The organism is Mycobacterium sp. 663a-19 (assembly GCF_035616495.1).
Lineage (GTDB): Bacteria > Actinomycetota > Actinomycetes > Mycobacteriales > Mycobacteriaceae > Mycobacterium.
In genome coordinates, this window is the sequence record NZ_JAPJAV010000016.1 from 1 (window position 1) to 93435 (window position 93435).

Sequence of the window (93435 nt, forward strand, 5' to 3'; positions counted from 1 at the left end):
CAGATCTCAACGCCGGACGGGTCACAACAACACTCCTCAATCAGATGTGTTGCATCCATCCCTTGAAGCCGAGGGCGATTTCTTCGCCGTGGCGTCACGCTCGAAGCCGTAGGCGCACACTCGATGAACCCGCGGCTGAGGCAGGATCTACCCCATGGATCAGCTATGGGCGAACCGGGCGGCCAGCTCCGAGGCGGCGATCTCGCAGCGACACCTGAAACGGCTGTGGGCGCTGCCGGGAACCCAGCTGGGAGTGGTGGCGTGGCCGTCGACGCGGCGCGACCGGTTGTTCGGCACGTGGCACTACTGGTGGCAGGCGCACCTGCTGGACTGCCTGGTCGACGCGCAGCTGCGCGACCCGCAGCCGCAACGGCGGACCAAGGTCAACCGTCAGGTGCGCTCGCACCGGCTGCGCAACAACCTCTCGTGGGTCAACAGCTATTACGACGACATGGCGTGGCTGGCGCTGGCGCTGCAACGGGCGGCCACGGTGGCCGGCGTCGAACGCAGGCGCGCGCTGCCCAAGCTCGCCGACCAGTTCGTCAAGGCGTGGGTGCCCGAGGACGGCGGCGGCATCCCGTGGCGCAAGCAAGACCAGTTCTTCAACGCGCCGGCCAACGGGCCGGCGGGCCTCTTCCTGGCCCGGTATCCGGGCGGGCTGGAACGGGCCGAGCAGATGGGCGACTGGATCGACCGCACGCTGGTCGACCCGGAGACGCACCTGGTGTTCGACGGCATCAAGGGCGGGTCGCTGGTGCGCGCGCAGTACACCTATTGCCAGGGCGTGGTGCTCGGGCTGGAAACCGAGCTGGCGGCGCGCGCGCAGGACAGGGCCCGGCACGCCGCGCGGGTGCACCGCCTGGTCGCGGCCGTCGACGAGCACATGGCGACGTCGGGCGTGCTGCGGGGCGCCGGCGGCGGGGACGGCGGGCTGTTCGCCGGCATCACCGCCCGCTACCTCGCGCTGGTGGCCACCGCGTTGCCCGGCGACTCCGCCGACGACGCAAAGGCCCGCGACACCGCCCGCACACTGGTGCTCACGTCCGCGAAATCGGCCTGGGATTATCGGCAAACGGTGGACGGGCTGCCGGTGTTCGGGCCGTTCTGGGACCGCGACGCGCAGCTGCCCACCGCGGAGGGCGAAGCGGCGCAATTCGTCGAGGGCGCGGTCACCGAGTCCGAGGTCGCCGAGCGCGACCTGTCGGTGCAGCTGTCGGGCTGGATGCTGATGGAGGCCGCCTGCGCCGCCGCCGCGCAAGCGGGAAACGAGGCATGAGCGAACCCGGCGGCTGGATCCCCGACGACGCGACGCTGGCCGCAGCCAACCTCACCCGGTTCCTGGCCTGGCTGGACGCGACCGGACGCGGGCGGTTCGCCGACTACCACCAACTCTGGCGCCAGTCCGTCGCCGACATCGAATGGTTCTGGGACGCCGTCTGGAACTTCTTCGACGTGCGGGCCGACAGCCCGCCCCGCTCGGTGCTGGGCAACCGTTCGATGCCGGGCGCCGAGTGGTTCGCCGGCGCCACGCTGAACTACGCCGCCGAGGTCTTCCGGCACGCCACCGACGACCGCCCGGCCCTGATCGTCGCCGGCGAGGACGGCTCGAGCGAGTGGTCGTGGGCCCGGCTGCGGCGGGAGACCGCGGCGTTCGCGGCCTATCTGCGCAACCTCGGCATCAAGCCCGGGGACACCGTCGTCGGCTACCTGCCCAACGTCGCCGAGGCCGTCGTCGCCGCCCTGGCCGCCGCGAGCGTGGGCGCGATCTGGGCGGTGTGCAACCAGGACCTGGCCGTCGACGGCGTGCTCGCGCGCCTGGGCCAGCTGCGGCCGAAAGTCCTGGTGGCCAGCGACGGTTCGCTGTACGGCGGCAAGCGTGTCGATCGCCGCGACGAGCTGGCCGCGATCCGGCGGGCGATGCCCATGCTGCGGGCCACCGTGGTGGTGCCGCGGCTCGGGCTCAAGACCCAAGGCGGCGACGCGGTGCCGTGGGCCGCGGCCGTCGACGCCGATGCCGCCCTCGAGACCACCCCGGTGCCCTTCGCGCACCCGATGTGGGTGCTGTTCTCGTCGGGAACCACCGGCAGGCCGAAGGGCATCGTGCACGGTCACGGCGGCGTGCTGCTGGAGCACCTGAAGTATCTGGGCCTGCAGCTGGACCTGCACCCCGGCGACCGCTTCCTGTGGTACTCGTCGACGAGCTGGGCGATGTGGAACATCCAGCTGTCCGGTCTGCTGGTCGACGCCACCATCGTGCTGTACGACGGCAGCCCGACCCACCCGGGCACCGACGGCCTGTGGCGGGTCGCCGCCGGGGCCGGTGTGACGGTGCTCGGCACCGGGGCCGGCTACCTGCTGGCCTGCGCCAAGGAAAAGCTGAAGCCCGGCGCGTCGTATCCGCTGGAGGGGCTGCGCGCCGTCGGCTCCACGGGTTCACCGCTGCCGGCGTCCGGCTTCCGCTGGGTGCACGAGGGGCTCGGCCGGGCGGTCCCGGTCATCTCGATGAGCGGTGGCACCGACGTGTGCACGGCCTTCCTCGGCGGTTGCCCGATCCTGCCGGTGGTCGCCGGTGAGCTGTCCTGCATCTGCCTGGGTGCGGCCATCGAATCCTGGTGGGGCCCAAACAATCCCGTCATCGGCGCGGAGGGTGAGCTGGTGCTGACACAGCCGATGCCGTCGATGCCGGTGTGCTTCTGGAACGACGACGACGGCAGCCTCTACCGCGCCGCCTACTTCGACAAGTACCCCGGCGTGTGGTGTCACGGCGACCTGATCACCATCACCGACCGGGGATCGGTTGTGGTACATGGCCGTTCGGATGCCACCCTGAACCGGCTGGGCGTGCGGATGGGCAGCGCCGAGATCTACGCCGCGGTGGACGGGCTGCCCGAGGTGCGCGACTGCCTGGTCGTCGGCGTCGAGCTCGACGACGGCGGCTACTGGATGCCGCTGTTCGTCGACCTGACCGACGGCGCCGAACTCGACGAGGGGCTGACGTCGCGGATCGTCGCCGAAATCCGCCGGCACGCCTCGCCGCGGCACGTGCCCGACGACATCCTCGCGGTTCCGGGCATACCGCGGACGCTGACCGGCAAGCGGCTGGAGATCCCGATCAAGCGGATCCTGCTGGGGACGGCGCCCGGCGAGGCCGTGCAGCGGAGTTCGGTCGACAGGCCGGAACTACTGGACGCTTTCGTTGCGTACCGCAGGGTGCCCTGAATCCGGTTCGGGCTCTTGGTCGTTCGCCGCGCGGCGGCGTCCCCGGTAGCCCCGCCAGGCCGCGAGGAACGCCGGCATCAGCGACACGAACAGGATCGCCAGGATGATCTTCTCCAGGTTCTGGTGCACGAACGGCACATTGCCCAAAAAGTAGCCCGCGAGCGTCGCGCCGCCGCCCCACGCGATACCGCCGACGATGTCGAACCCGAGGAACACCGGGTAGCGCATGTAGGACACCCCGGCGACCACCGGGACGAACGTCCGCACGAACGGCGCGAACCTCGCCAGGATGACCGCCCACGGCCCGTATTTCTCGAAGAACGCGTGGGACTCGGTCACGTAGTGCTTCTTGAAGAACCGGGAGTCTTCCTTCTTGAACAGCGCGGGGCCGATCCGCCGCCCGATGAAGTATCCGGTTTGGTCGCCCAGCACCGCGACCAGCGCGACGGCGGGGGCCAGCACCCAGATGCTGGCCGGCGGGTTGGGGTGCGCGGCCAGCAGGCCGCCGGTGAACAACAGCGATTCGCCGGGCAGCAGCGGAAACAGCAACCCGGTCTCGATGAAGACGATGACCAGGATCCCGGGCAGCACCGCGGACCCGAAGACGCCGTCGGCACCCAGCCAGTACATCGGGTCGAGGATGTTCGGCAGGGCCGTCACCGCGGTGTGCATGATGCATCAACATACCGGCGCTGCGTTTCGGGACGGCAAAGGCGCAGCCCGGACGGGGTATCGAAACCGGTCGCGGTGTTGCCATACTGACGCATGCCCATCGCAACGCCCGAGGTCTACGCCGAGATGCTGGGACGCGCCAAGGAGCACTCCTACGCCTTCCCGGCCATCAACTGCACGTCCTCGGAGACCGTCAACGCCGCCATCAAGGGATTCGCCGACGCTGGCAGCGACGGCATCATCCAGTTCTCCACCGGCGGCGCGGAGTTCGCCTCCGGGCTCGGGGTCAAGGACATGGTCACCGGCGCGGTGGCGCTGGCCGAGTTCACCCGCGTCATCGCGGCCAAGTACCCGATCAACGTCGCGCTGCACACCGACCACTGCCCGAAGGACAAGCTGGACACGTACGTGCGGCCGCTGCTGGAGATCTCGGCGAAACGGGTGGCCGCCGGCGAGGACCCGCTCTTTCAGTCGCACATGTGGGACGGCTCCGCGGTCCCCATCGACGAGAACCTCGAAATCGCGCGGGGCCTGCTCAAGGAGGCCGCGGCCGCCAGGATCGTCCTGGAGATCGAGATCGGCGTGGTCGGCGGCGAGGAGGACGGCGTCGCCAACGAGATCAACGACAAGCTGTACACCACGCCCGAGGACTTCGAGAAGACCATCGACGCGCTGGGCCACGGCGAGCACGGCCGCTACCTGCTGGCCGCGACATTCGGCAACGTGCACGGCGTGTACAAGCCGGGCAACGTCAAGCTGCGCCCCGACATCCTCGCCCAGGGCCAGAAGGTGGCCGCGGCCAAGCTCGGGTTGCGCGACTCCGATGCTTTGCGGGCCAAGCCGTTCGACTTCGTCTTCCACGGCGGATCGGGCTCGGAGAAGTCGGAGATCGAGGAGGCGCTGCGCTACGGCGTGGTCAAGATGAACGTCGACACCGACACCCAATACGCGTTTACCCGCCCGATCGCCGCCCACATGTTCACCAACTACGACGGCGTCCTCAAGGTCGACGGCGAGGTGGGCAACAAGAAGGCCTACGACCCGCGCAGCTACCTCAAGAAGGCCGAGGCCGCGATGACGGAGCGGGTGATCGAGGCCTGCAACGACCTGCACTGCGCCGGAAGGTCGGTCGGCTAAGACTGCCGAGCAGACGCAAAAGCCCCTAATTTCGGTGCGAAATAGGGGCTTTTGCGTCTGCTCGGCAAGTAAAAGTTAGCCGCTGGGCGACTGGCAGATCTTCCACTGATCGTCGCGGTATTGCAGGTCCAGGCTGCGCGTCGAGCGGACCTGCGGGTCGTAGGCCATGAACGTGGTGACGTTCGCCTCGGCGTGCTGGCCGTTGACCACGACCTGGTCGATGCTGGCGATCACCGGGTATTGCTTGGCGGCGGAAACGCGCTGGTAGGTCTCGGCCCAGGAGTGTTCGTCGTAGTCCACATAGCCGTCGCGGGTGGTGCCGCAGGTGATGCTGCGCAGCGCCGTCAGGTCGCCCCGTTGCACCGCGACGTCGAATTGCTGGATGGTGTGGCGCACCTGGTCTTCCTGCGAGACCTTCATGTGCTTGCCGCGGGTCAGCAGCACGGTGCCCAGGATCGCGATCGCCGCCAACGCCAGCACGATGACGACCAGCGCCAGCACCCAACCCCAGTTGAATTGCCTTGAGATCCGGCTTTTTTCCCCGTCGCGGGGCGGAATCGACTGTGGCACCGCCGATTTCGGTGGCATGCCGGCCGGCGGTGGCGGCGGGCCGGGGGGCGCCTGGGGCGTGGCGAAGGCCTCGGTGGCGGGCTCCGGCGTGGTGGCGATGACCGCCGTCTCTTTGGCGTCGAATCCCGGTGCGGTGAAACGACGTTCGCGCTGCTGCCCCTCCGGGTTCGGCTCGGGGTCGCCGGCCGGCTCGGGTTTGTTGATCACCACGGTCTCGGTCTCGGCGTCATCGGGCACCAGCGGGTAGCCCTCGGTTTCGTCTTCGCCGGGCTCCGCGGCCCGCTCGGCACCCGGATCGTTCCGGGATTCGTGTGGATCGGACCCAGGCCGGTTCGGCGTCCCGCCGCGGTCGGGCTCGGGTGCGTTGGGCATGACGGCAGAATAGACGACATGACGCCGATGGGTGATCTCCTGGGACCCGATCCGATTCTGTTACCCGGTGACAGCGACGCCGAGGCCGAGCTGCTTGCCGGCGAGAACCCGGGCATCGTCGCCGCGGCGCATCCGTCGGCGTCGGTGGCCTGGGCGGCGCTCGCCGAGGAGGCGCTGGCCGACGACAAGGCCATCACCGCCTACGCGTATGCGCGCACCGGCTATCACCGCGGCCTGGACCAGCTGCGCCGCAACGGCTGGAAGGGTTTCGGCCCGGTGCCGTATGCGCACGGGCCCAACCGTGGCTTCCTGCGGTGCGTGGCGGCGCTGGCGCGGGCCGCCGACGCGATCGGCGAGACCGACGAGTACGCGCGCTGCCTGGACCTGCTCGACGATTGCGACCCCGCGGCCCGGCCAGAGCTCGGGCTCTAGCAGCCGTCCGGGCAGTCGCCGTCGCCGCCCGGGCCGTCGATCTGGACGGTGGCGTGGTGCAACCCGCGCGCCGACAACACCGCCCGCGCGTCCTGCAGCACCCGGGCGGAGTCGGCGCCGCTGGTCAGGTGTGCGGTGCACATGTCCTTGCCGGGCGACAGCGTCCACACGTGCAGGTCGTGCACCTCGGTCACGCCGTCGACGGCGCGCAGCGCCGAACGCAGCTCCTCGACGTCGATGTGGGTCGGCGACGACTCGGACAGGATGCGCAGCGCGTCGCGGGCCAGGGCGATGGCCCGGGGCAGCACCCACAGCGCGACCAGCACGGCGACCACCACGTCGGCGTACGGCCAGCGCGTGGTGACGGTGACCACGCCGGCGATCAGCACGCCCAGGCTGCCGACGGTGTCGGCGACGACCTCCATGTAGGCGCCCTTGACCGCCAGGCTGTCCGAGGAGTGTGACCGCAACAGCACCGCCACCACGAGGTTGGCGGCCAGCCCGGCCAGCGCCACCACGATCATCGGCACCCCGGGCACCGACGGCGCGTCCCTGAGCCGCCGGATGGCCTCCCAGAGGATGAACAGCGCGACGCCGATCAGCAGGCCGGCGTTGGCGACGGCGGTGAACACCTCGGCGCGATGCCACCCGTAGGTGCGGGCGGGCGACGAACTGCCGCGCCGCGCCAGCACGACGGCGGCCAGCCCCATGAACACGGCCACCACGTCGGTGAGCATGTGCCCGGCATCGGCAAGCAACGCGATCGAGTTGATCAGCAGCGACGTGGCCAGTTCCACGACGAAGAACGCCGCCAGGATCGCCGCGGCCGCGACCATGCGGGGGATCAGCCGCGACGCCTGGCCCCCGGCGGGGGTGTGGTTGTGGCCGGCGCCCATAGGAATGCAATATATGCGTGACTATGCATATATTGCAAGCGTCAGAACCAGCGGCTCCAGAACCGGGTCAGCTGGTTCCCGGCGGACACCAGCCAGTGCGGCACCCCGGAGAAATCGAACAACCAGAGCACCACGCCGAAGAACCACGGGCTGGCCGCCAACAGCAGGAACAGCAGGACGAAAAATCCCCACTGCTTGGCCGGCGCCAGGGCGCGCTGGGTCTCCGGACTCAGATGCGGTTCCAGGGCGTCGTAGCCGTCCAGGCCCGGAACGGGCAGCAGGTTCAGCAGCACCGCGGTGAGCTGGAGGAATCCCAGGAACGCGACCCCCGCCCACAACACGGCGTGGGCCGGGTCGTAGAGCAGCCGGGTCAGCGCCAGCAGCAGCACCGCCAGGGCGAGGTTGGCCGCCGGTCCCGCCAGGCTGACGAGGGTGCGGCGGGTCGGCGTCATGAACCAGGTCCGCACGTACACCGCGGCGCCCGGCAGCCCGATGCCGCCGAGCGCGACCAGGATGATCGGCAGCAGCAGCGACAGCGCGGGATGGCTGTAGCGCCGCGGGTCCAGGGTCAGGTAGCCGCGCACGGCGGCGTCGTGGTCGCCGAACCGCCAGGCGGTGAACGCGTGGCCGAACTCGTGCAGGCACAGCGACACCAGCCAGCCGGCGATCACGAAGATGAAGACCCCGACGTAGGACAGCGGCCGCACGCTGGAGCCGGCCAGCCACGCCAGCACGCCGCCCGCCGCCGTCAGTCCGAGCAGGGCCAAGAAGATCGGGCTGGGCCGCACCGATTCGCGCACCCGTGGGAAGTTCACCGATCGAAACTACCGGACCGGCCTCTCGACGCGCCGCGATTGCGGGCGCAGCGCCCAGGAGGCGACGGCCAGGCCCGCGAACACCAGGGGACCCACCAGCGTGGTGGCGCCGTCGCCGACCCAGATGTGCGACGCGATCGCCCCGGCGTAGACGAACATCAGACCCGCATATGCCCACTCCTTGACCAGGGCCAGGCGCGGCGCCAGCAGCGCGACGCCGGCCGAGACGTAGCAGACACCGAGGATGGTCATGAAGTACGGCGGATAACCGAGATGCGTCATCACGCGGTTGAACGGCTGCAGCCGGAACGCGCCCAGCACCCCGCCCACGAAGCACTCGGCGGTGAGCAGTGCTGTCGTCGTCCAGTAGGCAGCGGCGCGGATTCGTGCGGGTGTCATACAACATCGACACCGCGCCGCCGCGAAACGTGACCAGACGTCTCAGCGGACCAGCAGCCAGCCCTCGACGTGGCGGTAGAACGTCGAGCGGCGCGCGGGGCGGGGGCCCGCGACGCCGTCGCGCACCACGACGACGCCGGTGCTGCCCAGCTGGACCGCGCGGCCGCTGATCCACCTGGGCCACAACCTGTTTCGCGCCGACGCCCGCAGGCCGGGCATGGCCAGCGTCGGCTCGACGCGCACGCCGGCGACGTCGCCGTCGAACAGCGGGGTGTCGTCGACCACCGCCTCGCCGTGAAGCAGCTTCCCGTCGCCGGGCGGCCGCCAGCCGGCCCGGCCCGCGATCACCGACCCGGTCTCGTCGCGGATCAGCGGCACCCGCCGGGCCGTGCCGCGCGGTGCGCGCCTGGCCGCGCGCCGGCCGGCGGGGAGGCGATAGGCCCGGGTCGCCGGGGTGCGCCGGCGCGGCGCGTAGGCCACCTCGACGTCGAGCCGTCCCGCGCGCAGCAGCCCGGTCAGCACCGCGGCCAGGTCGGCGTCGCCGCCGACCACCACCAGCCGCCGGTAGGCGCCGATCGCGGCGTCGACGTCGCCCGCGTGAACCGGCAGGCCGGTCAGCCGTCTCGGCACGCGTCGATCGCCGAACAACAGCACCCCCACGGTTTCCATGCCGAGTGTTCAGCCCGATCGCCGATCCCGAGCGACCTCGGCGCCCAAGCCTTGCGACGGCGCCTTCCGGTGGGTGGATTTCAGGTCTCGGCCCGCGCCGGCCGCCATGGTGGCGGCCTCACCGCGAGCCAGGCCCACCGTCGCGACGATCACCATCACCACCGCGACCGCCAGCACAAACCACTGCGTGCCCTCGGTGCGCACGGTCTCCTCGAGCACCACGACGCCGAGCACACCGCCGACCACGGGCTTCGCGGCGATGATCGTCGGCAGCGAGGCGGTCAGCGCGCCGGCCCGATACGCCGATTGGTGATAGATCATTCCGGCCACTCCGCAGAACACCCACAGATAAAGCTCCGGCGCCTGCCACAACTGCCCGGCGTGGTGCTCGACGATGTCGATGACGCCCTTCATCAGCACCGCGAACGCCGCCAACAACGAACCCGCGACCGCCGCCAGCAAGACGGCCGCGACCGGACGTTCCCTCCAGACCCGGGCCCCGATCAAACACAACACCAGCGGCGGCCCCATCACGAGGGCGACGACAAGCCAGGTGCTGCCGGTTGCCCGCTCCTGGCCTCCCACCGGCTGCCCGAGGGCGATGGTTATCGCCAGCGCCACGGCCAGCAATACCGCCCACATCCATTCCCGGCGTGTCACCGGGTGACGGGCGAACCGCGAGTAGATCGGCAGGGCAAACAGCAACGCCGTCACCTGCAGCGACATGACCAACAACACCGAGCCGTCGTCGAGGGCGAGGGCAAGCAGGCAGTAACTGGAGATGTCGCCCACGCCGCCCAGCCACCAGCGTTTGTCGCGCAGCAACATGCCGAACAGCGCTAGGTGGCCGACGGGTTTGTCGGTGACCTCCTGCGCGGCCCGCTGACGAACGACGTTGCCGATCGCCGATGCCAATGCGGCGCACAGCGCATAGAACACTGCAAGATCCGCTTTCGACATCGGGTGCCCTCCTCGCCGGCATCCGGCTCCGTCTCTTCTGCCGCTTGCCCTGAGAGCCCGCGCCGAAACGCGCGTCCGGTCACTACCTCACCAATTTAGCCGCGGCCGGGGGAGCAGCTCACGGGGTGGCTCAGAGCGGAAACTTGGTATCCGTGAGTTGTTCGGACAGCTCCCAGAGCGCGGTGGCGGTGGTTGCGCGCTTGGCCGGCCAGCTGCGCCAGGTCGGCTGGGTCGGGCCGTACAGGCCGAATCGCGGGCCGACGAACGTGTCGCCCGGTAGATCCTGCGATGCCGCGTACAGGGTTTGCCGGGCACCGAATTCGGCATCGGTGGACACCACACGGTCGGCGGCCAGCACCACCGCGTCGGTCAACCTGCGGCCGGAGCGTCCCTGCAGGTTGGTGTGCGACCAGCCGGGGTGGGCGGCCAGCGCCCGCAGCGACGACCCGACGGCATCCAGGCGCCGCTGCAGCTCGCTGGTGAAAAGCAGGTTGGCCAGCTTCGATTGGCCGTAGGCCAGCCACCTCGAGTACGGCCGGGATTGCCAGTTCAGGTCGTTGATGCTGATGTGGCCGATGTTGTGCAGCAGCGAGGACACGGTCACCACGCGGTCGGTCAGCTTGGGTAGCAGCAGGTTGGTCAACGCGAAGTGCCCGAGGTGGTTGGTGCCGATGTGGCGCTCGAAGCCGTCGGCGGTGAGCGCATGGTCGACGGCCATGATGCCGGCGTTGTTGATCAGGACGTCGGCGTCGGCGATCCCGTCGGCGAAGCGGCGCACCGAGGACAGGTCCTGCAGGTCCAGGTGACGCACTTCGGCTTGGCCGGTTGTCACGCCGGCCATGCGCTGGGCGGCGGCCGCACCCTTCGCGGTGTCGCGCACGGCGAGGATGACGCGGGCGCCGACCCGGGCCAACTCACGGGCGGTCACCTCACCCAGACCGCTGTTGGCGCCGGTGACGACGACGGTGCGTCCGGCTAACGAGGGCAGCTCCGCGGCGGTCCAACCAGGCATGCAGCCACCCTAATAACGGCTACCGGACACGGTTGGCCGACGGCCACTGACCTGCTACCGACCCGCCAACCGCGAGGCCGCAGGTATCGTGCGGAAAAGCCCCCCCGAAAGGAGCATTCAGTTGCGATCCGATGCGCCCGTCGAGCCAGACCCGCATCGGTGACGTTCGGATGTATTTGGGGGTCATCGTCAATCCGGTCGCACGCAAGAACCGCGCCGCCCGGGGTGACCGCGGCGCCGAGCTGCGCCGCATCGTCGGCCCGTGGGGCGAGGTGCACGAAACCAGCTCGGTCGAAGACCTCCGCGGGATCATGGAACGGCTCCTCCCGCGGGTCAGCCACCTGGTCAGCGACGGCGGCGACGGCTCGCTGAACTGGTTGATCAACGAAACCGAGCGAGCCATCGGCGATCCGGAAAGCTGGCCGGCGTTCGTGCCCGGCAACGGTGGCAGCGTGAACGCCGTCGCGCGCAAGGCGCGAGTGCGGGGGCGGCCCAAGGCGATCGTGCGCGCGCTGGCGGCCGCCGCCGAGACGGACCGGCCTCCGCCCGAGGTGCTGCTGGACACGCTGGCGCTCGACGGCGAGACCGCCGACGGCGCGAAGTTCCATCGGCTCTGCTTCGGGCTGGCCGCCGGCGGCGTCGGCAACCGCTTCTACGACAAGTACTACGACAGCCACACCCACGGCCGGGCCGACGTCGTTCGCGTGATGGCTCGCTCGTTCGGCGACTACGTCGCCAACAAGGTCGTGCGTTCCAGCAGGCCCAACTATGCGACCAGTTTGTTCGCCCCGACGCGGGCCCGGGTGGTGATCGACGGCGAGGAGGTCCCGACGCGGACGCACAGGCTTGTGCACGCCGGCGCGATCGACCTGCACATCGGTGCGGGGTTCCGGCTGTTTCCCAAGGCGGAGAAACCCGGCGCGCTGCACTTCCAGGCCGGAAACATGAGGCCCTCCAAGATCATTGCGAACCTTCCCACGGCGCTTCGCAGCGGGAGGTTGCGCGGTGACGAGGTACGCGACGTCAACGGTCAAGAGATGATCATCGAGGCCGACGACGAGCCGCTGTCGCCGATCATCGACGGCGAGCGCTTCGTGGGAATCGTCAGGCTGGTGGCTCGTGCCGGGCCGCGCGTCCGCGTCGCCCAGGTGGGGTGATCGTGACGGCCGTCGGCGTCGGGATCACCGTCGGGCCTGGAGCGAACGAATGATTTCAACGGACAGTCTCGGGTCGCTCAGCAGTTGATCGATGAGCGCGGTGAGGACCTCCTGTCCGGTGACGCGGGCGACCCCGAGGCGGTCGGCGGCTTCGCGCTGCCAGGTGTCGAGAGCTCGGTGCTGGCCGGCTGACAGGTCGACCGTCCGCCGTATGCGCGCACCGCGCGTTCGTCCGATCGCAAAGGAGTCGGTCGGCGCGGCGGCCAGCGACGGTGTGACCGGCGCCATGGCAGCGTGTGATCGGCCGGCGTCGGGGCGGTTAGGGCTCATGTCCAGCCTCCTCGCGCGAGCAGCACGTCAGTATGTCAGTAGATCAGTTTCAGTATATGCGCGTGGCGCACCGGCAGGGGTGGCAATGCGTCGAATTTGCTAATAAAGCGCCGAAGCGGAAATTCCCATTTTGTCGACAGAGGTGTGCAGAAAAACGTAGCGCGTAGGTCAGTATCTCCGTATTTATGGAGATCAGGAGAAGAACTGCCAGCTAGCTGGGTCATGAAATACTGATCACAGTATTTCTTGATCGGGCGTGGCGACTGGATTATCGCGAAAATGTGCTGCCTGTATTTAGCCTGTGAAACCGATCCGAACCTTTGCCTGGTATCAATTGAAAGCGTTAAATTGGCCTTATATCGATTCGTGGGCAGTGACTTTCAGTCGAGAGTGATGGGAAGGGCCTACCGTGGAAACGCTGCTTGATTACCTGCGGCTGGGGGAAGCGCGGATACCGAACCAGACCCTGTACCGGTTCGTCGACGTCGACGGCAGGGAGCTGGAGCACTACACGTACCAGAGTTTCGCCGAACGGACGCGCGAGCTGGCCGCCTACCTGTCCGCCGAGGCCAGGCTGAGGTCCGGAGATCGGGCGCTGCTGGTCTACCCGCCGGGCCTGGAGATGGTGGCGGCGTTCTTCGCGTGCGCACGGATCGGCGTGATCGCCGTCCCGGTCAGCCCTCCCGCGCCCATGACGTTCGAGGCCGGTCTGGCCAAGCTCAACTACGTCGCGCGGGACAGCCAGGCCAAGGTGGTGCTGTCCACCAAGCAGTTCGAGTACGACTTTTGCCAAATGCTCGGCCACCGACGGGGCGCGCTGCCCTGGCCGGATGCCCAGCAGCTCGCGCGACTGCCCTGGTTCGGGACGGACGGCGCGCAGGACTTCGGCGGCGCCCATGTGCCGGACACGCCCGCCCCGGTGCTCTTCCTGCAGTACACGTCCGGCTCCACCAGCGATCCCAAGGGCGTGATCGTGAGCCACGCCAACGTCATCGCCAACGCCTCGGCCTTCACCGGCAGCGAGGTGTGTGTCAGCTGGCTGCCCCAGTACCACGACATGGGCCTGATCTCCCCGTACCTGTTCGTGTTGGTCGTCGGCGGGACCACCCATGCGATGTCACCGCTGGACTTCCTGAATCGGCCGTCGGCCTGGCTCCGGCTGATCGGCCAGGTGCGTGCCACGCACACGCCGGCGCCGAACTTCGCCCTCGAGTACTGCCTGCGCGAGGACAAGCTGCCCGCGTCCGAGCTGGCCGGGACCGACCTGAGCAGCCTGGTGAGCATGGTCATCGGCGCGGAGCCGTTGCGGCCCAACACGTTTGCCCGATTCCGGGAGCGCTTCGCCCCCTACGGCCTGCGGCCCGGCGCGCTGACCGGTGCCTACGGCATGGCGGAAAACACCCTGATCGTGTCCATGCGGGGGCGCCAGACCCTGACCCTCAACAAGCGCGCGCTGGAGAACAACCTCGCGCGGGTCGAAAAGGCCCTGCCCGAGAACGGCAACCAGGCGGCGGTGGTCAGCTGCGGCAAGCCCGTCGCCGGGAACACGGTCCGGATCGTCGATCCGCAATCGAGGCATGCCCTGGGCGACGGCCGGGTCGGCGAGATCTGGGTGGACGGGCCCTCCAAGGGGGGCGGCTACTGGCACCGCCCCGAGCTCACCGCGGAAACCTTCGCGGCCCGCATCGCCGGCGACGACGAGCGCAGCTATCTGCGGACCGGCGATCTCGGATTCCTTTACGAGGGTGAACTTTTCGTCTGCGGCCGCAAGAAGGACCTGATCATCGTCCGCGGCGTCAACTGCTATCCCTCGGACATCGAGGCCGTCACGGAGCGGTCGTCCGCAGAAGTTCGCGACGGCTGTGTCGCGGCCTTCTCGGTCGAACGCGAGGAGCACGAATCGCTGGTCGTGGTCGCCGAGGCGCGCGACGAGCGCGCACTCCCGGACGGCAAGGCCCTCGCGCGAGCGATCCGACGGCACGCCCACATCGATCCGCACGCCATCGTGTTCGTGCCGCCGCGCAGCATCCCCAAGACCACCTCGGGGAAGATCCGGCGCGCGGAAACCCGCCAGCTTTGGCTGGACGACAAGCTGCCCGTGCTGGCGACCTGGATAAACCGGACGGCCCACCACACCCACGACCGGCAGGACGCCAGCACGGGCCCCCTCGAACGGTTCCGCCATCTCATCGAGAGCTACGACCTCACCGGGCAGGAGGACTGCTCCTTCGCCGACCTCGGCATCGACTCGGTGGCCCTGGCCGAGCTGCGCGGCGAGCTGCGGGCCCTGCTCGACGAGCACGGCGCCGGCGAGCTGGCCGAGGAGGTCAACACCCGCCTGCTGCAGCGCCTGACGATCGCCGAGTTCTTCCGGCTCATGCAACAGTTCGGCGAGGGCTCCGACCGACCGCTCGCCGCCCTGCGGCGGGCGCTGGACGAGATTTCCGCCGAGTACGAGGCACACGAGGCCGCACAGATGCGCGCCGACGCGCGGTTGCCCCTTCCGGAGCTGCCGCCGGCACGAGAGGGTGCGCGTGGCGACATCCTGGTCACCGGCGTCACCGGGTTCCTGGGACCGTTCCTGATGAGCAGCCTGCTCGGGCACACGTCCTACACCCTGCACGCGCTGATCCGCGCGACGGATGCCGAACACGGTCTGGACCGGATCGTCGCCGCGCTGCGGCGTGCTCGGCTATGGTCGCCGAGCCTTGAGAGCGAGGTCCGGTCGCGGGTGCGGGTGATCTGCGGCGACCTGGCCGAGCCTCGCCTCGGAGTCAGTGCGGCGGAGTTCCAGCGGCTGGCCGAAAGCGTGGACGCCATCGTCCACAACGGCGCCCTGGTCAACTACGTCAGAACCTATGACGCGCTGCGGCCCGCGAATGTGCTTGGCACGCATGAGCTTTTGCGGCTTGCCATGACCGCGCACCGCAAGACCTTCCACCTGGTCTCCAGCACGTTCATCTACGGGTGGAGCGTCAAGCCGGTGGTCGGGGAGTCCGACGTGAACGCGGAGATGAACGCCCTGGACTTCGGCTACTCGCAGACCAAGTGGGTCGGCGAGCAGCTGGCGCTCGCCGCGCGGCGGCGAGGACTGGACGTGCGCATCTACCGGCCCTCGCTGATCTCGCCCACCCGCGCCGGTTTCGGGACCCAGGACGACATCCTGGTGCGCACCATGGCGTTCATGATCGAGCACGGCATCGCTGCCGACGCGCTCAACCAGCTCAGCCTGCTGCCCGCGGACCTGATCGCGGATCACATTGTCGCGCTGATGGATCTGCCGAAAGATGACATCGCCGGCTGTGTTTTCAACATGACCGCCGACGATTACTACAACCTGCCGGACATCACCCGGATCTTGTCGGAACGGTACGGCTACCGCTTCACCTACCACGACATCCCGTCCTTCGTGCAGGAGATGAACCGCCGGTGCACGCCGGGCGACCCGATCTATCCGCTGGTCGACTTCCTCACCCGCTCGGCGGACAAGATCGCGGCCATGCGAGACAAGCGCTACGACAACGCCCAGTACCGGCACGCGCGCGCACGGGCTGAGGTGCGCCTGAACGAGCCGGCCCTCACCGAGACCGTCGACAACCTCGTCCGGTTCCTGCGAAGCGAGGGCATGATCACGGAGAATCGGTCCGAGACGCCACAGATTGCCTAGCGACACAAGGGGTTTGACAGGAGTTTGACGATGTTCACAGTCGATGACCAGGCGGCGGGCCCGCACGACGCCTCGCTCGATCACGAACGACTCGTCCTTCAGGCGCGGGATGTCGAGTTCGACTGGGCCAAGCTGCCGTTCTACTACGTGCCGGGCGAGCCCTTCGCCACCCACTTCTGCAACGTCCTGCACCTGTTGCTGCCGGCGGGCGAGGAGTTCATCGTCGACGCGTTCAAGAACGCGTTGCCGCTGATCAAGGACGATCAGCTGCGGCTGGACGTGCAGGGGTTCATCAGCCAGGAGGCCATGCACTCCCAGGCGCACGGGGGAGTGCTCGCGCACTTCGCGGCCAACGGCATCGACGTCGCACCGTTCACCAACCAGATGGCCTGGCTGTTCGGCAAGCTCATCGGCGACCGGCCCCGGTGGAGCCGGCGGCGACGGCAGAGTTGGCTGCTCGAACGGGTGTCGATGGTGGCGGCCCTCGAGCACTACACCGCGATTCTGGGTGAATGGATCCTCGACACCCCACAGCTCGACGCCCTGGGCGTCGACCCGGTGATGCTGGACCTGATTCGCTGGCACGGCGCCGAGGAGGTGGAGCACAAGGCGGTCGCCTTCGACACCATGAAGCATCTGCGCGCCGGGTACTGGCGGCAGGTGCGCACCCAGCTGCTGGTGACGCCGGCGTTGCTGTGGTTGTTCGTGCGCGGCGTGCGGTTCATGTACTCGGTCGACCCCCACCTCCCGCCGGGGACCAAGCCGCGCTGGCGCGACTACTTCGATGCGGCGCGCCGCGGTCTGGTGCCCGGGCCGACGCAATTCCTGGGTGTCATCGGCGCCTACTACAAGCCGAGCTTCCATCCGTCCCAACTGGGTGGCGTCGGGCGCGCGGTCGAGTACCTGGCGAAATCGCCCGCCGCCCGCGCCTCGCACTGATTTTCGGAGGACTGGATGAGCACCACCGTGATCGCGTCGGACGGCGTGGCGTTGGCGGTCCACGCCTACGGCGAGATCGACAGGCGGCGCCCGACCGTCCTCGCCATCCACGGCTACCCCGACAACCACCACGTCTGGGACGGGCCCGCCGAGATGCTGGCCGACCGGTACAACGTCGTCGCCTACGACGTGCGTGGGGCCGGCGAATCGTCAACGCCCGCCGACCGATCCGGATATCGGCTCGGCCAGCTGGTCGCCGACGTCGGCGCGGTGATCGACAGCCTCGGGGTGGACGAGGTGCACCTGCTGGGCCACGACTGGGGCTCCATCCAGGGTTGGGCGGCGGTCACCGACGAGTCGGTGATGGGAAGGATCGCCTCGTACACGTCGATTTCGGGGCCGCACCTGAACTATGCGGGCAGGTTCCTGCGGTCGGCTCGCACGCCGCGCGCGCTGGTCGACGTCGCCAGGCAATTCCTGGCGTCCGGATACATCTGGTTCTTCCTGTGCCCGGGTGCACCGGAGCTGGCGATCCGATCCGGGGCGACGGCGAAAGTCTTTGCGGTGGTTGAACGTATCGGCCGCTCGGGCGCCACCAGCCCGCGCCGGGCCGCGTCGCTCCGATCGATCGACGACTACCTCAACGGGCTCAACCTGTACCGGGCCAACATGCCCGGCGCGATCCTGGCGCCCGGGCCGCAGCTACCCCAGACGACGGTGCCCGTGCAGGTGCTGGTGGCGCGTCGGGATCATTTCGTGACGCCCGCCCTGCAGCGGTTCACCGGCTCGATCCCGGCCGGCAGCAGGATCCTGCCGATCGAGGGCGGGCACTGGGTAGTGGCCTCGCATCCCGACGTCATCGCCCGGCTCACCAGCCGGTGGGTCAACCTGGTCACCGAACGACTGGCCCCGGTGGGATGACTGTGTCGCAGGACATTTGGAGCACCCGACCACCCGACCTGTACGGTCGCCGCCGTCGCGATCGCTTCACCACCGCGCTGTGGGGACTGGGTGCCCTGTTCGGCGGCCTGGCGTCGGCTTCGCGCTGGAACCCGTCGCGCGTGACGCCGGTGCGGCGGATCAACACCGCGGTGATCACCAAACGTGAACTGCTCGCCCCCGATGTCGTCGGTTTGACGCTGGCCGACCCCGACGGCGGATTGCTGCCATCCTGGACGCCCGGCGCGCACATCGATGTTCGGCTGCCGTCGGGCCGCCGCCGGCAGTACTCGCTGTGCGGCGCGCCCGGGCGGCGCACCGACTACCGCATCGCTGTACGCCGAATCGCCGACGGCGCAGGCGGTTCCGTCGAGATGTACGACGCCTTCGAGGTGGGCGACACGTGCGAGTTCGAAGGCCCCCGCAACGCTTTCTATCTCGTCACGGACGAGCGCGAGGTGTTGTTCGTGGTCGGCGGCATCGGGATAACGCCGATCCTGCCCATGATTCGGGCGGCTCATGAGCGCGGAATCGACTGGCGGGCAGTGTATGCCGGGCGCAGCCGGGAGTACATGCCGCTGCTGGACGAGGTATTGGCGGTGGACGCCGACCGGGTCACCGTATGGGCCGACGACGAGCGTGGCCGCTTCGCCACCGCGGACGAGCTGCTTGCCGACGCCGGCCCGGCGACCGCCGTCTACGTGTGCGGCCCCATCGGCATGCTCGAGTCGGTGCGCGCGGCGCGTGCCAAACACGCCGACGCGCCGCTGCACTACGAGCGGTTCAGCCCGCCGCCGGTGGTCAACGGTGTGCCGTTCGAGCTGGAACTCGCGCGCTCGAAGCGGGTGCTGCGCGTGCCGGCGAACCGATCGGCGCTGGCCGTCATGCTCGACCGGGACCCGACGACCGCGTACTCGTGCCAGCAGGGGTTCTGCGGGACCTGCAAGGTCAAGGTGCTGGCCGGCGACGTCGATCGCCGCGGACGCACCGCGGAGGGCGACGACGAAATGCTGGTCTGCGTCTCGCGGGCGCACGGTGATCGCGTGGTGATCGACGCCTGATCCCGGCCAACCTTTAGGATCATCCCGTGACCAGACACTTCAGCGGGTCCGGGGGAGACCGGCTCTTGCGGTGCGGTGGCAAACCCGAACCCGCTGCACGGCAACCGCGCGAACGCGGGCCGCGAATTGAAAACCGTTGTGGCACAGGACCACAACGTGCAGCCGTGAGCAGGCGGGATTAGGCGGGAGCAAGCCATGCCGGCAATCGTCCTCATCGGCGCCCAATGGGGCGACGAGGGCAAAGGTAAGGCCACCGACCTGCTCGGCGGGCGCGTGCAGTGGGTGGTGCGCTATCAGGGTGGCAACAACGCCGGGCACACGGTGGTCCTGCCGACCGGCGAGAATTTCGCGCTGCACCTGATCCCGTCCGGGGTGCTGACGCCGGGCGTCACCAACGTGATCGGCAACGGCGTCGTCGTCGATCCCGGCGTGCTGCTCGACGAGTTGGAGAGCCTCGAGGACCGCGGCGTCGACACCACGAAGCTGTTGATCTCCGCCGACGCGCACCTGCTGATGCCCTACCACGTCGCAATCGACAAGGTCACCGAGCGCTACATGGGCAACAAGAAGATCGGCACCACGGGCCGCGGCATCGGGCCGTGCTATCAGGACAAGATCGCCCGCATGGGGATCCGGGTGGCCGACGTGCTCGACCCCGACCAGCTGACCCACAAGGTCGAGGCCGCGCTGGAGCTCAAGAACCAGATCCTGGTCAAGATCTACAACCGCAAGGCGCTGGACCCGCACCAGGTCGTCGAGGCCCTGCTGCAGCAGGCGGAGGGATTCCGTCACCGCATTCGCGACACCCGGCTGCTGCTGAACACCGCGCTGGAGGCCGGCGAGACGGTGTTGCTGGAGGGCTCGCAGGGCACGCTGCTCGACGTCGACCACGGCACGTATCCCTATGTGACGTCGTCGAATCCGACGGCGGGCGGCGCGGCCGTCGGGTCCGGGATCGGCCCGACCCGGATCACCACCGTGCTGGGCATCCTCAAGGCCTACACCACCCGCGTCGGCTCCGGCCCGTTCCCCACCGAGCTGTTCGACGAGAGCGGCGAGTACCTGTCCAAGACCGGCGGCGAATTCGGCGTCACCACCGGGCGGCGCCGGCGCTGCGGCTGGTTCGACGCCGTCATCGCCCGGTATGCCACCCGGGTCAACGGCATCACCGACTACTTCCTGACCAAGCTCGACGTGCTGTCCAGCCTGGAAACGGTCCCGGTGTGCGTCGGCTACCAGGTCGGCGGGGAGCGCATCCACGACATGCCGATGACCCAGAGCGACCTGCACCGGGCCGAACCGATCTACGAGGAGCTGCCCGGCTGGTGGGAGGACATCTCGGATGCGCGGGAGTTCGACGACCTGCCCGCCAAGGCGCGTGACTACGTGTTGCGGCTGGAAGAGCTTGCCGGAGCGCACGTTTCGTGCATCGGTGTCGGCCCCGGACGCGATCAGACCATCGTGCGCCGCGACGTCCTGGCGGCCCGCCCGTGACCGAGCAATCGGAACAAGCCGAACCGAACCCGATCGAGCTCGATCCCGAATACGAACACCACGGCGGCTTCCCGGAATACGGCCCGGCCAGCCCCGGCCCGGGCTTCGGCCGGTTCGTGGCGGCCATGCGCCGGCTGCAGGACCTCGCGGTGTCATCCGATCCCGACGACGGCGTCTGGGACGACGCGGCCGATCGCGCGGCGGCGCTGGTGGAGCTGCTAGGCCCGTTCGAGGCCGACGAGGGCAAGGCGCCGGCCGGCCGGACGCCCGACCTGCCCGGCATGGGCAGCCTGCTGCTGCCGCCGTGGACGTTGACGCGGTACGCCCCCGACGGCGTGGAGATGGCCGGCCATTTCACCAGGTTTCACGTCGGCGGCAACCACGCGGTGCACGGCGGCGTGCTGCCGCTACTGTTCGACCACATGTTCGGGATGGTCTCGCACGCCGCGGGACGGCCGATCAGCCGGACGGCCTTCCTGCACGTCGACTACCGCAAGATCACCCCGATCGACACGCCGCTGGCGGTGCGCGGCCGGGTCACCCGCACCGAGGGGCGCAAGGCGTTCGTGTCCGCCGAGTTGGTCGACGGTGACGACGTCGTGCTGGCCGAGGGCAATGGCCTGATGGTGCGGCTGCTGCCGGGCCAGCCCTGAGCAGCAGTTTTGTGCCGCGGACCTATCCTTGTGCGGTGACTGACGGCACGACCGAAGGACCTGCCGGCGCCGCGCGCGCCGCCGGCGACGGCAGGCCCCGCGTGCTGCTGCTGGGTGCCGGCGAACTCAACCGGGAGCTGGCGATCGCCCTGCGGCGGCTGGGCGCCGAGGTGACCACGACGAGCACCGCCGACGAGCTTCCGGCGGCGATCGGGCGGTCGCGACCGGACTTCGTGGTGTCCGCCGCCGACACGGCCTTCCTCGACGCGCTCGACGCGCTTCCCGACGGCGAGCGCCCCGAGCTGGTGCCCAGCGCCCGCGCCGCGCGGCTCACCGCCGACCGCGAGGGCCTGCGCCGGCTGGCCGCCGACCAGCTGGGCCTGCCCACCGCGCCGTTCTGGTTCGCCGGATCGGTCGGCGAGCTCGAGGCCGTGGCCGCGCACGCCGGGTACCCGCTGCTGGTCAAGCCGGTGACGGGGGCGTCCGCGCCGGGCCGCTCGGTGATCCGGCACCCCGACGACATCGCGCCCGCCTGGCAGCGCGCGGCGGGGGCGCAGCCAAGGCCGCGGGTGCTGGCCGAAACGGTGGTCGACATCGAGTTCGACATCACCCTGTACGCGGTGCGCAGCGACGGCCCGCGCGGGCCGGTGATCGAGTTCTGCTCACCCATCGGCCATCGCCGCGCCGAGGCCGGTGAGCTGGAATCCTGGCAACCGCAGCAGCTGACCGACGCCGCGCTGGACGCGTCCCGATCGATCGCCGCGCGCATCGTCAAGGCGCTCGGCGGGCGCGGGGTCTTCGGCGTCAACCTGATGATCAACGGCGACGAGGTGTACTTCGCCGACGTGTCCGCGGGCCCGCGGCCGAGCGCCTGGGTGACCCTGCGCAGCCAGCGGCTTTCGGTGTTCGACCTGCAGGCGCGCGCCGTCCTCGGCCTGCCGGTGGACACCATCATGGTTTCGCCGGGCGCCGCCCGGGCGATACCGCCGGGGCGCACCGCGTTTCCCGCCGCCGGCGCGCTGGGCGGCGCGCTTGCCGTCCCGGAAACCGACCTGCTGGTGTTCGGCCCCGGCTCGGGGCCGTCGGACACCACGCGGCCGCTGGGTGTGGCGCTGGCCACGGCGCCGGACGTGGCGGTCGCGCGCGACCGCGCCCGACAGGTGGCGACCGCGGTGAATATGCGAGACTCACGCGGATGAGCTACGCGGGAGATATCACGCCGCTGCAGGCCTGGAAGATGCTCAGCGACAACCCCCGGGCGGTGCTGGTCGACGTCCGCACCGACGCCGAGTGGCGGTTCGTCGGTGTGCCCGACCTGTCCAGCCTCGGCCGCGACGTGGTGTACATCGAGTGGAATACGACCGACGGGACGCCCAACGAGAACTTCGCCGCCGAACTGCGGGACCGGGTGCCGCCGTCCGACGAGGAGCGCCCGGTGGTCTTCCTGTGCCGCTCGGGCAACCGCTCCATCGGGGCCGCCGAGGTCGCGACCGAGGTCGGCATCACCCCGGCCTACAACGTGCTGGACGGCTTCGAAGGCCACCTCAACGCGCAGGGCCATCGCGGCGAAACGGGTTGGCGGGCAATAGGATTGCCCTGGAAGCAGCTATGACCGACCCTCGTTCGGTCCGCACCCCCAAGGCGCTGCCCGACGGCGTCGGCCCGGCCACCACCGGCGTGCGCGGCGGAATCCTGCGGTCCGGGTTCGACGAGACCGCCGAGGCCATGTACCTGACGTCCGGCTACGTCTACGAGTCGGCCGCCGTCGCGGAGAAGTCGTTCACCGGCGACCTGGACCACTTCGTGTACTCCCGATACGGCAACCCCACCGTGACGATGTTCGAGGAGCGGTTGCGCCTCATCGAGGGGGCCCCGGCGGCGTTCGCCACCGCGAGCGGCATGGCCGCGGTGTTCACCTCGCTGGGCGCGCTGCTGGCCGCCGGTGACCGGCTGGTCGCGTCCCGCAGCCTGTTCGGGTCGTGTTTCGTGGTGTGCAACGAGATCCTGCCGCGCTGGGGCGTGGAGACGGTGTTCGTCGACGGCGACGACCCGGCGCAGTGGGAGCGGGCGCTCTCGGTGCCGACCCAGGCGGTGTTCTTCGAGACGCCGTCGAACCCGATGCAGTCGCTGGTCGACATCGCCGCGGTGACCGAGCTGGCGCACGCCGCGGGGGCAAAGGTGGTGCTGGACAACGTGTTTGCCACGCCGCTGCTGCAGCAGGGCATCCCGCTCGGGGTCGACGTGGTGGTGTACTCCGGCACCAAGCACATCGACGGCCAGGGCCGGGTGCTCGGTGGCGCCATCCTCGGCGACAAGGAGTACATCGACGGCCCGGTGCAGAAGCTGATGCGGCACACCGGCCCGGCCATGAGCGCCTTCAACGCCTGGGTATTGCTGAAAGGCCTTGAGACGCTGGCGATCCGCGTCGAGCACAGCAACTCGTCGGCGCAGCGGATCGCGGAGTTCCTGGAGTCGCATCCCGCGGTGAGCTGGGTGCGCTACCCCTACCTGGCGTCACATCCCCAGTACGACCTGGCCAAACGCCAGATGTCCGGCGGCGGCACAGTTGTCACGTTCGCGCTCGACTGCGCCGAAAGCGCCGCCAAGCAGCGGGCCTTCGAGGTGCTGGACAAGCTGCGGCTGATCGACATCTCCAACAATCTAGGCGACGCCAAATCGCTTGTCACCCATCCGGCGACGACGACGCACCGGGCGATGGGCCCCGAGGGTCGCGCGGCGATCGGGCTGGGCGACAACGTCGTTCGCATCTCCGTCGGGCTGGAGGGCACCGACGACCTGATCGCGGACATCGATCAGGCGCTGCGCTAGCCCGCGGCCTTCCGCTCGGCCACCTCGGCGTTTTCGGCCGCCGCCAGCGTTCCCTCCTCGGCCTGCTGCTCCACCCAGTTCGCCAGCGGCCGTGCGTAAATCATCTGGCTGGTGATCGCCATCTGGCCGCGCGTGCGACCCAAAAACGAGATGCCCCAGGCGAACATGGCGGCGAGGCGGTTGCGGAAGCCGACCAGGTACAACAGGTGCAGCAGCAGCCAGGCCAGCCAGGCGAAGAAGCCGGCGAACTCCACCCTGCCGATCTTCGCGACGGCGCTGTACCGGGAGATGAGCGCCATGCTGCCCTTGTCGAAGTACTTGAACGGCTTGCGGTTGGCCGGATCGTCGTGGCCCTTGACCGCGTGCTTGATCAGCGCGGCGGCGTAGTGCGCCCCCTGGATCGCGCCCTGGGCCATCCCAGGGACGCCGGGGACGGACATCAGGTCACCGACGACGAAGACGTACGGGTGGCCCTTGACGCTGAGGTCGGGCTCGACGATCACCCTTCCCGTGCGGTCGGTTTCGGTTCCGTCGGACTGGTCGGCGATCATCTTGCCGAGCGGGCTGGCCGCAACACCGGCCGCCCACACCTTGCAGGCGCATTCGATGCGCCGCTCGCCACCGTCTTTGTCCTTGACCGTGATGCCCATGTAGTCGACGGCGGTCACCATCGCGTTGAGCTGGATCTCGACGTCCATCTTCGTCAGCCGCCGTTGCGCCTTGAGGCCCAGCTTCTCACCCATCGGCGGCAGCACCGCGGGTGCCGCGTCGAGCAGGATCACCCGGCAGTCGCTGGGCGTGATGGTCCGGAATGCCCCGGCCAGGGTGCGCTCGGCCAGTTGGACGATCTCGCCGGCCAGCTCGACGCCCGTCGGCCCGGCGCCGACCACGACGAAGGTGAGCCGGCGTTGCCGCTCGGCCGGATCGGTGGCGACCTCGGCGGCCTCGAAGGCGCCCAGGATGCGCCCGCGCAGCTCGAGCGCGTCGTCGATGGACTTCATGCCCGGCGCGAAGGCGGCGTACTCGTCGTGGCCGAAGTAGGACTGCTGGGCTCCGGCGGCCACGATGAGGCTGTCGAACGGGGTCACCGTCTGCATGCCCATCAGGTGCGACGTGACCGTCTTCGCCTTCAGGTCGATCGCGCTCACCTCGCCCCACAGCACCCGGACGTTCTTCTGGTTGCGCAGGACCAGCCTGGTCGTCGGCGCGACGTCGCCCTCGGACAGGATCCCGGTCGCCACCTGGTACAGCAGCGGCTGGAACAGGTGAGTGGTCGTCTTCGAGATCAGGGTGATGTCGACATCGGCCCGCCGGAGCGACTTCGCCGCGTTCAGGCCCCCGAATCCGCTCCCGATGATGACGACGCGATGGCGCGACATGCTCATCACCCTATGTTGTCAGAGGGCCTTCCTATAATCGAATGCATGTTCGAAGACCTGGTCGACGCCGGCGTGGTGGACGCCATCGCGGAGGCGGCGCGTGCGCAGAACGTGATGTGTGCGCGCGAGTTGGCCGCGATCGGCGAGCTGTATGCGCGGCGGGCGCCGGCCGAGGACAGCGAGCGGCTCAGTTGGGCCGTCGACGGCCACGAGAACGTGGTCGCCGAGGTGGCCGCGGCGCTGGGGATCAGCCGGGGCCGGGCGGCGGGCCGGCTGCGTTACGCGATCGCGTTGCGCGAGCGCCTGCCCCGGGTGGCCGAGGTCTTCGCGCGCGGAGACATCGACTACCGGCTCATGACCACCGTGGTGTTCCGCACCGAGCTGATCGACGATCCCGAGCTGGTCGCGAAGTTGGACGCGGCACTGGCCAGGCATGCCCCGCGGTGGACGGCGCTGTCGGAGCCGAAAGTCATGGCGCGCATCGACATGTGGGTCGCGCGGTTCGACCCGGCCGGCGTGCGGGTGCCGCGCGCTCGCACCGAGGACCGCTATGTCGAGTTTGTCCAGGCGCCTCCCGGGCTCGCCGGGTTCTATGCGCAGCTGCACTCCACCGACGGCGCGGCGCTGGACACCGCGCTCGACCAGCTGGCCGCCACCGTGTGCCGCGATGACCCGCGCACCAAAAAGCAGCGGCGCGCCGACGCCCTGGGTGCGTTGGTCGCCGGGTTGGACGGTCTGCGTTGTCTGTGCGGTGCGCCCGATTGCGCGGCGGCACAACGGCATCCGGGAACCGACGTCGTGATCCATGTGCTGGCCGAGCAGGCCGCGCTCGAGGGCGCCTCGCACGCCCCGGCGTACCTACCCGGATTCGGCCCCGTGCCGGCGCCGCTGCTGCGCGATCTGGCGCCGTTCGCCAAGACCACCTCGCTGGTGATACCGCGGGCCGGTGCGGAGCCGGGCTACCGGCCCTCGGCGGCACTGGCGGAATTCATCCGATTCCGGGATCTGACTTGCCGGTTCCCCGGGTGCGACTGCCCCGCGGAGGTCTGCGACATCGACCACACCGTGCCCTTTCCGTTCGGCCCCACCCACCCGTCGAACCTCAAACTGCTGTGCCGTTTCCACCACCTGCTCAAGACGTTCTACAACGGGTGGCGCGATCTTCAGTTGCCGGACGGAACCGTGGTCTGGACGTCCCCGTCGGGCAACACCTACACCACCAAACCGTTTGGCGCCCTGCTCTTTCCGGCGCTGGCCATCCCGACGGGGACGCTGACGTTGCCCACCGACCTGCGGGCGCCGCAGCCCAACCGCGGCGTCATGATGCCGCGGCGGCGACGCACCCGCGCCGCCGACCGCGCCACCCGCATCTGCTGGGAGCGCGGCATCAACGAAGCCCGCCTCGCCGCCGAGGCCGCCCGCCGTGACCTGCGGCCGGCACCGCACAACAACGACCCGCCGCCCTTTTAGAAGGGCCGCCCTTTTAGAAGGGCCAGGCGCTCGCGTTGGTCTTGTACTTCGCGTTGAGCTGGCTGCAGAAGTCGTCGGCCGTGCCGGCGAGCAAGATGTAATACGCCTCGCCGCCCCGGCTTTCGAAGGAGTTGGGCGTCGTCCAGCCGTTGTCGCACATCGACGTCTGGTTGCCGGCCGTCGGCCTGCGCCAGTTGGTTTTGGCGCAGGACGCGAGGGCGTCGACGTTGCCGACGGTGCTCTTGGAGGCGACCAGCATCGCGCCTCCCCACTGGCCGTCGTTGCGCCGGTAGGCGCGCGCCCCGAATCCGGCATTGTTGGTCTGGCACGCCAGCGCCCGGCGCAGCAGCCCGAACGGCGCCGCGAGCTGCGGGTTGGCCACCGCGGCGGCGGCGGTGATGAACTGGGCCGCGTCCGAGCCGTCCACCTCCTGGACATCCGGATTCCCGAGGCCGGTCAACTGCTGCGCGATCCCGGCGTTGCTGCCGCCGCCGATGATCGGCCCGCCGCCGCCGGACGTCATCGCCGGCAGCGCGACGGGATCGGCGGTCGCCGTGGGCGTCCCGACCAGAACGCCCGCGGATAGCGCACAGGCCGCGATCCTCGCGGTGACCCGGACTGTCATAGCTCTCGAGCCTATCCCGCCGGGGGCAACAGCAACGCGTTGATCACGTGGTCCGTCTGGACCCGGATGTAGTCGTCGACGGTGTAGATCGGCCCGAAGTGCCAGTGCTTGAGCGCCCACCCGTGCGCGATCAGCATGATGTCGAACACGGTGAGATCGACGTCGACGTCGCGGAACACGCCGTCGGCGATGCCGGCCTCGATCGCCGCGCGAAGCGGTGCGGCCGTGGCGATTTCGAGCTCCTTGGTCCGTGCGCGGCCGGCGGGCCCCAGTGTCCGGCTCTCGCGATAGGTCAGCACCACGCCGTCGAGGTTCTCGTCGACGATCTGGATGTAGCGGCGGATCCCGGCCGCCAGCCGTTCGACCACATCGTCACCGGCGGCGTCCATCACCGGCGCCAGCTGGTCGCGGAACACGTCCAGGATCCGCACGATCGTCGCGAGCAGCAGGTCTTCCTTGCCGCCGAAGTACCTGTAGAGCAGGCCGACACTGACATTGGCCTCGGCGGCCAGGTCCTGCATCGACATCCGGTGGAACCCGGTCCTGCCCATGACCCTGACCGCGGCGTCGAGCACCTGACGGCGCCGCGAGCTGGCCCGCACCGCGCGGACGGCCTCCTCGACGGGAAGCTCACCGTAGTCGACGGCCATCGGGTGCTCCTGTCAGCGGAAGGCGTCGCTGCCGGTGAAGGCCTGGCCGAGCACCAGCTGGTGCATCTCGGGTGTGCCCTCGTAGGTCAGCACCGACTCCAGGTTGACCATGTGCCGGATGACAGGGTATTCCAGCGATATCCCGTTGCCGCCCAATATGGTTCGGGCGGACCGGCAGATCTTGATCGCCTCGCGGGTGTTGTTGAGCTTGCCGAAGCTGACCTGTTCGGGGCGCAGCCCGACGCCGTCCTTGAGGCGGCCGAGGTGCAGCGACAGCAGCTGGCCCTTGTGCAGTTCGACGGCCATGTCGACGAGTTTGGCCTGGGTCAACTGGAATCCCGCGATCGGGCGACCGAATTGGGTGCGCTGGGTGGCGTAGTCCAGCGCGGATTGCCAGGCCGTCCGCGCCGCCCCCATCGATCCCCAGATGATGCCGTAGCGCGCCTCGGACAGGCAGGACAGCGGCCCCCGCAGCCCGGTGGCGTCGGGCAGCATCGCGTCGGCGGGCAGCCGCACGTCGTCGAGCACCAGCTCGCTGGTGATCGACGCCCGCAGCGACAGCTTGTGGTGGATTGTGTTGGCGGTGAACCCGGGGGTGTCGGTGGAGACGATGAACCCGCGGATCCCGTCGTCGGTGGCGGCCCACACGATCGCGACGTCGGCGACGGAGCCGTTGGTGATCCACATCTTGCGGCCGTTGATCACCCAGTCCGAACCATCTTGGCGCGCACGGGTTTTCATCGCGGCGGGATCGGACCCGACGTCGGGCTCGGTCAACCCGAAGCAGCCGAGCAGGTCGCCCGCGGCCATGCCGGGCAGCCACTGCCGCTTCTGCTCCTCGGATCCGAAGTTCCAGATCGCGAACATGGCCAGCGACCCCTGCACCGAGACCATCGACCGGACACCGGAGTCGGCGGCCTCCAGCTCGGTACACGCCAGGCCGTAGTGCACGGCCGAGGCGCCGCCACATCCGTAGCCGTGTAGGTGCATGCCGAGCAGGCCGAGGGCGCCGAACTGCTTCCCGAGTTCGCGCGCCACCGGCAGGTCGCCGGCCTCGAACCAGTCCGCCACATACGGGGTGACGTGCTCGGCGCAGAACTTCCTGACGGTGTCGCGCACCGCGATCTCGTCGCTCGACAGGGATGCGTCGAGGCCGAGCGGGTCGAATCGGTCGAAGGCGGGGAGTGCGTCGGTGCTCATAGCAGTCAGCCTGCCATCGTCAGCCCGCCGCTGACACTGATGACCTGTCCGGTGATGAACGACGCGGCGTCGGAGGCGAAGAACAGCACCGGCGCCGCGACCTCCTCGGGACGGGCCAGCCGGCGGAACGGGATCGCCTTGACCAGCGCCTCTTTCAGCTTCTCGGGCTGTGCGTGAAACAGCGGCGTGTCCGTCGGGCCCGGGCACACGCAGTTCAGCGTGATCCGATGGCGGGCCATTTCCCGGGCCAGCGACTTGGTCAGCGCGATGACGCCACCCTTGGCGCCGGCGTAGACGGTTTCCCCCGCGCTGCCGACGCGGCCCGCGTCGCTGGCCACGTTGACCACGCGTCCGCCCGCGTGCGTCTCGATCATCGCGGGCAGGAAGGCGCCGCAGACGTACACCGGACCCAGGTAGTTGATCGCGACCACCTTGGCGGCGAATTCCGGTGTGGCATTGAGGAATTGGTCGGTGCGGTCCCAGCCGGCGGCGTTGACGACGACTTTGGGCACGCCGACCTCGTCGAGGGTGCGGTCGCGCAGGGTGTCGACTTGGGCGGGGTCGGCGACGTCCACCGGCAGCGCGGTGATCAGCCCGGGGTGCTCCTCGGCGGTCGCCGCCGCGGCCGACTCGTCGAGGTCGGCGGCGACGACCCGGTCGCCCAGGGCGGCGAACGCCAGGGCGATAGCCCTGCCGATGCCCGATCCGGCGCCGGTCACGACGGCGATCCGGCCGGAATGTGAATCAGCATTCATCGTCGACGAATCTATGTTCACCGCGGCTTTGCGGTCAAGGAGTGCATGTCTTTCCGCACCGCATACGTACTCGCGGTCGGGGTGCCAACGCCCAGTTGAATGCTCTTCGCCATTGGGGTGTGATGACGGTGTGGGGCGTTTTGTGTCATTCGCTCCGACATCAATGCCATGGGTATCACCCTGTTGGAGGCTAATCATGACCCAGCCGGCGACGTCCCTTTATCAGCGGATGGGCGGCTACGACGTGATCGCTGCCGTCATTGATGACCTGTTCGCCATCTTGCATGGCGACCCCGCTTTCGCTCGCTTCTTCGGTGGGCGCAGCGAGGACTCGGTCATTCGCAGTCGGCAGCTCTTGGTCGACCAGATGTGTGCGCTAAGTGGTGGACCGTGCCACTACATTGGCCGCGATATGAAGACATCGCACAGCGGACTTGGGATAACCAACGTCGATTGGGACACGAATATGAAAGCTTCGGATGAGGCGCTAGCCAAGAACGGCGTAGGCGATGCCGAGCGAGCCGACTTCCTCGCGCTCTTCGAGCGTTACCGCGACGACATCGTGGAGGCAGACTGATTAGCAACCGACCTTGGATGTGGCCGGGCCCGTGGCGCCAACTCCACTACTCCGAACCTTCGCGGATGTTCGTATCAGACCGGACGGGCCCGCGCCGCTGACGACAGCTGGATACTCCGAGGGGGAAGGCCTGCGGGTCGTTCTGAGTCGTGCTGGCGTGCACGGGTTTCCTTCGGATTTGTCAATAGCGACGGGTGGCGGTTTTCGTCGGCTCAGTGCCGCGGCACGAGGTGACTCCCGCTTTGGCTACCACCGGGCGGCTCCGCGGAGTTGTTGACCACCGGATGCAGGACGACCGCGCGCGGCCGACCGACGAGTGCGGGCGCTGACTCGGAACACGACCACACCCGCTCGAGCAGAAATGAGTGGAAATCTTCAGCGGCATTGACCGATTCGAAGGTCAAGTCGATCACGATGTAGCCAGGATCGCCTACGGGCTGCCAGATGCGTTCCTCGAGGACACCGCCCCGACGGCGGGCGTCTGCGAACGCGTTGAACGTTCGCAACCAGGTGTCCAGGTCGGTGATCGCGTGTTCGATGTGCAGGTTGGCCATCGGGTTTCCTCCGGGGTTCTCGCTGTGTTGGGCAAACCGTAAGGTCGATGCGGCGACCTCCGGTATCCCGGATTTCTGGGGGTTGGCCGGGATTACGCTCCGGTGGTGGCAACCCGGCGCACCGCAGCACGCACAGCCGTGACCGACTGTTGCGCCGGCCCCGTTGACGACCGCGCATTTCGCGCCGCTGCCCTCGAAGCGATCCGCCCGGCGTTGCCGTTCGATGGTTACGTCTGGGTGCTAACCGATCCATCGTCATCGGTCGGTGTCTCACCACTGGCTTACATTCCCGGCCTCGATATGCAGCAGTTGCCGGACATCATTCGCGCCAAGTACGCCACGTCGGTCAACCGCTGGACCACCATGCCCACGGGGGCTTGCGCGGGCTTGGCCGCGACCACCGGCGGTGAGCTTGAGCGCAGTGCGCTGTGGCGCGTGGCCGCCAGGGAATTGCCCCTTGTCGACATCCTCTCGGCGGTGTTGCGCGATCGCTACGGATGCTGGGGATTTGTCGACCTGTGGCGCACCAACGGCGCGCCCTTCCGCGACGACGACGCCACTTTTCTTGGTTCGCTACTCGACGAGCTCACCGCCGCGCAGCGCTCGCGGGTTGCGCACATGTTTCAGCCGGGGCCGTCGGCCGGCGACGACCGGGGCCCAGCGCTGGTCCTGCTGGACGACAATCTGCGGCCGGTCACCGAAACCGCGGCGGCCGAACAGAGCCTGCGGCGCTTGCTGCCCACCGACCCGCACGACGCCCCGATACCCGCGGCGGCGCTAAACGTCGCCGCGCAATTGCTCGCAGCCGAGCAGCGGATCGATTCCTCGCCGCCGCGCGCCCGCATGCACTCACACCACGGCGCATGGGTGACACTGCAGGCTGCTCGATTGCGACCATCGAACCCGACGATCGCGGCGTCGATCGCGGTCACCATCGACTCGATCGGACTTGCCGATCGCGTCGATGTGTTCAACCGCGCCCATGGGCTTACCAAACGCGAGGCGGACGTCGTTGTTGAGCTATCTCGGGGGAACTCGACCCGGCAGATCGCGCAGCGGCTCGGCCTGTCCGAGTACACGGTGCAGGATCACCTCAAGGCGATCTTCGCCAAGTCGCGTACCTCAAGCCGCGCCGAGTTGATCGCCCGCGCATCGGGCACTGCCGCGACATAGCGGCAGATCTCCATCGCGACCCGGCCCGGTAGTCTCGCGGCATGCAGCGCTGGCCGAGTTCCCTAGCCGCGGACGTCGTCTGTGTGCTGGTGTTCTGCGCCGCGGGGCGCCGCAGCCACGGCGAGGGGCTCGACGTCACCGGGCTGGCGACGACGGCGTGGCCGTTTCTCACCGGGACCGCTGTCGGTTGGCTGGCGTCCCGGGCCTGGCGGCGCCCGACTGCCGTGGCGCCCACCGGGGTGGTCGTGTGGCTGTGCACGGTGGCGGTGGGCATGGCGCTGCGCAAGGCCAGTTCGGCCGGTGTGGCGGCGAGTTTCGTGCTGGTGGCGGCGTCGGTCACCGCGGCCCTGCTGCTCGGTTGGCGAGGCGCCGTCGCGCTGACCGCGCGGCGCGGCGCCCACACACGATGACACGGACGGAAGACGACACCTGGGGTCCGGCCACCGGCGTCGGAACGACGGCGACGTTCGGCGCGGTTGCCCGGGCGGTGGCCACCAACGCGGGGCTGCTCGACGACCCGCTCGCCGAGCACCTGGTGCGCGCCGCGGGGGTGGATTACTTCACCCGGCTGATCGACGACCGGCGCTACGCCGACGACGGCGGCGCTTACTCCGTCGTGAACGGGATGGCGGATGTCCTTGCGGCACATACCCGATTCGTCGACGAATACCTCGCGGACGCCGGGAGGGCGGGCATCCGCCAGGTGGTGATCCTCGGGTCCGGCCTGGACACCCGGCCCTACCGGCTGTGGTGGCCGCCGGGCACGACGGTGTATGAGATCGACCAGCCGGAGGTCATCGACTTCAAGACCGGCGTGCTGCGCGGGCTCGGCGCCGGGCTGACCGCGAACCGTCGCGCGGTCGGCGTCGACCTTCGTCAGGATTGGCTGGACGGGCTGCGTCGCGTGGGCTTCGACGCCGCGCAACGCACGGTGTGGGTCGCGGAGGGGGTGCTGGTCGGCTACCTGTCGCCGCGCGCGCAGAATCGGTTGCTGGAAACGCTCACGGCGCAGAGCGCCATCGGTAGCCGGTTGGCCGCCGATCACATGCCGACCTGGAGCCAGGCGCAGATGGACGCCGGGCGGGCCTTCATCGACATCTGGCGGCAGCAGGGCCTGGACGTCGACCTGGCCGCGCTGACCCACCCGGGCGAATACCGGTATGTCCCGCAGCATCTGGCGGCCCGCGGCTGGGAAACCGTCGAGCGGAAGGTCACGGATATGTTCGGCGCGATCGGAATGTCCAGCCGGTGGCGCGGCGGCCCGCAGGACGAGGCGGTCAGCCCCCGGTACGTCACCGCCACCCTGTCCGGGCGGCGCCGCGAGCCCGGCCGGAATGCATCCGCCCGCAACACGTTGGACAGTTAGGTGATGTCAGGACTCCAGTTCGTATCGGCGGCTTACGACGAGCCGCTGGCGCGGCCGCTGCTGGCCGAGCTGGCCGTGGAGTACGCGGAGCGCTACGGCGGGAGCCCGAGCGCGCACCTGGCCTGGTTGCCGGTGCCGGCCGCGGAGTTGGCCGCTCCCGACGGCGGGTTGCTGATCGGCGTGCTGGACGGGGTGCCGGTCACCGGCGGCGCGTTTCGGCGTTTCGATGCCGAGACGGCCGAACTCAAAAGGATCTGGACCGATCGCGCGCATCGGCGCCGCGGCTACGCGAGGGCGCTGCTGGCGGCGCTGGAGGCGGAGACCGCGACGCGCGGTTACCGGCGGCTGTACCTGATCACCGGCAACCGCCAGCCCGAGGCCGAGGCGCTCTACGACGCGACCGGGTACACCCGGGTGCAGGCCGAGCCGATGCCGTCCTGGGGGCCGTTTCATCCCATCGCGTTCGAGAAGATCCTCGGCGAGGGGCTCGCATGACTCAGCTGCATCTGGGGGTCGCGCTCGACGGCTACGGCTGGCACCCGCAGGCGTGGCGGGCCACCCTGGCGTCCGAGCCCAGTATTCGGTCGGTGCTCGACGGCGGCTATTGGTCTGCGCTGGCGGCCACCGCCGAGCGCGGGCTGCTCGACTTCCTCACCATCGACGACACGTTGATGCCGCAGATCGGACGCGGCGAGCGCATCCGCCCCGAGCGGCTGGCCGGCCGCGGCGACGCCGTGCTGGTCGCGGCCCGCATCGCCCCGGCGACCCGGCACATCGGATTGATCCCGGTGGCCACGGTCACCCACACCGAGCCCTTTCACGTCTCCAAAGCCATTGCGACGCTTGACTATGTGTCGCATGGCCGCGGCGGCTGGCAACCGCGGGTGAGCGTGACCGCGCACGAGGCGGCGCTGTTCGGCCGCCGGGACGTGTCGGAGATCGCCCTGTTCGATGAGGCCGTGGAGTACGTCGACGTGGTCCGCCGGTTGTGGGACAGCTGGGAGGACGACGCGATCATCCGGGACGTGACCACCGGGCGCTACGTCGACACGGACAAGCTGCACTACATCGACTTCACCGGAAGGTACTTCTCGGTCAAGGGGCCGTCGATCACGCCGCGCCCGCCGCAGGGCCAGCCGGTGGTGGCCGCGCTGGCGCACGCCGGACCCGCATACGAATTCGCCGCCGCCGGCCCCGACGTCGTCTTCGTCACGCCCACCGACGACGCGTCGCTGCGCGGCATCCTCGGCGAGCTGCGCGCGGCGGGCGGCACCGAGCTGAAAGTGTTCGCCGACGTGGTGGTGTCGTTCGGCGGCGACGGCTTTCGGTCGGATGCGCTCGTCTTCACCGGCGGCGCAACGGAATTGGTGGACCTGCTGTTGGGCTGGCAGCGGCTCGGCATCGACGGCGCGCGGCTGCGGCCGGCGGTCAACGCCACCGACCTGCCGGCGATCGTCGACGAGCTGGTGCCGCTGTTGCAGCGGGCCGGGCGGTTCCGCGCCGGCTACCGCGACGGCGAAACGCTGCGCGCGCGGCTGGGCCTGCCCGTCGCGCCCAACCAAACGGCGGTCCGGCGATGAGCCCGGTGCCGCTGTCGATACTGGACCTCGCGCCGATCAGTGAGGGCAGCGACGTCGCGACGGCGTTGCGCAACACCGTCGATCTGGCCCAGCAGGCCGAGCGGTGGGGCTATCGCCGGTTCTGGGTCGCCGAGCATCACTTCGTCGCGGTCGGCGCCGCGGTGCCGGCGGTGCTGATCGGGCGAATCGCGGCCGCCACCAACACGATTCGCGTCGGGTCCGGCGCGGTGCAGCTCAGCCACACCACGGCCGCCGCGATAGTCGAGAGCTTCGGGATGCTGGACGCGTTCTTCCCGGGCCGCATCGACCTCGGCGTGGGCCGCTCGGCGCAGCGACGCATATCGAAGCCGAAGGGGCCGCGGCCCCCCAGGCCGGAGCCGTCGCGCGAATGGCGCGAGGTCGACGGCGTGGTGATCCCGCCCCCGTTCGATCTGCGCGGGTTGCTGGGCAGCGACCGGGTCAGGGCGACGATGTCGGTCCTGCAGCAGCCCGAGGCGGTCGCGCCCGACTTCGAAGAGCAGCTCGGCGACATCATCGCCATGCTGGCGGGCAGCTACGAGGTCGACGGCGTGGACCTGCACGCGGTGCCGGGTGAGCGCGCCGCGCTGACGCCGTGGATCTTCGGCAGCAGCAAGGGCCGCAGCGCCAAGGTGGCCGGAGCGCTGGGCCTGCCGTTCGTCGCCAGCTACCACATCACCCCGTCGACCGCGCTGGACGCCATCGACGCCTACCGGGACGCCTTCGTGCCGTCGGAGGCGCTGGAGCGGCCCTACGTAGTGGTGTCGGCCGACGTCGTGGTGGCCGACGACACCGCCACCGCCAGGCACCTGGCGTCCAGCTACGGCCAATGGGTCTACTCCATCCGGGCCGGGGGCGGAGCCATCCCGTATCCCGACCCCAACCACTGCCCGCCGCTGACCGACGGGCAGCTGGCGGTGGTAAACGACCGGATAGCAACGCAATTCGTCGGCGACCCGGACGAGGTGGCCGAGCGGCTTGAGGCGCTGCAGCGCGCCACCGCCGCCGACGAACTCGTCATCACCTCGGTCACCCACCGGCACTCCGACCGGCTGCGCTCGCACGAGCTGATCGCCAAGCGGTGGGGGCTGACGTGAGTCGCAAACCGATCCACCTCGCGGTTCACTTCCCGGGCGTCAACAGCACCACCGTGTGGACCGACCCCGGCGCGGGCAGCCAGATCGAATTCGACTCGTTCGTGCACCTGGCCCGCACCGCCGAACGCGGGTTGTTCGACTTCTTCTTCCTGGCCGAGGGGCTGCGGCTGCGCGAGCACCGCGGCCGCATCTACGACCTGGACGTGGTGGGCCGGCCGGACACCTTCACCGTGCTGGCGGCGCTGGCGGGTGTCACCGACCGGATCGGGCTGACCGGGACCATCAACACCACGTTCAACGAACCGTTCGAGGTGGCAAGGCAATTCGCGACGCTCGACCACCTGTCCGGCGGCCGCGCCGGGTGGAACATCGTCACCTCGTCGGACGCCTTCACCGGTGCCAACTTCCGGCGCGGGGGATTTCTGCCGCACGCCGACCGGTACCGGCGGGCCGAGGAGTTCCTCACCGTGGCCCGCCGGTTCTGGGACAGCTGGGAGGCCGACGCCCTGCTGGCCGACTTGGAGGCGGGTGTGTACGTCGACCCGGACCGGATCCACCGCGTCGAACACCGCGGCCCGCAGTTCGACGTGCGCGGGTTCGCCACGCTGCCCGCCGGACCGCAGGGCCATCCGATACTGCTGCAGGCCGGCGACTCCGACGAGGGGCGCGCGTTCGGTGCGCGGCACGCCGACGCGTTGTTCACCCTGCACTCGTCGCTGGAGAACGGTCAGCGCTACTACGCCGACGTCAAGGGCCGCGCCAAGTCCTACGGTCGAGACCCCAACCGGCTCAAGGTTTTTCCGGCGGCGACGTTCGTCATCGGGGACACCGACGCCGAGGCCGAGGACAAGGCGCGCCACATCCGCTACCAGCAGGTCAGCGGCGCGACGGCGATCGCGATGCTCGAGCAGGTGTGGGGCCGCGAGCTCTCCGACCACGACCCGGACGGCCCGCTGCCCGATTTCGATCCCGTCGTCGACAGCGACATCACCCAGGGCCGGGTCCGGCACGGCGACCCGATCGCGGTGGCCCGCCGCTACCGCGAGCGGGCCGAGGCCGAGAACCTGTCGATCCGCGAGCTGGTCATCGCCGTCACCAGCCGCCAGCAGTTCGTCGGCACGCCGGCCCGGATCGCCGACGAGATCGACCTGTACGTCCAGGCCGACGCGTGCGACGGGTTCATCCTGGTGCCGCACCTGACGCCGCACGGCTTGGACGAGTTCGTCGATCGGGTGGTGCCGCTGTTGCAGGAGCGCGGCGCGTTCCGCACCGAGTACGCCGGCGAAACGCTGCGCGAGCACCTGGGTCTGGCGGCTTCGACTGTGAGGTGAGGGTTCACGCTTATCGCGCCAGCGCGAGGGCGGCGTCGGTCGCCTCGCGGATCGGCCCGCGCCACACGTCGCCGTGACCGGGCAGCAGCACCTCGGTCTCCAGCAGGGCGAGCGCGGTCAGGCTGCGCAGGCAGTTCGGCTGGCTGTGGCTGAACACCGCCGGCAGCAGCTGCGGCCCGATGTGCCGCAGCAGCGGGTGGCCGGTGATCAGCGCGTCGCCGCTGACCAGCACGCCGTCGACGACATACGAGCAGTGCCCGCTGGTGTGCCCCGGGGTGGCGATGGCCATCGGACGGCCGGGCAGCCCGGCGGCCGCCTCGGCGGTCAGCGGCTGCGTGGTGGGGATGCCGTCGCGGACCAGGCCGCCGCTGCGCACCACATGAAGGCCCCAGGTCGCCCACCGCGGCCGCCAAATGCGCAGGGCGACATCGAGAATCGAGACCTGCTCCAGGTACTCGCGCTTGGCGTGACCCACCTCGTCGGCGTGGCAGTACACCGGGGTGCCGTGCTCGCGCGCGAACCAGATCGCCGAGCCCAAATGGTCGATGTGCGCGTGGGTGAGCAGGATGGCGCGAACGTCGCCCGCGTCGTAGCCCAGCCGGCGCAGCGACGCCAGCACCGCCTCGCGGTCGCCGGGATAGCCGGCGTCGATCAGCATGACGCCGTCGTCGCCGGTGACCAGCGTCCAGTTGACGGCCGGGCCCTGGGCGAGGTGCACGATGTCGGTGACTTGAACTAGCTCCGCCATGCCCGCCAGCCTAGGAGTAGAAAGAACGGGTGGCCGAACTGAAACTTGGATACAAAGCCTCCGCCGAACAATTCGCACCGCGCGAGCTCGTGGAACTGGCCGTCGCCGCCGAAGCGCACGGCATGGACAGCGCCACCGTCAGCGATCACTTCCAGCCGTGGCGGCACGAGGGCGGGCATGCGCCGTTCTCGCTGGCCTGGATGACCGCCGTCGGCGAACGCACCGAGCGGCTGCAGCTGGGCACCTCGGTGCTCACCCCGACCTTCCGGTACAACCCCGCCGTCGTCGCGCAGGCCTTCGCCACCATGGCCTGCCTGTACCCGAACCGCGTCTTCCTGGGGGTGGGCACGGGTGAGGCGTTGAACGAGATCGCCACCGGGTACGAGGGCGCCTGGCCGGAGTTCAAGGAGCGCTTCGCCCGGCTGCGCGAATCGGTGCGGCTGATGCGCGAACTGTGGCGCGGCGACCGGGTCGACTTCGACGGCGAGTACTACCGCCTCAAGGGGGCCTCGATCTACGACGTGCCCGAGGGCGGCGTGCCGGTCTACGTCGCGGCCGGCGGACCCGCGGTGGCCAAGTACGCCGGGCGCGCCGGCGACGGCTTCATCTGCACGTCCGGCAAGGGCGAGGAGCTGTACACCGAAAAGCTGATGCCCGCGGTGCTGGAGGGCGCAGCGGCCGCCGAGCGCAACCCCGACGACATCGACAAGATGATCGAGATCAAGATCTCCTACGACACCGACCCGGAACTGGCGCTGGAGAACACCCGCTTCTGGGCGCCGCTGTCGCTGACGGCCGAGCAGAAGCACAGCATCGACGACCCCATCGAGATGGAGAAGGCCGCCGACGCACTGCCGATCGAGCAGATCGCCAAGCGCTGGATCGTCGCGTCGGACCCCGACGAGGCCGTCGAAAAGGTCGGCCAGTACGTCGAGTGGGGCCTGAACCACCTGGTGTTCCACGCGCCCGGCCACGATCAACGCCGGTTCCTGAAGCTGTTCGAAAAGGATCTGGCGCCCAGGTTGCGGCGACTTGGCTGACACCGCTCGGACCGCCTCGGGGATCTACATCGCGGCGCCCGAGGCGGAGACCGGCAAGTCGACGATCGCGCTGGGGCTGCTCAACCGGCTGACCGCGACCGTCGCCAAAGTCGGTGTGTTCCGGCCCATTACACGGGCGGACTCGGACCGGGACTACATCCTGGAATTGCTGCTGACCCGAACCACCGCCGGGCTGTCCTACGAGCGGTGCGTCGGCGTCACCTACCAGCAGCTGCATGCCGACACCGACGCCGCGATCGCCGCCATCGTCGAGGCCTACCAGGCCGTGGCGCAGGCCTGCGACGCGGTGGTGATCGTCGGCAGCGACTACACGGACGTCGCCAGCCCCGCGGAGCTGTCGGCCAACGCCCGGATCGCGGTAAACCTCGGCGCACCAGTGCTATTGACGGTGAGCGGCAAGGGCCGCACCCCGGGCGAGGTCCTCGGTGTCGTCCAGGTGTGCATGGCCGAGCTGATGGCTCAACGCGCCCACACCGCCGCGGTGGTCGCCAACCGGTGCGAGCCCGCGGAGCTCGCCGCCGTGGCCGAGGCGCTGCGCTCGTTCGTCCCGCACAGCTATGTGCTGCCGGACGACCCGCTGCTGTCGGCGCCGACGGTGGCGGAATTGCAGAAGGCCGTGGGGGGGACGCTGGTCAGCGGCGACGCCGAGCTGACCGGGCGCGAGGCGATGGGCGTGCTGGTGGCCGGGATGACGGCCGACCACGTGCTGGAACGGCTGCGCGACGGCATGGCGGTGATCACCCCCGGCGACCGTTCCGACGTCGTGCTGGCCGTGGCCAGCGCCCATGCGGCCGAGGGGTTTCCGTCGCTGTGCTGCCTGATCCTCAACGGCGGCTTCGAGCTGCATCCGTCGATATCGGCGCTGGTGTCGGGCCTGCGGCTGCGGCTACCCATCATCGCGACCGAGCTGGGAACCTACGACACGGCCGGCGCCGTCGCCTCGGCCCGCGGCCGGGTCACCGCGACGTCGCAGCGCAAGATCGACACCGCGGTGGAGCTGGTGAACACCCACATGGACGTCGCGGATCTGCTGGCGCAGCTTGCCATTCCGATCCCGACGATCACCACGCCGCAGATGTTCACCCATCGACTGACGCAATGGGCCCGCGCCGACCGCAAGCGCATCGTTCTTCCCGAAGGGAACGACGACCGGATCCTCGAGGCGGCCGGGCGGGTGCTCCGGCGCCGAATCGCCGACCTCACCATCCTGGGTGACGAAGCCGAAATCCGTTTGCGCTCCGCCGAACTCGGTGTCGACCTCACTGAGGCGAAGGTCATCGACCCGTGCGACGGGGGCCTGTGCGACCGGTTCGCCGAGCAGTACGCCGAGCTGCGCAAGGACAAGGGGGTCACCGTCGAGCAGGCCCACGAGATGATGCACGATGTCTCGTATTTCGGGACCATGCTGGTGCACAACGGCGTGGTCGACGGCATGGTGTCCGGCGCCGCGCACACCACCGCGCACACCGTGCGCCCGGCGCTGGAGATCATCCGGACGGTGCCGGACGTCTCGACGGTGTCCAGCATCTTCCTGATGTGCCTACCGGATCGGGTGCTGGCCTACGGTGACTGCGCGATCGTCCCGGACCCCACACCCGAACAGCTCGCCGACATCGCGATCTCGTCGGCGCGCACCGCCGCGCGGTTCGGCATCGACCCACAGGTGGCGATGCTGTCCTATTCCACCGGTGATTCGGGCGCCGGGGCCGACGTCGAAAAGGTGCGGAAGGCAACGGAATTGGTGCACGCCCGGGATCCGGGGCTGCCCGTCGAGGGGCCCATCCAGTACGACGCCGCGATCGAACCGTCGGTCGCGGCCGCCAAGCTGCGCGATTCGCCGGTGGCCGGTCACGCCACGGTGCTGATCTTTCCCGACCTCAACACCGGCAACAACACGTACAAGGCGGTGCAGCGCAGCGCCGGGGCGATCGCGATCGGGCCGGTGCTGCAGGGCCTGCGCAAGCCGGTGAACGACCTGTCCCGCGGCGCGCTGGTCGAAGACATCGTCAACACCATTGCCATCACGGCCATTCAGGCGCAGGACGGTCATGGCTGAGACGCTGGTACTGGTTATCAACTCGGGTTCTTCGTCGCTCAAATTCCAGCTGGTCGAACCGGCTTCCGGCCGGTCGCGGGCCGGCGGGATCGTGGAGCGGATCGGCGAACCGTCGTCGCCGGTGGCCGACCACGACGCGGCGCTGCGCCGCGCCTTCGACGAGCTGGCCGATGCCGGATACGAATTGAAGCGCGTCGACCTGGCGGCAGTCGGACATCGGGTGGTGCACGGCGGCAAGCGGTTTTATCGTCCGACGCGGTTGGACGACGCCGTGGTCGCCGAACTCGACAAGCTGTCGGAGTTGGCGCCGCTGCACAATCCGCCGGCGGTCAAGGCGATCGAGGTGGCGCGACGGCTGCTGCCCGACGTCCCGCACGTCGCCGTGTTCGACACCGCGTTCTTCCACGACCTGCCGCCCGCGGCCGCGACCTACGCCATCGACCGCGAGCTGGCCGAGCGACACCAGATCCGCCGCTACGGATTCCATGGCACGTCGCACGAGTACGTCAGCCAGCAGGCCGCGTCGTTCCTCGGCAGGCCGTTGGACGTCGTGAACCAGATCGTGCTGCACCTGGGTAACGGCGCGTCGGCTTCGGCCATCGTCGGCGGTCGTCCGGTCGAAACATCAATGGGCTTAACGCCGTTGGAAGGCCTCGTGATGGGCACCCGCAGCGGTGACATCGACCCGGGTGTTTACAGCTACCTGTGGCGCACCGCGAAGATGGACGTGGACGAGATCGAGTCGATGCTGAACAAGCGGTCCGGGGTGTTGGGCCTGTGCGGGGAGCGGGACTTCCGGCGGCTGGGCGAGATGATCGAATCCGGTGACGAGGTAGCGAAGTTGGCGTACGACGTGTTCATCCACCGGCTGCGCAAATACACCGGGGCCTACCTTGCCGTGCTGGGGCACACCGACGTCATCAGCTTCACCGCCGGAATCGGCGAGAACGTTCCGGCGGTCCGCCGCGACGCCGTGGCCGGCCTGGAAGAGCTGGGCATCGTGCTGGACCAGGCCCGCAATCTCGGCGCCGGGAAGGGGCCGCGGCAGATCTCTGCGGACGACTCTCCGATCGCCGTGCTGGTGATCCCGACCAACGAGGAGCTGGCCATCGCCCGCGACTGTGTCGGCGTGGTGGCCTGTGGATAGCCGAAAGCCCGGGGGCCGGCTGTCGTGCGACCCTTCGCGGCGTGCGGGAACCATTCATCGGCAGCGAGGCGCTGCGCCGCGGGGCCCTGGACCGCCATCAATTGCGCACGCGATACCGCGCCGTGCTGCCCGACGTGTACCTGCCGACCGCGGTGCAACCCTCGCTGGAGCAGCGCATCTGCGCGGCCTGGCTGTGGTCGAGGGGCCGGGCGACCATCGCGGGCGCGGCCGCCGCGGCACTGCACGGCACCAAGTGGATTCCCGCTGACGTCCCCGTCGAGCTGATCTGCGTCAACTCCCGGCCGCCGCGCGGTGTCGTGACGCGGCGCTGCCTGCTGTTGGACGGCGAAGCGCAGACGATGGACGGCCGGTCGGTCACCACGCCGGAGCGCACCGCGTTCGACATCGGCCGGGGCGGAGCGATCCACTCGGCGGTCGCACGGTTGGACGCGCTCGCGGCCGCAACGGGTTTCAAGGTCGAGGACGTTCTGTGCGTTGCGCGAGGCCACCCGGGCTCGCGGGGTCTGCGGCGCTTGGAGACCGCGCTCGAACTCGTCGACGCGGGCGCACAGTCTCCGCGGGAGAGCTACCTTCGGCTGCTTCTCATCGAGGCCGGATTCCCGCGGCCGCAGACCCAGATCCCCGTGCTGGGCGCCGACGGCATTCCCGTCGCTCACATCGACGTGGGCTGGGAGGAGTATCTGGTCGGTGTCGAATACGAGGGCGATCAACACCAGACCGACCGGCGACAGTATGTCTACGACATTGGACGCCTGGAAAGGGTCGAGCGGATGGGCTGGCTGATCGTCCGGGTCGTCACCGAGGATCACCGCGCCAACATCGTGCGACGGGTCCGGGCGGCGATGGTCGAGCGGGGTTGGACGGGGTGCTGACGCGTCGAGTGTGAACCCACGGCTTTCGTTGTGAGCCTACGGCTTTCGCTGTGAACACACGGCGGCGCCTGGGCGATTTTCCCGCCCACGATTACCTCTCGAAGCCCAGGATTCACAGTCGATGCGCTGCGAGGTGCGTAGCGCTAGAAGGTGCTTGTCGGCCGCACCTTGTTGGCCATGTCGACCAGCGTGTAGCGGTGCCGCTGGGTGGGCGCGACGCGGGCCAGGGCGCGCAGCGACGCCTCGACGCCCAGGCGCAGGCCGTGCTCGGTGAACGGGAAGCCGAGGATGTGGTTGGTGCTGGCCTCGTTGTCCTGCAGCCAGTCCATCGCCCCGCCCAGCACCAGCGCGCGGATCTGCAGCACGCGGGGCTCGGTGGGCGGCAGCGCCTCCACCCGCCGCGCGGCGTCGCGGATCTGCTCCTCGGTGATCTCGCTGACGGACCGGCCGGACATCAGCGTCACCGCACTGGTCAGCCGCGCGGTGGTGAAATGCCTTGAGGTGGCCGGGACTTCGTCGAGGGTGCGCACCGCGCCGGCCCGATCGCCCTCCGCGGAAAGGGATCTGGCCAGACCGAAGGCCGCCGAGATCACGCCGTCGTTGGTCTTCCACACCGTCTCGTAGAACTTGTGCTCGTCGGTGCTGCCGGCCAGCTCGGCGGTGGCCGCCAGCGCCAGCTTGGGCGCCAGCTCGCCGGGGAAGGTGTCCAGCACCTCGGTGAAATGCTTGATGGCCGAGTCGTAGTCGCCGGTGAGCAGCTCGGCGACGGCACGATACCAGACCAGCCGCCACCGCCAGCCGACCCGCTCGGCGAGGTCGTCGATCTTGCGGGTGGCCTTGGCCACGTCGCCGAGGTCCAGCAGCGCGCGGACCTCCATCAGCGGCAGCTCGATCGACTCGGACACGTCGGCGCCCTCGGCGTCCAGCGAGCCGTGTCGGGCGGCGCGCAGCGAGTCCAGCGTCTGCACCGGCTGGGAGAGCACGGTCGCCTGCAGCACCGGCGCGGCGACGTCCGTCGGGTCGACCAGCGGCACCGGCAGCGCGGTCACGATCTCCCGGGCGGTCAGCCGCTCCGAATGCACCTGACCGTCCAGGTAGACGTCGGTGTGCGCGACCAGCAGGTCCACCCCGAACGTCGAGCGGCTGGGGGAAAAGATCGTCGACAGCCCGGGCCGCGGCGTCCCGGTGTCCTGGGCGACCACCTCGCGCAGCACGCCCATCAGCTGCGCGGACATCTCGTCGGCGCTGGAGAACCGGCGCCGCGGGTCGGGGTCGGTGGCGCGGCGCAGCAGCCGGCCGAACGAGTCGTATTCGGCCAGCACGGGATCGTCCTCGGGCAGCCCGTCGACGTAGCGGCCGTTGCGGGTGCGCAGGTTCAGCGTCAACGCGGCCAGGGTGCGGCCCACCGTGTAGATGTCGGTGGCGACGGTGGGACCGGTCCGCACGATCTCGGGCGCCTGGAAGCCGGGCGTGCCGTAGAGGTAGCCGAACGAATTGATCCGCGACACCGCGCCCAGGTCGATCAGCTTGAGCTGCTCCTCGGTGAGCATGATGTTCTCCGGCTTGAGGTCGTTGTAGACCAGGCCGATGGAGTGCAGATAGCTCAGCGCGGGCAGGATTTCCACCACGTAGGCGACGGCCTCGGCGACCGGCAGCTTGCCCTCCCTGAGGCCCCGCTTGAGCGACTGCCCGCCGATGTACTCCATGACGATGTATCCGACGGGATCGCCGTGCCGGTCGGTGTGCTCGACGAAGTTGAAGATCTGCACGATCTGCGGGTGAACCACCTCGGCGAGGAACTGCCGCTCGGCCATCGCGATCGCCTGCGCCTCGGCGTCACCGGAATGAACCAGGCCCTTGAGCACCACCGGGCGGTCGTTGACGTTGTGGTCGACCGCCAAATACACCCAGCCCAGGCCGCCGTGCGCGATGCAGCCCTTGACCTCGTACTGGCCGGCGACGATGTCGCCCGGATTCAGTTGCGGCAGAAAGGTATACGGGCTCCCGCAGGACGGGCACCAGCCCTCCGACGCCCCCTTGCCCTCCTCGGTGGACCGCCCGACCGGCTTTCCGCAGTTCCAGCAGAACCGCTTGGATTCCGGCACCACCGGGTTGGTCATCAGCGCCTCGACCGGATCGATGTCGTGCACCCGCGGGATCTCGACCAGCCCGCCGCCGAGCTGCCTGGTCGGCGGAAGCACCCGCGTCCCGACGGTCATCCGGTCCTGCGGTTCGGTGTCCATGGCGCCGAGCTCGATGTGCGGCAGGTCGTCGTCCTCGTCGTCGAAATCCGGGCGGAACAGCGCCTGGGTGGCCTGCAGCCGTCCCGTCGCCATCTGGGTGTCCGGCGGCTGGGTCGCGGGACTGACGTCGTCCTGCTCGACGTCGCGTTCGACGTCCTGCCCGGCGTTCTTCTCCTTCTTCATGGGTTTCATGGGCTCGGCCATCAGTCCACGTACCTCGGCGTGGGCGGGGCGGGCGCCGGGCCCAGCACCCCTAACCACTTGCGGTACAACGTGTTCCACGTGCCGTCCCGGCGGATGCGTTCCAGCGTGCCGTTGACGAACCGGACCAGTCCGGTGTTGTCCAGCTTGATCCCGATGCCGTAGGGCTGGGTGGCCAGGTTCGGCCCGACGATGTGCAGGTACGGATCCTCCTCGACCAGCCCGGCCAGGATCGAGTCATCGCTGCTGACGGCGTCGATCTCGCGCTGCTGCATCGCCACCAGGCAGTCGGCCCAGTTCACCACCGACACGATGACCGGCGGCGGCGCGATCTCGCGGATCCGGTGCAGCGACGTCGTGCCCCGGGCCACGCAGACCCGCTTGCCCGACAGGTCGGCCGCCTTGACGATCGGCGAGTCGCGCGGGGCCAGGATGCGCTGGTTGGCGTCGAGGTACACGGTGGAGAAATTCACCAGCTGGCGCCGCTCGCAGGTGATGGTCATGGTCTTGACGACGACGTCGACCTCGGAGTTCTGCAGCGCGGTCACCCGCTCGTCGGCCGAAAGGATCCGGTACTCGACGTGCGACGGGGAGCCGAAGATGTCGCGCGCGATCTCGCCCGCGATGTCGACGTCGAAGCCGCTGATCTCGCCGGTGATCGGGTCGCGGAAGCTGAACAGGTTGCTGCCGATGTCGAGCCCGACGATCAGCCGGCCGCGGGCGCGGATGTCGGCCACCGCGGCGTCGGCCTCGGCCTTGGTGGGGAAGGGACGCAGGCTCGCGGTCGCGTCGCAGTGCTGGCTGTCGTCCTTCGGCAGCGGCGGCTGCGGCGGCAGCTGCTCCATGCCCACCGGGGTGGGGGGCGGCAGCGTCGGCACCGTGGCCACGGTCAGCGATTCGGTGTGGCTGCAACCCGCCAGCACGATCGACGCGGCCAGCGCGCCGCACGCCCGTCGGGCCCAGCGCAGGCCGACCATCATCGATACTCTTTCAGCCGCGGCCACAGCCCGAGGGCGACCGCGATGGCGGCGCCCAGGCTGAGCACCACGCCGCCGACCTGCGCGCCGGACAGCCCGCCGCGCGCGGACAGCACGTCGTTGCGCAGGTGGATGCGGCTTTGGTCCATGGCCTTGCCCAGCTCTTCCTCGAGCTTGTCGAAGGCGGGGGTGGAGTCGTCCTCGCCGCTGCCCAGCGCGACCTGGGTGGCGGCCCGGTAGTTGCCCACCGAGATGTAGGCGTTGATCCGGTCGTTGGCCTGCCGCCAGCGGACCAGCAGCTGATCGGCGCCCTGCAGGTCGGGCTTGTCGACGGCGTCGCTGCGTGACATGTACTGCTCGAGCTGGTTGTGCATCGAGTCGATCCGTTGATAGAACGACTGCTTGCGTCGGTCCTCGTCGCCGCGCCGGATCAGCGACAGCGTCTCGTCGGCGCGCGCCTGCTGCGCGGTGATCGCCACATTGGTCACCGTCTTGAGCGACTCCGCCGCGGTGTCCTTTGCGCTGCGACTCGCGGTCGTTGAGATCGTCAGCGCAGTTCCGACCCACACCACCATGACGAGAATACCGAGCGCGCCGACAACCAGGCCGGGGTTGATGCGGCGCCGGGTGCGCCGCGCCAGCCATCGATGCGAGAACGCGCCGAAGACCACCGTCGTGGCGACGACGAGGATCACCGGGGCCGGGAAATGGGTGGACGCCGTGGTTTCCGAGTCCACCCGCTCCGTGGTGGCCTGGTAGAGCTGCGCCGCGTCGGGCAGGATCGTCGACTGCATCAGCCCCGACGCCTCCGACAGGTACGACGACCCGACCGGGTTGCCCGCGCGGTTGTTGGTCCGCGCTATCTCGATCAGGCCGGTGTACACGGCCAGCTCGGCGTTGAGCTTGCCCAGCAGCTGCACCAGGGGTTCGTCGGTCAGCCCGCTCGACGCCCGGGTCACGGCCACCGCGGCGTCGGTGATGGCCTGCTCGTAGCGCTGCCGCACGGGTCGCGGCTCGGCCTGGGCGATGAACGCCGTGGCCGCCGCGGCGTCGGCCACCGACAGCGTGGTGTAGAGCCGCCCGGCGGCGAACGACAGCGGCTCGGTGTGGTTGAGCACCGTCGTCAGCACCTGCTGGCGGTGGTTGATGGTCGTCGACGTGGCGAAGGCGCTGGACACGCCGAGCGCCGCCAGCACGATGCCGATGGTCAGGATGCGGCCCGGCGTCGTCGAGATGAACCACCAGCGCGGATGTGCCGGTTCCGCCGGCGACCGCGACCCCAGCGGCTCGGTCGACGGGTGCGCCAGCTCAACCGTCACGTCTGTTCCGACCTCAGCTTTCGGCCTCTATTAGTCGCTGCACGAACCTGTATAAGCGAATTCTAAGAGAATGTTCCGGCGCATGGGGGGAGGCGGAGCCAATTGGCCGCGGGCTTCGAGGATTGCCCGCCTGCCTATCCTGAACTCGTGCAGGGCGACGGTGACGGATGGGTGATATCCGACCGTGGCGTCCACTACTGGGGCCGGTACGGCGCGGCCGGGCTGCTGCTGCGGGCCCCGCGACCCGATGGCACCCCGGCGGTGCTGCTTCAGCATCGCGCGGTGTGGAGCCATCAGGGCGGGACGTGGGGTTTGCCGGGCGGCGCCCGCGACAGCCACGAGTCCGCGGAGGAGACCGCGGTCCGCGAGGCGCGCGAGGAGGCCGGGCTGCTCGCCGAGCTGCTGGCAGTGCGGGCGACCGTGGTCACCGCCGAGGTCTCCGGGCCCGGCGGCGCGCACTGGACCTACACCACCGTCGTGGCCGACGCCGGCGAGCTGCTGCACACCGTGCCCAACCGCGAAAGCGCCGAGCTGCGCTGGGTGGGCGAGGACGAGGTGGCCGGCCTGCCGCTGCACCCCGGCTTCGCCGACAGCTGGCACCGGCTGCGCACCTCACCGGCGCTGGTGCCGCTGGGCCACGCCGACGAGCGGCGGCGACGCCTGCCGCGAACGATGGAGATCGAATCCGGGAAATTCGTCTGGTGCATGCCGGGCGACGCGGATCAGGAGCCGCTGAGCCCGGAGATCAACTCGCTGCTGCAAGCGCTGACCTGAGCTGGCGCGCCGCCGCCCGCGGGTCCTCGGCCGCGGTGATCGCCCGCACCACCACGACCCGGCGGGCCCCGGCCGCGAGCACGTCGGGCAGCCGCGCGGCGTCGATGCCGCCGATCGCGAACCACGGCTTGTCGCTGGCGAGTTCGCCGGCGAGTTCGGCTGCGGCGCGCACCAGGTCCAGGCCCGGCGCCGCGCGGCCGGGCTTGGTCGGGGTGGGCCAGCAGGGGCCGACGCAGAAATAGTCGGCCTCGCCTCGCGCGGCCGCGGCGACCTGGCCGGGATCGTGGGTGGACAGGCCCAGCAGCGTGTCCGGCCCGACGATCTCCCGCGCCACGGCCAGCGGCAGGTCGCCCTGCCCCAGGTGCAGCACGTCGGCGCCGGCGGCGCGGGCGATGTCGGCCCGGTCGTTGACCGCGAACAGGGCGCCGTGCCGGCGGGCCGCGTCCGCCAGCACCTCGCACGCCGCCAGCTCGTCGCGTGCCTCGAGCGGCCCGAACCGCTGCTCACCGACCGATCCCTTGTCGCGGAGCTGGATGACGTCCACCCCGCCGGCCAGCGCGGCGTCGGCGAATTCGGCCAGGTCGCCGCGCTCACGGCGGGCGTCGGTGCACAGGTAGAGCCTGGCCGATGCGAGACGGGCGACGGGTTGGTGCACACCGCGACGCTAGCGCGCTAGCGTGGAACCCGAACAAACACGGGAGTCCCGGCGAACGGGGACTGAGAGTGGGCGCGCGTGCCCTTACCGTCGAACCTGATCCGGGTCATGCCGGCGAAGGGAGCGCAGGATGCAGTCTCTGGCCGTCATCGGCGGCGGCGTCATCGGGCTGTCGGTGGCGCGCGCGGCGGCGCGGGCCGGGTGGTCGGTGCGGGTGCACCGCACCGGTGAGGCCGGCGCGTCCTGGGTCGCCGGGGGGATGCTGGCGCCGCACAGCGAGGGCTGGCCCGGCGAGGAGTGGTTGCTACGGCTGGGCCTTGAGTCGCTGCGGCTGTGGCGCGAGGGCGGCTTCACCGACGGGCTGCCGCCGGGGGTGATCACCGCGCGCGAGTCGCTGGTGGTGGCCGTCGACCCCGCCGACGTGGCGGACCTGCGCACCGTCGCCGATTGGCTGTCGGCGCAGGGCCACCCGGTGGTGTGGGAGCCGGCCGCCCGCGACGTCGAACCGCTGCTGGCACAAGGCATCCGGCACGGCTTCCGGGCGCCGACCGAGCTGGCGGTGGACAACCGCGTGCTGCTCGACGCGCTGGCGGCGGACTGCGAGCGTCTCGGCGTCGAGTGGGCGCCGCCGGTCTACGACCTGGCCGGGGCCGACGGTGACGCGGTGGTGATCGCCAACGGCATCGACGCGCCCGCGCTGTGGCCCGGCCTGCCGGTGCGCCCGGTGAAGGGCGAGGTGCTGCGCCTGCGCTGGCGAAAGGGCTGTATGCCGTTGCCGGACAGGGTGATTCGCGCCCGTGTGCACGGCCGGCAGGTGTATCTGGTTCCGCGCGCGGACGGCGTCGTGGTCGGTGCCACCCAGTACGAGCACGGACGCGACACGGCCCCGGTGGTGTCCGGGATCCGCGACCTGCTCGACGACGCGTGCGCGGTGCTGCCGGCGCTGGGCGAGTACGAGCTGGCCGAGTGCGCCGCCGGGCTGCGCCCGATGACACCCGACAACCTGCCCCTGGTGCGACGGCTGGACGCGCGCACCCTGGTCGCCGCCGGCCACGGCCGGTCGGGATTTTTGCTGGCGCCGTGGACCGCGGAACGGATTGTCTCCGAACTCGTTCCGGTGGGAGCCCCCCGATGATCGTCACGGTCAACGAGAAACGGGTCGAGGTCGACGAGCAGACCACGGTCGCGGCGCTGCTGGAGTCGCTGGGCTTTCCCGACCGGGGCATCGCGGTGGCGATGGACCTCTCCGTGCTGCCTCGTTCGGATTGGACGACAAAGCTTTTCGATGGAGCGCGACTCGAGGTGGTGACGGCGGTGCAGGGTGGCTGATTCCAAGTTGACGATCGCCGACCGCAGCTTCGCGTCGCGGCTCATCATGGGCACCGGCGGAGCGACCAACCTGGCGGTGCTGGAGGAGGCGCTGATCGCGTCGGGCACCGAGCTGACCACCGTCGCCATGCGCCGCGTCGACGCCGAGGGCCGCACCGGAATGCTGGACCTGCTCAACCGGCTCGGCATCACGCCGCTGCCCAACACCGCGGGGTGCCGCAGCGCGGCCGAGGCGGTGCTCACGGCGCAACTGGCCCGTGAGGCGCTGGACACCAACTGGGTCAAGCTCGAGGTGATCGCCGACGAGCGGACGCTGCTGCCCGACGCGGTCGAATTGGTCAGGGCCGCCGAGCAATTGGTCGACGACGGGTTCGTCGTTCTGCCCTACACCAACGACGACCCGGCGCTGGCCCGGCGGCTGGAGGACACCGGTTGCGCGGCGGTGATGCCGCTGGGCTCGCCGATCGGCACCGGCCTCGGCATCACCAACCCGCACAACATCGAGATGATCGTCGCCCGCGCCCGCGTTCCGGTGGTGCTCGACGCCGGCGTCGGCACCGCGAGCGACGCCGCGCTGGCGATGGAGCTGGGTTGCGACGCGGTGCTGTTGGCCACCGCGGTGACCCGGGCCGCCGATCCACCGGCGATGGCCGCGGCGATGGCCGCCGCCGTCACCGCCGGCTACCTGGCGCGGCGGGCCGGGCGTATCCCGAAACGCTTCTGGGCGCAGGCATCCAGCCCGTCCCGATGAAACGCTATGTGGCCCTTGGCAGTTCGATGGCCGCCGGTCCCGGCATCCGGCCGCGCGCCGCGGGCGCGCCGCGGTGGTCGGGCCGATCGGCCCGCAACTACCCGCATCTGCTGGCCGAACGGCTGGAGCTCGACCTGGTCGACGTCACGTTCTCCGGCGCGACCACCGCGCACGTGCTGGCCGACCGCCAGCACGGCCAGCCGCCGCAGATCGCCGCGCTGGACGGCTCGGAGAGCCTGGTCACGGTCACCATCGGCGGCAACGACGTCGGCTACGTCCCGCTGCTGATGGCCGCGTCGCTGCCGCGCTGGGCGCGGCACGTGCCGGTGCTGGGTGGGCGGATATCCGAACTGCTGGACCGTGACACCCGCGACCGGGCCCTGGCCGAGGCGTCCCATGCGCTGCGCGCGGTGGGCCGCGCGGTGCGGGAGCGCGCACCGCGCGCCCGGATCTGCTTCGTCGACTATCTGACGATCCTGCCGCCCGCGGGCGCACCGGCCCCGCCGCTCTCGCAGCCGGAGGCCGACCTGGGCCGCCATGTCGCCGAGGCGCTGGAACGGCTCACGGCCGACGCCGCCGTGGTGAGCGGGTGCGAGATCGTCAGCGCCGCGGGGGCCAGCCGGCAACACCACGCCTGGTCGGCCGAGCCGTGGACGACGACGCCGGCGCGACTCGGCGTGCCGCTACCGGGCCGGCCGGCCCCGCTGCACCCCAACGGCGCCGGGATGCGCGCGGTCGCGGAACTCGTTGCGGCTCAGCTGTAGAGGTCAGCCGTTGGTCTGCCACCACTGGTAGAGCGCGTTGACGTCGGTGTTGGAGGCGCGGATGTGGCTCAACACGTTCTTGGCGTCGGTGGTCCAGGTGATCACCGCGGCGTTCTTGTAGGTTCCGCACGCCACCTGCCCCGCGGTCTTGCCGCTCTGGCTCCACGTCGTCGGCGATTTACCACTGTCGCCGCACGCGACCAGGGACACCCCGCCGAGGCCGTCCGAGAACGCGCTGGCGACATCGGTGCTGTTCTTGAAGAGCTGGTACACGCCGGCGGCCGGGCCGCTGGAGTCGGGGTTTTGCCCGCAGTCGAGCTCGGCCACCACCGAACCCGTCAGGGGAGCCGATTGACAATTGTTGAGGCCGTAGCCCTTCGACAGCGCGCTGGCCAACGTGTTGACGTCGGCCGAGCTGCCGGTGGGGTCCGCGCTCGCGGTGGCGCTACCGGCGAGGGCGGAACCGCCCATGAGCGCTACGGCCGCCGCGGCGCGCAGTGCGTGGGTGAGAGGGGACATTTTGAACTCCTTTGTTTTAGTGGAAAACCGGTGACTGCGAGCATCTTTCGGCTCGTTGTGCGTGGAATGCGCTGGGGCCCGGCCGTTCAGCCGTTGGACTGCCACCACTGGTAGAGCGCCGCGACGTCACCACCGGATCCGCGGATGAGGCTCATCACGTTCTTGGCGTCGGTGGTCCAGATGACCTCCGCCTGGCCCTGATACGTCCCGCACGCCACCTTTCCCGCCGAGTCGGTGTTGCTGCCCTGGTGCCACACGGTCGGCGACTGGGTGTCCCCGCAATTGGTCAGCGTGTCGGCCTTGATGCTGTTGGCGAACGAGCCGGCCAGGTCGCCGGGGTTGTTGAAGAGCATGTACTTGGCAAAGACCGGCCCGTTGGGGTCGTTGTTGTGGCCGCACTGCAGGACGGCCGCCACGCCGTTGGGCGGCGCCTGCGAGGTGCAGTTGCTGGGGCTGTAGCCCTTCGACAGGGAGCCGGCGAGCGTGTCGCTGGGATCCGCTGCGGCGGTGGCCGTGCCGAAGCAGACCGCGCTGCACACGAGCCCCGCGGCCGTCGCGGCCCGCCCGAGGGTCAGGTGAAACATTCGATGGCTCCTTACGGTCGTCGGACCGCCGGTGCGGCTGCGCTGACGTCCGGGAAACGTGCTTCGGCTAAACGGATCGTAAGGCTATGTCGTGGGTATGCAACACATTCCGTTGGATATTATCTGTCTGGTCACCTTTCTCGGCGCACCCCGGCGACCGCGCCGGCCGGCCGCGCGCGACGTCGACGGTAGCGAAATATCCTGACAGCCAAGGTATTTCGAGATACTCCCCGGAGGGATCGTGGCGGCCGGACGCGAATCCGGTGGCAAGCCGCCGGTCCCGCACCGCGCCCCGTTGCGTTTGCCGAGATCGGCCGGGATATGAATTTCGTGTTCAAACCACTCGCGCGACCACCGTCGGGTATGGTAAGCACCGCTTTACGCCAGCTAACTTCCCCCCTCGACTGGAGTACCGATGACACAACAGCCGCCGCCTCCTCCCCCTCCCGGTTACCCGCCGCAGCAGCCGCCCGGCGGTCAGGCGCCGGACAACTACCTGGTGTGGTCGATCTTGGCGACGATATTCTGCTGCCTCCCGTTTGGGATCGTGGCGATCGTCAAATCCAGCCAGGTGAACGGGTTGTGGGCACAGGGCCGTTACGCCGAGGCCCAGGCGTCCGCCGAGGCCGCCAAGAAGTGGGTGATCTGGTCGGTGGTCGTCGGTGTGGTGGTCGGCGTCATCTACGGCATCCTGATGGCGATCGGCGCGTTCAACGCCAACACGAATGCGGCGCTCGCCGCGATGTTCTAAGCCGGCATCATGGTGACCCGCACCGGGTCGGCGGCCGCGGGTTTGGGCGCGCCGCTCCTGGTGGCGGCGTCCACGACGGCGGTGTGCGCCTTCACCTGGGTGGCCGACCCGACGACCCCGGGTGGCCCGATGCCGGTGTGCCCCACCAAGGCCCTGTTGGGCATCGACTGCCCCGGGTGCGGGAGCGCCCGGATGCTGTATTCGCTGTTGCACGGCGACGTGACGGCGGCCGCGAGGTTCAACGCGCTGGCCTTGGTGGCGCTGGTGTTGCTGGTGGTCGCGTACGGCGCGTGGACCTACGGCCGGGTGACGGGCCGCCGGATCCGGGGCTGGCAACACCGTCGATGGTCGGCGGCGGTGACGCTGGCGGTGGTGCTGGCCTGGTTTGTGGTGCGCAACATTCCCGCCGCGCCATTCAACGCGCTGTATGTCTAATACCCTTGGGCGCGATGGCAAAAAATTCGCGGCCGATCCCGGCGGTACTCGCCGTGGTCGCCCTCACCGTGCTCACGTCCGGCTGCTCGCATCGCTGCCCCACCCTGGAGCAGGCGACCGGTAACCCCGCCGCGGCCCAGTTCGCCACCGCGTTGCACGACAAGGTCACCACCGACGCGATGATGGCGCACCTGACGAAACTCCAGGACATCGCCAACGCCAACAACGGCACTCGCGCGGTGGGCACCCCCGGCTACGAGGCCACCGTCGACTACGTGGCTAATACGCTGCGCAACAGCGGTTTTGACGTGCAGACCCCGGAGTTCTCGGCCCGGGTGTTCCACGGCGACAAGCCGGAGGTGACGGTCGGCGGCAGGCCCGTGGAGGCGCACGCCCTGGACTACAGCCTCGGCACACCGGCGGAAGGGGTGAGCGGGCCGCTGGTGGCCGCGCCGACCGGAGACAGCCCGGGCTGTAAGCCGGCCGACTACGACGGGCTGGCGGTGCAGGGCGCCGTGGTGCTGGTGGATCGCGGCGCCTGCCCCTTCTCCCAGAAGGAGGACGCCGCGGCGCAGCGCGGCGCCGTGGCGATGATCGTCGCGGACAACGTCGACGAGCAACAGATGGGCGGGACCCTGGGGGCGAACACCGAGGTGAAGATCCCGGTCGTCGGCGTGACCAAGTCCGTCGGGGTGCAGCTGCGCCTGCAGCCGGGACGCGCCACCATCAAGCTCAACGCCCACATCCAGAGTTTCAAGGCCCGCAACGTCATCGCGCAGACCAAGACCGGCTCGCCCACCGACGTGGTGATGGCCGGCGCGCACCTGGACAGCGTGCCGGAAGGGCCGGGCATCAACGACGACGGGTCCGGGGTGGCCGCGGTCCTGGAAACCGCGGTGCAGCTGGGGAATTCGCCACAGGTGCGCAACGCGGTGCGGTTCGGCTTCTGGGGCGCGGAGGAGCTCGGGCTGATCGGGTCGCGCAACTACGTCGAGTCGCTGGACCTCGACGCGCTCAAAAACATTGCGCTGTACCTCAACTTCGACATGCTCGCGTCGCCCAACCCCGGCTACTTCACCTATGACGGCGACCAGTCGCTGCCCGCGGACGCGCGCGGCCAGCCGGTGGTGCCGGAGGGCTCCGCGGGGATCGAGCGCACCTTCGTCGCCTACCTGAAGTCGGCCGGCAAGACGGCGCAGGACACCTCGTTCGACGGCCGCTCCGACTACGACGGGTTCACGCTGGCCGGCATCCCGGCGGGCGGCCTGTTCTCCGGCGCGGAGAACAAGAAGTCCGGCGAGCAGGCGAAGCTGTGGGGCGGCACCGCCGACGAGCCGTTCGACCCCAACTACCACAAGAAGACCGACACCCTCGACCACATCGACCGCACCTCGCTGGGCATCAGCGGCAGCGGCGTCGCCTACGCGGTGGCCCTGTACGCGCAGGACCTCGGCGGGCGAAACGGCGTCCCGATCATGCCGGACCGCACCCGCCACGTGCTGTCCAAGCCATGACGCGGGCCATGCTGCGCCGGGTGGGGGCGGTGTTGGCGCTGACCGGGCTGCTGGCGGGCTGCTCGTCGTCGCGCCCGGCGCCGCGCGCCGCGGCGCCGGACCTGGGCCGTGGCCTGGCCGCGAAGGTGACCGTCGACGCGATGTTCGGCCACCTGCGCGCGCTGCAGGACGTCGCCAACGCCAACAAGGGCATCCGCGCGGAGGGCACACCCGGATACGACGCCAGCGTGGAGTATGTGGCGAAGACGTTGCGCGGCAAGGGTTTCGACGTGTCGACGCCGCAGTTCGACCGGCTGTACGCCGTGTCGCCGGGCAAGCCGGCGCTGACGCTGGACGGTCGCAGCTATCCGGTCGACCAGGCCTCGCTGCTGGTCCGCACGCCGCCCGGCGGCCTGACCGGGCCGCCGGTCCGGCCCACGGTGCCGTCCGGGTGCGCGGCCGGCGACTACCCGGCCGCGATGCCCAAAGGTGCCATCGCCGTCGTCGACGACTCCCGCTGCTCGGTGGTCGACAAGCAGAACAGCGCGGTGGCCAAGGGCGCCGCGGCGCTCGTCGTGCTCAGCACGCCCGGCGGCCAGGGCGCGCCGCCCACGCTGTTCAACCGCGGTTACTTCAAGCAGCTGACGGTGCCGGTCGCCGTCGCGGGCGGGTATGCCGCCGGCGCCCTGGCGCGCGCCACCGCGCCGATACGCCTGGTGCTGGACGCCGAGAATGTCGACATCACGTCGCGAAACGTGCTGGCGCAGACCAAAACCGGCTCGCCGAACGACGTGATCGTGGTCGGCGCGCACCTCGACGGCCCGCGCGGCGGCCCGGGCATCAACGACAACGGCTCCGGGGTGGCCGCGGTGCTGGAAACGGCGCTGCAGCTGGGCCCGTTGGCGCCGGTGAACAATGCGGTGCGGTTCGCGTTCTGGGGCGCCGACGAGGACGGCCTCAACGGCGTCATGGACTATCTGTTCGGCCTGGACAACGGTCAGCTCAACGACATCGCCCTGTATCTGAACGCCAACCTGATCGGCTCCCGCAACGCCGGCTTCTTCACCGACGACGGCGACCAGTCCGGTCCGCCCGGGCAGGGCATCGCGTTCGGCGACGTGCCCGAGGGGTCGGCCGGCATCGAGCGCACGCTATCGGCCTACCTGAACCTGTCCGGGAAGCGGCCCGCCGACATGCCGTTGGGCACCCGGACCGACTACCACCCGTTCATGTTGGCGGGCGTGCCGATCGGCGGTTTGACCGCCGGTGCTTCGCAACCGAAAACGACTGTGCAGGCGCGCCTGTGGGGCGGGCAGGCCGGCGTCGGCTTCGATCCGAACTTCCAGGGACCCCGGGACACCCTCGACAACATCGACCGGGAAGCGTTGGCGGTCATGGGTTCTGGGCTGGCGTTCGCGGTCGGCAGCTACGCCGAGTCGATCGGGGGCGTCAACGGCGTCCCGTCCCACGACAAGCGGCACCGCACCCGGCTGCCGTAGCACCCGTCGGCCGATCGGCGGTCCGGGGGTTTGCTGGTGTGCCGATTTGTGGCACGCTCGTTGATCGACGGATCTAGAATGAGATCCCTTTGATGCTGCCGTGCAGGCCGGTCGGGATGAGGTTGGTCATGGATAACCACGCGCGGAATCGACGTCGACCGGCCGGTGCCCGCCGGCGCGCCGCGGTGGCGGCGCTGCGGGCGGCAATCGCCTGCGCAGCGGCGACACTCGTGGTCGCGGGCTGCAGCACCTTCGTCGAGGGGCGGGCCCTGTCGATGCTCAACGACCCGTTCCGGGTCGGGGGCCTGCCGGCCACCAACGGTCCCAGCGGCATTCGCCCGAACGCGCCGAGTCCGAACGGGACGGTGCTCAACACCAACAACGGAACGATTGACAAGCTGTCGTTGCTGTCGGTGAACGACATCGAGGAGTACTGGAAGTCGGTGTACGGCGATTCGCTGAAGGGAACGTTCATCCCGGTCGACAAGCTGATCTCGTATGACTCCAACAACCCCAGCAGCCCGATCGTCTGCCACAACGACACCTACAAGCTCGTCAACGCGTTTTTCACGTCGCGCTGCAACCTGATCGCCTGGGATCGCGGGGTGTTCATGCCCATCGCGCAGCGCTATTTCGGCGACATGTCCGTCAACGGCGTGCTGGCGCACGAGTTCGGGCATGCCCTGCAGCAGATGGCGAAACTGGTGACGCGCAAGGACCCCACCATCGTTCGCGAGCAGCAGGCCGACTGCTTCGCCGGTGTCTACCTGTTCTGGGTGGCCGACGGCAAGTCGCCGCGCTTCACGCTGAGCACCGCCGACGGGCTCGACCACGTGCTGGCGGGCATCATCACCACCCGCGACCCGGTGATGGACGCCGACGCCGAGAACGACGACGAACACGGATCCGCGCTGGATCGCATCGGCGCCTTCCAGATGGGCTTCATCAGCGGGGCATCGGCGTGCGCGGGAATCAACAAGCAGGAAATCGAGCAGCGTCGCGGCGATCTGCCCAACGCCCTGCGGGTCGACACCAACGGGGACCCGGAGACCGGCGAGGTCACGATCGACCAAGACACCCTGTCGACGCTGACCGAACTCCTGGGAAAGATCTTCTCCCCGAAGAATCCGCCGGCGGTGTCCTACAGCCCGGCCGGTTGCCCGGATGCGAAACCCAACCCGCCGGCGTCCTACTGCCCGGCCACCAACACCATCTCGATCGACCTGCCCGCGCTGGCGTCGATGGGCAAGGTCTCCGCCGAAAGCGAACACACGTTGCCGCAGGGCGACGACACCGCCCTGTCGGTGGTGATGTCCCGGTACGCGCTGGCGGTGCAGCACGAGCGCGGGCTGCCGATGCAGAGCCCGTGGACCGCGCTGCGAACCGCATGCCTGACCGGTGTCGTGCACCGCAAGATGGCCGAGCCCATCGAGTTGCCTTCCAAGAAGGAGCTTTTGCTGACCGCCGGCGATCTCGACGAGGCCGTTGCCGGCTTGCTCACCAACCACCTCGTCGCCAGCGACGCCGACGGCACCAGTGTCCCGGCCGGTTTCACCCGGATAGCGGCGTTTCGCGGCGGCGTGACCGGCAACATGGACGCGTGCTACTCGCGCTATCCCGGCTGAACCAGGGTGGCGCGGGCTAGATCTCGGCGAGGCGCGGTATCAGCTCGTCGGCATAGCGGCGGATGAAGCCGACGGGGTCCGGGTTGCCGGGCAGCGGACCGATGTTGATCATCTCGATGCCCAGCGCCCCGAAGCGTTCCACGGTCTTCAGGTAGTCGTCCGTGTCCTCGAACGGGTCGAGCGGCAGCAGGCCTCCCGCCGTCTTGCGGATTTCGCCGGGGTCGCGGCCGAGCGCGGCGCAGTGGCGATTCAGCACGTCGACCTTGTGCTCGAGCTCGTCGGCGTCGGTCGCCATGCTGTTCCAGACGTCGGCGTACCGCGCGACCAGGCGCAGCGTCTTGCGCTCGCCGTCACCGCCGATCAGCACCGGCGGACGCCGAATCGGTTGCGGCGCACAGATGGTCTCGGCCAGCCGATAGTGCTTGCCGTTGTACGGCCCGTCGTCGTCGCTCCACATCTGCCGGCAGATCTGCAGCGTCTCTTCCAGCATCTCGAAGCGGGTGCTCAGCGGCGGATATGGAATGCCGAGCGCGGTGTGCTCGCGGTCGTACCACGCCGCGCCCAGCCCCAGCATCGATCGGCCCTGCGACAGCACGTCGAGCGTGGTGACGGCCTTGGCCAGCACCCCCGGATAGCGGTAGGTGACGCCGGTGACCAGCAACGCCAGCTCGATCGTCGTCGTCCGCCCGGCGAGGAAACCCAGGGACGTGTAGCCCTCGAGGAACGGATTGTCCGCGGGCCCAAGGGCTTCCATCTGGAAGAAGTGGTCGGCCAGGGTGAACAGCGTCGCGCCGCCCTGCTCGGCGGCCCTGGCCGTGTCGGCCAGCGTCGGGCCCAGGTTCGCCGGGTCGCCCGGCAGGAAATCGATGAAGTGCACTCCGACTTGCATTGCGTATTCGTCCCTTCGAGCGCGGTGGCGGTCCCCCGCGGGGTACCCGTTCTGCGCTCGCCGATGCCGTGGGCTCAGGCGGACGAGGTTTCCTTCTCGGGCTGCGCGGCCCGCACCCAGGCCAGCAGGAACGCCGCGATCAGCAGCGACCCGACGGCGACCGTCGGGATCGCCCAGGCGCGACGGATGATCAGCGCGGTGTCGCACCTGGTGGCGAGGTGGGCCTGCGCGGCCTGGTTGAGGTCGGCGCTGAAGCCGTTGCCGCAGGCGACCTGGACCCCGTAGAGGTCGAATTGGTCCAGGTAGACCGGATACGCCAGGGCCAGGAGCCCGATCAGCGCAAGCGCCAGGCCCGCGATTCCGATGATCGTGTGACGACGAGTCAAGATTCCCCCAATTTCCTTTCTCGGCCCGCGGCCGATTATGTGAATATCAATTCAGGTCATGCAGACGTTCGAGAACAGCAGCACCGGCCACGACACGATCGACCCCAGGAACGACACCGCCAAATCGACCCCGTGCATCTGATGCAGATGCTCGGTGTGGGTCGTCGACCAGATCGTGCCTATCAGCAGGTATGGCGTGCCCAAGATCAACCCGATGGCGATCAGCTGCCCGATGGTGACCTGGAAGCCGAGCACCCGGCGAACTTTGTCCAACATCTGCGGTCCCTCCGGCGACCCCGCTCGGCAACGCCCCCTCGAGCGCGCCGGGCGCCCATTATGTTAATGGAGATTCCACGAGTTCGGAAGGCGTTCAGGTCATGCAGACGTTGGCGAACAGCAGCACCGGCCAGGACACGATCGAGCCGAGGAACGACACGACGAGGTCGGCGCCCTGCATGCCGCGAAGGTGGTCGGTATGGGTCGACGACCAGATCAGCCCGACGACGAAGTACGGGGCGCCCAACAGCACCCCGAGCCCCATCCACTCGGCGACGGTCATCTGGTAGCTCAGCAGCCGCCGCAGCTTGGTCATCAACGGCCGCGCTCCTTTCCGGCCGGGCGTCCCAGCAGGATGGTCTCCGCCAGGCGGCGCGCGGTCGACCGGGCGTGTGCGGTGTTGTTGTCGTGCCGGACGACCCGGCCCAGGTCGACGATGACCGCGTAGGCGGCGTGGACCGCGTACCGCGCCCGCCCGACGCTCAGGCCCGGGCGCGCCGCCGCGGCCAGCCGAGCCCACGCGTCGACGCTGGACTGCTGGATCGCGTCCAGCATCAGCATCTCCTCCGCGGGCAGATTGTGCCGCTCCGTGTAGTAGATGTAGGCGACCTCGGGACGCGCGAAGGATCGGGCGACGTAGGCGTCCAGCAGTGCCGAGAGCGCCCGCCCGGGGTCGGCGGTGCGCGCGACGACCTTGGCCACGTCGCCCGAAAGGCGGTCCGCCGCACGGCGATACAGCGCGGTCAGGATGTCGACCTTACCGGGGAAGTAGCGGTAAAGTCCCGACGGCTGCGTGCCCACGGCCGCCGCGATGTCGTCCATGCTGGTGTCGCGGAACCCGCGCTCGTAGAACAGGTGCAGCGATTCATGCAGGACGAACTCGTAGGTGCCCGCGGACGCGGTGACGGCGGGTCGCGGCGCGGCCGGCGCGCGGGCCCGGCCGGCCGGCAGGTCGGCGGCGAGGACGTCGGCGGCCATCCGGGACACGGCGTCGCGGATCTCGCCGACCGCGAGCGGCGCCGTGTGGTCGGTGATGCTGCCGATCACGGCGAGCGCCGCCGCCGACAGCGTCGACAGCTGGGGCGGCTTCAGCGTCGGCCGCAGGACCGCCAGCGGCCGACGCAGGCGCCGGTTGGTGAGCCTGAGCTGGTCCTTGAGCGCGGTCCGGTCGGCGCCCTGCAGATAGCGCCCCTCCCACCGGTACAGGCCGCCGGCGGTCCGGTTGGCGATCGCGGTGTCGACGAGCGCGGTGACCAGGGCACCTAGCAGCTCGGCCGGGTCGCCTTCGGCGGCGTCGTCGGCGAACGCGGTGGCCTCGACGAGCTGTCGGCCCAGGGCGAGCACCGCATCGCGGAACAGGTCATACTTGCTCGGCGAATGGCGGTACAGCGCGGCCGGCGAGATACCCACCCGCGCGGCGATGTCCTCCATGCTCACCGCGTGATAGCCCTGGGCGCTGAACGCGTCGGCCGAGGCCCGGGCGATCTGCGCCTTGCGGTCCTTGGGCCGCCGTCGCACCTCGGGTGAACTTTCAATCACTTCCGCTGCCCCTTTACGCGCAATCGCAGGAAAGCTTTCGCTCGGATGACTAGGAATGGACATTAACTTATCGTTGCGCGCCAGTCGAGGATGTGAGACGCTTCGTCAACGATGGCCACACCACGCGTGCCGGCCGACGTGCCGGTGACGACCACGCGGATCAGCATCGGCCGGCGCACCGCCCGCTGGAGCGACGGGCCGGTCGCGGTGAGCGACGCGATGGATTTCTGGTCCTTTGCGGCCGGCGCCGCCAACGTGATCATGCAGCTGTCGCGGCCGGAGGTCGGCTATGGCGTCGTGGAATCCAAGGTCGATTCGGGCAACCTGTTCAAGCACCCGTGGAAACGCGCCCGCACCACGTTCCAGTACCTGGCCGTCGCGGTGTTCGGCGACGACGAGGACCGCGCGGCCTACCGGGAGGCGGTCGACGCCGTGCACCGGCAGGTCCGCTCGACGCCGGCAAGCCCGGTGTCCTACAATGCCTTTGACCGCGACCTGCAGATGTGGGTGGCGGCCTGCCTGTTCGTCGGGCTGGAGGACACCTACCAGCTGCTACGCGGCGAGATGACCCCCGAGCAGGCCGAGCAGTTCTACCGGTCGGCCTGGCCATTGGGGACCACCTTGCAGGTCGGCGCGGAGCAGTGGCCGGCCACGCGCGCCGCCTTCGACGACTACTGGAACGCCGCCTGCCGGCGCGTGGCGGTCGACGACGTGGTGCGCGGCTACCTGCGGGACCTGGTCGACCTGAAGATGGTCAATCCGCTGCTGCGGCTTCCGTTTCGGCCGCTGCTGAGGTTCCTGACCGCGGGGTTCCTGGCGCCGGTCTTTCGCGACGCGCTGGGCATGTCGTGGAGCGAGCGCAGGCAGCGGCACTTCGAGCGCCTGTTCCTGCTCGTCGCGCTGGTGAACCGCTTCATCCCGCCCTTCCTGCGCCAAGGGGGCAGCCATCTGCTGCTGGCCGACGTGCGGCGGCGGGTCAGACGAGGAAAGCTTCTGCTGTAATAGGCGGTGCTGCAATGGAATTGCTTCGACGGGTGCTGCAGCGGCCGGTCACGGTGGCGGCCTTCCTCGAGTTCGCGATGTGGCTGGGGGTCGCCTACGTCGTCGTCGGCGTCGCGTGGGCGTTCGTGCACGCCGACCGGGTCAGCGAACTCGAAGCCGCGTGGGCCAAGGCGGTGCCCGTGGGCGCGAACATCGCAGCCTTCGGCGAGGCCACCGCGCTGTGGCCCGCCATACTGCTGCTGCCCACCACCTGTTCGGTGGGGGGCTGAGACATGCGTCAGCGCAGCAGCCGCAGCGCCGCATCCACCGCGAGCGCGGCGACGTCGACGCCCTTGGCGCGCAGGTCGTGTCGGGCCCCGGAGATCTCGACGACCTCGGTGGGCGCGGCGACCATCGCCGCGGCGGTGCGCACCTCGGCCGGCGTGCCGAAGGGGTCCGACGTGCCGTGGGTGAACACCGTCGGCACCGTGATGCCGGGCAGGTGCTCGGTGCGGGACCGCTCGGGCTTGCCGGGCGGGTGCACCGGATAGGAGAACAGCGTCAGCGCGTCCACCCGGGCCTCGTTCGCGGCGACGACCATCGAGGTCTGCCGGCCGCCGTAGGAATGTCCGCCGGCGATCAGCGGGCCGTCGGCCAGGCCGCGGCACACGTCGATCGCCTCGACGATGCCGGCGCGGTCGGTGGCCGCCGAGCCGGACGGCGGGCCCTTGGGCCGCCGTCGGCGATACGGCAGGTTGTAGCGCACCGCGAGCCAGCCGCGCCGCGCCCACTCGTCGCAAACCTGTTGCAGCAGAAGCGATTCCCGATCGCCGCCCGCGCCGTGAGTCAGCACCACGACACCGGCCGCGGCGCCCTCGGGCTGGTGCGCGATGCCCGCGATCCGGTCGAGGTTCACAACAGCCTGAACAAGGGGGAGACGGGGCCGTGGCCGCCGCCCAGCGGATAGGCGGCGCGCAGGCTCTCGGTGACCCAGCGCTTCCCGAACCCGACCGCGTCGGGCACGCTATAACCGTGCGCCAGCGCGCAGGCGATCGCCGACGCGAGCGTGTCGCCGCCGCCGTGGTCGTTGCCGCCGGGCAGCCGCTCCGAATCGAATTCGTAGCGGGAGGCGCCGTCGTAGAGCAGATCGCAGCTGCGATCGGAGGACCGCAGGTGCCCGCCCTTGACCAGCACCCAGCGCGGGCCCAGCGCGTGCAGGGCCTTGGCGGCCGCGCGCTGCGACTCCGCGTCGACCACGTCGATGCCGACCAGCAGGCGCACCTCGTCGAGGTTCGGCGTCACCAGCGTGGCCAACGGAAACAGTTGGGCGCGAAGGGTATCCAGGGCCTCTCGTGTCATCAGCGCGTCGCCGTGCATGGACGCGCAGACCGGGTCGACGACGAGCGGGACGGTCAGCCCGAGCCGGCGCCAGGTGGCGGCCACCGCGTCGACGATGGCCGACGACGCCAGCATCCCGGTCTTGGCGGCCTGGATGCCGATGTCGGTGACCACGGCCTCGATCTGGCCGGCGACGACCGCGCCGGGCACCTCGTGAAAGCTCTTGACCCCCAAGGTGTTCTGCACGGTGACGGCGGTGACCGCGACGCACGCGTGCACGCCCAGCAGCGCCATGGTGCGCATGTCCGCCTGGATGCCGGCGCCGCCGCCGGAGTCCGACCCGGCGATGGTCAGCACCCGCAGCGGCGTGCTGCCCGGCGGCGGCAGCGGCAGGAAGTTCACTGCGTGATCGGCAGATACACCCGATTGCCGTGCTCGGCGAATTCGGCCGACTTCTCCGCCATGCCCTGCTGCAGCGCCGCCTCGATGGCCTCCTCGCTGTCGAGCCCGTGTTCTGACGCGTACGCCCTTACGTCAGCGGTTATCCGCATCGAGCAGAATTTGGGCCCGCACATCGAGCAGAAGTGCGCGGTCTTGGCCGGCTCGGCGGGCAGGGTCTCGTCGTGGAATTCCCGCGCCGTGTCGGGGTCCAGCGACAGCGCGAACTGGTCGTTCCACCGGAACTCGAAACGCGCTGTGCTCAAAGCGTCGTCGCGTTCCTGCGCCCGCGGATGCCCCTTGGCCAGGTCCGCCGAGTGCGCGGCGATCTTGTAGGCGATCACCCCGTCCTTGACGTCCTTGCGGTCCGGCAGCCCCAGGTGCTCCTTCGGCGTCACGTAGCACAGCATCGCGGTGCCGGCCTGCGCGATGATCGCCGCGCCGATCGCCGAGGTGATGTGGTCGTAGGCCGGGGCGATGTCGGTGGCCAGCGGGCCCAGCGTGTAGAACGGGGCCTCCTCGCACAGCTCCTCTTCCAGCCGCACGTTCTCGACGATCTTGTGCATCGGGATGTGCCCGGGCCCCTCGATCATCACCTGTGCGCCATGGGCTTTCGCGATCGTGGTCAGCTCGCCCAGGGTGCGCAGCTCGGCGAACTGCGCGGCGTCGTTGGCGTCGGCGATCGAGCCCGGCCGCAGCCCGTCGCCGAGCGAGAAGGTGACGTCGTAGCGCGCGAATATGTCGGCCAGCTCGTCAAAGTGCGTGTACAGGAACGACTCCCGGTGATGCGCCAGGCACCACGCCGCCATGATCGAGCCGCCGCGTGACACGATGCCGGTGACCCGCTTGGCGGTCAGCGGCACATACCGCAGCAGCACGCCAGCGTGCACGGTCATGTAGTCCACGCCCTGCTCGCACTGCTCGATCACGGTGTCGCGGTAGATCTCCCAGGTCAACTCGGTGGGATCGCCCTTGACCTTCTCCAGCGCCTGATAGATCGGCACCGTGCCGACCGGCACCGGCGAATTGCGCAGGATCCACTCGCGGGTCTCGTGGATGTTCTTGCCGGTGGACAGGTCCATGATGGTGTCCGCGCCCCAGCGGGTGGCCCACACCATCTTGTCGACCTCCTCGGCGATCGAGGACGTCACCGCCGAGTTGCCGATGTTTGCGTTGACCTTGACCGCGAACGCCTTGCCGATGATCATCGGCTCGCTCTCGGGGTGGTTGTGGTTGGCCGGGATCACCGCGCGGCCGCGGGCGACCTCGTCGCGCACCAGCTCGGCGGGCATCCCTTCCCGCAGGGCTATGAACGCCATCTCGGCGGTGATCTCGCCGGCGCGGGCCCGCTGCAGCTGGGTGCCGCGGTCGCGGACCACCCCGGGCCGCGCCGGCAGGCCCGACGCCAGGTCGATCGCCGCCTCCGGGTCGGTGTACGGCCCGGAAGTGTCGTAGAGGTCGAAGTGGTCCCCGGTGGACAGGTGCACCCGGCGGAACGGGACGCGCGCGCCGGGCACCCCCTCCAGCTCCCGGTAGGCCTTGCTGCTGCCCGCGATGGGGCCGGTGGTGACGGACGGTGCAGTGGTCTCCGACAAGGTGTCGGTCATTGTTGTCATCTCCCTACGCCGGCATTACCCGGTCAGGTTCGTACGGTCGACGGCCCCAAGCCGTCCTCTCAGCGCACTCGGCGTGCGCTCCCGCGCCCTAATCCAGTTGGTTTGATCGTCCGGACGCGACGTTACCCCCAACCGGGGCCCGCCGCGCCAGCCCGGTCGGTTCGGTTCGCCGCGAACCTTCGCCGGCCGATCCGCGCGGTGCCATGATGGAGGCGTGACGGAATCCACGCGAACCACCAGCTCAGCCGACGGTGTGGCGCCCTTGTCCCTGAGCGTCGGCAGCTTCCGCTTCTGGTTCGCCGACGAACGCTGGGAATGGTCCGACCAGGTCGCGCGGATGCACGGTTACGAACCAGGGTCCGTGACGCCGACGACGGAACTGCTTCTGTCGCACAAGCATCCGGACGACCGCGAACACGTTCGAGATCTGCTCGAGTACGCGCTGCACTCGGGCGAGTCGTTCTCCAGCCGGCACCGGTTCATCGACACGGCCGGCGGCGAGCACGACGCGATCGTCGTCGCCGACCGCATCGTCGACGAATCGGGCGCGGTGCTGGGCACCGCGGGCTACTACATCGACCTCACCGCGACGTTCGACGAGACCCGGCTCGAGACCCGGCAGGAGGTGCTCGACGAGGCGCTGCCGGACCTGTTCGAGAACCGCGCGGCCATCGAGCAGGCCAAGGGAATTCTGATGGCCGTCTACCGCGTCAGCGCCGAGCAGGCCTTCCGGGTGCTGCAGTGGCGGTCGCAGGAGACCAACGTCAAGGTGCGCGCGCTGGCCAGGCAACTCGTCGACGAAGTCGTCCAGCTGCCGCCGCCCTCGGCCACCGTGCAGAGCCGGTTCGACCACCTGTTGCTGACCGTGCACGAGCGCGTCCCGGCCGAACCCGGCGACTGAGCGGCCCGCGCCGGTCAGGCCTCCTCCATCGCCTCGCCGAGCTCCTCGAGGATCCGGTTGTGGTGGTTGCTCGCCAGCAGGTGGCCGGCGGCGATGACCAGGGCCACCGGCCAGTCGATGAGCTCGAACGCGGCCAGGGCGGCCAGGCCGCCGTAATAGGCCAGCTGCTCGGGCCGCGGTATCTCCATTTGGCCAAAAACCGGAAGATTGACGGCGAACGTCTCGCCTTCGCGGATTTTCTGCACCGCCTCGCTCTGGGAGGTCGCCCTGCGAGCCTTCTTTTCCGCCATCATTTGCCTTTCGGTAACGAAGGATTTGCCGTCGCGCCGGGTCGGGCGGTCACCGTCGGACATATGTCGACGACCGACGCCCTGGCCGATCCGATGACTTCGACGGTAGCTTCTGTGCTGACCGTGCCCCTGCGCCAGCTGTATGCGCTGCTGTGGCGCGCGGGCGTCGTGGAGATTGTGGAGACCGATCGGCGCCGGGCGCCGCGTCCGGGTCCGGCGGCGGTGTGTCCGACGTGCGCAGGCGCTCCGAGACAAGGTTCACAACGGCTATCGCAGCGGTCGCGGCGCCCGCGGCCCCCAGCGCCTGCGCCCATCCGAGGGGCCCGAGAGGCGTACAGCCAAGTAGTTGGCTGACGCCCGGGGTGCTGATCAGGGTCCCCACCAGGACGAGTGAGCCCGTCGCGGTGAGCACCACCATCGGGGCCCGGGACTCCAGCAGCGTCTGGGCCAACTCGGCGGACACCAGCGCGACCAGCGCCACGGTGGAGGCGCGTTGCGGGCGCCCGGTGACCCGCGCCATCGCCCACGCGCCCGTCGCCGCCGCGGCCGTGGTGACGCCGCGGACCGCCACCGCGCTCCACAGCGCGGGCTGATCCGCGCCGCGCAGGTTGGGGTCCACCGCGCCGCGCGGCTTGCTGACCGCGAGCGCCGCGGCGGGCAGGGCGTCGGTGAGCGTGTTCACCAGCAGCAGCTGGCGGGTGTTCAGCGGCGAGATCCCGGTGAGCGCGCTGCCGATGATCGCGAAGATCACCTCGCCGGCGTTGCCGCCGAGCAGCACGGTCACCGCGGCCTGCACCCGCCGCCACAGCTGACGGCCCTCCTCGATGGCCTCCAGCAGCGCCTCGATCCGGCCGTCGACCAGCACCACGTCGGCCACCAGGTGGGCGGGGTCGCTGCCGTGCGCCACCACGCCGAGGCCGACGGTGGCGGCCCGGATGGCGGCCGCGTCGTTGGCCCCGTCGCCGACCATCGCGGTCCGCACCCCGGCGCTTTCGAGCGCCTGGACGACCTGGACCTTGTTCTCCGGTGTCATCCGGGCGAAGATCACCCGTTCGGTCGCGACGCGCTCCTGGTCCTTGCGCGACAAGGATTCCCATTCGGCGCCGCTGATGACCTGGCCCGCGGTCACCGGCAGGCCCAGCTCCTCGGCGATGGCCTTCGCGGTGATCGGGTGATCGCCGGTGATCAGCTTGATGCCCACGCCCTGCGACCGCAGGGTCCCGACGACGCCCGCCGACTCCGGGCGCGGGGTGTCGGACAACCCAAGGAATCCCGAGAGGGTCAGCCCGTCGGCGCAGAATTCCGCGACGCGATCGGGGTCGTCTCGCAGCGCCCGGGCCTGCTGCGGGTCGAGGCTGCGGCGCGCCACGGCGATCACCCGCAGCCCGCCGGCGGCCATCCGGGCGACGGTTTTGTCCAGCGCGGCGAGGTCCCCGCACGCGGCCAGCACGACTTCGGGTGCGCCCTTGACGGTCAGCTCGGTTCCGGTCACCGAGGCCGAGAACGACCTGCCCGAGCGGAACGGCAGGTGCGCGCTGGGGCCCTGTCCGTCGTGGCCGGCGAAGGCGCCCGCCGCCGCGGCGGCCTCGACGATCGCGACGTCGGTCGCGTGCGCCTGCGGGCCGCCGTTGGTCACCGGCGCGGCGTGCGCCGCGCAGCGCAGCACGTCGTGGTCCGAATGGCCGGGCTCGGCGTGCACCTGCGACACCCGCAGCCGGTTCTCGGACAGCGTCCCGGTCTTGTCGAAGCACACCACCTCGATGCGGCCGAGCGCCTCGACCGAACGCGGAACGCGAACCAGCGCACCGAATTTCGTCAACCGCCGCGCCGACGCCGCCTGCGCCAGCGTCGCGACCAGGGGCATCCCCTCGGGAACCGCGGCGACCGCGATGGCGATGCCGCTGGACACCGCGTGCTGCAAACCGGTGCGGCGCAACAGCCCGAGCGCGCCGACCACCGCGCCGCCGGCGATGCTGACCGGCAGCGCCCGGGCGGTGAGCTGGCCGAGCTGGTGCTGCAGGCCGATGTCCGACGACAGCTCGCCCGACACGAGGTCGGCGGCGCGACGCTGCTGGGTGTCGGCGCCGACCGCGGTCACCAGCCCCACCGCGGTACCCGCCACCACGGTGGTGCCGGCGAACAGCATGCAGCGACGCTCGGCGAGCGGGGCGCCGGGCGTGGCTTCGACCTGCTTGTCCACCGACAGCGACTCGCCGGTCAGCGTCGACTCGTCGACCTCGACGTCGATCTCCTCGATGATCCGGGCGTCGGCGGGCACCACCTCGTGGGTGCGGACCTCGATCACGTCGCCGGGTTGCAGGTGCGCGGCATCGACGTCGGCGTAGGTTCGCGCGCCGCCGGGACCCTGGATCACCTTGCGGGCCGGCGGGATCTGCAGGGCCAGCAGGTGGCTCAGCCGCTTCTCGGCGCGCAGCCGCTGGGCGGCGGCCAGGATGGAGTTTCCGGTCAGCACCGTGCCGACCAGCACCGCGTCGACGGGCGAGCCGAGTATCGCGCTGGCCGCCGAGCCGAGCGCCATCACCGGCGTCAGCGGGTCGGACAGCTCGGCCCGGACGGCCTTGGCGAGCTGCCAGATCGCCTGCGCCGGCGATTCCGACGGTTGCGCGCCGCGGCGGAAGGGCTCCGCGGCCGCGGGGTCGGGCGGGGGCAGGGCCTTGCGGACCTGCTCGACCGGCATCGCATGCCATTCGTGCACCTCGGCCGGCCGGGGCGTGTCCGCGTTGAGGATCCCGCGCGCGAGCAGATAGCCCGAGAGCAGGCCCGCGGCCGCGCCGGCGTTCACCGTCCCGGACGCGAAGTTGCCCCGCACGCCCGGGATCATGAACAGCGACCCCATCGCGGTGGCGCCGGCCGCGATCCCGGCGCCGCGTTGGGCCGCGGTCCTGGCCGCGGGCACCGCGCGCAGCACTCGCCAGGCGGCCGTCAGGTCCGGCAGCAGCAGATCGGCATGCCACGGCGGCGCGGCTTGCTCCGAGGCGACGACCAGCGCCAGGTCCGCCGCCGAAATCGCCTGCGCGGCAGACGATGACAGGACGGCCACTTTGCGGCCCGCCTGCCGCAGGTCGGCGACCGCGGCGGCGAGCGCGTCGTCGACGGCCTTGCTCGTCGGTTCGGTGGGCCGCACGTCGTCGAACGCCGGCCGCAGCTCGCCCAGCGACTCGTCGTCGACGGTGATCAGTTCCGCCCCGGTGCGGTGCGCCTCGGCGACGACGGCCGAGGCCAGCGGGTCGTGCGCGGGCAGGAAGAGGGCCTCGACCCCGGCCGCCGCCCGCCCGCCGGATCTCCCGCCGACCGCGTGCCAGCCCGGGCGCGCGCCGTCGTTCTCCAGCATGAGCTGCGCGCGGGCCCACGCCGCGGGCAGTTCGCCCTCGGCGGCGCCGCGGATGCGCGCCACCCGCAGGGTGTCGGCGCACAGGACGCGCGGGTCGATGACGATCGCGTCGACCTTGCCCAGCCGGCGCAGGCTCTCCGGCCGCAGCGAGAGCACGCGGTGCTGCTCGGCCAGGCCCCGGCCGAGCGTCGCGGCGAACGCCTCCGGCGTGGTCCGGTTCGCCTTGGGCGTGGTCACCTGCACCGCGGTGGCGGCCATGGTCACGTTGCGGGTCCCGGCGCCGAGCGCCCCGGTGCTCAGCGCCTGCAGGAGGGCGAAACGGCGGACGGTGGGGTCGACGGTCTTGGCCCGCGGCGGCGACGACGACGGGCCGGCCGGCGGCTGCTCGGCGTGCCGGGCCAGTTCCGGCTCGTGCTGTTCCCAGGCGCGCGCCGCGGCGCGGCACTCGGCGGCCTTCAACGACTGCATCGTCAGCCCGATCGACAACGCCGTCGGCGACTGGGACAGCGTCTGGCTGGTCGCCTGGACCAGCGTGATCACGGTGTCGGTGGCGGGCCCGCCGATGAGGTCCTCGAGCAGGCCGCGCAGCGCGGGCTGGTAGTCGAAGAACGTGATGCCCGCGGCGATGGGGGCCGGCAGGGGCGGCAGGCGCATCGCGCGGCCGGTGAGCGCGATGCCCAGCCCGGCCGCGTTGGCGGCGACGGTCAACGCCCGGGTCGCCAGCACGACGTGATCGCCCGGCAGGCTCGGCCCACCGGCGTGATGTCGGGGTTTGTGCGTTGCGGCACAACGCTTTTCGGCGTGTTCGACGGCGCGGCACAGGTCGCGCAGCGAGACGTCCGGGTTTTCCAGGCCGACGACCACGCGCGACAGCGGGTGATTCAGCTTCGCCGAGGTGACGCCGGGATGCGCGAGGACCGCGTCGACGACGGTCGGCCCGAGCTCGGTGGCGCCCGTGTCGTCGAGGCCCCGCACCTCGATCCAGGCGCGATCCCCGCCGCGCCAGCAGTGCCGACCCAGCGTCTCCGGGGTCACGTCACCGGAGAGCGCCCGGGCCGCTTCGCGCAGCGGGATGGCGGCGATGTCCAAGCCCGTGGCAACGGCGCGAAACGGCAGTGATCGTCGTAGTGCAGCGCCGATGCTCAACGGTTACTCAACGATGCCTTTCAGTTGGTGCTGCGCAGCTCGGTGCTGCCCGCCCTGCGGCCGCCGGTCTTCTTGGCCGTCGACTTGGTTGCCGCTTTGCGCGGTTCGGCCTTCTTGGGCGCCGACTCGGAGGGTACCGGCTTGAGGTTCGCCTTCGCCACCGGTGCGGCCGCCTCCGGCTTACGGCTCAGCCTGTGCAACAACAGCGCACCGCCGCCGACGGCCAACAGCACCGGCCACTCGACCAGGCCGGTGACGCCGAGCGCGCCGATGGCCAGCGCGGCCGCCGGCGTCGAGTGACTGCCCGAGCTGACCCCGCGCTTGATGCCCTCCGCGGCTCCCGTTACCCCGCCGACGATTCCATTCACCGCCGCGCCCCCGACCGCGCCGGCGGCGGCGGTGGTCGCGTCGGCCGCGCGATTCACCGTCTTGCCCACGCTGCGGACCGCCGCACCGACGAAACTCATGATGACTCCCTGGCTTGCAACTGCAAGATTGTTTTTCTGCACCTGATAGACGAAAGCCTGCCACGTTGCAAACGCGCTTACAACGCGAAGCGGTCTGCAATTTCCCGAACTCAGCCGGGCCCGACGTCGATTAGCACCGGCGCGTGATCGCTGGGCGCCTTGCCTTTGCGTTCGTCGCGGACGATCTGCGCGCCGGTGACCCGGCGGGCCAGCGCCGGCGACGCGAGGATGAAGTCGATGCGCATGCCCTGGCCCTTCGGGAACCGCAGCTGGGTGTAGTCCCAGTAGGTGTACACCGCGGGTCCCGGCGCGAAAGGCCTTACCACATCGGCGAATTGCGCGTCGACGATGGCGTTGAACGCGCGCCGCTCCGGCTCGGAGACATGCGTGGCGCCGGCGAAGAATTCGGGATCCCAAACATCATCGTCCGTGGGGGCGATATTCCAGTCGCCGACCAGCGCGATCTGCGCCGCGGGATCGTCGCGCAGCCAGCCCGCTGCCGTATCACGCAGCGCGGCAAGCCAATCCAGCTTGTAGGCGTAGTGCGGATCGCCGAGGGCGCGCCCGTTGGGGACATAGAGGCTCCACACCCGCACGCCGCCGCACGTCGCGCCGATGGCGCGGGCCTCCGCCGTGGCGGCCACCTCGGGCTTGCCGCTCCAGGTGGGCTGGCCGTCGAAGCCGATCTGCACGTCGTCCAGCCCGATGCGCGAGGCGATGGCCACGCCGTTCCATTGATCGAAGCCGACGTGGGCGACCTCGTAGCCGAGCTCGAACAGCGGCAGCGTGGGGAACTGGCTGTCGGAGCATTTGGTCTCCTGCATGGCCAGCACGTCGACGTCGGCGCGGGCCAGCCAGTCGACGACGCGGTCCAGCCGGATGCGGATCGAGTTGACGTTCCAGGTGGCCAGGCGCAGCGTGCCGTCGGGCATGGCTAGAGGTTATCGGGGCTATCGGGTGGTGTCCGGCGCCGCCGTCGCGAGGATGTAACGGGTGCGATGGTGCAGCCAAAAACCGAGGGACTCGGCCAGCGCGGTTCCGTCGGCGTCGTCTGCGCGCAGGTAGCCGCGGGTCGCGCCGCGCCGCGCGCCCCAGGCCAGCAGCGCCTCGCACAGCCGGGCGGCGGTGCCTGGGTCGTCGGTCGCGCGCACCTCCGACAGGCCCACCCAGCGGGTGCCGTCGGGCGCCTCGGTCACCGCCGCGCGCGCGACGGCCGAACGTTGCTCCAGGGTGACGCTCGGATCCGGGCGTGACGCCGGCGGGACGCTCGACAGGTCGCGCACGAAGACGCGCTCGGTGCGCTCGGCCACCAGGCCGGGCGGCGGCCGCAGCAACCGGTCGGGGACGGCCAACAACGGCGTCAGGCCCCGCACGTCATACCAGGCGACGATCGCCGGAATCGCGTCCAGGTCGGCCGAAACATCAAGCGGCACCGCGGAATTCGTGAGCGAGGGAGCGTCTTGCCCGGCCCGCAGCAGCCAGCCGTCCCGCCAGGCGTGTTCGGCCGCGGGCCACGCCGCGGCGGCCGCGTGCTCGAGCGCCCGGATCTCCGACGCGCGCACCGGCGCGTCGGTCAGCACCCGCAGCGCCACCACGTCGGCGGGCGCGCACTCGGCGACCGCGCCGGTTTTCGTGCGCACCCGCACCATTGGGTCGACCGCCAGCAGGTGCCCCACCGCGTCGGTCAGCGGCGGGACCGACCCGGCGGGGCGCCGGTAGCGAACCGTCACCCGCGTTCCCAGGTCGGGCCACGAGATCATCAGTGACCGAACGGGTCCGGCCCCTCGCCGGGCAGCCACGACAGGCCCGGCACGCCCCAGCCGTGCGACTTGACCGCCCGCTTCGCGGCGCGGGCGTGCCGGCCGATGAGCCGGTCGAGGTACACGAAGCCGTCCAGGTGCCCGGTTTCGTGCTGCAGCATGCGCGCGAACAGGCCGGTGCCCTCGATGGCCAGCGGGCTGCCGTCGGCGTCGAGGCCGGTGACCCGCGCCCACTTCGCGCGCCCGGTGGGGAACGATTCGCCGGGCACCGACAGGCATCCCTCGTCGTCCTCACCCGGGTCTGGCATGGTCTCGGGGATTTCGGAGGTTTCCAGGACGGGGTTGATGACGACGCCGCGGCGGCGGTCCGTCATCCCGCGGTCCTCGGCGCAGTCGTAGACGAACAGCCGCAGCGCGACGCCGATCTGGTTGGCGGCCAGGCCCACCCCGTGCGCGGCGTCCATCGTCTCGTACATGTCGGAGATCAAGTCGGCCAGATCCGCCGGCAGCGAACCGTCGGCGGCGACCGCGACCGGTGTTGTCGGGGTGTGTAAGACCGGATCGCCCACGATGCGAATGGGTACGACTGCCATGGTCGGCTAGCTTAGGCCCGGCGACGATGCAGGCCGGAACGGCCTGAGGAGGAGGCGGGCAAATCGGGTTATGCGGGGCACGTTTTGGCTTGGGGGACAGCCGGGCAATCTTGGCCAATCGGCCGACTCGCGGGTCTGGATTACGGCTTGAGGGTTCGCGGCATGGTTCAATATTCGCCGAAACATGCCCCTACGTAAGTCAAGTCATTCGCACAATTCGAGAATCGCCGGAAGGGTCCAGGGGAAGCGATATGGACAGCGCCATGGCGCGGGCAAATCGATCGGGGGACGACTCTGAAATCGCCGACGGGCTGACGCGCCGCGAACACGACATCCTGGCTTTCGAACGTCAGTGGTGGAAGTATGCCGGGGCCAAGGAAGACGCGATCAAAGAGCTGTTCTCGATGTCGGCGACGCGCTACTACCAGGTGCTCAACGCGCTGGTGGACCGACCCGAGGCGCTGGCCGCCGACCCGATGCTCGTGAAGCGACTGCGGCGGCTGCGCGCCAGCCGCCAGAAGGCCCGGGCGGCGCGGCGCCTCGGCTTCGAGGTGACCTGACGCGCCTTTGCAGGCTCCGGCACGTTCCTGGCTACAGTGGGGCTCGATGAAAGAGCGTGTCCCCGACTCGACGGGGCTTCCCCTGCGGGCCATGGTGATGGTGCTGCTGTTTCTCGGCGTCATCTTCCTGCTGCTGGGCTGGCAGGCCCTGGGCAGCTCGGGGAACTCCGACGACGAGTCGGCGTCGCCGGCCTCCAGCGTGACCAGCACCTCGTCGCCAACGTCGACGACCAGCAAGCCCCCGGCGAACCAGGCCGAGGTGCGCATCTACAACATCTCCACGAAAGAGGGCGTCGCCGCGCGCACCAAGGACCAGCTGACGGGCGCCGGGTTCAACGTCACCAAGGTCGACAACCTGACGGTGCCCGACGTCTCGGCCACCACGGTGTACTTCACCGACGCCGACGGCGAGCACGCCACCGCCGACGCCGTGGGCAAGACCCTGGGCGCGCCCGTACAACCGCGAATCCCCGCACTGTCCAGCGAGCCGCCGGGCGTCATCGTCTTGGTGACGGGCTGACGCTGATTGCGTTGCTCCAAATTCGGGGGCCGTCGGGCTAGGCTTCGGGCTATGCGTAAGCACCGCAATGTCGCTGCCGCCGCCATCTCCGCCATCGCTCTGCTGAGCGCGTGCTCGGTGCCCCAGCACGCCTCGTCGGTTCCGGGCACCACGCCGGCGGTCTGGACCGGGTCGCCCGCCCCGTCGGGCGGCGCCGGCGAGGAGGGCGCGGCGCCCGTCGCCGGTGAGGGGTCCGCGTCGCAGCGAATGATCACCCACCTGAAGGCCCCGGACGGCACCCAGGTGGCGACCGCGACGTTCGCGTTCAGCAACGGCTACGCCACCATCACGATCGCGACGACGGGCACGGGTCAGCTCAAGCCCGGTTTCCACGGGGTGCACATCCACAAGGTGGGCAAGTGCGAGCCCAACTCGGTCGCGCCGACCGGCGGCGCGCCCGGTGACTTCCTGTCGGCCGGCGGGCACTTCCAGGTGCCCGGGCACGCCGCCGAGCCGGCCAGCGGCGACCTGACCTCGCTGCAGGTGCGCAAGGACGGTTCCGGAACGTTGATGACGACGACGGACGCCTTCACCATGGAGGACCTGTTGAGCGGCGAGAAGACCGCGATCATCATCCACGCCGACGCCGACAACTTCGGCAACATCCCGCGCGAGCGCTACAGCCAGACCAACGGCACACCGGGTCCCGACGCGACGACGATGAGTACCGGCGACGCCGGCAAGCGGGTGGCGTGCGGTGTCATCGGCGCCGGCTAGCCGGGCCCGCGCCCGCATCGATTTCAAGCGCTCACCGAAGCCGACCATCGGCGTCGAATGGGAGTTCGCGCTCGTCGACGCGCAGACCCGCGACCTGAGCAACGAGGCCACCGCCGTCATCGCCGAGATCGGCGAAAACCCGCGCGTGCACAAGGAATTGCTGCGCAACACTGTCGAGGTGGTCAGCGGCATCTGCGACTGCACCGGGCAGGCGATGGAGGACCTGCGCGAAACCCTGGGGCCGGCCCGGCGGATCGTGCGGGACCGCGGCATGGAGCTGTTCTCGGCGGGCACCCACCCGTTCGCTCGGTGGTCCACCCAGAAGCTCACCGACGCGCCGCGCTACGCCGAGCTGATCAAGCGCACCCAGTGGTGGGGACGGCAGATGCTGATCTGGGGCGTGCACGTGCACGTCGGAATCTCCTCGGCCAACAAGGTGATGCCGATCATGTCGTCGCTGCTGAAGTACTACCCGCACCTGCTGGCGCTGTCGGCGTCGTCGCCGTGGTGGGGCGGCGAGGACACCGGGTACGCCAGCAACCGCGCGATGATGTTTCAGCAGCTGCCCACCGCCGGGCTGCCGTTCCAGTTCCAGACCTGGGCACAGTTCGAGGGCTTCGTGTACGACCAGAAGAAGACCGGCATCATCGACCACATGGACGAAATCCGTTGGGACATAAGACCTTCGCCACATCTCGGCACCCTGGAGGTGCGGGTGTGCGACGGGGTGTCCAACCTGCGCGAGCTGGGCGCGCTGGTCGCGCTGACGCACTGCCTGGTCGTCGACCTGGACCGCCGGCTGGACGCCGGCGAGACGCTGCCCACCATGCCGCCGTGGCACGTGCAGGAGAACAAGTGGCGCGCCGCCCGTTACGGCCTGGACGCGATCATCATCCAGGACGCCGCCAGCAACGAGCGCCTGGTCACCGAGGACCTCGACGACGTGCTGACCCGGCTCGAGCCGGTCGCCAAGTCGCTCGGCTGCGTTGACGAGTTGGCCGCGGTGGCCGAGATCCCGCGGCTGGGCGCCTCGTATCAGCGGCAGCGACGGATCGCCGAGGAGCACGACGGGGATCTGCGCGCCGTCGTCGACGCGCTGGTGGGCGAGCTGGAGATCGAGGTTTGACCCATGGCCCCGCCCGAACTTGAACTCGCGATGTTCCCGCTGGAGTCGGCGGTGCTGCCCAACCAGGACCTGCCGCTGCGGATCTTCGAGCCGCGCTACGTCGCGCTGGTGCGGCACTGCGTCGACGTGGGCGATCCGTTCGGCGTGGTGCTCATCTCCCGCGGACGCGAGGTCGGCGGCGGCGACACCCGATGCGATGTGGGCGTCCTGTCCCGGATCACCGAATGCGTCGATCACGGCGCGGACCGGTACTCGCTGCGCTGCCGGACCGGTGAGCGGATTCGGGTGCGCGAGTGGCTGATCGACGATCCCTACCCGCGGGCGATCGTCGAGCTGTGGCCCGACGAGCCGGGGGATCCGGTGAGCCGCGCGCAGCTGCTCGATGTCGAGGACCGGGTGATCGCGCTGTTCGAGCGGATCGCCGAGGCGCGCGGCGCGCGGCTGCCGGACCGCGAGGTGCTGCTGGGCTACGACGAGGCCTTCGCGGACGACGCCGGCGGGCGCCTGTTCGCGTTGGCGTCGCGCCTCCCGATCGGCGCGGCCGACCGCTACGCCGTGCTGGCCGCGCCGTCCGCCGCCGATCGGCTGGCCGCGCTGAGCGAGGCCGTGGACACGGTCGCCGAGATGGTGGAGTTTCAGCTATCCGAATGAGCACCGATGTGACGGTCGACATCGACGGTGGCGTGGCGGTGCTGACGCTCAATCGTCCCGAGCAGCTCAACGCCTACACCGCCGAGATGGGTGCGCTGTTGGGCCGCGCGTACCGGGACTGCGACGACAACGACGACGTCCGCGCCATCGTGGTCACCGGGTCGGGCCGCGCGTTTTGCGCCGGTGCGGATTTCGCCGGTGGCGCATCGCCTTTTGACGCCCCCAGCGGCGATTTCTCGGCGTCGCCGATCGAGCCGGCCGCCTTCGAATTGCGCAAGCCGGTGATCGCCGCGCTCAACGGCCACGCCATCGGCATCGGCCTGACGATCGCGCTGCAGGCCGACATCCGCATCGTCGCGGCGGACGCGAAATACGGTGTGGTGCAAGTCCGCCGGGGTGTGATACCCGACTGCATGGCGCACTGGACGCTGCCGCATCTGACGTCGCTGGGGGCGGCCGCGGAGGTACTGCTCACGGGCCGCACCTTCACCGGCACCGAGGCCGTCGCGCTGGGTGTCGCCAATGCCGCGGTGCCCGGTGCCGAGGTGCTCGCACACGCGCTGCAGATGGCCCGCGACATCGCTGTCAACGTGGCGCCGATGTCGGCGGCGCTGTGCAAGCGGCTGCTGTGGGACGGCGCGCTCAACAACTACACCGCGCGAGAGGTCGCGTCGCTGGAGACGCAGTTGCACCACCGGGTGATGGGAACCGCGGACGCCCGGGAGGGCGTCGCGGCGTTCCTGGAACGCCGCCCGCCGCGGTTCAGCGCGCGGCTTTCCGCCGAGTGGACGGACCTGCCGGGGCCATGAGCGACTCGGCCGCGGCTTCGCGCTCGGCCAGCGCCTTCAACGTGAGCAGCTGCTTGCGCATCATCACCAGGTCCCCCAGGGCCAGGCCGCGAGCGAGCAGCCGCGCGCCCGCGAACCACACGCGGGCGTGCAGCCGCGACCCCGCGCCCTCGGGTCGGACGGCGTAGGTTACGGCGACGCCCTTGGCGCGCAACGTGATCCACTCGCCGTCGACGAACGAGTGCAGCTCGAACATCGTCATGAACCGCTGCCCGACCTCCAGGCGCACCAGCTCCGGGTCGCGCGTTCGGGGGCTTTTCCGGCCCAGGTTGTCGAGCAGGTCGTAGCTGTAGGGCGCCACGCGCAGCTGGCACAACCAGGCGAACACGGTCGATGGCGGCGCGGCGATGCTGATCGCCCGGTCGGCCCGGACGCCGCCGCGCGGGCACAGCGCATCGCAGGGCAGCGGCGTCGTTCGCTCGGCCGGCCGCGTTCCCCAGGTCAGGCCCAGGTTCAAGGGGCGGCCACCAGACGGGCGGCGCGCTGCATCAGCCGGGGTGCGACGACCCGATGCAGGGGGCCGACCGCGGCCCACACCATCCTCGCGGCGATCTCGCGGTGATAGTGCACGCGGGTGGTGAGCGTGGCACGCCGACCCTCCTCGCGTCGCAGCGTCAGCTCGCCCCGCATCAACGGCCCGCTCGTGCTCAGTGTTATCGCATCGGGGTCCGAATGCACGATCCGCCAGCCGATCAGATGATCGGGCGAAAAGAGCGGCCCCAGCCGAAATCTCAATACGTGGCGGTGAATCCACAGCACAATGCCTCCGCCGGGTCCGTCCCTCAGCGCGGCACGAAACATCTGCTCGGCGGTGCGCGTGTCGCCGTACCGGATCGGGACTTCGAAGACGTCGGTGTAATCGGGGCCGGCCGGACCTCGCGCCGCCACCGCAATGCGTTTCAGCGTCCAGCGCACCGCGACGCGGTGTCCACCGGTGCCGATCACGAGCGCGCGGTAGGCCTTGCCGTGGATGCCCGGGAAGGCGGCCCAGGTCGCCGCCCGCACCCGGGTGCGGCCATCCGGCCGAGCGTCCAGCTCGAACACCCACCGGTACACCGCGAACGTGTGGCGGCCCTTCAAAGCGAACCGCGAGGGTGGCCGCGCCTCGTCCAGCACGAAACCGAACGGCACGCTGGACGGGTCGCGCGGGTCGCGGCACAACACGCGCAGCAGCGCCGACCACGTGTGGTCGCGATTCGCGTCGACGGTTATGGCATGCTCATCAATATAGGGTAATCGTTCCATATGGAAGGAATGTACTAGATCATGGCGCCTCCGCGGAAGCACGAAACCGATGTGATCCTCGACGCAGCGCGGGCGCTGGTGCTCGACGGTGGGCCGCGGGCGGCCAGCGTGGCGGCGATCGCGAAGTCCAGCGGCGCCCCGGCCGGCACCCTGTATCACCGGTTCGGCAACCGCGACGGCATCCTGGCGGCGGCGTGGCTTCGGGCGCTGGAACGCTTTCAGTCCCGGGCGATGGCCGCCGAGGCGGCTACGCCGATCGAGACTGCCGTCGCCATGGCCGTGGCCGCGATCGCATTCGCCCGCGAGCTTCCCGAGGACGCCCGGCTGTTGCTGACGATCCGGCCCGGGGACCTGCTCGACGGCGAGCCCGACGCGCGATTCTCCGAGACGCTGGCCGCCATGAACGCGCCGCTGACCGAGCGGGTCGGCGTCCTGACCCGAAAACTCTACGGGCGCAAAGACTCCCGGTCCGTCGACGCCGTCGCCCGGGCGGTGGCCGACCTGCCCTACGCCGTGGTCCGCCGCCACGCCCACGACGATCCGCTGCCGCGCTGGCTGGAAGCCGACGTCGCCGCCTCGGCCCGGGCGGTGTTAGAGAGCTTTGGCGAACGCGCGTAGGGCGTCCACCTGGACCGGATCCAGCGAGGGGCGCACGGTCTTGCGGGCCTCCGCGAGGTCGGCCGCCGTCACGTCGGCGGCGTCGATGGAGCGGCGCATCGCGGCGAGCGCGGCCTCGCGCAGCAGCGCCGCGCAGTCGGCCGCGCTGTAGCCGTCGAGCTCGGCGGCCACCTCGTCGAGGTCGACGTCGGCGCTAAGCGGGATGGATTTGCCCGCGGTGCGCAGGATTTCGCGGCGCGCGGCGGCGTCCGGCGGCTCGATGAAGACCAGTCGCTCCAGCCGCCCCGGGCGCAGCAGCGCGGGGTCGATCAGGTCCGGCCGGTTGGTGGCGCCCAGGACGACGACGTCGCGCAGCGGATTGACGCCGTCGAGCTCGGTCAGCAGCGCGGCCACCACCCGATCGCTCACGCCCGAGTCGAAGCTCTGCCCGCGCCTCGGCGCCAGCGCGTCGACCTCGTCGAGGAACACCAGGGACGGCGCGGAGTCGCGGGCGCGCCGAAACAGCTCGCGCACGGCCCTTTCCGAGCTGCCCACCCACTTGTCCATCAGCTCGGAGCCCTTGACGGCGTGCACGGACAGCTGCCCGGTGCTGGCCAGCGCGCGGACCACGAACGTCTTGCCGCAGCCGGGCGGGCCGTACAGCAGCACCCCGCGCGGCGGGTCGACTCCCAGCCGGGCGAAGGTGTCGGGATGCTGCAACGGCCACAGCACGGCCTCGGTCAGCGCCTGCCTGGCCTCGGCCATGTCGCCGACGTCGGCGAGCGTGACGTCGCCGACGGTCACCTCCTCGCTGCCCGAGCGCGACAGCGGCCGGATGACCGTCAGCGCACCGACGAGGTCGTCCTGGTTCAGCTCGGGTGGGTGCCCGTCGGCGCTGGCCCGCGACGCCGCCCGCAGCGCCGCCTCGCGCAGCAACGCGGCCAGGTCGGCGACGACGAATCCCGGTGTGCGCGCGGCGATCTCATCGAGGTTGAGCTCGCCGACGGGCACCGGTTTGAGCAGCGACTCCAACAGCGCCTTGCGAGTGGCGGCGTCCGGCAGCGGCAGGCTGAGCTCCCGGTCGCACAGGTCGGGGGCGCGCAGCCGCGGATCGAGCTGGTCGGGTCGCGCGGAGGTGGCGATCAACGCCACACCCTCGGTGGCCACGGCGGTGCGCAATTCGCCCAGGATCAGCGCGGCCACCGGTTCGGCGGTGACGGGCAGCAGGGCGTCCACGTCGGTGATCAGCAGCACGCCGCCGCCGTCGCGGACGGCCTGCACCGCCGAGCTCACGGTCTTGAGCCGATCCTCGGCGTTCAGCGCGCCCACCTCCGGGCCGTCCAGCTTGACCAGCCTGCGGCCGTCGCACACCGCGCGCACCAGCGTCACCTTGCCCACGCCGGCCGGACCGGACACCAGCACACCCAAATTGGCCTCGGCGCCAAGGGTTTTCAGCAGGTGCGGCTCGTCCAGCGCGAGCTTGAGCCATTCGGTGAGCTTGGCGGCCTGCGGCTGCGAGCCCTTGAGCTCCTCGACGACGGTCTCGGGGCTGGCGACGTCGACCAATTCGGCCGACAGCGCCCCGGACGGAACACCGGTGCCCCAGGTCACCAGCGAGTTCGGTTGCACGCTGACCGGTCCCGGCGGGTCGACGGCGGTGACGGTCAGCAGCTCCGAGGTCCAGCTGATGCCGACCGACGCGGCCAGCGCGCGGGTGGCCGCCGACGTCGATGTGCCGGGCCCGAGGTCGCGGGGCAGCAGCGACACCGCGTCGCCGACGGTGAGCACCTTGCCGAGCAGGGCCTGCCGCAGGGTCACCGGCGAAATCGATTGGGTGGCCAGCGTCGAGCCGCTCAGCGTCACCGACCGCGCGCCGTAGACGGTGACCGCGCCGACGATCACCGGCGTGCCCTCGCGCAGCCCGGCGTTGGACAGCGTGACGTCGTCGAGCAGCGCGATGCTCACCGGGGTGTTCTGGCCGGCGAGGCCGACCACCGCCGCGGTGGTCCGCGATCCGGTCAGCGACACCGCGTCCCATTCCCGGATGCCAAGGGCGGCAACGGCATTCGGGTGCAATCGGATGACGCCGCGGCGAGAGTCGACGGCGGAGGTGTTCAGCCGCGCGGTGAGGGTGAGCTGACGGCCCGCTCCAGCACCGGGGCCGGGGTTCACGGCAGCCGCCTGCCCGGTTTGCGCAGCCCCAGCCGCGCCATCGACCGGCGGTTGGGGTGCGCCTGGCGGATCGCGCGCCGGGTGGCGCGTCGCTGCCTGGGCTCGTCGTCCCACGCCTCCGGGTGCGCGGCCAGCCAGCGCTGGCTGTGCACGGCGAACGGGACGTGGCACAGGTAGGCGATGATGATCACCCAGATCAGGACGTAGGGCGCCAGCACCGCCGCGGCCGCGCAGATCGCCAGCAGCGCCAGCAGCGGAGCCGCCCAGTTCGGCGGGACCGCCGCGGCGTGCATCTTGCGCATCGGGATCTTGCTGATCATCAGCACCGACGTCCCCGCGATCCAGACGCACAGGAACGCCGTCGACGTCCACCAGCCCTCGCCGAACTGCAGCTTGAGCCCGATCAGCCCGATCATCGAGACCGCGCCCGCCGGCGCGGGCATCCCGACGAAGAACTCGTGCGCGTAGGACGGCTGGCTGCCGTCGTCCTGCAGGGCGTTGTACCGGGCCAGCCGCAGCACGACGCACACCGCGTAGAGCAGGATCGCCACCCAGCCCGCGGGCGACTTGGACAGCATCGTCACGTAGAGCACGATCGCGGGCGCCACCCCGAAGTTCACCGCGTCGGCCAGCGAGTCGATCTCCTCGCCGATCCGCGACTGGGCGTCCAGGATGCGGGCCACCCGGCCGTCCAGGCCGTCCAGGATGGCGGCCGCGGCGATCAGCGCCATCGCGGCCTTGGGCTGATGCTCGAGGGCGAACCGGATCGACGTCAACCCCGCGCAGATGGACAGCACCGTCATCGCGCTGGGCAGGATCTGCAGGTTGACCGGCCGCCTCGCCCGGGGCCTGCTGATCACGGCAGTTCCGCCAGCACGGTCTCGCCGGCCAGCGCCCGCTGCCCCTCTTTGACGAGCGGCTCGGCGCCCGGGGGCAGGTAGGTGTCCAGCCGGGAGCCGAAGCGGATCAGGCCGTAGGTGTCGCCGATCGACAGCTTGTCGCCGAGGTGCGCGTCGCAGACGATGCGGCGGGCCAGCAGGCCGGCGATCTGCACGACGACGACCTCGGCCCCGCCCGGCGTGCGGATCCGCAGGCTGGTGCGCTCGTTGTCGCTGCTCGCCGAGGGCAGGTCCGCCGAGCCGAACCGCCCCGGCCGGTGCTGCACGGCCACCACCTCACCGCTGACCGGCGCCCGCTGCACGTGGGCGTCCAGCAGCGACAGGAAGATGCTGATCCGCGTCAGCGGCGCCTCGCTCATGCCGAGCTCGGCCGGCGGGGCCGCGGAGTCGATCACGCAGATCACGCCGTCGGCGGGCGCGACGATGGCGCCGGGCCGCGTTGGCGGGACCCGCGGGGGATGACGGAAGAACCCCGCGCAGGCGCCCGCCGCCAGCAGGCCCGCGCGGCGGACCCAGCGGTGGTTGCGCCCGGCCAGGGCGAGCGCCAGGCCGGCGGCGATGAACGGCCGCCCGGCGGGGTGCACCGGCGGGATCGTGGAGCGCACCAGCTCCACTACGTGTTGCGGGCCGAAGGTCGGGTCCTCGGCCGTCGGGCCGATCGTGCGGGGGCGTCGTGCCACGCGGCCATCTTACGGAGCCGCGCCCGGTCAGCTGAGATCCCAGACCTGCAGCTGGGTTCCGGCGGACACCTCGGTCACGTTCTCGGGAATGTCCAGCAGCCCGTTCGCCGACGCCAGCCACCGCAAATGGTGCGACGCCGGCGGGCCGTAGCTGGTGACGCTGCCGGTGGCGGCGTCGAGGATCGCGCGGCGGAACTGGCGCTTGCCGCGCGGCGACGTCAGCGACTCGGCGAGCACCGCGGGGCGGTGCGGGCGCTCGGGATCGGGCAGTCCCATGGCCGCCCGCAGCGCGGGGCGGATGAACACCTCGAAGGACACCAGCGCGCTGACCGGGTTGCCGGGCAGGGTGACGATCGTGGTGCCCGCGACGCGCCCGATGCCCTGCGGCATGCCGGGCTGCATCGCCACCTTGACGAATTCCACCCCCTGGTCGCCGTCCCGGCCGAAGGCGTCCTTGACCACCTCGTAGGCGCCGGCGCTGACACCGCCGCTGGTGATGATCAGGTCGGAGTCGGCCGCGTGCCGGTTCAGGATCGAATTGAACTGGGCGACATCGTCTTCCGCGGTCGCGACGGCGACCACGTCGGCGCCCGCCTCGCGGACGGCGGCGGCCAGCATGACCGAGTTGGACTCGTAGATCTGCCCGGGCCGCAGCGGGGTCCCGGGCGTCACCAGCTCCGACCCCGTGGATATCACCAGCACCCGCTGCCGCGGGATCACCGTCAGCCCCGCCATTCCCAGCGCCGCCGCCAGGCCGAGCACGGCCGGCGTCACGACCTGACCCCGGCGCAGCACGGTGGTGCCCGGCGCGACGTCTTCTCCCGCCCGCCGGATGTGCTTGCCGGCCTCGCGGGGACTTCGGATCGCCACCGTGTCCATGCCGCCGTCGGTGTCCTCGACCGGCACGACGGCCGTCGCGCCGGCCGGCAGCGGCGCGCCCGTCATGATCCGGTGCGCGGTCCCGGGCTGCAGCGTCAACGCGTCGGTGCGCCCGGCGGGAATGTCCTCGGCGACGGGCAGGACCACCGGGCGTTCGGGGGTGGCGCCCGCTACGTCCTCGGCGCGCACCGCGTAGCCGTCCATCGCGGAGTTGTCGAACACCGGCAGCGCCAGTTGCGCGACCACATCCTCGGCCAGGACCAGCCCCTGGGCGTCGGCCAACCCGACGGTGGCCGCCGGGCGAGCATGAATCATCCCGGATACAACGCGCTGGTGTTCGTCGACTGACCGCACCCGGCCATTATCGGCCCCGTCAGATCGGATAGCTGACGCCGGTGAGTCCTTCGGAGACGGTCCACAGCCGGCGCTGCAGGTCCTCGTCGTGCGACTGCGCGCTGGACCGCACGAGCTTGGGGTGGCCGCGCTGCTCGGCGAAGCCGTCGGGGCCGTAGTACTGGCCGCCCTCGACGGACGGGTCGGTGGCGGCCCGCAGCGTCGGCAGGGCGCCCATCGCCGGGCTCTGGAAAAGCACCGGCCCGAGGACGGCGCGCACGGGCTTGAAGATCCCCGGCAGGTAGCGCGCCAGCTCGGTGTTGGTGCCGCCGGGATGCGCGGCAACGGCGACGGTCTTCGCGTCGGGCCGCGCGGCCAGCCGGCGCTGCAGCTCGTAGGTGAACAGCAGGTTGGCCAGCTTGGACTGCCCGTAGGCGCCGATCCGGTCGTAACCGCGTTCCCACTGCAGGTCGTCGAAGTGGATCGAGGCGCGCAGCCGGTGGCCGAGGCTGCTGACCGTCACCACCCGCGAATCCCGCACGCCCAACAGGTGCTCGAGCAGCAGGCCGGTCAGCGCGAAATGGCCGAGATGGTTGGTGCCGAACTGCATCTCGAAACCGTCGGCGGTGAGCTGCTTGGGCGTCCACATCACCCCGGCGTTATTGATCAGCAGGTCGATGCGCGGGTAGGCCGCCTTGAGCGCGGCGGCGGCCGCGCGGACCGAGTCGAGCGAACTGAGGTCTAGCGCCTGCAGGGTGACGTCGATTTTTCGGGCCCCCTGGCCCCCGGCGGCCACGATCCGCGACAGCGCCGCGTTGCCCTTGTCGAGGTTGCGCACCGCGAGCACGACGTGCGCGCCGCGATAGGCCAACACGGCGGCCGTCTGGTACCCGATGCCGGTGTTGGCGCCGGTGACGATCGCGACGCGGCCGCTCTGATCCGGCACGTCGGCCTCCGACCATTTGCGGTTCCCGGTGTCGTTGGCAGCCATGGAAGCCATGGCCCAAAACATACCGAGCCGGAATTCGGCGCCGCCGCGCGGCGATGGGCGACGACGGGCGACGTAAAGTCGAGAACGTGATTACCGGGTTGGCCCACACCGGCGTGTGCGTTCCCGACTGCGAGGCCGCGGTGGCGTTCTACCGAGATGTGTTGGGCCTGCGTGTGCTTTCGCCGCCGTACGTGATGGCCGGTAACGCCATTCGCGACGACATGGGCGAGCTGGTGCCCGACCCCACGATGAAGGCGGCCATCGTCGGGTTCGACGACGGCAGCGACCGCGTCCTGGAGGTGATCGAGTACCTCAACGTCGAGGGCTCGGGCCGAGGGGCGGCCCTCACCGACCACGGGCTCTCGCACGTCGGGCTGATCTGTGAGGACATCGACGCCACGCGGGCCGAGCTGGAGGGCAAGGGAGTGCGCTTTCTGGTCGGCGGGATCGCCGACGTCGCGCGGGTCCGCACCACCTGGTTCGCCGACCCGTGGGGAGTGGTGTTCATCCTCGTGGAGAAGACCCGGCCCGGCCGACCCTATTTCGCGCAATGGGAGTGAACCGGACCGTCGGCATCATCGGCGCGGGCGCCGGCGGCATCGCGATGGGCATCCAACTCGTAAGCGCCGGTTACGAATTCACGATCTTCGACCGCGCCGACGGGTTCGGCGGCACCTGGCGCCACAACACCTTTCCCGGCGCGGCCTGCGACGTCCCGTCGCACCTGTACTCCTACTCCTTCGCACCCAACCCGCGGTGGAGCAAGACCTACGCCAACCAGCCCGAGATCCTGGCCTACCTGGAAAGGGTGGCCGCCGAGCATGGGCTGGGCCCTCACCTGCGGCCCCACACCACGATCGCCGCGGCGCGCTGGTCGGACACCCACAAGCGCTGGACGCTGAGCACCGGCGACGGCGAGCAGCATCACTTCGACGTGGTGGTGAGCGCCGTCGGGATGCTCGACGTGCCCAACATCCCGGATATCCCCGGGGCGCAACGGTTTCGGGGCCGCCGATTCCATTCGGCGCGCTGGGATCACAGCAAGTCGACGGAAGGGGAGCGGGTCGCCTCCATCGGGACCGGGGCCAGCGCGGTGCAATACGTGCCCGCGATCGCGCCAAAGACGGCCCACCTCACGGTGTTTCAGCGCACCCCGATCTGGATCGCCCCGCGGTTCGACTTCCCGTTCACCCCCGAGCAGCACGAGGAGTTCGAACGCCACTCCGAGATGGCGCAAAAGCTGCGCGACGAGGCGTTCGACGCCTACGAGTCGTCCAGCTTCGACGTCGACGCCGCGCAGACCCGCGAGGCCACCGAGCTCGCCCGCAGCTACCTGGCGCGCAAGGTGGCCGACCCCGAGCTGCGGGCCAAGCTGACGCCGGACTACCCGGCCGGCTGCAAGCGCCCGCTGATGTCGCGCGACTGGTACCCGACGTTCGCGCTGCCGAACGTCAGCCTGGAGACCACCGCCATCGCCGAGCTGACCGAGCGCGCGGTGCGCACCGTCGACGGCGTCGAACACCGCGTGGACACCGTCATCTACGGCACCGGGTTCAAGGCCGCCGACTACCTGTCCAGCATCGACGTGTACGGCACCGGCGGCCGCCATCTCCGCGAGGACTGGCGCGACGGCGCGGAGGCCTACCTGGGCACGCTGATCGCCGGGTATCCGAACTTCTTCACGCTCTACGGCCCGAACACCAACGGGGTCAACTCGATCCTGTACATCCACGAGGCGCAGACCACGTTCATCCGCCACATCCTCGAGGTGATGGACGGCCGCGGCGCGCGCACCGTCGAGGTCACGCCCGAAGCGCAGCGCCGCTACAACGACGAGATCCAATCGGCCATGCAGGGCAAGGTGTGGCTGGCGTGCACCAACTATTTCCGGCATCCCAGCGGCAAGGTCGTCACCCAGCTGCCGTACAGCGGCCGGACCTTCTTCGAACGCACGCGGGCGATGATCCCCGGCGACTACCGGCTGAGCTGAGACCGCGAGCAGACGCAAAGGCACCTCATTTCGGCACGAAATGGGTGCCTTTGCGTCTGCTCGCGGGGAGACCGGACTACTGGATCCAGTAGTTGTCGTGGCGGACGAACCACTCCCGGCGTTCGTCGTCGGTCATGTCGGCCAGCGCGGCGAAGCCCTCGAAGTAGGCCTCGCGGGGCGCGCCGGGCGCGAACAGCATCAGGATCGACGCGGCGTCGTCGGCCTCGTTGCGGAAACCGTGCACGCCGCCCGGCGGGACGTAGAGGAAGTCGCCCTGGTGGCCGTCGACCCAGTCGGTGCCGTCGTAGAGCTTCATCGTCCCGGAGAGCACGAAGAACGCCTCGGACATGGCGCGGTGAAAGTGCGGCCCCGGGCCGCCGCCGCGGGGGCTGATGTCGACGCGGTACAGGCCGTAGTCGCCGTCGGTGGCCTTTTGGTCGGCCAGGTAGTGGTAACTCACCCCGATGGGCGATTGATAGTCCGGCGGCTCGTCGGCTCGCTTGAGCCAGGCACTGAGCTCCGGCTCGTCCTTGGTGTAGCGGGGCGGCGGGTAGGGCGGCACGACGAGGGACATGGTTTCCAGCCTGCCAGTTAGCATCGCGTGCGTGCAGCCCCCCGAAGACGTTCGCGTGCAACGGCTCCTCGACGCCCAGGACAAGGCGTCGCGACTGTTCGACGAGATCGAGCGGCGGGCCATGATCTGTCCCGGGGTCGGGGAGCGGGAGCTGTCCGACGAGATCCACGACCTGGCCGGCGAGATGTTCGGCGTGACCCGGCACTGGCACCGGCGCATCGTGCGGGCCGGGCAGAACACGCTGCAGCCGTTCCGGGAGCGCCCGCCGGATCGGGTGATCGCCGCCGACGACGTCGTCTTCCTCGACCTGGGTCCGGTCTTCGAGGAGTGGGAGGCCGATTTCGGGCGGACGTTCGTGCTCGGCGACGACCCGCACAAGGCGGCGATTCGCGATGCGCTGCCCCGGGTGTGGGAGGCCGGCCGCGAGCACTTCGCGAGCCACCCCGAGATCACCGGCGCCGAGCTGTTCGACCACGCCGTCGGGGCCTCCCGCGCCGAGGGCTTCGAGTGGGGCAGCCCCATCGCCGGGCACCTGATCGGCGAGTTCGCGCACAAGAAGATCGCCGGACCCGGCGTCGAGTGGTACATCATGCCCGGGTCGACCAAACCGATGCGCCGCACGGATCCCCGCGGCCGCGCCTGCCACTGGATTCTCGAGATCCACCTCGTCGACCGCCGGCGCGGCTTCGGTGGCTTCTACGAACAGCTGCTCGACCTGCCCTGAACCGGGGGCACCTCCTTGCACTCTCCATAGGCGAGTGCTAAGAATGACGTTGGCACTCGCGACCGGTGAGTGCTAGGTCGGGACGGTGAGACCAGGCCCAACGACAGCCCGGTCGTCCGTCGCGGGCACTGCACCCGGCCAGGACGTGTCATCCCCAATCCGGAGGAATCACTTCGCAATGGCCAAGACAATTGCGTACGACGAAGAGGCCCGTCGCGGCCTCGAGCGGGGCCTGAACAGCCTTGCCGACGCGGTAAAGGTGACGTTGGGCCCCAAGGGCCGCAACGTCGTCCTCGAGAAGAAGTGGGGTGCCCCCACGATCACCAACGATGGCGTGTCCATCGCCAAGGAGATCGAGCTGGAGGACCCGTACGAGAAGATCGGCGCCGAGCTGGTCAAGGAGGTCGCCAAGAAGACCGACGACGTCGCCGGCGACGGCACGACGACGGCCACGGTGCTGGCCCAGGCGCTGGTCAAGGAGGGCCTGCGCAACGTCGCGGCGGGCGCCAACCCGCTGGGTCTGAAGCGCGGCATCGAGAAGGCGGTCGAGAAGATCACCGAGACGCTGCTCAAGACGGCCAAGGAGGTCGAGACCAAGGAGCAGATCGCTGCCACCGCGGCCATCTCCGCGGGCGACCAGTCGATCGGCGACCTGATCGCCGAGGCGATGGACAAGGTCGGCAACGAGGGCGTCATCACCGTCGAGGAGTCCAACACCTTCGGCCTGCAGCTCGAGCTGACCGAGGGCATGCGGTTCGACAAGGGCTACATCTCGGGTTACTTCGTCACCGACGCCGAGCGTCAGGAGGCGGTGCTCGAGGAGCCCTACATCCTGCTGGTCAGCTCCAAGGTGTCCACGGTCAAGGACCTGCTTCCGCTGCTGGAGAAGGTCATCCAGGCCGGTAAGCCGCTGCTGATCATCGCCGAGGACGTCGAGGGCGAGGCTTTGAGCACCCTGGTCGTCAACAAGATCCGCGGCACCTTCAAGTCGGTGGCGGTCAAGGCCCCCGGCTTCGGTGACCGCCGCAAGGCGATGCTGCAGGACATGGCGATCCTCACCGGTGGTCAGGTGATCAGCGAGGAGGTCGGCCTGACGCTGGAGAACGCCGACATCTCGCTGCTTGGCAAGGCCCGCAAGGTCGTCGTCACCAAGGACGAGACCACCATCGTCGAGGGCGCCGGTGACTCCGACGCCATCGCCGGCCGGGTGGCCCAGATCCGCCAGGAGATCGAGAACAGCGACTCCGACTACGACCGCGAGAAGCTGCAGGAGCGCCTGGCCAAGCTGGCCGGCGGTGTTGCGGTGATCAAGGCCGGCGCGGCCACCGAGGTGGAGCTCAAGGAGCGCAAGCACCGCATCGAGGACGCGGTCCGCAACGCCAAGGCCGCCGTCGAGGAGGGCATCGTCGCCGGTGGTGGCGTGACCCTGTTGCAGGCGGCCCCGGTCCTCGAGGAGCTCAAGCTCTCCGGTGACGAGGCCACCGGCGCCAACATCGTCAAGGTGGCGCTGGAGGCTCCGCTGAAGCAGATCGCCTTCAACTCCGGGCTGGAGCCGGGCGTGGTGGCCGAGAAGGTGCGCAACCTTCCGGCGGGCCAGGGCCTGAACGCGGCCACCGGGGAGTACGAGGACCTGCTGAAGGCCGGCGTTGCCGACCCGGTCAAGGTGACCCGCTCGGCGCTGCAGAACGCGGCGTCCATCGCGGGGCTGTTCCTGACGACCGAGGCCGTTGTCGCCGACAAGCCGGAGAAGGCGGCCGCTCCGGCGGGCGACCCGACCGGCGGCATGGGCGGCATGGACTTCTAGGTCCCAGTCAGCGAAAGAGCCCGGTCTGCGTTGCAGGCCGGGCTTTTTCGTATGCGCCGCGCGTGGGGGATATGGACGTCCACCGCCGGCGTTCGGACCGCCCCGGCGTTGAGTGTGAACCTACGGCGTTGAGTGTGAACCTACGGCGTTGAGTGTGAACCTACGGCTTTCAGAGTGAACCTACGGCTTTCAGAGTGAAGCCACGGCGCGCTTCCGGCCTCGGCTTCAAGGGATGGATGCAACACATCTGATTGAGGAGTGTTGTTGTGACCCGTCCGGCGTTGAGATCTGTT

The 93435-nt window shown here is 70.1% G+C and carries 95 protein-coding genes, 1 pseudogene and 2 riboswitches; of the genes and pseudogenes, 52 read left to right on the forward strand and 44 right to left on the reverse strand.

The features are described 5' to 3' along the window. Positions 1-154 precede the first annotated feature (154 nt). Both OQ968_RS22545 and OQ968_RS22550 read left to right on the forward strand, forming a co-directional pair. On the forward strand, positions 155-1276 hold the full coding sequence (locus OQ968_RS22545) for a glycoside hydrolase family 76 protein (protein WP_324681619.1): 1122 nt from the start codon (positions 155-157) through the stop codon (positions 1274-1276). Then, the gene (locus OQ968_RS22550; protein WP_324681621.1) at positions 1273-3219 is read left to right on the forward strand and encodes an acetoacetate--CoA ligase; all 1947 of its coding nucleotides are present in this window, start codon (positions 1273-1275) and stop codon (positions 3217-3219) included. The genes OQ968_RS22545 and OQ968_RS22550 overlap by 4 nt, the downstream gene beginning before the upstream one ends. Here OQ968_RS22550 and OQ968_RS22555 read toward each other — a convergent pair. Further along, a complete protein-coding gene (locus OQ968_RS22555; RefSeq protein WP_324681623.1) occupies positions 3181-3891 on the reverse strand; it encodes a DedA family protein in 711 nt (236 codons plus the stop codon). The two genes, OQ968_RS22550 and OQ968_RS22555, sit on opposite strands and share 39 nt — an antisense overlap. Before the next feature lie 93 nt (positions 3892-3984). Here OQ968_RS22555 and fbaA point away from each other — a divergent pair, with 93 nt between their 5' ends. Then, the gene (fbaA, locus tag OQ968_RS22560) at positions 3985-5028 is read left to right on the forward strand and encodes a class II fructose-bisphosphate aldolase (RefSeq protein WP_324681625.1); all 1044 of its coding nucleotides are present in this window, start codon (positions 3985-3987) and stop codon (positions 5026-5028) included. 75 nt (positions 5029-5103) lie between these two features. Here fbaA and OQ968_RS22565 read toward each other — a convergent pair whose 3' ends face one another. Further along, positions 5104-5970: a hypothetical protein gene (locus tag OQ968_RS22565; RefSeq protein WP_324681627.1), complete on the reverse strand. Its 867-nt coding sequence runs from the start codon at positions 5968-5970 to the stop codon at positions 5104-5106. Between the two features lie 18 nt (positions 5971-5988). On the opposite strand from OQ968_RS22565, the gene OQ968_RS22570 reads away from it, so the two are divergent. Next, positions 5989-6402 (forward strand): DUF3151 domain-containing protein, encoded by a 414-nt coding sequence (locus tag OQ968_RS22570; protein ID WP_324681629.1) that lies wholly within the window; start codon positions 5989-5991, stop codon positions 6400-6402. Here OQ968_RS22570 and OQ968_RS22575 read toward each other — a convergent pair. From OQ968_RS22575 to OQ968_RS22600, 6 genes are all read right to left on the reverse strand, one after another. Beyond that, positions 6399-7298 carry a cation diffusion facilitator family transporter gene (locus OQ968_RS22575; protein ID WP_324681631.1) on the reverse strand — a complete coding sequence of 300 codons (900 nt, stop codon included), beginning with the start codon at positions 7296-7298 and terminating at the stop codon, positions 6399-6401. The genes OQ968_RS22570 and OQ968_RS22575 overlap by 4 nt on opposite strands. Positions 7299-7339: 41 nt before the next feature. Beyond that, positions 7340-8113 (reverse strand): site-2 protease family protein, encoded by a 774-nt coding sequence (locus OQ968_RS22580; RefSeq protein ID WP_324681633.1) that lies wholly within the window; start codon positions 8111-8113, stop codon positions 7340-7342. A gap of 9 nt (positions 8114-8122) precedes the next feature. Continuing rightward, positions 8123-8512 carry a DoxX family protein gene (locus OQ968_RS22585; protein ID WP_324681636.1) on the reverse strand — a complete coding sequence of 130 codons (390 nt, stop codon included), beginning with the start codon at positions 8510-8512 and terminating at the stop codon, positions 8123-8125. Between the two features lie 42 nt (positions 8513-8554). Continuing rightward, positions 8555-9181: a peptidase M50 gene (locus OQ968_RS22590; protein WP_324681638.1), complete on the reverse strand. Its 627-nt coding sequence runs from the start codon at positions 9179-9181 to the stop codon at positions 8555-8557. Between the two features lie 9 nt (positions 9182-9190). Then, positions 9191-10141, reverse strand: coding sequence for a DMT family transporter (locus OQ968_RS22595; protein WP_324681640.1), 951 nt, complete (start codon positions 10139-10141; stop codon positions 9191-9193). A gap of 130 nt (positions 10142-10271) precedes the next feature. Continuing rightward, positions 10272-11153, reverse strand: a complete 882-nt coding sequence (locus OQ968_RS22600) for an oxidoreductase (RefSeq protein WP_324681642.1) — start codon at positions 11151-11153, stop codon at positions 10272-10274. Positions 11154-11323: 170 nt separating this feature from the next. Between OQ968_RS22600 and OQ968_RS22605 the strand changes: the two genes are divergently transcribed. Further along, complete coding sequence (locus tag OQ968_RS22605; protein WP_324681776.1) at positions 11324-12310, forward strand: diacylglycerol/lipid kinase family protein; 987 nt, start codon at positions 11324-11326, stop codon at positions 12308-12310. 24 nt (positions 12311-12334) lie between these two features. Here OQ968_RS22605 and OQ968_RS22610 read toward each other — a convergent pair whose 3' ends face one another. After that, positions 12335-12640 (reverse strand): hypothetical protein, encoded by a 306-nt coding sequence (locus OQ968_RS22610; RefSeq protein WP_324681644.1) that lies wholly within the window; start codon positions 12638-12640, stop codon positions 12335-12337. Positions 12641-13049: 409 nt separating this feature from the next. Here OQ968_RS22610 and OQ968_RS22615 point away from each other — a divergent pair, with 409 nt between their 5' ends. From OQ968_RS22615 to OQ968_RS22655, 9 genes are all read left to right on the forward strand, one after another. Continuing rightward, entirely contained in the window at positions 13050-16307 is a 3258-nt protein-coding gene (locus OQ968_RS22615) for a thioester reductase domain-containing protein (RefSeq protein ID WP_324681646.1), read from the forward strand. A gap of 30 nt (positions 16308-16337) precedes the next feature. After that, complete coding sequence (locus tag OQ968_RS22620; RefSeq protein WP_324681647.1) at positions 16338-17246, forward strand: metal-dependent hydrolase; 909 nt, start codon at positions 16338-16340, stop codon at positions 17244-17246. A gap of 15 nt (positions 17247-17261) precedes the next feature. Beyond that, complete coding sequence (locus tag OQ968_RS22625; RefSeq protein ID WP_324681649.1) at positions 17262-18167, forward strand: alpha/beta fold hydrolase; 906 nt, start codon at positions 17262-17264, stop codon at positions 18165-18167. Continuing rightward, positions 18164-19246, forward strand: a complete 1083-nt coding sequence (locus OQ968_RS22630) for a PDR/VanB family oxidoreductase (protein WP_324681651.1) — start codon at positions 18164-18166, stop codon at positions 19244-19246. The genes OQ968_RS22625 and OQ968_RS22630 overlap by 4 nt, the downstream gene beginning before the upstream one ends. Before the next feature lie 195 nt (positions 19247-19441). Further along, entirely contained in the window at positions 19442-20740 is a 1299-nt protein-coding gene (locus OQ968_RS22635; protein WP_324681653.1) for an adenylosuccinate synthase, read from the forward strand. Beyond that, positions 20737-21393, forward strand: a complete 657-nt coding sequence (locus OQ968_RS22640; RefSeq protein WP_324681654.1) for a PaaI family thioesterase — start codon at positions 20737-20739, stop codon at positions 21391-21393. Before OQ968_RS22635 ends, OQ968_RS22640 begins: the two co-directional genes overlap by 4 nt. 35 nt (positions 21394-21428) lie before the next feature. Beyond that, complete coding sequence (gene purT / locus OQ968_RS22645) at positions 21429-22592, forward strand: formate-dependent phosphoribosylglycinamide formyltransferase (protein ID WP_324681656.1); 1164 nt, start codon at positions 21429-21431, stop codon at positions 22590-22592. Beyond that, positions 22589-23005, forward strand: a complete 417-nt coding sequence (locus tag OQ968_RS22650) for a rhodanese-like domain-containing protein (RefSeq protein WP_324681658.1) — start codon at positions 22589-22591, stop codon at positions 23003-23005. The genes purT and OQ968_RS22650 overlap by 4 nt, the downstream gene beginning before the upstream one ends. Further along, positions 23002-24222: an O-succinylhomoserine sulfhydrylase gene (locus OQ968_RS22655; RefSeq protein ID WP_324681660.1), complete on the forward strand. Its 1221-nt coding sequence runs from the start codon at positions 23002-23004 to the stop codon at positions 24220-24222. Before OQ968_RS22650 ends, OQ968_RS22655 begins: the two co-directional genes overlap by 4 nt. Here OQ968_RS22655 and OQ968_RS22660 read toward each other — a convergent pair. Next, positions 24219-25601 (reverse strand): NAD(P)/FAD-dependent oxidoreductase, encoded by a 1383-nt coding sequence (locus tag OQ968_RS22660; protein ID WP_324681662.1) that lies wholly within the window; start codon positions 25599-25601, stop codon positions 24219-24221. The two genes, OQ968_RS22655 and OQ968_RS22660, sit on opposite strands and share 4 nt — an antisense overlap. Before the next feature lie 45 nt (positions 25602-25646). Here OQ968_RS22660 and OQ968_RS22665 point away from each other — a divergent pair, with 45 nt between their 5' ends. Beyond that, positions 25647-27071 carry an HNH endonuclease signature motif containing protein gene (locus OQ968_RS22665; RefSeq protein ID WP_324681663.1) on the forward strand — a complete coding sequence of 475 codons (1425 nt, stop codon included), beginning with the start codon at positions 25647-25649 and terminating at the stop codon, positions 27069-27071. A 13-nt stretch (positions 27072-27084) separates the two neighbouring features. Here the strand turns inward: OQ968_RS22665 and OQ968_RS22670 are convergent, their stop codons facing one another. Genes OQ968_RS22670 through OQ968_RS22685 form a run of 4 tightly spaced genes read right to left on the reverse strand, consistent with a single transcriptional unit; the run spans position 27085 to position 30301 of the window. Beyond that, the gene (locus OQ968_RS22670; protein WP_324681665.1) at positions 27085-27696 is read right to left on the reverse strand and encodes a hypothetical protein; all 612 of its coding nucleotides are present in this window, start codon (positions 27694-27696) and stop codon (positions 27085-27087) included. Positions 27697-27707: 11 nt separating this feature from the next. Beyond that, positions 27708-28346, reverse strand: a complete 639-nt coding sequence (locus OQ968_RS22675) for a TetR/AcrR family transcriptional regulator (protein WP_324681666.1) — start codon at positions 28344-28346, stop codon at positions 27708-27710. A gap of 12 nt (positions 28347-28358) precedes the next feature. Then, positions 28359-29546 carry an acyl-CoA dehydrogenase gene (locus tag OQ968_RS22680; protein WP_324681667.1) on the reverse strand — a complete coding sequence of 396 codons (1188 nt, stop codon included), beginning with the start codon at positions 29544-29546 and terminating at the stop codon, positions 28359-28361. A 5-nt stretch (positions 29547-29551) separates the two neighbouring features. Beyond that, positions 29552-30301, reverse strand: a complete 750-nt coding sequence (locus OQ968_RS22685; protein WP_324681669.1) for an SDR family NAD(P)-dependent oxidoreductase — start codon at positions 30299-30301, stop codon at positions 29552-29554. Positions 30302-30497: 196 nt separating this feature from the next. Between OQ968_RS22685 and OQ968_RS22690 the strand changes: the two genes are divergently transcribed. Then, positions 30498-30878 carry a group 1 truncated hemoglobin gene (locus OQ968_RS22690; protein ID WP_324681671.1) on the forward strand — a complete coding sequence of 127 codons (381 nt, stop codon included), beginning with the start codon at positions 30498-30500 and terminating at the stop codon, positions 30876-30878. A gap of 212 nt (positions 30879-31090) precedes the next feature. Here OQ968_RS22690 and OQ968_RS22695 read toward each other — a convergent pair whose 3' ends face one another. Next, entirely contained in the window at positions 31091-31432 is a 342-nt protein-coding gene (locus OQ968_RS22695) for a hypothetical protein (RefSeq protein WP_324681672.1), read from the reverse strand. 105 nt (positions 31433-31537) lie between these two features. Here OQ968_RS22695 and OQ968_RS22700 point away from each other — a divergent pair, with 105 nt between their 5' ends. Genes OQ968_RS22700 through OQ968_RS22730 form a run of 7 tightly spaced genes read left to right on the forward strand, consistent with a single transcriptional unit; the run spans position 31538 to position 37997 of the window. Beyond that, on the forward strand, positions 31538-32605 hold the full coding sequence (locus OQ968_RS22700; RefSeq protein ID WP_324681673.1) for a helix-turn-helix transcriptional regulator: 1068 nt from the start codon (positions 31538-31540) through the stop codon (positions 32603-32605). Between the two features lie 41 nt (positions 32606-32646). After that, a complete protein-coding gene (locus OQ968_RS22705) occupies positions 32647-33015 on the forward strand; it encodes a DUF3054 domain-containing protein (RefSeq protein ID WP_324681675.1) in 369 nt (122 codons plus the stop codon). After that, a complete protein-coding gene (locus OQ968_RS22710; RefSeq protein ID WP_324681677.1) occupies positions 33012-33971 on the forward strand; it encodes a class I SAM-dependent methyltransferase in 960 nt (319 codons plus the stop codon). Before OQ968_RS22705 ends, OQ968_RS22710 begins: the two co-directional genes overlap by 4 nt. A gap of 3 nt (positions 33972-33974) precedes the next feature. After that, positions 33975-34466 (forward strand): GNAT family N-acetyltransferase, encoded by a 492-nt coding sequence (locus OQ968_RS22715; protein ID WP_324681679.1) that lies wholly within the window; start codon positions 33975-33977, stop codon positions 34464-34466. Continuing rightward, positions 34463-35551, forward strand: a complete 1089-nt coding sequence (locus OQ968_RS22720) for an LLM class flavin-dependent oxidoreductase (protein WP_324681680.1) — start codon at positions 34463-34465, stop codon at positions 35549-35551. Before OQ968_RS22715 ends, OQ968_RS22720 begins: the two co-directional genes overlap by 4 nt. Beyond that, the gene (locus OQ968_RS22725; protein ID WP_324681682.1) at positions 35548-36666 is read left to right on the forward strand and encodes an LLM class flavin-dependent oxidoreductase; all 1119 of its coding nucleotides are present in this window, start codon (positions 35548-35550) and stop codon (positions 36664-36666) included. Before OQ968_RS22720 ends, OQ968_RS22725 begins: the two co-directional genes overlap by 4 nt. Further along, positions 36663-37997, forward strand: a complete 1335-nt coding sequence (locus tag OQ968_RS22730) for an NtaA/DmoA family FMN-dependent monooxygenase (RefSeq protein WP_324681684.1) — start codon at positions 36663-36665, stop codon at positions 37995-37997. The genes OQ968_RS22725 and OQ968_RS22730 overlap by 4 nt, the downstream gene beginning before the upstream one ends. 10 nt (positions 37998-38007) lie before the next feature. Here OQ968_RS22730 and OQ968_RS22735 read toward each other — a convergent pair whose 3' ends face one another. Further along, positions 38008-38745 (reverse strand): MBL fold metallo-hydrolase, encoded by a 738-nt coding sequence (locus OQ968_RS22735; protein ID WP_324681686.1) that lies wholly within the window; start codon positions 38743-38745, stop codon positions 38008-38010. A gap of 29 nt (positions 38746-38774) precedes the next feature. On the opposite strand from OQ968_RS22735, the gene fgd reads away from it, so the two are divergent. Genes fgd through OQ968_RS22755 form a run of 4 tightly spaced genes read left to right on the forward strand, consistent with a single transcriptional unit; the run spans position 38775 to position 43902 of the window. Then, on the forward strand, positions 38775-39785 hold the full coding sequence (fgd, locus tag OQ968_RS22740) for a glucose-6-phosphate dehydrogenase (coenzyme-F420) (RefSeq protein WP_324681688.1): 1011 nt from the start codon (positions 38775-38777) through the stop codon (positions 39783-39785). Further along, positions 39778-41862 carry a phosphate acetyltransferase gene (gene pta / locus OQ968_RS22745; RefSeq protein WP_324681689.1) on the forward strand — a complete coding sequence of 695 codons (2085 nt, stop codon included), beginning with the start codon at positions 39778-39780 and terminating at the stop codon, positions 41860-41862. The genes fgd and pta overlap by 8 nt, the downstream gene beginning before the upstream one ends. After that, on the forward strand, positions 41855-43009 hold the full coding sequence (locus OQ968_RS22750) for an acetate kinase (protein ID WP_324681691.1): 1155 nt from the start codon (positions 41855-41857) through the stop codon (positions 43007-43009). Before pta ends, OQ968_RS22750 begins: the two co-directional genes overlap by 8 nt. A 41-nt stretch (positions 43010-43050) precedes the next feature. Then, the gene (locus tag OQ968_RS22755) at positions 43051-43902 is read left to right on the forward strand and encodes a hypothetical protein (protein WP_324681692.1); all 852 of its coding nucleotides are present in this window, start codon (positions 43051-43053) and stop codon (positions 43900-43902) included. A 143-nt stretch (positions 43903-44045) separates the two neighbouring features. Here the strand turns inward: OQ968_RS22755 and OQ968_RS22760 are convergent, their stop codons facing one another. The 3 genes from OQ968_RS22760 to glnX form a co-directional block, all read right to left on the reverse strand. Beyond that, complete coding sequence (locus tag OQ968_RS22760) at positions 44046-46238, reverse strand: serine/threonine-protein kinase PknG (protein WP_420715989.1); 2193 nt, start codon at positions 46236-46238, stop codon at positions 44046-44048. Positions 46239-46348: 110 nt separating this feature from the next. Beyond that, positions 46349-47326, reverse strand: coding sequence for a glutamate ABC transporter substrate-binding protein (locus tag OQ968_RS22765; RefSeq protein ID WP_420715986.1), 978 nt, complete (start codon positions 47324-47326; stop codon positions 46349-46351). Then, entirely contained in the window at positions 47323-48642 is a 1320-nt protein-coding gene (glnX, locus tag OQ968_RS22770) for a protein kinase G-activating protein GlnX (RefSeq protein WP_324681696.1), read from the reverse strand. The genes OQ968_RS22765 and glnX overlap by 4 nt, the downstream gene beginning before the upstream one ends. Positions 48643-48789: 147 nt before the next feature. On the opposite strand from glnX, the gene OQ968_RS22775 reads away from it, so the two are divergent. Beyond that, positions 48790-49416: an NUDIX hydrolase gene (locus OQ968_RS22775; RefSeq protein ID WP_324681698.1), complete on the forward strand. Its 627-nt coding sequence runs from the start codon at positions 48790-48792 to the stop codon at positions 49414-49416. Here the strand turns inward: OQ968_RS22775 and thiE are convergent. Continuing rightward, entirely contained in the window at positions 49388-50071 is a 684-nt protein-coding gene (gene thiE, locus OQ968_RS22780; RefSeq protein ID WP_324681699.1) for a thiamine phosphate synthase, read from the reverse strand. The genes OQ968_RS22775 and thiE overlap by 29 nt on opposite strands. Positions 50072-50100: 29 nt before the next feature. Next, positions 50101-50211: riboswitch (TPP riboswitch) on the forward strand. Here thiE and thiO point away from each other — a divergent pair. The 4 genes from thiO to OQ968_RS22800 all read left to right on the forward strand — a co-directional run bounded on the left by thiO (position 50202) and on the right by OQ968_RS22800 (position 52915). Then, the gene (gene thiO / locus OQ968_RS22785) at positions 50202-51206 is read left to right on the forward strand and encodes a glycine oxidase ThiO (RefSeq protein ID WP_324681700.1); all 1005 of its coding nucleotides are present in this window, start codon (positions 50202-50204) and stop codon (positions 51204-51206) included. Its footprint overlaps the riboswitch before it by 10 nt. Then, complete coding sequence (gene thiS / locus OQ968_RS22790) at positions 51203-51400, forward strand: sulfur carrier protein ThiS (RefSeq protein ID WP_324681701.1); 198 nt, start codon at positions 51203-51205, stop codon at positions 51398-51400. The genes thiO and thiS overlap by 4 nt, the downstream gene beginning before the upstream one ends. Beyond that, a complete protein-coding gene (locus tag OQ968_RS22795; RefSeq protein WP_324681702.1) occupies positions 51393-52151 on the forward strand; it encodes a thiazole synthase in 759 nt (252 codons plus the stop codon). The genes thiS and OQ968_RS22795 overlap by 8 nt, the downstream gene beginning before the upstream one ends. Continuing rightward, positions 52148-52915: an SGNH/GDSL hydrolase family protein gene (locus OQ968_RS22800; protein ID WP_324681704.1), complete on the forward strand. Its 768-nt coding sequence runs from the start codon at positions 52148-52150 to the stop codon at positions 52913-52915. Before OQ968_RS22795 ends, OQ968_RS22800 begins: the two co-directional genes overlap by 4 nt. A 3-nt stretch (positions 52916-52918) precedes the next feature. Here the strand turns inward: OQ968_RS22800 and OQ968_RS22805 are convergent, their stop codons facing one another. Both OQ968_RS22805 and OQ968_RS22810 read right to left on the reverse strand, forming a co-directional pair. Beyond that, positions 52919-53434: a serine/threonine protein kinase gene (locus OQ968_RS22805; RefSeq protein ID WP_324681707.1), complete on the reverse strand. Its 516-nt coding sequence runs from the start codon at positions 53432-53434 to the stop codon at positions 52919-52921. Positions 53435-53520: 86 nt separating this feature from the next. Then, positions 53521-54018: a serine/threonine protein kinase gene (locus OQ968_RS22810; RefSeq protein WP_324681709.1), complete on the reverse strand. Its 498-nt coding sequence runs from the start codon at positions 54016-54018 to the stop codon at positions 53521-53523. A gap of 415 nt (positions 54019-54433) precedes the next feature. On the opposite strand from OQ968_RS22810, the gene OQ968_RS22815 reads away from it, so the two are divergent. The 5 genes from OQ968_RS22815 to OQ968_RS22835 all read left to right on the forward strand — a co-directional run bounded on the left by OQ968_RS22815 (position 54434) and on the right by OQ968_RS22835 (position 59821). Next, positions 54434-54769 carry a CD225/dispanin family protein gene (locus tag OQ968_RS22815; protein ID WP_324681711.1) on the forward strand — a complete coding sequence of 112 codons (336 nt, stop codon included), beginning with the start codon at positions 54434-54436 and terminating at the stop codon, positions 54767-54769. Positions 54770-54778: 9 nt separating this feature from the next. Beyond that, positions 54779-55204 carry a DUF2752 domain-containing protein gene (locus OQ968_RS22820; protein ID WP_324681713.1) on the forward strand — a complete coding sequence of 142 codons (426 nt, stop codon included), beginning with the start codon at positions 54779-54781 and terminating at the stop codon, positions 55202-55204. 14 nt (positions 55205-55218) lie between these two features. Next, entirely contained in the window at positions 55219-56718 is a 1500-nt protein-coding gene (locus tag OQ968_RS22825; RefSeq protein ID WP_324681715.1) for a M28 family metallopeptidase, read from the forward strand. Positions 56719-56726: 8 nt separating this feature from the next. Further along, on the forward strand, positions 56727-58196 hold the full coding sequence (locus OQ968_RS22830) for a M28 family peptidase (RefSeq protein ID WP_324681780.1): 1470 nt from the start codon (positions 56727-56729) through the stop codon (positions 58194-58196). A 128-nt stretch (positions 58197-58324) separates the two neighbouring features. Further along, entirely contained in the window at positions 58325-59821 is a 1497-nt protein-coding gene (locus tag OQ968_RS22835; protein WP_324681717.1) for a peptidase, read from the forward strand. A gap of 16 nt (positions 59822-59837) precedes the next feature. On the opposite strand, the gene OQ968_RS22840 is transcribed toward OQ968_RS22835, so the two are convergent. The 5 genes from OQ968_RS22840 to OQ968_RS22860 form a co-directional block, all read right to left on the reverse strand. Next, entirely contained in the window at positions 59838-60710 is an 873-nt protein-coding gene (locus OQ968_RS22840; RefSeq protein WP_324681718.1) for an LLM class F420-dependent oxidoreductase, read from the reverse strand. 74 nt (positions 60711-60784) lie between these two features. Beyond that, positions 60785-61096, reverse strand: a complete 312-nt coding sequence (locus OQ968_RS22845) for a hypothetical protein (RefSeq protein WP_324681720.1) — start codon at positions 61094-61096, stop codon at positions 60785-60787. A gap of 51 nt (positions 61097-61147) precedes the next feature. Continuing rightward, a complete protein-coding gene (locus OQ968_RS22850) occupies positions 61148-61372 on the reverse strand; it encodes a hypothetical protein (RefSeq protein ID WP_324681722.1) in 225 nt (74 codons plus the stop codon). A gap of 94 nt (positions 61373-61466) precedes the next feature. Next, entirely contained in the window at positions 61467-61688 is a 222-nt protein-coding gene (locus OQ968_RS22855; protein ID WP_420715987.1) for a hypothetical protein, read from the reverse strand. Beyond that, positions 61688-62890, reverse strand: coding sequence for a TetR/AcrR family transcriptional regulator (locus tag OQ968_RS22860; protein WP_324681781.1), 1203 nt, complete (start codon positions 62888-62890; stop codon positions 61688-61690). The genes OQ968_RS22855 and OQ968_RS22860 overlap by 1 nt, the downstream gene beginning before the upstream one ends. A gap of 132 nt (positions 62891-63022) precedes the next feature. Here OQ968_RS22860 and OQ968_RS22865 point away from each other — a divergent pair, with 132 nt between their 5' ends. Next, positions 63023-63913, forward strand: a complete 891-nt coding sequence (locus OQ968_RS22865) for an oxygenase MpaB family protein (RefSeq protein ID WP_324681727.1) — start codon at positions 63023-63025, stop codon at positions 63911-63913. 14 nt (positions 63914-63927) lie between these two features. Next, complete coding sequence (locus tag OQ968_RS22870; RefSeq protein WP_324681729.1) at positions 63928-64182, forward strand: hypothetical protein; 255 nt, start codon at positions 63928-63930, stop codon at positions 64180-64182. A gap of 8 nt (positions 64183-64190) precedes the next feature. On the opposite strand, the gene OQ968_RS22875 is transcribed toward OQ968_RS22870, so the two are convergent. The 3 genes from OQ968_RS22875 to thiC all read right to left on the reverse strand — a co-directional run bounded on the left by OQ968_RS22875 (position 64191) and on the right by thiC (position 67275). Continuing rightward, positions 64191-64808: an alpha/beta family hydrolase gene (locus tag OQ968_RS22875; RefSeq protein WP_324681731.1), complete on the reverse strand. Its 618-nt coding sequence runs from the start codon at positions 64806-64808 to the stop codon at positions 64191-64193. Then, positions 64805-65632 (reverse strand): bifunctional hydroxymethylpyrimidine kinase/phosphomethylpyrimidine kinase, encoded by an 828-nt coding sequence (gene thiD / locus OQ968_RS22880; protein WP_324681732.1) that lies wholly within the window; start codon positions 65630-65632, stop codon positions 64805-64807. The genes OQ968_RS22875 and thiD overlap by 4 nt, the downstream gene beginning before the upstream one ends. Further along, positions 65629-67275, reverse strand: coding sequence for a phosphomethylpyrimidine synthase ThiC (thiC, locus tag OQ968_RS22885; RefSeq protein WP_420715988.1), 1647 nt, complete (start codon positions 67273-67275; stop codon positions 65629-65631). Before thiC ends, thiD begins: the two co-directional genes overlap by 4 nt. Then, positions 67269-67379: riboswitch (TPP riboswitch) on the reverse strand. Its footprint overlaps the gene before it by 7 nt. Positions 67380-67498: 119 nt before the next feature. Between thiC and OQ968_RS22890 the strand changes: the two genes are divergently transcribed. Continuing rightward, complete coding sequence (locus tag OQ968_RS22890; protein ID WP_324681733.1) at positions 67499-68185, forward strand: PAS and ANTAR domain-containing protein; 687 nt, start codon at positions 67499-67501, stop codon at positions 68183-68185. Positions 68186-68199: 14 nt separating this feature from the next. On the opposite strand, the gene OQ968_RS22895 is transcribed toward OQ968_RS22890, so the two are convergent. Continuing rightward, positions 68200-68475: a hypothetical protein gene (locus tag OQ968_RS22895; RefSeq protein ID WP_324681784.1), complete on the reverse strand. Its 276-nt coding sequence runs from the start codon at positions 68473-68475 to the stop codon at positions 68200-68202. On the opposite strand from OQ968_RS22895, the pseudogene OQ968_RS22900 reads away from it, so the two are divergent. Next, positions 68374-68610: pseudogene (locus tag OQ968_RS22900) on the forward strand (hypothetical protein); the annotation flags it as partial. The gene OQ968_RS22895 and the pseudogene OQ968_RS22900 overlap by 102 nt on opposite strands. On the opposite strand, the gene OQ968_RS22905 reads toward OQ968_RS22900, so the two are convergent. From OQ968_RS22905 to OQ968_RS22925, 5 genes are all read right to left on the reverse strand, one after another. Then, positions 68525-72973: a cation-translocating P-type ATPase gene (locus tag OQ968_RS22905; protein WP_324681735.1), complete on the reverse strand. Its 4449-nt coding sequence runs from the start codon at positions 72971-72973 to the stop codon at positions 68525-68527. The pseudogene OQ968_RS22900 and the gene OQ968_RS22905 overlap by 86 nt on opposite strands. Positions 72974-72993: 20 nt before the next feature. Beyond that, complete coding sequence (locus OQ968_RS22910; protein WP_324681737.1) at positions 72994-73440, reverse strand: hypothetical protein; 447 nt, start codon at positions 73438-73440, stop codon at positions 72994-72996. 110 nt (positions 73441-73550) lie between these two features. After that, the gene (locus tag OQ968_RS22915; RefSeq protein ID WP_324681785.1) at positions 73551-74357 is read right to left on the reverse strand and encodes an exodeoxyribonuclease III; all 807 of its coding nucleotides are present in this window, start codon (positions 74355-74357) and stop codon (positions 73551-73553) included. 33 nt (positions 74358-74390) lie between these two features. Then, positions 74391-75200 carry a GNAT family N-acetyltransferase gene (locus OQ968_RS22920; protein ID WP_324681738.1) on the reverse strand — a complete coding sequence of 270 codons (810 nt, stop codon included), beginning with the start codon at positions 75198-75200 and terminating at the stop codon, positions 74391-74393. Beyond that, the gene (locus OQ968_RS22925) at positions 75200-75793 is read right to left on the reverse strand and encodes a peptide deformylase (RefSeq protein WP_324681740.1); all 594 of its coding nucleotides are present in this window, start codon (positions 75791-75793) and stop codon (positions 75200-75202) included. Before OQ968_RS22925 ends, OQ968_RS22920 begins: the two co-directional genes overlap by 1 nt. A gap of 251 nt (positions 75794-76044) precedes the next feature. Between OQ968_RS22925 and OQ968_RS22930 the strand changes: the two genes are divergently transcribed. Genes OQ968_RS22930 through OQ968_RS22955 form a run of 6 tightly spaced genes read left to right on the forward strand, consistent with a single transcriptional unit; the run spans position 76045 to position 80215 of the window. Further along, positions 76045-76353 carry a DUF3263 domain-containing protein gene (locus OQ968_RS22930; protein ID WP_324681742.1) on the forward strand — a complete coding sequence of 103 codons (309 nt, stop codon included), beginning with the start codon at positions 76045-76047 and terminating at the stop codon, positions 76351-76353. Positions 76354-76399: 46 nt separating this feature from the next. Next, on the forward strand, positions 76400-76873 hold the full coding sequence (locus OQ968_RS22935; protein ID WP_324681744.1) for a LytR C-terminal domain-containing protein: 474 nt from the start codon (positions 76400-76402) through the stop codon (positions 76871-76873). 51 nt (positions 76874-76924) lie between these two features. Further along, positions 76925-77629: a superoxide dismutase[Cu-Zn] gene (sodC, locus tag OQ968_RS22940; RefSeq protein ID WP_324681745.1), complete on the forward strand. Its 705-nt coding sequence runs from the start codon at positions 76925-76927 to the stop codon at positions 77627-77629. Then, complete coding sequence (locus OQ968_RS22945) at positions 77610-78755, forward strand: glutamate--cysteine ligase (protein WP_324681747.1); 1146 nt, start codon at positions 77610-77612, stop codon at positions 78753-78755. The genes sodC and OQ968_RS22945 overlap by 20 nt, the downstream gene beginning before the upstream one ends. 3 nt (positions 78756-78758) lie before the next feature. Next, complete coding sequence (locus OQ968_RS22950) at positions 78759-79406, forward strand: LON peptidase substrate-binding domain-containing protein (RefSeq protein WP_324681749.1); 648 nt, start codon at positions 78759-78761, stop codon at positions 79404-79406. Beyond that, the gene (locus OQ968_RS22955) at positions 79403-80215 is read left to right on the forward strand and encodes an enoyl-CoA hydratase/isomerase family protein (RefSeq protein WP_324681751.1); all 813 of its coding nucleotides are present in this window, start codon (positions 79403-79405) and stop codon (positions 80213-80215) included. Before OQ968_RS22950 ends, OQ968_RS22955 begins: the two co-directional genes overlap by 4 nt. Here the strand turns inward: OQ968_RS22955 and OQ968_RS22960 are convergent. Together OQ968_RS22960 and OQ968_RS22965 are read right to left on the reverse strand one after the other, a co-directional pair. Next, positions 80169-80711 (reverse strand): hypothetical protein, encoded by a 543-nt coding sequence (locus tag OQ968_RS22960; protein WP_324681753.1) that lies wholly within the window; start codon positions 80709-80711, stop codon positions 80169-80171. The genes OQ968_RS22955 and OQ968_RS22960 overlap by 47 nt on opposite strands. Continuing rightward, positions 80708-81499 (reverse strand): DUF2867 domain-containing protein, encoded by a 792-nt coding sequence (locus tag OQ968_RS22965; RefSeq protein WP_324681755.1) that lies wholly within the window; start codon positions 81497-81499, stop codon positions 80708-80710. The genes OQ968_RS22960 and OQ968_RS22965 overlap by 4 nt, the downstream gene beginning before the upstream one ends. 21 nt (positions 81500-81520) lie before the next feature. On the opposite strand from OQ968_RS22965, the gene OQ968_RS22970 reads away from it, so the two are divergent. Beyond that, positions 81521-82117: a helix-turn-helix domain-containing protein gene (locus OQ968_RS22970; protein ID WP_324681757.1), complete on the forward strand. Its 597-nt coding sequence runs from the start codon at positions 81521-81523 to the stop codon at positions 82115-82117. Here OQ968_RS22970 and OQ968_RS22975 read toward each other — a convergent pair. The 5 genes from OQ968_RS22975 to OQ968_RS22995 are packed head-to-tail and all read right to left on the reverse strand — an operon-like array spanning position 82091 to position 88050. After that, the gene (locus tag OQ968_RS22975) at positions 82091-84268 is read right to left on the reverse strand and encodes an AAA family ATPase (protein ID WP_324681759.1); all 2178 of its coding nucleotides are present in this window, start codon (positions 84266-84268) and stop codon (positions 82091-82093) included. The two genes, OQ968_RS22970 and OQ968_RS22975, sit on opposite strands and share 27 nt — an antisense overlap. Beyond that, positions 84265-85128, reverse strand: a complete 864-nt coding sequence (gene pssA, locus OQ968_RS22980) for a CDP-diacylglycerol--serine O-phosphatidyltransferase (RefSeq protein ID WP_324681761.1) — start codon at positions 85126-85128, stop codon at positions 84265-84267. The genes OQ968_RS22975 and pssA overlap by 4 nt, the downstream gene beginning before the upstream one ends. Continuing rightward, positions 85125-85847: a phosphatidylserine decarboxylase gene (locus OQ968_RS22985; protein WP_324681763.1), complete on the reverse strand. Its 723-nt coding sequence runs from the start codon at positions 85845-85847 to the stop codon at positions 85125-85127. Before OQ968_RS22985 ends, pssA begins: the two co-directional genes overlap by 4 nt. 27 nt (positions 85848-85874) lie before the next feature. Then, positions 85875-87080: a gephyrin-like molybdotransferase Glp gene (gene glp, locus OQ968_RS22990; RefSeq protein ID WP_324681765.1), complete on the reverse strand. Its 1206-nt coding sequence runs from the start codon at positions 87078-87080 to the stop codon at positions 85875-85877. A gap of 19 nt (positions 87081-87099) precedes the next feature. Further along, positions 87100-88050, reverse strand: a complete 951-nt coding sequence (locus OQ968_RS22995; protein ID WP_324681786.1) for an SDR family NAD(P)-dependent oxidoreductase — start codon at positions 88048-88050, stop codon at positions 87100-87102. 86 nt (positions 88051-88136) lie between these two features. On the opposite strand from OQ968_RS22995, the gene OQ968_RS23000 reads away from it, so the two are divergent. Then, positions 88137-88610 (forward strand): VOC family protein, encoded by a 474-nt coding sequence (locus OQ968_RS23000; protein WP_324681767.1) that lies wholly within the window; start codon positions 88137-88139, stop codon positions 88608-88610. Then, positions 88601-90040 (forward strand): NAD(P)/FAD-dependent oxidoreductase, encoded by a 1440-nt coding sequence (locus OQ968_RS23005; protein ID WP_324681769.1) that lies wholly within the window; start codon positions 88601-88603, stop codon positions 90038-90040. The genes OQ968_RS23000 and OQ968_RS23005 overlap by 10 nt, the downstream gene beginning before the upstream one ends. A gap of 76 nt (positions 90041-90116) precedes the next feature. Here OQ968_RS23005 and OQ968_RS23010 read toward each other — a convergent pair whose 3' ends face one another. After that, positions 90117-90614 (reverse strand): cupin domain-containing protein, encoded by a 498-nt coding sequence (locus OQ968_RS23010; protein ID WP_324681771.1) that lies wholly within the window; start codon positions 90612-90614, stop codon positions 90117-90119. Positions 90615-90645: 31 nt separating this feature from the next. On the opposite strand from OQ968_RS23010, the gene OQ968_RS23015 reads away from it, so the two are divergent. Both OQ968_RS23015 and groL read left to right on the forward strand, forming a co-directional pair. Then, positions 90646-91338, forward strand: a complete 693-nt coding sequence (locus OQ968_RS23015; RefSeq protein WP_324681773.1) for a M24 family metallopeptidase — start codon at positions 90646-90648, stop codon at positions 91336-91338. A gap of 178 nt (positions 91339-91516) precedes the next feature. Further along, complete coding sequence (gene groL, locus OQ968_RS23020; protein WP_324681774.1) at positions 91517-93142, forward strand: chaperonin GroEL; 1626 nt, start codon at positions 91517-91519, stop codon at positions 93140-93142. Positions 93143-93435: the final 293 nt, after the last annotated feature.

Excerpts from the sequence above, each read along its gene's own strand:
- OQ968_RS22655 (WP_324681660.1), top strand. The coding sequence starts at position 23,002 with ATGACCGACCCTCGTTCGGTCCGCACCCCCAAGGCGCTGCCCGACGGC.
- OQ968_RS22715 (WP_324681679.1), top strand. The coding sequence starts at position 33,975 with ATGTCAGGACTCCAGTTCGTATCGGCGGCTTACGACGAGCCGCTGGCG.
- OQ968_RS22620 (WP_324681647.1), top strand. The coding sequence starts at position 16,338 with ATGTTCACAGTCGATGACCAGGCGGCGGGCCCGCACGACGCCTCGCTC.
- OQ968_RS22665 (WP_324681663.1), top strand. The coding sequence starts at position 25,647 with ATGTTCGAAGACCTGGTCGACGCCGGCGTGGTGGACGCCATCGCGGAG.
- OQ968_RS22600 (WP_324681642.1), bottom strand. The coding sequence starts at position 11,153 with ATGCCTGGTTGGACCGCCGCGGAGCTGCCCTCGTTAGCCGGACGCACC.
- OQ968_RS22815 (WP_324681711.1), top strand. The coding sequence starts at position 54,434 with ATGACACAACAGCCGCCGCCTCCTCCCCCTCCCGGTTACCCGCCGCAG.
- OQ968_RS22855 (WP_420715987.1), bottom strand. The coding sequence starts at position 61,688 with ATGACCAAGCTGCGGCGGCTGCTGAGCTACCAGATGACCGTCGCCGAG.
- OQ968_RS22935 (WP_324681744.1), top strand. The coding sequence starts at position 76,400 with ATGAAAGAGCGTGTCCCCGACTCGACGGGGCTTCCCCTGCGGGCCATG.
- OQ968_RS22635 (WP_324681653.1), top strand. The coding sequence starts at position 19,442 with ATGCCGGCAATCGTCCTCATCGGCGCCCAATGGGGCGACGAGGGCAAA.
- OQ968_RS22865 (WP_324681727.1), top strand. The coding sequence starts at position 63,023 with ATGGCCACACCACGCGTGCCGGCCGACGTGCCGGTGACGACCACGCGG.
- OQ968_RS22830 (WP_324681780.1), top strand. The coding sequence starts at position 56,727 with ATGCTGCGCCGGGTGGGGGCGGTGTTGGCGCTGACCGGGCTGCTGGCG.
- OQ968_RS22825 (WP_324681715.1), top strand. The coding sequence starts at position 55,219 with ATGGCAAAAAATTCGCGGCCGATCCCGGCGGTACTCGCCGTGGTCGCC.
- OQ968_RS22545 (WP_324681619.1), top strand. The coding sequence starts at position 155 with ATGGATCAGCTATGGGCGAACCGGGCGGCCAGCTCCGAGGCGGCGATC.
- OQ968_RS22765 (WP_420715986.1), bottom strand. The coding sequence starts at position 47,326 with ATGATGGTCGGCCTGCGCTGGGCCCGACGGGCGTGCGGCGCGCTGGCC.
- OQ968_RS22570 (WP_324681629.1), top strand. The coding sequence starts at position 5,989 with ATGACGCCGATGGGTGATCTCCTGGGACCCGATCCGATTCTGTTACCC.
- OQ968_RS22605 (WP_324681776.1), top strand. The coding sequence starts at position 11,324 with ATGTATTTGGGGGTCATCGTCAATCCGGTCGCACGCAAGAACCGCGCC.
- OQ968_RS22690 (WP_324681671.1), top strand. The coding sequence starts at position 30,498 with ATGACCCAGCCGGCGACGTCCCTTTATCAGCGGATGGGCGGCTACGAC.
- thiC (WP_420715988.1), bottom strand. The coding sequence starts at position 67,275 with ATGACCGACACCTTGTCGGAGACCACTGCACCGTCCGTCACCACCGGC.
- thiO (WP_324681700.1), top strand. The coding sequence starts at position 50,202 with ATGCAGTCTCTGGCCGTCATCGGCGGCGGCGTCATCGGGCTGTCGGTG.
- OQ968_RS22840 (WP_324681718.1), bottom strand. The coding sequence starts at position 60,710 with ATGCAAGTCGGAGTGCACTTCATCGATTTCCTGCCGGGCGACCCGGCG.
- OQ968_RS22735 (WP_324681686.1), bottom strand. The coding sequence starts at position 38,745 with ATGGCGGAGCTAGTTCAAGTCACCGACATCGTGCACCTCGCCCAGGGC.
- OQ968_RS22555 (WP_324681623.1), bottom strand. The coding sequence starts at position 3,891 with ATGCACACCGCGGTGACGGCCCTGCCGAACATCCTCGACCCGATGTAC.
- OQ968_RS22680 (WP_324681667.1), bottom strand. The coding sequence starts at position 29,546 with ATGAGCACCGACGCACTCCCCGCCTTCGACCGATTCGACCCGCTCGGC.
- OQ968_RS22760 (WP_420715989.1), bottom strand. The coding sequence starts at position 46,238 with ATGGCGACGGGACGGCTGCAGGCCACCCAGGCGCTGTTCCGCCCGGAT.
- OQ968_RS22810 (WP_324681709.1), bottom strand. The coding sequence starts at position 54,018 with ATGTTTCACCTGACCCTCGGGCGGGCCGCGACGGCCGCGGGGCTCGTG.
- OQ968_RS22930 (WP_324681742.1), top strand. The coding sequence starts at position 76,045 with ATGGACAGCGCCATGGCGCGGGCAAATCGATCGGGGGACGACTCTGAA.
- OQ968_RS22970 (WP_324681757.1), top strand. The coding sequence starts at position 81,521 with ATGGCGCCTCCGCGGAAGCACGAAACCGATGTGATCCTCGACGCAGCG.
- OQ968_RS22895 (WP_324681784.1), bottom strand. The coding sequence starts at position 68,475 with ATGGCGGAAAAGAAGGCTCGCAGGGCGACCTCCCAGAGCGAGGCGGTG.
- OQ968_RS22750 (WP_324681691.1), top strand. The coding sequence starts at position 41,855 with ATGGCTGAGACGCTGGTACTGGTTATCAACTCGGGTTCTTCGTCGCTC.
- OQ968_RS22850 (WP_324681722.1), bottom strand. The coding sequence starts at position 61,372 with ATGTTGGACAAAGTTCGCCGGGTGCTCGGCTTCCAGGTCACCATCGGG.
- OQ968_RS22590 (WP_324681638.1), bottom strand. The coding sequence starts at position 9,181 with ATGGAAACCGTGGGGGTGCTGTTGTTCGGCGATCGACGCGTGCCGAGA.
- thiS (WP_324681701.1), top strand. The coding sequence starts at position 51,203 with ATGATCGTCACGGTCAACGAGAAACGGGTCGAGGTCGACGAGCAGACC.
- OQ968_RS22575 (WP_324681631.1), bottom strand. The coding sequence starts at position 7,298 with ATGGGCGCCGGCCACAACCACACCCCCGCCGGGGGCCAGGCGTCGCGG.
- OQ968_RS22670 (WP_324681665.1), bottom strand. The coding sequence starts at position 27,696 with ATGACAGTCCGGGTCACCGCGAGGATCGCGGCCTGTGCGCTATCCGCG.
- OQ968_RS22650 (WP_324681658.1), top strand. The coding sequence starts at position 22,589 with ATGAGCTACGCGGGAGATATCACGCCGCTGCAGGCCTGGAAGATGCTC.
- OQ968_RS22925 (WP_324681740.1), bottom strand. The coding sequence starts at position 75,793 with ATGGCAGTCGTACCCATTCGCATCGTGGGCGATCCGGTCTTACACACC.
- OQ968_RS22705 (WP_324681675.1), top strand. The coding sequence starts at position 32,647 with ATGCAGCGCTGGCCGAGTTCCCTAGCCGCGGACGTCGTCTGTGTGCTG.
- OQ968_RS22870 (WP_324681729.1), top strand. The coding sequence starts at position 63,928 with ATGGAATTGCTTCGACGGGTGCTGCAGCGGCCGGTCACGGTGGCGGCC.
- OQ968_RS22630 (WP_324681651.1), top strand. The coding sequence starts at position 18,164 with ATGACTGTGTCGCAGGACATTTGGAGCACCCGACCACCCGACCTGTAC.
- sodC (WP_324681745.1), top strand. The coding sequence starts at position 76,925 with ATGCGTAAGCACCGCAATGTCGCTGCCGCCGCCATCTCCGCCATCGCT.
- groL (WP_324681774.1), top strand. The coding sequence starts at position 91,517 with ATGGCCAAGACAATTGCGTACGACGAAGAGGCCCGTCGCGGCCTCGAG.
- OQ968_RS22835 (WP_324681717.1), top strand. The coding sequence starts at position 58,325 with ATGGATAACCACGCGCGGAATCGACGTCGACCGGCCGGTGCCCGCCGG.
- OQ968_RS22820 (WP_324681713.1), top strand. The coding sequence starts at position 54,779 with ATGGTGACCCGCACCGGGTCGGCGGCCGCGGGTTTGGGCGCGCCGCTC.
- OQ968_RS22685 (WP_324681669.1), bottom strand. The coding sequence starts at position 30,301 with ATGAATGCTGATTCACATTCCGGCCGGATCGCCGTCGTGACCGGCGCC.
- OQ968_RS22965 (WP_324681755.1), bottom strand. The coding sequence starts at position 81,499 with ATGGAACGATTACCCTATATTGATGAGCATGCCATAACCGTCGACGCG.
- OQ968_RS22710 (WP_324681677.1), top strand. The coding sequence starts at position 33,012 with ATGACACGGACGGAAGACGACACCTGGGGTCCGGCCACCGGCGTCGGA.
- OQ968_RS23010 (WP_324681771.1), bottom strand. The coding sequence starts at position 90,614 with ATGTCCCTCGTCGTGCCGCCCTACCCGCCGCCCCGCTACACCAAGGAC.
- OQ968_RS22610 (WP_324681644.1), bottom strand. The coding sequence starts at position 12,640 with ATGAGCCCTAACCGCCCCGACGCCGGCCGATCACACGCTGCCATGGCG.
- OQ968_RS22910 (WP_324681737.1), bottom strand. The coding sequence starts at position 73,440 with ATGAGTTTCGTCGGTGCGGCGGTCCGCAGCGTGGGCAAGACGGTGAAT.
- OQ968_RS23005 (WP_324681769.1), top strand. The coding sequence starts at position 88,601 with ATGGGAGTGAACCGGACCGTCGGCATCATCGGCGCGGGCGCCGGCGGC.
- OQ968_RS22585 (WP_324681636.1), bottom strand. The coding sequence starts at position 8,512 with ATGACACCCGCACGAATCCGCGCCGCTGCCTACTGGACGACGACAGCA.
- fbaA (WP_324681625.1), top strand. The coding sequence starts at position 3,985 with ATGCCCATCGCAACGCCCGAGGTCTACGCCGAGATGCTGGGACGCGCC.
- OQ968_RS22695 (WP_324681672.1), bottom strand. The coding sequence starts at position 31,432 with ATGGCCAACCTGCACATCGAACACGCGATCACCGACCTGGACACCTGG.
- OQ968_RS22625 (WP_324681649.1), top strand. The coding sequence starts at position 17,262 with ATGAGCACCACCGTGATCGCGTCGGACGGCGTGGCGTTGGCGGTCCAC.
- OQ968_RS22800 (WP_324681704.1), top strand. The coding sequence starts at position 52,148 with ATGAAACGCTATGTGGCCCTTGGCAGTTCGATGGCCGCCGGTCCCGGC.
- OQ968_RS22550 (WP_324681621.1), top strand. The coding sequence starts at position 1,273 with ATGAGCGAACCCGGCGGCTGGATCCCCGACGACGCGACGCTGGCCGCA.
- OQ968_RS22720 (WP_324681680.1), top strand. The coding sequence starts at position 34,463 with ATGACTCAGCTGCATCTGGGGGTCGCGCTCGACGGCTACGGCTGGCAC.
- OQ968_RS22660 (WP_324681662.1), bottom strand. The coding sequence starts at position 25,601 with ATGTCGCGCCATCGCGTCGTCATCATCGGGAGCGGATTCGGGGGCCTG.
- OQ968_RS22955 (WP_324681751.1), top strand. The coding sequence starts at position 79,403 with ATGAGCACCGATGTGACGGTCGACATCGACGGTGGCGTGGCGGTGCTG.
- OQ968_RS22675 (WP_324681666.1), bottom strand. The coding sequence starts at position 28,346 with ATGGCCGTCGACTACGGTGAGCTTCCCGTCGAGGAGGCCGTCCGCGCG.
- OQ968_RS22595 (WP_324681640.1), bottom strand. The coding sequence starts at position 10,141 with ATGTCGAAAGCGGATCTTGCAGTGTTCTATGCGCTGTGCGCCGCATTG.
- OQ968_RS22920 (WP_324681738.1), bottom strand. The coding sequence starts at position 75,200 with ATGATCTCGTGGCCCGACCTGGGAACGCGGGTGACGGTTCGCTACCGG.
- OQ968_RS22995 (WP_324681786.1), bottom strand. The coding sequence starts at position 88,050 with ATGGCTGCCAACGACACCGGGAACCGCAAATGGTCGGAGGCCGACGTG.
- OQ968_RS22565 (WP_324681627.1), bottom strand. The coding sequence starts at position 5,970 with ATGCCCAACGCACCCGAGCCCGACCGCGGCGGGACGCCGAACCGGCCT.
- OQ968_RS22725 (WP_324681682.1), top strand. The coding sequence starts at position 35,548 with ATGAGCCCGGTGCCGCTGTCGATACTGGACCTCGCGCCGATCAGTGAG.
- OQ968_RS22950 (WP_324681749.1), top strand. The coding sequence starts at position 78,759 with ATGGCCCCGCCCGAACTTGAACTCGCGATGTTCCCGCTGGAGTCGGCG.
- OQ968_RS22805 (WP_324681707.1), bottom strand. The coding sequence starts at position 53,434 with ATGTCCCCTCTCACCCACGCACTGCGCGCCGCGGCGGCCGTAGCGCTC.